This window comes from Alteribacter aurantiacus DSM 18675 (genome assembly GCF_000429705.1).
In the GTDB taxonomy this organism is placed as follows: Bacteria; Bacillota; Bacilli; order Bacillales; family Salisediminibacteriaceae; genus Alteribacter; species Alteribacter aurantiacus.
In genome coordinates this window covers 373,757-489,099 of the sequence record NZ_KE386943.1, presented here as the reverse complement: position 1 = coordinate 489,099, position 115,343 = coordinate 373,757, and the positions used below count along the sequence as shown (strand labels likewise).

General features: G+C 43.7%; 102 protein-coding genes, 6 tRNA genes and 2 riboswitches (2 of these 110 running past the window's edge). Of the genes, 75 read left to right on the top strand and 33 right to left on the bottom strand.

Annotated elements, in window-relative coordinates:
• On the bottom strand, positions 1–456 hold the start of the coding sequence (gene dnaA, locus G476_RS0120840) for a chromosomal replication initiator protein DnaA (RefSeq protein ID WP_026691796.1). 900 nt of this gene lie to the left of the window's left edge; only the first 456 of its 1,356 coding nucleotides appear in the window; it begins with the start codon at positions 454–456; its stop codon lies off the left edge, out of view.
• An 856-nt stretch (positions 457–1,312) separates the two neighbouring features.
• Between dnaA and rpmH the strand changes: the two genes are divergently transcribed.
• From rpmH to noc, 9 genes are all read left to right on the top strand, one after another.
• Positions 1,313–1,450: a 50S ribosomal protein L34 gene (gene rpmH / locus G476_RS0120835; protein ID WP_026691795.1), complete on the top strand. Its 138-nt coding sequence runs from the start codon at positions 1,313–1,315 to the stop codon at positions 1,448–1,450.
• 245 nt (positions 1,451–1,695) lie between these two features.
• Complete coding sequence (rnpA, locus tag G476_RS0120830) at positions 1,696–2,049, top strand: ribonuclease P protein component (RefSeq protein WP_026691794.1); 354 nt, start codon at positions 1,696–1,698, stop codon at positions 2,047–2,049.
• Positions 2,050–2,066: 17 nt separating this feature from the next.
• Complete coding sequence (gene yidD / locus G476_RS0120825) at positions 2,067–2,306, top strand: membrane protein insertion efficiency factor YidD (RefSeq protein WP_026691793.1); 240 nt, start codon at positions 2,067–2,069, stop codon at positions 2,304–2,306.
• 49 nt (positions 2,307–2,355) lie between these two features.
• Complete coding sequence (spoIIIJ, locus tag G476_RS0120820) at positions 2,356–3,159, top strand: YidC family membrane integrase SpoIIIJ (protein WP_026691792.1); 804 nt, start codon at positions 2,356–2,358, stop codon at positions 3,157–3,159.
• Positions 3,159–3,776 carry an RNA-binding cell elongation regulator Jag/EloR gene (gene jag, locus G476_RS0120815; RefSeq protein WP_026691791.1) on the top strand — a complete coding sequence of 206 codons (618 nt, stop codon included), beginning with the start codon at positions 3,159–3,161 and terminating at the stop codon, positions 3,774–3,776. Before spoIIIJ ends, jag begins: the two co-directional genes overlap by 1 nt.
• Before the next feature lie 604 nt (positions 3,777–4,380).
• Positions 4,381–5,757 (top strand): tRNA uridine-5-carboxymethylaminomethyl(34) synthesis GTPase MnmE, encoded by a 1,377-nt coding sequence (mnmE, locus tag G476_RS0120810; protein ID WP_026691790.1) that lies wholly within the window; start codon positions 4,381–4,383, stop codon positions 5,755–5,757.
• A gap of 48 nt (positions 5,758–5,805) precedes the next feature.
• Entirely contained in the window at positions 5,806–7,710 is a 1,905-nt protein-coding gene (gene mnmG / locus G476_RS0120805) for a tRNA uridine-5-carboxymethylaminomethyl(34) synthesis enzyme MnmG (RefSeq protein ID WP_026691789.1), read from the top strand.
• A gap of 22 nt (positions 7,711–7,732) precedes the next feature.
• Complete coding sequence (gene rsmG, locus G476_RS0120800; RefSeq protein ID WP_026691788.1) at positions 7,733–8,449, top strand: 16S rRNA (guanine(527)-N(7))-methyltransferase RsmG; 717 nt, start codon at positions 7,733–7,735, stop codon at positions 8,447–8,449.
• A gap of 191 nt (positions 8,450–8,640) precedes the next feature.
• The gene (gene noc, locus G476_RS0120795) at positions 8,641–9,480 is read left to right on the top strand and encodes a nucleoid occlusion protein (protein ID WP_026691787.1); all 840 of its coding nucleotides are present in this window, start codon (positions 8,641–8,643) and stop codon (positions 9,478–9,480) included.
• 394 nt (positions 9,481–9,874) lie between these two features.
• Here noc and G476_RS0120790 read toward each other — a convergent pair whose 3' ends face one another.
• Entirely contained in the window at positions 9,875–10,153 is a 279-nt protein-coding gene (locus G476_RS0120790) for a hypothetical protein (RefSeq protein WP_026691786.1), read from the bottom strand.
• Between the two features lie 282 nt (positions 10,154–10,435).
• On the opposite strand from G476_RS0120790, the gene G476_RS0120785 reads away from it, so the two are divergent.
• The 4 genes from G476_RS0120785 (at position 10,436) to G476_RS0120770 (ending at position 14,057) form a co-directional block, all read left to right on the top strand.
• Positions 10,436–11,197: a ParA family protein gene (locus tag G476_RS0120785; RefSeq protein WP_026691785.1), complete on the top strand. Its 762-nt coding sequence runs from the start codon at positions 10,436–10,438 to the stop codon at positions 11,195–11,197.
• On the top strand, positions 11,190–12,032 hold the full coding sequence (locus G476_RS0120780) for a ParB/RepB/Spo0J family partition protein (RefSeq protein ID WP_026691784.1): 843 nt from the start codon (positions 11,190–11,192) through the stop codon (positions 12,030–12,032). Before G476_RS0120785 ends, G476_RS0120780 begins: the two co-directional genes overlap by 8 nt.
• Positions 12,033–12,194: 162 nt before the next feature.
• Positions 12,195–13,343 (top strand): aminotransferase class V-fold PLP-dependent enzyme, encoded by a 1,149-nt coding sequence (locus G476_RS0120775; RefSeq protein WP_026691783.1) that lies wholly within the window; start codon positions 12,195–12,197, stop codon positions 13,341–13,343.
• 12 nt (positions 13,344–13,355) lie between these two features.
• Positions 13,356–14,057: a DUF554 domain-containing protein gene (locus G476_RS0120770; RefSeq protein WP_026691782.1), complete on the top strand. Its 702-nt coding sequence runs from the start codon at positions 13,356–13,358 to the stop codon at positions 14,055–14,057.
• Between the two features lie 52 nt (positions 14,058–14,109).
• On the opposite strand, the gene yyaC is transcribed toward G476_RS0120770, so the two are convergent.
• Positions 14,110–14,736, bottom strand: coding sequence for a spore protease YyaC (gene yyaC, locus G476_RS22735; RefSeq protein WP_035187521.1), 627 nt, complete (start codon positions 14,734–14,736; stop codon positions 14,110–14,112).
• A 92-nt stretch (positions 14,737–14,828) separates the two neighbouring features.
• On the opposite strand from yyaC, the gene G476_RS0120760 reads away from it, so the two are divergent.
• The 36 genes from G476_RS0120760 (at position 14,829) to G476_RS0120580 (ending at position 50,388) form a co-directional block, all read left to right on the top strand.
• Positions 14,829–15,857, top strand: a complete 1,029-nt coding sequence (locus G476_RS0120760) for a YkvI family membrane protein (protein WP_026691781.1) — start codon at positions 14,829–14,831, stop codon at positions 15,855–15,857.
• Positions 15,858–16,412: 555 nt separating this feature from the next.
• Positions 16,413–16,610, top strand: a complete 198-nt coding sequence (locus G476_RS0120755; RefSeq protein ID WP_026691780.1) for a DUF951 domain-containing protein — start codon at positions 16,413–16,415, stop codon at positions 16,608–16,610.
• A 259-nt stretch (positions 16,611–16,869) separates the two neighbouring features.
• On the top strand, positions 16,870–17,970 hold the full coding sequence (gene ychF, locus G476_RS0120750; RefSeq protein WP_026691779.1) for a redox-regulated ATPase YchF: 1,101 nt from the start codon (positions 16,870–16,872) through the stop codon (positions 17,968–17,970).
• A 321-nt stretch (positions 17,971–18,291) separates the two neighbouring features.
• Complete coding sequence (gene rpsF, locus G476_RS0120740; RefSeq protein ID WP_026691777.1) at positions 18,292–18,579, top strand: 30S ribosomal protein S6; 288 nt, start codon at positions 18,292–18,294, stop codon at positions 18,577–18,579.
• Between the two features lie 38 nt (positions 18,580–18,617).
• The gene (gene ssb, locus G476_RS0120735; protein ID WP_026691776.1) at positions 18,618–19,118 is read left to right on the top strand and encodes a single-stranded DNA-binding protein; all 501 of its coding nucleotides are present in this window, start codon (positions 18,618–18,620) and stop codon (positions 19,116–19,118) included.
• 54 nt (positions 19,119–19,172) lie between these two features.
• Complete coding sequence (rpsR, locus tag G476_RS0120730) at positions 19,173–19,403, top strand: 30S ribosomal protein S18 (RefSeq protein WP_026691775.1); 231 nt, start codon at positions 19,173–19,175, stop codon at positions 19,401–19,403.
• A gap of 165 nt (positions 19,404–19,568) precedes the next feature.
• A complete protein-coding gene (locus G476_RS0120725) occupies positions 19,569–20,384 on the top strand; it encodes an undecaprenyl-diphosphate phosphatase (protein WP_026691774.1) in 816 nt (271 codons plus the stop codon).
• A 580-nt stretch (positions 20,385–20,964) separates the two neighbouring features.
• Complete coding sequence (locus G476_RS0120720) at positions 20,965–21,900, top strand: YybS family protein (RefSeq protein ID WP_026691773.1); 936 nt, start codon at positions 20,965–20,967, stop codon at positions 21,898–21,900.
• A gap of 12 nt (positions 21,901–21,912) precedes the next feature.
• A complete protein-coding gene (locus G476_RS0120715; protein WP_026691772.1) occupies positions 21,913–23,883 on the top strand; it encodes a DHH family phosphoesterase in 1,971 nt (656 codons plus the stop codon).
• Positions 23,880–24,323, top strand: coding sequence for a 50S ribosomal protein L9 (gene rplI / locus G476_RS0120710; protein WP_026691771.1), 444 nt, complete (start codon positions 23,880–23,882; stop codon positions 24,321–24,323). The genes G476_RS0120715 and rplI overlap by 4 nt, the downstream gene beginning before the upstream one ends.
• A 157-nt stretch (positions 24,324–24,480) precedes the next feature.
• Positions 24,481–25,845 carry a replicative DNA helicase gene (dnaB, locus tag G476_RS0120705; RefSeq protein ID WP_026691770.1) on the top strand — a complete coding sequence of 455 codons (1,365 nt, stop codon included), beginning with the start codon at positions 24,481–24,483 and terminating at the stop codon, positions 25,843–25,845.
• A gap of 403 nt (positions 25,846–26,248) precedes the next feature.
• Entirely contained in the window at positions 26,249–27,535 is a 1,287-nt protein-coding gene (locus G476_RS0120700; RefSeq protein ID WP_026691769.1) for an adenylosuccinate synthase, read from the top strand.
• 434 nt (positions 27,536–27,969) lie between these two features.
• Positions 27,970–28,045, top strand: a tRNA-Lys gene (locus G476_RS0120695).
• 23 nt (positions 28,046–28,068) lie between these two features.
• A tRNA-Glu gene (locus G476_RS0120690) sits at positions 28,069–28,143 on the top strand.
• Between the two features lie 112 nt (positions 28,144–28,255).
• Positions 28,256–28,332 (top strand) — tRNA-Met (locus G476_RS0120685).
• 95 nt (positions 28,333–28,427) lie between these two features.
• A tRNA-Asp gene (locus G476_RS0120680) sits at positions 28,428–28,503 on the top strand.
• Positions 28,504–28,513: 10 nt separating this feature from the next.
• Positions 28,514–28,589: transfer RNA gene (locus tag G476_RS0120675), tRNA-Phe, on the top strand.
• Positions 28,590–28,604: 15 nt separating this feature from the next.
• Positions 28,605–28,680 (top strand) — tRNA-Thr (locus G476_RS0120670).
• 435 nt (positions 28,681–29,115) lie between these two features.
• Positions 29,116–30,552, top strand: coding sequence for a M23 family metallopeptidase (locus tag G476_RS22730; RefSeq protein ID WP_051314970.1), 1,437 nt, complete (start codon positions 29,116–29,118; stop codon positions 30,550–30,552).
• A gap of 334 nt (positions 30,553–30,886) precedes the next feature.
• Entirely contained in the window at positions 30,887–31,597 is a 711-nt protein-coding gene (yycF, locus tag G476_RS0120660; protein ID WP_026691768.1) for a response regulator YycF, read from the top strand.
• 4 nt (positions 31,598–31,601) lie between these two features.
• Positions 31,602–33,434: a cell wall metabolism sensor histidine kinase WalK gene (gene walK / locus G476_RS0120655; RefSeq protein WP_026691767.1), complete on the top strand. Its 1,833-nt coding sequence runs from the start codon at positions 31,602–31,604 to the stop codon at positions 33,432–33,434.
• A complete protein-coding gene (locus tag G476_RS0120650; protein ID WP_026691766.1) occupies positions 33,434–34,831 on the top strand; it encodes a YycH family regulatory protein in 1,398 nt (465 codons plus the stop codon). The genes walK and G476_RS0120650 overlap by 1 nt, the downstream gene beginning before the upstream one ends.
• 1 nt (position 34,832) lies before the next feature.
• Positions 34,833–35,630 carry a two-component system regulatory protein YycI gene (locus tag G476_RS0120645; protein WP_026691765.1) on the top strand — a complete coding sequence of 266 codons (798 nt, stop codon included), beginning with the start codon at positions 34,833–34,835 and terminating at the stop codon, positions 35,628–35,630.
• 17 nt (positions 35,631–35,647) lie between these two features.
• Positions 35,648–36,448 carry an MBL fold metallo-hydrolase gene (locus G476_RS0120640; RefSeq protein ID WP_026691764.1) on the top strand — a complete coding sequence of 267 codons (801 nt, stop codon included), beginning with the start codon at positions 35,648–35,650 and terminating at the stop codon, positions 36,446–36,448.
• Positions 36,449–36,939: 491 nt separating this feature from the next.
• Positions 36,940–38,169, top strand: a complete 1,230-nt coding sequence (locus G476_RS0120635) for a S1C family serine protease (protein ID WP_026691763.1) — start codon at positions 36,940–36,942, stop codon at positions 38,167–38,169.
• Positions 38,170–38,395: 226 nt separating this feature from the next.
• Positions 38,396–38,557: a CxxH/CxxC protein gene (locus tag G476_RS23420; protein WP_245579709.1), complete on the top strand. Its 162-nt coding sequence runs from the start codon at positions 38,396–38,398 to the stop codon at positions 38,555–38,557.
• A 69-nt stretch (positions 38,558–38,626) separates the two neighbouring features.
• Positions 38,627–39,106, top strand: coding sequence for a 23S rRNA (pseudouridine(1915)-N(3))-methyltransferase RlmH (gene rlmH, locus G476_RS0120625; protein ID WP_026691762.1), 480 nt, complete (start codon positions 38,627–38,629; stop codon positions 39,104–39,106).
• Between the two features lie 104 nt (positions 39,107–39,210).
• Entirely contained in the window at positions 39,211–39,717 is a 507-nt protein-coding gene (locus G476_RS0120620; protein ID WP_026691761.1) for an RDD family protein, read from the top strand.
• A gap of 393 nt (positions 39,718–40,110) precedes the next feature.
• Positions 40,111–41,133, top strand: coding sequence for a LacI family DNA-binding transcriptional regulator (locus G476_RS0120615; protein ID WP_026691760.1), 1,023 nt, complete (start codon positions 40,111–40,113; stop codon positions 41,131–41,133).
• A gap of 387 nt (positions 41,134–41,520) precedes the next feature.
• Positions 41,521–46,011 (top strand): Ig-like domain-containing protein, encoded by a 4,491-nt coding sequence (locus G476_RS23415; protein ID WP_084405868.1) that lies wholly within the window; start codon positions 41,521–41,523, stop codon positions 46,009–46,011.
• Positions 46,012–46,203: 192 nt separating this feature from the next.
• The gene (locus G476_RS0120605; RefSeq protein ID WP_026691759.1) at positions 46,204–46,476 is read left to right on the top strand and encodes a hypothetical protein; all 273 of its coding nucleotides are present in this window, start codon (positions 46,204–46,206) and stop codon (positions 46,474–46,476) included.
• A gap of 367 nt (positions 46,477–46,843) precedes the next feature.
• Positions 46,844–47,197 carry a lmo0954 family membrane protein gene (locus tag G476_RS0120600; RefSeq protein ID WP_026691758.1) on the top strand — a complete coding sequence of 118 codons (354 nt, stop codon included), beginning with the start codon at positions 46,844–46,846 and terminating at the stop codon, positions 47,195–47,197.
• Positions 47,198–47,233: 36 nt separating this feature from the next.
• The gene (locus G476_RS0120595) at positions 47,234–47,875 is read left to right on the top strand and encodes a PspA/IM30 family protein (RefSeq protein WP_026691757.1); all 642 of its coding nucleotides are present in this window, start codon (positions 47,234–47,236) and stop codon (positions 47,873–47,875) included.
• 115 nt (positions 47,876–47,990) lie between these two features.
• Positions 47,991–48,716, top strand: a complete 726-nt coding sequence (gene liaF, locus G476_RS0120590; protein ID WP_026691756.1) for a cell wall-active antibiotics response protein LiaF — start codon at positions 47,991–47,993, stop codon at positions 48,714–48,716.
• The gene (locus G476_RS0120585; RefSeq protein ID WP_026691755.1) at positions 48,713–49,756 is read left to right on the top strand and encodes a sensor histidine kinase; all 1,044 of its coding nucleotides are present in this window, start codon (positions 48,713–48,715) and stop codon (positions 49,754–49,756) included. Before liaF ends, G476_RS0120585 begins: the two co-directional genes overlap by 4 nt.
• Positions 49,753–50,388: a response regulator transcription factor gene (locus G476_RS0120580; RefSeq protein ID WP_026691754.1), complete on the top strand. Its 636-nt coding sequence runs from the start codon at positions 49,753–49,755 to the stop codon at positions 50,386–50,388. The genes G476_RS0120585 and G476_RS0120580 overlap by 4 nt, the downstream gene beginning before the upstream one ends.
• 71 nt (positions 50,389–50,459) lie before the next feature.
• Here the strand turns inward: G476_RS0120580 and G476_RS0120575 are convergent, their stop codons facing one another.
• A complete protein-coding gene (locus G476_RS0120575; RefSeq protein ID WP_084405881.1) occupies positions 50,460–53,612 on the bottom strand; it encodes a DEAD/DEAH box helicase in 3,153 nt (1,050 codons plus the stop codon).
• Positions 53,613–53,849: 237 nt separating this feature from the next.
• Positions 53,850–54,344 carry a hypothetical protein gene (locus tag G476_RS23080; protein ID WP_051314969.1) on the bottom strand — a complete coding sequence of 165 codons (495 nt, stop codon included), beginning with the start codon at positions 54,342–54,344 and terminating at the stop codon, positions 53,850–53,852.
• 38 nt (positions 54,345–54,382) lie between these two features.
• Positions 54,383–54,467, bottom strand: a riboswitch (cyclic di-GMP riboswitch).
• 292 nt (positions 54,468–54,759) lie between these two features.
• On the opposite strand from G476_RS23080, the gene G476_RS22715 reads away from it, so the two are divergent.
• From G476_RS22715 to G476_RS0120555, 3 genes are read left to right on the top strand one after another with little or no spacing between them, the layout of a single operon-like run.
• Positions 54,760–55,509 carry a methionine ABC transporter ATP-binding protein gene (locus tag G476_RS22715; RefSeq protein ID WP_051314968.1) on the top strand — a complete coding sequence of 250 codons (750 nt, stop codon included), beginning with the start codon at positions 54,760–54,762 and terminating at the stop codon, positions 55,507–55,509.
• A complete protein-coding gene (locus G476_RS0120560) occupies positions 55,502–56,164 on the top strand; it encodes a methionine ABC transporter permease (protein ID WP_026691752.1) in 663 nt (220 codons plus the stop codon). Before G476_RS22715 ends, G476_RS0120560 begins: the two co-directional genes overlap by 8 nt.
• Positions 56,165–56,182: 18 nt before the next feature.
• A complete protein-coding gene (locus G476_RS0120555) occupies positions 56,183–57,013 on the top strand; it encodes a MetQ/NlpA family ABC transporter substrate-binding protein (protein ID WP_026691751.1) in 831 nt (276 codons plus the stop codon).
• A 54-nt stretch (positions 57,014–57,067) separates the two neighbouring features.
• Here the strand turns inward: G476_RS0120555 and G476_RS0120550 are convergent, their stop codons facing one another.
• The 3 genes from G476_RS0120550 to G476_RS0120540 all read right to left on the bottom strand — a co-directional run bounded on the left by G476_RS0120550 (position 57,068) and on the right by G476_RS0120540 (position 61,225).
• A complete protein-coding gene (locus G476_RS0120550) occupies positions 57,068–58,486 on the bottom strand; it encodes an alanine/glycine:cation symporter family protein (RefSeq protein WP_026691750.1) in 1,419 nt (472 codons plus the stop codon).
• A 168-nt stretch (positions 58,487–58,654) separates the two neighbouring features.
• A complete protein-coding gene (gene tenA, locus G476_RS0120545; protein ID WP_026691749.1) occupies positions 58,655–59,320 on the bottom strand; it encodes a thiaminase II in 666 nt (221 codons plus the stop codon).
• A 155-nt stretch (positions 59,321–59,475) separates the two neighbouring features.
• Positions 59,476–59,575: riboswitch (TPP riboswitch) on the bottom strand.
• A gap of 84 nt (positions 59,576–59,659) precedes the next feature.
• Positions 59,660–61,225: a phosphotransferase gene (locus G476_RS0120540; RefSeq protein ID WP_026691748.1), complete on the bottom strand. Its 1,566-nt coding sequence runs from the start codon at positions 61,223–61,225 to the stop codon at positions 59,660–59,662.
• Positions 61,226–61,361: 136 nt separating this feature from the next.
• On the opposite strand from G476_RS0120540, the gene G476_RS0120535 reads away from it, so the two are divergent.
• Together G476_RS0120535 and G476_RS0120530 are read left to right on the top strand one after the other, a co-directional pair.
• A complete protein-coding gene (locus G476_RS0120535) occupies positions 61,362–61,604 on the top strand; it encodes a glutaredoxin family protein (RefSeq protein ID WP_035187515.1) in 243 nt (80 codons plus the stop codon).
• Between the two features lie 189 nt (positions 61,605–61,793).
• Positions 61,794–62,186 (top strand): GNAT family N-acetyltransferase, encoded by a 393-nt coding sequence (locus tag G476_RS0120530; RefSeq protein WP_026691746.1) that lies wholly within the window; start codon positions 61,794–61,796, stop codon positions 62,184–62,186.
• A gap of 409 nt (positions 62,187–62,595) precedes the next feature.
• On the opposite strand, the gene G476_RS0120525 is transcribed toward G476_RS0120530, so the two are convergent.
• The gene (locus G476_RS0120525; RefSeq protein WP_026691745.1) at positions 62,596–63,297 is read right to left on the bottom strand and encodes a DUF421 domain-containing protein; all 702 of its coding nucleotides are present in this window, start codon (positions 63,295–63,297) and stop codon (positions 62,596–62,598) included.
• Positions 63,298–63,379: 82 nt separating this feature from the next.
• Positions 63,380–64,591: an MFS transporter gene (locus G476_RS0120520; protein ID WP_026691744.1), complete on the bottom strand. Its 1,212-nt coding sequence runs from the start codon at positions 64,589–64,591 to the stop codon at positions 63,380–63,382.
• A 96-nt stretch (positions 64,592–64,687) separates the two neighbouring features.
• On the opposite strand from G476_RS0120520, the gene G476_RS0120515 reads away from it, so the two are divergent.
• A complete protein-coding gene (locus G476_RS0120515; RefSeq protein ID WP_026691743.1) occupies positions 64,688–65,008 on the top strand; it encodes an antibiotic biosynthesis monooxygenase family protein in 321 nt (106 codons plus the stop codon).
• 435 nt (positions 65,009–65,443) lie between these two features.
• Here the strand turns inward: G476_RS0120515 and G476_RS0120510 are convergent, their stop codons facing one another.
• From G476_RS0120510 to G476_RS0120500, 3 genes are all read right to left on the bottom strand, one after another.
• The gene (locus G476_RS0120510; RefSeq protein ID WP_026691742.1) at positions 65,444–66,166 is read right to left on the bottom strand and encodes an amino acid ABC transporter ATP-binding protein; all 723 of its coding nucleotides are present in this window, start codon (positions 66,164–66,166) and stop codon (positions 65,444–65,446) included.
• On the bottom strand, positions 66,166–66,822 hold the full coding sequence (locus G476_RS0120505; protein WP_026691741.1) for an amino acid ABC transporter permease: 657 nt from the start codon (positions 66,820–66,822) through the stop codon (positions 66,166–66,168). Before G476_RS0120505 ends, G476_RS0120510 begins: the two co-directional genes overlap by 1 nt.
• A gap of 291 nt (positions 66,823–67,113) precedes the next feature.
• Positions 67,114–67,884, bottom strand: coding sequence for a transporter substrate-binding domain-containing protein (locus tag G476_RS0120500; protein WP_084405880.1), 771 nt, complete (start codon positions 67,882–67,884; stop codon positions 67,114–67,116).
• A 322-nt stretch (positions 67,885–68,206) separates the two neighbouring features.
• Between G476_RS0120500 and gltB the strand changes: the two genes are divergently transcribed.
• The 3 genes from gltB to G476_RS0120480 all read left to right on the top strand — a co-directional run bounded on the left by gltB (position 68,207) and on the right by G476_RS0120480 (position 75,607).
• Positions 68,207–72,793, top strand: a complete 4,587-nt coding sequence (gene gltB / locus G476_RS0120495) for a glutamate synthase large subunit (protein WP_026691739.1) — start codon at positions 68,207–68,209, stop codon at positions 72,791–72,793.
• A gap of 150 nt (positions 72,794–72,943) precedes the next feature.
• Positions 72,944–74,431 carry a glutamate synthase subunit beta gene (locus G476_RS0120490; RefSeq protein ID WP_026691738.1) on the top strand — a complete coding sequence of 496 codons (1,488 nt, stop codon included), beginning with the start codon at positions 72,944–72,946 and terminating at the stop codon, positions 74,429–74,431.
• Positions 74,432–74,938: 507 nt separating this feature from the next.
• Positions 74,939–75,607, top strand: a complete 669-nt coding sequence (locus tag G476_RS0120480) for a hypothetical protein (RefSeq protein WP_026691737.1) — start codon at positions 74,939–74,941, stop codon at positions 75,605–75,607.
• 68 nt (positions 75,608–75,675) lie between these two features.
• Here G476_RS0120480 and G476_RS0120475 read toward each other — a convergent pair whose 3' ends face one another.
• Together G476_RS0120475 and G476_RS22710 are read right to left on the bottom strand one after the other, a co-directional pair.
• Positions 75,676–76,914, bottom strand: coding sequence for a dicarboxylate/amino acid:cation symporter (locus tag G476_RS0120475; RefSeq protein WP_026691736.1), 1,239 nt, complete (start codon positions 76,912–76,914; stop codon positions 75,676–75,678).
• 322 nt (positions 76,915–77,236) lie between these two features.
• Entirely contained in the window at positions 77,237–77,659 is a 423-nt protein-coding gene (locus tag G476_RS22710) for a hypothetical protein (protein ID WP_035187512.1), read from the bottom strand.
• A 141-nt stretch (positions 77,660–77,800) separates the two neighbouring features.
• On the opposite strand from G476_RS22710, the gene G476_RS0120465 reads away from it, so the two are divergent.
• Complete coding sequence (locus G476_RS0120465) at positions 77,801–78,055, top strand: hypothetical protein (protein WP_026691735.1); 255 nt, start codon at positions 77,801–77,803, stop codon at positions 78,053–78,055.
• A 75-nt stretch (positions 78,056–78,130) separates the two neighbouring features.
• The gene (locus G476_RS22705) at positions 78,131–78,787 is read left to right on the top strand and encodes a phosphatase PAP2 family protein (RefSeq protein ID WP_051314966.1); all 657 of its coding nucleotides are present in this window, start codon (positions 78,131–78,133) and stop codon (positions 78,785–78,787) included.
• Positions 78,788–78,790: 3 nt separating this feature from the next.
• Here the strand turns inward: G476_RS22705 and G476_RS0120455 are convergent, their stop codons facing one another.
• Positions 78,791–79,921: a metallophosphoesterase gene (locus tag G476_RS0120455; RefSeq protein WP_026691734.1), complete on the bottom strand. Its 1,131-nt coding sequence runs from the start codon at positions 79,919–79,921 to the stop codon at positions 78,791–78,793.
• A gap of 295 nt (positions 79,922–80,216) precedes the next feature.
• Between G476_RS0120455 and G476_RS0120450 the strand changes: the two genes are divergently transcribed.
• Both G476_RS0120450 and G476_RS0120445 read left to right on the top strand, forming a co-directional pair.
• Complete coding sequence (locus tag G476_RS0120450) at positions 80,217–80,768, top strand: DUF6944 family repetitive protein (RefSeq protein ID WP_026691733.1); 552 nt, start codon at positions 80,217–80,219, stop codon at positions 80,766–80,768.
• Between the two features lie 38 nt (positions 80,769–80,806).
• Entirely contained in the window at positions 80,807–81,502 is a 696-nt protein-coding gene (locus tag G476_RS0120445; protein WP_026691732.1) for a DsbA family oxidoreductase, read from the top strand.
• Between the two features lie 135 nt (positions 81,503–81,637).
• Here G476_RS0120445 and G476_RS0120440 read toward each other — a convergent pair whose 3' ends face one another.
• From G476_RS0120440 to ilvE (G476_RS0120395), 10 genes are all read right to left on the bottom strand, one after another.
• Positions 81,638–82,096: a hypothetical protein gene (locus G476_RS0120440; RefSeq protein WP_026691731.1), complete on the bottom strand. Its 459-nt coding sequence runs from the start codon at positions 82,094–82,096 to the stop codon at positions 81,638–81,640.
• A gap of 173 nt (positions 82,097–82,269) precedes the next feature.
• Complete coding sequence (gene ilvA, locus G476_RS0120435; protein ID WP_051314965.1) at positions 82,270–83,238, bottom strand: threonine ammonia-lyase; 969 nt, start codon at positions 83,236–83,238, stop codon at positions 82,270–82,272.
• A 28-nt stretch (positions 83,239–83,266) separates the two neighbouring features.
• Positions 83,267–83,848: a 3-isopropylmalate dehydratase small subunit gene (gene leuD, locus G476_RS0120430; protein WP_026691729.1), complete on the bottom strand. Its 582-nt coding sequence runs from the start codon at positions 83,846–83,848 to the stop codon at positions 83,267–83,269.
• A 15-nt stretch (positions 83,849–83,863) separates the two neighbouring features.
• Positions 83,864–85,285, bottom strand: a complete 1,422-nt coding sequence (gene leuC, locus G476_RS0120425) for a 3-isopropylmalate dehydratase large subunit (protein WP_026691728.1) — start codon at positions 85,283–85,285, stop codon at positions 83,864–83,866.
• Positions 85,286–85,699: 414 nt separating this feature from the next.
• Positions 85,700–86,806 carry a 3-isopropylmalate dehydrogenase gene (gene leuB / locus G476_RS0120420; protein ID WP_026691727.1) on the bottom strand — a complete coding sequence of 369 codons (1,107 nt, stop codon included), beginning with the start codon at positions 86,804–86,806 and terminating at the stop codon, positions 85,700–85,702.
• Positions 86,807–86,821: 15 nt separating this feature from the next.
• Positions 86,822–88,366: a 2-isopropylmalate synthase gene (locus G476_RS0120415; protein WP_026691726.1), complete on the bottom strand. Its 1,545-nt coding sequence runs from the start codon at positions 88,364–88,366 to the stop codon at positions 86,822–86,824.
• Positions 88,353–89,393 (bottom strand): ketol-acid reductoisomerase, encoded by a 1,041-nt coding sequence (gene ilvC, locus G476_RS0120410; protein ID WP_026691725.1) that lies wholly within the window; start codon positions 89,391–89,393, stop codon positions 88,353–88,355. The genes G476_RS0120415 and ilvC overlap by 14 nt, the downstream gene beginning before the upstream one ends.
• Before the next feature lie 340 nt (positions 89,394–89,733).
• Entirely contained in the window at positions 89,734–90,258 is a 525-nt protein-coding gene (gene ilvN, locus G476_RS0120405) for an acetolactate synthase small subunit (protein WP_026691724.1), read from the bottom strand.
• A complete protein-coding gene (gene ilvB, locus G476_RS0120400) occupies positions 90,255–91,976 on the bottom strand; it encodes an acetolactate synthase large subunit (protein WP_026691723.1) in 1,722 nt (573 codons plus the stop codon). Before ilvB ends, ilvN begins: the two co-directional genes overlap by 4 nt.
• Positions 91,977–92,397: 421 nt before the next feature.
• The gene (gene ilvE, locus G476_RS0120395; protein WP_026691722.1) at positions 92,398–93,309 is read right to left on the bottom strand and encodes a branched-chain-amino-acid transaminase; all 912 of its coding nucleotides are present in this window, start codon (positions 93,307–93,309) and stop codon (positions 92,398–92,400) included.
• A 531-nt stretch (positions 93,310–93,840) separates the two neighbouring features.
• Between ilvE (G476_RS0120395) and G476_RS0120390 the strand changes: the two genes are divergently transcribed.
• A complete protein-coding gene (locus G476_RS0120390) occupies positions 93,841–95,508 on the top strand; it encodes a glutamine--tRNA ligase/YqeY domain fusion protein (protein WP_026691721.1) in 1,668 nt (555 codons plus the stop codon).
• Positions 95,509–95,563: 55 nt separating this feature from the next.
• On the opposite strand, the gene G476_RS0120385 is transcribed toward G476_RS0120390, so the two are convergent.
• Genes G476_RS0120385 through G476_RS0120375 form a run of 3 tightly spaced genes read right to left on the bottom strand, consistent with a single transcriptional unit; the run spans position 95,564 to position 99,320 of the window.
• A complete protein-coding gene (locus tag G476_RS0120385; protein ID WP_169720905.1) occupies positions 95,564–96,718 on the bottom strand; it encodes a Ger(x)C family spore germination protein in 1,155 nt (384 codons plus the stop codon).
• 8 nt (positions 96,719–96,726) lie between these two features.
• Positions 96,727–98,232: a spore germination protein gene (locus G476_RS0120380; RefSeq protein ID WP_051314964.1), complete on the bottom strand. Its 1,506-nt coding sequence runs from the start codon at positions 98,230–98,232 to the stop codon at positions 96,727–96,729.
• Positions 98,229–99,320, bottom strand: coding sequence for a GerAB/ArcD/ProY family transporter (locus G476_RS0120375; protein ID WP_035187508.1), 1,092 nt, complete (start codon positions 99,318–99,320; stop codon positions 98,229–98,231). Before G476_RS0120375 ends, G476_RS0120380 begins: the two co-directional genes overlap by 4 nt.
• A gap of 711 nt (positions 99,321–100,031) precedes the next feature.
• On the opposite strand from G476_RS0120375, the gene G476_RS0120370 reads away from it, so the two are divergent.
• From G476_RS0120370 to G476_RS22700, 5 genes are all read left to right on the top strand, one after another.
• Positions 100,032–100,703: a YqjF family protein gene (locus G476_RS0120370; RefSeq protein ID WP_245579708.1), complete on the top strand. Its 672-nt coding sequence runs from the start codon at positions 100,032–100,034 to the stop codon at positions 100,701–100,703.
• A gap of 65 nt (positions 100,704–100,768) precedes the next feature.
• On the top strand, positions 100,769–101,587 hold the full coding sequence (nei, locus tag G476_RS0120365) for an endonuclease VIII (RefSeq protein WP_026691716.1): 819 nt from the start codon (positions 100,769–100,771) through the stop codon (positions 101,585–101,587).
• Positions 101,588–101,944: 357 nt separating this feature from the next.
• Positions 101,945–103,132, top strand: a complete 1,188-nt coding sequence (locus tag G476_RS0120360) for a ParM/StbA family protein (RefSeq protein ID WP_026691715.1) — start codon at positions 101,945–101,947, stop codon at positions 103,130–103,132.
• A gap of 12 nt (positions 103,133–103,144) precedes the next feature.
• Positions 103,145–103,756: a hypothetical protein gene (locus G476_RS0120355; protein ID WP_026691714.1), complete on the top strand. Its 612-nt coding sequence runs from the start codon at positions 103,145–103,147 to the stop codon at positions 103,754–103,756.
• A gap of 343 nt (positions 103,757–104,099) precedes the next feature.
• On the top strand, positions 104,100–105,533 hold the full coding sequence (locus tag G476_RS22700; RefSeq protein WP_156906650.1) for a M28 family peptidase: 1,434 nt from the start codon (positions 104,100–104,102) through the stop codon (positions 105,531–105,533).
• A gap of 99 nt (positions 105,534–105,632) precedes the next feature.
• Here G476_RS22700 and G476_RS0120345 read toward each other — a convergent pair whose 3' ends face one another.
• The 3 genes from G476_RS0120345 to G476_RS0120335 form a co-directional block, all read right to left on the bottom strand.
• Positions 105,633–107,075, bottom strand: a complete 1,443-nt coding sequence (locus G476_RS0120345) for a carbon starvation CstA family protein (protein WP_026691713.1) — start codon at positions 107,073–107,075, stop codon at positions 105,633–105,635.
• 27 nt (positions 107,076–107,102) lie between these two features.
• Positions 107,103–108,014 (bottom strand): branched-chain-amino-acid transaminase, encoded by a 912-nt coding sequence (ilvE, locus tag G476_RS0120340; RefSeq protein WP_026691712.1) that lies wholly within the window; start codon positions 108,012–108,014, stop codon positions 107,103–107,105.
• A 268-nt stretch (positions 108,015–108,282) separates the two neighbouring features.
• On the bottom strand, positions 108,283–109,005 hold the full coding sequence (locus tag G476_RS0120335) for a DUF421 domain-containing protein (protein WP_026691711.1): 723 nt from the start codon (positions 109,003–109,005) through the stop codon (positions 108,283–108,285).
• A gap of 215 nt (positions 109,006–109,220) precedes the next feature.
• On the opposite strand from G476_RS0120335, the gene G476_RS22695 reads away from it, so the two are divergent.
• The gene (locus G476_RS22695; RefSeq protein ID WP_051314963.1) at positions 109,221–109,853 is read left to right on the top strand and encodes a DNA-3-methyladenine glycosylase; all 633 of its coding nucleotides are present in this window, start codon (positions 109,221–109,223) and stop codon (positions 109,851–109,853) included.
• A gap of 159 nt (positions 109,854–110,012) precedes the next feature.
• Here the strand turns inward: G476_RS22695 and G476_RS0120325 are convergent, their stop codons facing one another.
• Complete coding sequence (locus G476_RS0120325; protein WP_026691710.1) at positions 110,013–110,219, bottom strand: YwbE family protein; 207 nt, start codon at positions 110,217–110,219, stop codon at positions 110,013–110,015.
• A gap of 136 nt (positions 110,220–110,355) precedes the next feature.
• Here G476_RS0120325 and G476_RS0120320 point away from each other — a divergent pair, with 136 nt between their 5' ends.
• The 6 genes from G476_RS0120320 to G476_RS0120295 all read left to right on the top strand — a co-directional run.
• Entirely contained in the window at positions 110,356–111,630 is a 1,275-nt protein-coding gene (locus G476_RS0120320; RefSeq protein WP_026691709.1) for a DEAD/DEAH box helicase, read from the top strand.
• Positions 111,631–111,741: 111 nt separating this feature from the next.
• Positions 111,742–112,074, top strand: a complete 333-nt coding sequence (locus G476_RS0120315; RefSeq protein ID WP_026691708.1) for a hypothetical protein — start codon at positions 111,742–111,744, stop codon at positions 112,072–112,074.
• Positions 112,049–112,855: a membrane protein insertase YidC gene (gene yidC / locus G476_RS0120310; RefSeq protein WP_026691707.1), complete on the top strand. Its 807-nt coding sequence runs from the start codon at positions 112,049–112,051 to the stop codon at positions 112,853–112,855. The genes G476_RS0120315 and yidC overlap by 26 nt, the downstream gene beginning before the upstream one ends.
• Before the next feature lie 339 nt (positions 112,856–113,194).
• Positions 113,195–113,569, top strand: a complete 375-nt coding sequence (locus G476_RS0120305; RefSeq protein ID WP_026691706.1) for a hypothetical protein — start codon at positions 113,195–113,197, stop codon at positions 113,567–113,569.
• Between the two features lie 111 nt (positions 113,570–113,680).
• Positions 113,681–114,871: a class I SAM-dependent rRNA methyltransferase gene (locus G476_RS0120300; RefSeq protein WP_026691705.1), complete on the top strand. Its 1,191-nt coding sequence runs from the start codon at positions 113,681–113,683 to the stop codon at positions 114,869–114,871.
• A 5-nt stretch (positions 114,872–114,876) separates the two neighbouring features.
• Positions 114,877–115,343 carry the 5' portion of a dihydrofolate reductase family protein gene (locus tag G476_RS0120295; RefSeq protein WP_026691704.1) on the top strand. 58 nt of this gene lie beyond the right edge of the window, so only the first 467 of its 525 coding nucleotides appear in the window; it begins with the start codon at positions 114,877–114,879; its stop codon lies off the right edge, out of view.

Below are 115,343 nucleotides of genomic sequence, written 5' to 3'. Positions count from 1 at the left end.
AATAAACAGAGGATTATACGCTTTGGCCGGCGCTTCGGCTACAGCAAGTGACGCGGCATGAGCAAAACGATTTCCGCTACCAATGACAAATGTATCGAACGTATATTTCGGGTTGAGCATGTGTTTAGGCGTTTCGTCGTCATTTTTTACAGCTGTTTTTTTAGGCTGCTTCATCTTCTCAATGAGCTCCAGGTTTTGTTCCTGCTCATTTTTTGGAATAACAAAACGGACATGGAGGTCTGCTCCTGTCAGTTCTTGCAATGTTTCGGCAATCAGTCCTGAATATCGGTTTTCCAACCAGTCACGTGCAAATTCATTGGGTGCAACGACAGTCATTGTATCTTGATCAATCGCTTCAGCTTTTGTGGATTTCAACCACGTTTCAAAGCTCGGTTTACTCACTTTTTCTTCAATGTTCTTAAGGGCTTGGTCCCAAAGATCGCTTAAATTCTCCAACTGTCTACCTCCTTTAACTCACATTCTGTCCCACAACAGATGAGCCGACCATACCAGCGGACAGTCGACTTGTACAACAATTGTATAACGTGATAAATCATGTCGAATATATATAAATGAGTATACAATGTGGAAAAACATTATTATAGTAGAAACACGGAAATACACGCCATGCACAGTATTGTGGATAAAACAATTCAGAGGACGTGTATAACTATCCACAAAGTTGTGCACAGCTGTGGATAGGTTTTATTTTAACACAGGTTCTCCACTGAAAAAACAAGAATATATTATCAAAAAAATCTGGATGTCTCAATCTCTTTCGATAGTTATCCACAAAGTTCTACGGGTTGTGCTTATCTTTTTTCCACAACACAAGATCATGTGTAAAACTTGTCGAAAGGGGTGTGTACAAAATAAAAATATTGTAGAAAGTTGTCCACAACCTATTTTTTGACCGGTCTGTACAATTCATTCGCATCGTTTTAAGAGCTAAAGAATGTAACGGGTCAATGTTGAGGTGCTCACTACAGGGGACAGCTTCTTTTAAGAAAACTATGCTGAATGTTGGGTGATGTTGGCTCCATTTACATTAGAATTGAATTCCTAGTGACAAAAGCGCAATTCGCACAGATGAGTATTCCATCGTGAATGTACTTGGGGGGAGATCACCACGTAGGGAAATGTTCAGAGAAAAAAAGAATTTCTAACCGAATTGATCGATGAGAAGAGGAAAAGGATCCACGAAGAATAAAAAAGGAAGATTCTGTTCCGGAAATAACCTTGACAATTGACTCGGGAATTTTTATACTTTACAAGACTGTTTATATGGATATTTCCCAGGAGGTGTAAATAGATGGGTAAACCAACATTCAATCCTAACAACCGTAAGCGTAAAAAAGTACACGGTTTTCGTAATCGCATGAGTACGAAAAACGGCCGTAGAGTATTGGCGAATCGCCGCCGTAAAGGAAGAAAAGTACTATCTGCTTAAAAAAGGCCACTGACCGCTCAGTGGTCTTTTTTTCCTTAAGTGAGCGGTTGGTATGATTTTAGGCATAAGCAATAGGGAACAAGGAGGAGGTCCTTCTTGTTCCCATCTTTCGTGTGCAAATAGAGTTCGGGTGATAATGTTTCCTAGTTTTTCATCCGAGCATTAGATATAATGAAATTTGAGTTTCTTCCAAGTTATTTTCACGTTAGAATAGAAGCTTGGAGTAGACAGAGGTGGAAATACTCATGAAAAAACGCTATCGGCTAAAAAAGAACGAGGATTTTCAACTCGTGTTTAAAGGTGGTTTCTCAGTAGCGAACCGTCAGTTTGTTGTTTACCAACGAAAAACGGAAACAAACCCTCATTTGAGAGTGGGGCTTTCTGTTAGCAAAAAAGTAGGTAACGCGGTAACGAGAAACCGTGTAAAACGGTTGATACGCGAAGTGATTCGTGAACTCGAGCCTCAAATGAAGAATAGGGACTACGTGATCATTGCGAGGAAGCCGACAGCGGAGATGGATTTCCATCAAGTTCGTAAAAGCCTGCTTCATGTTCTAAAATTAGGCAAGATTGTAAAACCTGTTCATGGCCGAAAGTGAAAAGTGAGGTCAAAAGAATGAAATGGTTCTTTATAGGTATCATTCGACTTTACCAAAAATACATTTCGAGGTTTACGCCTCCGTCGTGCCGCTTTTACCCGACGTGTTCCCAATACGGAATTGAAGCGTATCAACGATTCGGTGTGTGGAAAGGGACATGGCTGACGGTTAAAAGAATTGTGAAATGTCAACCCTTACATCCAGGAGGAATAGATCCTGTTCCTGAAAAAAAGCTTACTCACAAGCGTGATGAATAGATAGATAGAAGATATTTTATGCTTCAAAGAAAGCAAGGGAGGATCCAGCGTGTTTAGAAAATTTGGATTAGCGTCAGTCTTACTTTTATTAATGGTGGTCATGACAGGCTGTTTCAACATTAACGAACCGATTAATACATCGAGTACCGGTATTTGGGATAGCTATTTTGTTTATCCACTGTCATGGTTGATGATTACGATTGCTGAAGCCTTAGGAAACAGCTACGGTTTTGCAATTATTATTGTAACGATTTTACTTCGAATTTTGATTTTGCCACTTATGATCAAACAAACGAGGAGTACAAAGGCGATGCAGGCACTGCAGCCTGAAATGCAGTCTCTTCGTGAAAAGTACAGTGCAAAAGATCAGCAAACGCAACAAAAATTGCAGCAGGAAATGATGGGACTCTTCCAGAAGCATGGAGTAAACCCATTAGCAGGCTGTTTCCCAATCATTATTCAAATGCCGATTTTAATCGCGTTTTACCACGCGATTATGCGTACACCGCAAATCAACCCTGGAGTCGACCCAAGTTATACAGGGGATCCGCAACAGTTCTTGTGGTTTGAGTTAGGAATGGCCGATCCGTACTTTATTTTACCTTTAATTGCAGGAGCGACGACCTTCATCCAACAGAAAATGATGATGGTAACAGACAACCCGCAAATGAAGATGCTCATGTATATTATGCCGGTTATGATCATGGCATTTGCAGCTTTCTTCCCGGCAGCACTAGCCCTTTACTGGGTTATCGGTAACATCTTTATGATTGTTCAGACGTATTTCATTACAGGTCCGAATGTAGGAAAAGATAAGAATGCTGAGCCGAATACAGGGGGAGCGAAGAAATAGTGAAAAAAGTGACTGTTTCAGGAAAAACTGTTGATGAAGCAATTGAGCAAGCAATTGAAAAATTAGGTGTAACCCGCGAACAAGCGGACATTCGAATTGTTGAAGAAGCACAAAAAGGATTTCTAGGCATTATCGGAGTGAAGCCGGCTGTTGTAGAGGCAGCGGTTAAGCCTGATCCGTTGAAAGAAGCATTGACATTTTTACGCGAGACAATCGACAAGATGGGAGTCACCGTTAGCATCTCCCAAGAGGCTAAGAAAGACGTGGTCTACTTCAACATCGAAGGTGAAGAGATCGGCGTATTGATCGGGAAAAGAGGACAAACACTCGATTCCTTGCAGTATCTTGTCAATCTCGTGGCCAATAAAAATTCAGAGCACTATGTAAGAATCATCCTTGATGCGGAAGGATACCGTGAGCGTCGTAAAGAATCGCTTGAAAAGCTTGCTTTGCGTTTAGGCGACAAAGCTGTTCGCACGGGCCAAGAAGTCAAACTTGAACCAATGAACGCTCACGAACGAAAAATCATTCATACAACCCTTCAAAATGTAAAAGGCGTTGCTACCTATTCGGATGGAAAAGAACCGAATCGTCGCATCGTCGTCACACCTAAATAATCAACCAGTCACCTGAGAATTCACTTTCACTCCACTGCACAGTAACATGTGCAGTGGTTTTTTTAATGTTTAATACGCTTGTTTTAATGGAGGGGGCAAATTCATCATAAATACTTGAGGATTCATTATAAAACTGAAAAATTCATTATAAAAGGATGCGGATTCATTATAAAACCAAAAAATTCATTATAAATTGCCAAGAATTCATTATAAAAGTGAATCTCTTAATAAAGCTCGGAGCAATCAGTCGTTTTTAGAAAATCACCTCCTTGCATAAGTAACATAAAGAGAGAGGAGACATATGAAGTGACAGTTATAGTTTTATCACACCAACCCAGTATCCTTTCCAATGCACCCTTTTTGCTTTTTCCTTATTACTCTTGTATGGTTGAATCACTTATGCACATGTGGAAAACGGATGTTTTGCACTGTTTTTGTCGAAGATGATAGGAGGGGGTGTGGATAACCTGAAATCCCCTTTATGACAGGCTTTTGTAAAAAGTGCGATTGTGGTATTCTAATATTTTGGATACAGTTTTTTAGCCTATTCTTAAATAACGATATAAACGAAAAATATAAAAGTAACGAAAGAGAGGTGAAGGAAATGGAACTCGATACTATTGCGGCCATTTCTACTCCAATGGGAGAAGGAGCGATTGGAATTGTTAGGATCAGCGGTGATGATGCCATCAAGATTGCCGATCGTTTCTACAAAGGAAGAAAAGCATTGTCGGAAGTTGACACGCACACGATCAACTACGGCCACATTGTGGACCCTAAAACGGATGAAACCGTAGAAGAAGTGATGGTCAGCGTCATGCATGCTCCCCGTACATTTACCAAAGAAAACCTGATTGAAATCAATTGTCACGGTGGGCTTGTATCGGTTAACCGCGTATTGCAGCTTGTTTTAAACGAAGGAGCAAGACTGGCTGAACCTGGTGAGTTTACAAAGCGCGCGTTCCTAAACGGACGTATTGACTTAAGTCAGGCTGAAGGAGTAATGGACCTCATTCGTGCAAAGACGGATCGAGCAATGAACGTTGCCATGAGTCAAGTGGAAGGGCGCCTGTCCAACCGCATCCAAAAATTAAGACAAGAGCTACTAGAGACCGTGGCACACGTGGAAGTAAATATAGATTACCCGGAATATGACGCGGAAGAGATGACTTTGGACATCTTAAGAACGAAAGCAGGGTATGTAAGAAATGAGATCAATAAGCTTCTTGATACAGCGCAGCAAGGGAAAATTCTGCGAGAAGGCCTATCCACTGTCATTATCGGACGGCCAAATGTAGGGAAATCATCGCTGTTAAACAGCCTTGTTCATGAAAATAAGGCCATTGTGACTGACATTCCAGGTACAACTCGAGATGTAATTGAAGAGTACGTGAATGTTCGCGGTGTTCCCCTTCGCCTTTTGGATACTGCAGGAATCAGAGAAACGGAAGACGTTGTAGAACGCATTGGCGTTGAACGATCCAGGCAGCTGATAAACGAAGCTGAATTGGTTCTTCTAGTAGTGAATAACAACGACGTTTTAACAGAAGAAGACGAGAAACTACTAACGATGAGTAAAGGGCGAGATTCGATCATTATCGTCAACAAAACGGACCTTGAGGAGAAGGTGGACATGGATAGGGTTAAAGAACTGGCCGAAGGACGCCCGATCCTGACGACATCTTTACTAAAGGATGAGGGGATCGACGAATTAGAAGAAGCCATTAAGGCATTATTCTTTGAAGGTGACCTTGATTCCGGTGATATGACGTACGTGTCCAACTCCCGTCACATTGCTTTATTAAATCAGGCGAGTGTTACGATTGACGATGCCCTTCAGTCTGTAGAAGCTGGTATGCCGATCGATATGGTTCAAATCGACATTACAAAGGCGTGGGAACTGTTAGGAGAAGTCATTGGTGACAGTGTAAATGAAAGTCTGATTGACCAGCTGTTTTCGCAATTTTGTTTAGGAAAATAACGTGAATGTTTAAATAAGATTTAAACATCCTCTGAAGGAGGAAAAGGTATGAATTATCAAGGTGGAGAATTTGATGTGATTGTCATAGGCGCAGGTCATGCAGGAGTAGAGGCGGGGCTCGCTTCTGCTCGAATGGGAGCGAACACGCTCATCCTTACGTTAAACCTGGACGCTGTAGCCTATATGCCTTGTAACCCATCTGTTGGTGGCCCTGCAAAAGGAATTGTTGTTCGTGAAATTGATGCATTAGGTGGGGAAATGGCGCGAAACATCGATAAGACCCACATTCAAATGCGTATGTTGAATACAGGAAAAGGACCTGCTGTTCGCGCACTAAGAGCACAAGCTGACAAATTCTTGTATCAGCACGAAATGAAGAAAACCATTGAAGAGACCGAGAACTTGCTTCTCCGTCAAGGGATGGTCGAAGAATTGATCGTTGAAGATGGGGTATGTAAAGGTGTGGTTACGCAAACGGGGGCTGAGTATCGCTCAAAATCCGTCGTCGTCACAACGGGAACATACCTTCGTGGAAAAGTCATTCTCGGAGATCTGGCTTACGACAGTGGTCCAAACAATATGCAACCATCGGTTAACCTAAGTTACAATCTTCAAAAGCTAGGTTTTGACATGGTTCGCTTTAAAACAGGAACACCTCCACGAGTAAACAGCAACACAATTGATTATTCGAAAACAGAGATTCAGCCGGGAGATGATGTACCTCGTGCATTCTCCTATGAAACAACAAAATATATTACAGACCAGCTTCCGTGCTGGCTGACCTATACAAATGACGCGACTCATGAAATCATTAACGGAAACCTTCAGCGCTCTCCAATGTATTCAGGTATGATTGAAGGAACAGGTCCAAGATATTGTCCGTCCATCGAAGACAAGATTGTTAGGTTTAGTGATAAACCTCGCCATCAAATCTTCCTTGAGCCAGAAGGTCGTAATACCTCTGAAGTCTATGTGCAAGGTCTGTCGACTAGTTTGCCGGAAGATGTGCAGTTGAACATGCTAAAAACGATTCCGGGACTTGAAGAGGTTCGCATGATGCGTCCAGGCTATGCTATTGAATATGACGCGATTGTTCCTACTCAGCTGTGGCCATCTCTTGAAACGAAAAAGATCGAGTATCTTTTTACAGCCGGTCAAATAAACGGCACAAGCGGTTATGAAGAAGCAGCTGGACAAGGACTCATGGCCGGAATTAACGCAGCATTAAAAGTTCAAGGTAAAGAACCGCTTATTTTGGATCGATCAGAGGCGTATATGGGCGTTCTCATCGATGACTTAATTACAAAAGGAACAAACGAGCCGTACCGTCTTCTCACTTCACGTGCGGAATACCGTTTACTTTTGCGTCATGACAACGCAGACCTTCGCCTGACTGAGAAAGGCCATGAGATTGGTTTGATCGATGACGAACGTTTTGCCCGCTTTGAAGCGAAAAAAGAAGCGATTTCAAACGAGATTAAGCGACTTGAAAAAACAACGATTAAGGCATCTGAAGAAGCACAATCGGTTCTCGAAGCCATTCCATCTTCCCCGTTGAAAGATGCAATGAATGCGACGGTACTGTTAAAACGTCCAGAAGTTTCATATCACCATGTGGCACAGCTCGCACCGTCAGAAGAAGAACTCGATGCAGATGTGCAAGAGCAAGTAGAGATCCAAGTGAAATATCACGGCTACATCGCAAAACAAATGGAACAAGTACAACGTCTAAAGAAGATGGAAACGAAAAAACTTCCTGTAGATCTTGATTATATGGCGATTAACGGTCTTGCAATGGAAGCGAGACAAAAACTTTCTGAAGTAAAACCGTTGACCATGGCACAAGCTTCACGAGTGTCCGGCGTAAATCCTGCCGATGTATCTGTTCTTTTAGTGTATATGGAGCAGGGCCGATTAAAAAAAGTGCATGCATCAAATAAAGCTGAAGAGTAACGGCGATAGAAAAGGTGAGAGCATGAAGGTAGACGAATTTCAGCAAGAGTTGGAAAAGAGAGGAATCACTCTCGACGATACACAACGATCTCAGTTTGAACGCTACTTCGAAACGTTGGTAGATTGGAACGAGCGCATGAATTTAACGGCAATCACAGAGAAGGAAGATGTTTATTTAAAGCATTTTTTCGACTCGATTTCCGCTGCTTTTTATCATGACTTTACGAAAGTAGAAACTGTAGTAGATATTGGGGCCGGGGCCGGATTTCCTAGCCTGCCCCTGAAGATTTGCTACCCTCATTTGGACGTAACCATTGTCGATTCTTTGAACAAACGCATTACATTTCTCCATGCCTTGGCAGAAGAACTCGATCTAACAAGCGTCTCTTTTTATCATGATCGTGCAGAGCTTTTTGGTAAAAAGAAAGAGCACCGTGGTCGCTATGACGTAGCAATGGCTCGTGCAGTGGCCAGACTACCTGTCCTTAGTGAGCTATGCTTACCTCTTGTTAAACAAGGAGGAACCTTCTTGGCTATGAAAGGTGCGGGAGCGAAAGATGAGTTGGGCGAATCAAAGAAAGCCTTTCAACTTCTAGGCGGTGAGCTAGAAGACGCAAATGCATTCACTCTTCCGAAAGAAGAAAGTGAACGCTCTATAATTAAAGTGAAAAAAGTAAAGCAAACGCCTGGGAAATACCCAAGAAAGCCGGGAACACCGAACAAGCAGCCGATTGTTTAAGACTTTTATTCTTAGGGCTGGAGACTAGACAGTTGAGGGTACGTGGTCCTGCGGAGCCATAATAACGATACGATTTAAAAATATTGTAGAAATCCGCGATTTTTATCATAATTTTTACAGCCCCGATTAGCAGGATTCTTTTATGATTTTCTCGAAATGGAGTAAGGTAGTTTTCAGAAGGTGGTGTCGCCATGAAGCAGTCGTTTTCACGCTTGTTTGGCCTAAACGAAAAACAACAAGAAGAAGTTGAAGTGAGTGACAGAGAGGAAGTAAAGAAAATTCCCATAGTCGATATCGTTCCAAACCGGTACCAACCTCGTACGGTTTTTCAAGACGAGCGAATCGATGAACTTGCTCAAACCATTAAGACTCATGGTATTATTCAGCCGATTGTCGTCCGTGAGCGAGAAGGGAAATTTGAAATCATTGCAGGGGAACGTCGTTGGCGTGCAGTCACAAAATTGGGTTGGGAAACAATTCCCGCAGTCGTTAAAGAATTTAACGATGCCCAGACCGCATCTGTTGCGTTAATTGAAAACTTGCAACGGGAAGGATTAACGTCCATTGAAGAAGCCATGGCCTACGCAAAGCTCATTGATATTCACGGCCTTACACAAGAAAGCCTTGCACAGCGTCTAGGAAAAGGACAGTCCACCGTAGCGAACAAATTAAGACTTCTGAATCTCCCGCAAGAAGTCCAAGATGCTCTTTTAGGACGCCTCATTACTGAGCGTCATGCAAGAGCGTTAATTTCTCTTAAAAATGATGAAAAACAAATCAAGCTCCTTGCAAGGATCATAGAAGAAGAGTTAAATGTAAAGCAGACGGAAGAGCAAGTCAAACGCATGATCGAACCGAAACCTGAAAAGAAGAAGCCTATTCGAAAAGGGTACTCAAGAGATATGCGCCTGGCGATGAACACCATCCGTCAATCCCTTGATATGGTGGCTCAATCCGGTATGGAACTGGATACGAACGAAGAAGAAAATGACGATTATTATCAATTCACGATCCGGATTCCCAAATCATAATGAACTCATTAAAAAAGCATTCGCCCCCATATCGGTGACGAATGCTTTCTTTTTTTGAGGTGAGGTGGGCTAGAGGAGGCAGTTAGTGAAGGGATTAAGCCGTTAATTGTAGGTGTGAAGCCGTAAATAAGGAGACTCAACCTGTGAATTGGTGGTTCAAAACCGGGAAAAGTGATCTCTTACCTGTGAATACACGGGGCTTAGCCGTGAATCCGGCCGACAACTGGTGATGCTGAGCTAAACCGTGAATCCAGCATTTAAACCCGTCAATACCACAAGCTAAGCCGTAAATTAAGCATCCTAACCTGTGAATACACGGAACCAAGCCGTGAAACCGAAAGCTCAACCCGTCAATCTACCTAACCAACTAATCTATTTATTCCCCACTAATCCGTTATTTTTCCTCAAGAGGGATATAAAACACGAGCGTTTTCCCATCAAGTGCTGCTTGGAGACGGTACACGAGCTGGTGACCGGCGTGGTTTGCTTCTTTAGGAGAGAGCTTTCCTTGTTCAAAGGCATTGACCCACTGCTCGACAGCTTTTTGTGCGAGTGGTGGTAGTGGCAGTTCGCCCAACTTCAGGGTTGATGCACAGTGGGAGCACGTTAAGGGGCTCTCGCGATCGAGCTGCAAATGGATGGACTCGAGTGGTGTTTCACATAGACAATACATCGGATCAGCCTTCCTTTATGATATCTCTAGGTATTTTATCATTTTTCTCCTTCGCACTTCCGCTTTTTCCCTGAATTCGTGGTAAAATATAACCTATTACAGAATATTTTGATCGTTTCTGTAACTTACTATTTTTCTTTTTACATGGCTGATCAAAATGAGGGAGCGGTGTGGCAGTAGACGTGAAAGCATCGCGACAGGAATGGAAAGACGTGTAAGTTTCTATGGATTCTTGTAACAAGAATCCCAACATAAAATCAGGAACGTGAAGTAGGTGACAAGATGGGGAAAGTAATTGCCATCGCAAATCAAAAAGGCGGAGTCGGAAAAACGACGACAGCAGTCAATCTAAGTGCATGCCTTGCAGCTCAGGGGCAACGGGTATTAATTATAGACGTTGATCCTCAAGGAAATACGACAAGTGGTGTTGGCATTGATAAAGGTGATCTTGATGAGTGTGTCTATAACGTTCTAGTCGAAGATATGAATCCGCGAGAAGTTATTCGACCAACAACGACAGAGCGACTTCATATTCTTCCATCCACCATTCAGCTTGCAGGAGCTGAAATTGAACTTGTTCCGACTATTTCCCGGGAAGTTCGATTAAAAAAAGCGATTGACCAAGTAACAAAAGACTATGATTACATTGTGATTGACTGCCCTCCATCACTGGGGCTTTTAACCATAAATTCTCTTACTGCGGCAGACAGTGTATTAATCCCTGTGCAGTGTGAGTATTATGCTCTGGAAGGGCTCAGTCAGTTATTGAATACAGTAAGGCTTGTTCAAAAACACTTGAATCAGCAATTGGCCATCGAAGGTGTTCTCTTAACGATGCTCGATGCACGAACCAATCTAGGTATTCAAGTGATTGAAGAAGTGAAAAAGTACTTCCGTGAAAAGGTATTTCAAACGATTATTCCAAGAAATGTCCGACTTGGTGAGGCACCTAGTCACGGAGAGCCAATCATTACGTATGACCCTCGTTCCAAGGGGGCGGAGGTTTACACAGAATTAGCGAAGGAAGTGGTGTCAAATGGGTAAAGGTCTTGGAAGAGGAATACAGGCACTCTTTCCGGATGATGAAAAACAGCATAAAGTGGATGAAGTGAAGATTAGTGAGCTCAGACCGAACCCTTACCAGCCACGGAAAAAGTTCAGTGACCAAGCCATTGAAGAGCTCAGAATGTCTATTTCCGAGCACGGTGTGGTGCAGCCAATCATCGTTAGAAAAAGCATTAAGGGCTATGAAATCGTAGTCGGGGAGCGCCGCTACCGGGCAGCAAAAGCCGCGAACCTGGAGACCATCCCGGCTGTCGTGCGAGAACTCACAGAAGATGAGATGATGGAGATTGCCCTTATTGAAAACATTCAACGCGAAGATCTGAATGCTCTTGAAGAAGCAAAAGCGTATCAAAAGCTTATGGAACATCTTCAAATGACGCAAGAAGATTTAGCCAAGAAGCTTGGTAAAAGCAGGCCGCACATAGCAAATCACCTCAGGCTTTTGCAGTTGCCAGAGACCGCACAGCAATTACTTGCCGATGGACAGCTTTCCATGGGGCATGGCCGGGCTTTGCTTGGATTAAAAAACAAAGACGACATTGCACCGACCATCCAAAAAGTAATTAAAGAAACATTTAGTGTAAGGCAACTGGAAGAATATGTGCAAAAAATGAACGACACCGTTTCACGTGAAACGACTCAAAAAAAGAAAGCTGTGTCACCTTTTGTAAAAGAAAGAGAATCGACACTGAAAGAATATTTCGGCACAAACGTGCAAATTAAGCAAGGAAAGAAAAAAGGGAAGATTGAAATCGACTTTTTTTCCGAGGATGACCTAGATCGTATCCTCACACTACTTGAACGAGAAGGATAGCCGATCAGACCATCGAACATCGGTGGTCTTTTTTATACGCTGTTTTTGGAAGAGACGGTCTTAACAGGGAACGACTTAGCAACATGGTACATAAAAGGAAGGCACTGAAAAAGTTTGATCTTTAACTTTTTCAGTGCCTTCCATAAAAGAGGGAGGGGTTGGATGATTTACTTGGACAATGCGGCGTCAAGCTTTCCGAAGCCTGATGAAGTAGCAAAGGCAGTGGCAGAGGCTGTGACTCAATATGGGGCGAACCCTGGGCGAAGTGGTCACCAGTTGTCGAGGCGCGCGGCATCAGTGGTGGAACAATGCCGAAAAGAGCTTTCCCATTTTTTCAATGGGTATGGTTCTGAGCGTGTCCTATTTTATCAAAATGCCACCGTTGCTTTAAACCAGGCTATACTAGGTTTTCCTTTCAAAAAAGGCGACCACGTTGTAGCTACAGTGTTTGAGCACAACTCCGTTCGTCGTCCCCTTGAATGGTTAGTAGAAGAAAGAGGCATTGATGTAACCTACATCACACCGAGTAAACAAGGTTGGACGAAGGACTGTCTAGTTAAAGAGCTGAAGCCAGAAACGAAAATGGTCGTTGCTACACACGCGTCCAACGTAACGGGGGATATGATTCCCTTGTCGGAGTGGGGAGAGGTGCTACGTGAACGAGTAGGGACAGTATTTGCGGTCGACGCATCCCAAACAGCAGGTGTAGTGCCGGTGTCGATGAAAGGTGAAAAGATCGATTTACTTGCGTTTCCCGGACACAAAGGCTTGCTCGGTCCTCAAGGGGTGGGCGTATTGATGGTGGCATCCGATATACAGTTACAGCCGATCCACTTCGGTGGTACGGGTAGTTATTCCAGTGATCGATTCCAGCCCGCGGTTTGGCCAAATGGAATGGAAAGTGGCACCCTTAACACCCCAGGGATTGCTGGACTGTTAAAAGGGCTTGAATGGGTACGTAACTGTGGAATTGAGACGGTTTTTGAACATGACCAAAAGCTTGGTAAAGCCTTATCTCAAGGATTGAGATCGATTGAGGGTGTAAAGGTCTATTCTTCACGTGGTGACGGAATCGGAGTCGTTTCTTTTGTTATTGAAGGTGTTGACGCCCATGAAACGGCAATGATTTTAGACGAACACTACGGTATTGCTGTTCGTAGTGGGCTTCATTGTGCCCCTCTTATGCATAAGTATTTAAAAACAGAGGAAAGTGGCCTGGTTCGAGCGAGTATCGGCCCTTTTACAACAGAAGAACATCTTGATGCTCTCGTCACAGCGGTGAGGGAAATTAAAGAAGGGTTACTCGGATAAGGAGAATGGAAGATGGTACTACTCGGTACAATAGTCAATGGTTTGGCGATTGTGATTGGCGCCTACATAGGAATGAAGCTTCAACGGATCCCAGAAAATATGAAAGAGACGGTCATGAAGGCAATTGGTCTTGCGGTTATTGTTCTTGGCATATCCATGGCTCTTGAAGGACAGCAATTTCTACTTGTCATTTTCAGTTTAGCTCTAGGTGGCATTCTTGGAGAGCGGATGAATTTGGAAGGGAGATTAAACGAGCTTGGAAGTATGATGGAAAGAAAGATGAAGAAGAGCAGCGGGAACATAGCAGAAGGATTTGTAGCTGCTACGCTTTTGTTTGTCGTTGGAGCGATGGCGATCATTGGCGCTCTTGATAGCGGACTTCGTGGTGATCATTCGGTCCTTTTTACAAAAAGTGTACTGGATGGATTCTCGTCCATTATTTTTGCGGCAACGATGGGTGTGGGCGTGATGTTTTCGTCTGTCCCTGTGGTTCTTTATCAAGGTTCCATTGCGCTAGGAGCAGCTTATGTGGTTACATTCGTTCCCGACGAGCTCCTTCAAGCGATGATTAGTGAGATTACTGCGGTTGGTGGTGTGATGATCTTGGCCATTGGGTTAAACATCCTTGGAATTACACCGGTGCGCGTAGCCAATTTGTTGCCTGCAATCCCGATAGCTCTCCTTTTCGTATGGATTCTCTCACTTTTGACTTAAAAAGGTTTTCTGACAAGGAATCGTTCGCATTCCCGGGTCAGAAAACCTTTTTTTATGTTTGTGATTTTGTCTGTGACAGGCTGGGCCAAGTGAATTTTTTCGGGGGTGAGGCTAACCCTCGAGTCGCACGAATGATCGACATTGCCATTACTTCAGCCATGTCCATCACAACGGCTAGACGAGTGTTTTGAAGCACCATCATCTCCATAAATCCGCCTACATTTACGATGCCTGTCATGTGAAGGTCACCGACAGGAGGCAACTGCTTTTTTACAGCCGAACCCGGTTTTAACGGACCGTCGGCCAAGCACACGTACCCCACACTAGTTGATCTGCCTAGACACGCATCGATGGCTAAAATAAGTGGATTCGTATGGGTATTTGCGATGAGTTCAAGCGTTTCTTCCAAGTTCACAGCATGAACCGGATGCTCTAGCGTTCCATACACATGAAAACGACGTATCGGCTGATCTGCCAATTTTGTTCCAATAAGAGGTCCGAGACTGTCTCCGGTAGAGCGGTCTGAACCGATACAAACGATCACCAAGTCCCTGTTCTTCTTTGCTGCCAATGCTGTTTTGAGGTGGGTTGAAAGTTCAATAGCAGCATTTGTTTCTTTTGAATGGATCCGATAAGGAGATGGGCGGTGATTTTGAAAAAGTTGTCCACGAAACATCATACAACCCCCTGTTCCCAAATAGTATTAACAGTATACGGAATCTTTCACGAATCTATACGTCTCAAAAAAGGTAGGAAAAGGGGAAAGAGACCATGTGGCTATCGGGTTTTAAGTGGATGTTTTTGATAATTGGTACAATTATAGGCGCAGGCTATGCTTCCGGTAGAGAGCTGTGGGAGTTCTTCGGTAGTGAAAGTGGCCTCGCGATCGTGTTGTTTGCGATTCTGTTCTTTATTTGTTGCTACGTGTTAATGACGATCAGTTTTCAAAATCGTACAGAACATTATATGCCTGTATTAAGAGAGCTGATGGGAAAGCGAATTACCGGGTTATATGATTACATGATCATTCTCTACTTATTTTCCACAACTATCATTATGATCGCCGGCGGTGGCGCCACACTGGAAGTGCTACATATTCCTTACTGGTACGGTGTTGCGATCATCTCGTTGCTTCTTGTGTTGCTTTTCGTATGGGGAATTAACGGTATGACGTCCATGAATGCCGTGATTATCCCGGTACTGATTGTGTTTTTGGTTGGTACTCTCTTTATCTTTCAATGGACCTCTGGTTTTGAAATCCGCTTTGATGTAGCGGCTCAGCACAATTGGCCGACGGCGTTTACTTTTACGGCACTTAATATCTTGCCCCTTGTGGCTGTTCTTGCGGCAATCGGGAAGAAAATTAAGCACACCAGTGAAATTTGGATTGCGAGTTTTGGAAGTGCTCTCGTTATGGGAGTAATCTCTTATCTTTATAATGAGTCGCTCTTAATTGTTGCGCATGAAGTGATGTTATATGAAATACCCTTATTTGCTATTTTGAAGCATTATCCTTACTTTATGGTCCTCGTTATGTCAGGACTACTGTGGGCCGCCATTTACACCACAGCAGCCTCCGGTATGCTCGGCCTTTGTACAAGGTTTAGGGAGTATGTGAATTATCCATTTTGGTTGATCGCTTTACTTTTGACTTTCCTTATGATTCCGCTAACGACCATAGGATTCTCCACACTCATTGCTATACTTTATCCTCTTTATGGGTTACTAAACCTCTACATTTTAGGAGCGATTCTCTTGTACCCAATTGTGCATAAATTCGATGAGCGGCCCGTGCCGTAAGCGTTTGTGATTGGTGTGGGTGTGTGGGTCATAACAGTCAACTTAAGGATTGAGTGTAGTAAATCAGTTGATGAAAGGTGTAGCCGGAACGTTCTGCGCTTTCCGTGGCTGTGCCGGCGAGCCTCCTCGGGCAAAGCCCTTGCGGGGTCTCTCCTGGCTCCCACGGCCACAGGAGTCTGAACATTCCGGCTACACCTAATCACATGCTCACATTTATATCGTCTATCATAGTTAAGAGTTTACGGTGTTTCACCAACCAAGTTGAGCACGCGCATATGGGATGTTATAAAACTTGATAAAGCAAAAAAGAGGTGTTAGAGGAGAAAAGTTGTATTAAAGCTTAAATAAGTGGATCAATATCACATTAAGCGGGACAAATCAAAAACAAGTGGATCAATCATACAAGCAACCCCGCCAAACCGAAATTAACTGGATCATACCAATTCTGAAATATCTTCCAGCATGATCATCACACCTCTTACAAAAACACGTTACGAAAACCTCATGCAATGTTGTATAATGTCTGCAAAGGACGAGGATGAAGAGGTGATCATAATGGCTGACAAAACGTTTCAGCTTTACGATGTGGTAGAAATGAAAAAGCCTCACCCGTGCGGGGAGAATCGATGGAAAGTCATCCGAATGGGGATGGACATTCGCATCAAGTGCATGGGGTGCGAGCACAGCGTCATGCTCCCAAGAAAAGAATTCACCAAGAAAATAAAAAAGGTGCTTGAGCACAACGAAGGATAATAGCCATGCCTGTCACTCTTTTAGTAGGGTTGATGGGCGTGGTTTTTTAGTTTCCTAAGGTGAATCTTTTCTCCTGTCAGTAAAATCAAGTTTCTTTTGACCGTGGCCCTTCCCTATTCTTCTTATTCACGACCATCTTGCACTTTTAGTCGAGACTAACTATAATTGGGAAGGATGAATATGTATGTCGTGACACTTGGAAAATAAAGTACGGTTGTCTGCTAGGCGGACAAGCCCGTTGAATAAAGGAGCATGCACTATGGCGTTAACAACAGGAATCGTCGGTTTGCCAAACGTAGGGAAGTCGACGTTATTTAATGCAATTACACAAGCAGGAGCAGAGTCTGCGAACTACCCGTTCTGTACGATCGACCCGAACGTAGGGATTGTAGAGGTTCCGGACGAAAGATTGGATAAGCTGACAGAACTGGTTGATCCACACAAAACGGTGCCTACAGCGTTTGAATTTACAGACATTGCCGGTATCGTAGAAGGAGCAAGTAAAGGGGAAGGCCTTGGGAACAAGTTCTTGTCCCACATTCGCCAAGTGGACGCGATCTCTCACGTGGTTCGTTGCTTTGAAGATGAAAACATCACTCACGTTTCCGGTAGCGTTGATCCGATTCGTGACATTCAAGTCATCAACTTGGAGCTAATCTTAGCTGACATGGAAACGGTAGAGAAGCGCTTGGCTAAAGTAAGCAAGATGGCGCGCCAAAAAGATAAGGATGCCATGTTCGAAATGGAGATCCTTGAAAAGTTCCGTGATGCATTTGAAAATGAAATGCCGGCTCGTAGTGTAAGCCTGACAGAAGAGCAAGACAAGCTTGCGAAGGGCATGCATTTGTTAACTAAAAAGCCTGTTCTATACGCTGCAAACGTAAGTGAAGAAGAGATTGTCGATCCTGACAGTAACGAGAATGTTCAAAAAGTACGAGAGTTTGCTGCTCAAGAAAACTCCGAAGTGATCGTGGTTTGTGCAAAAATTGAATCTGAAATTGCTGAGCTTGATGGAGAAGAGAAGCAAGAGTTTCTCGATGACCTTGGCATTGCCGAATCAGGGCTTGACCAGCTGATCAAAGCCGCTTACAATCTCTTAGGCTTGGAGACTTATTTCACAGCCGGGAAACAAGAAGTACGCGCTTGGACAATCAAGCATGGCACAAAAGCACCTCAAGCAGCCGGTGTCATTCACACCGACTTTGAGCGCGGCTTCATCCGTGCGGAAGTTGTTGCTTACGAAGACTTAGTAGCAGCAGGAACCATGAGCACAGCGAAAGAGAACGGAAAAGTCCGTCTCGAAGGAAAAGAGTACATCGTAAAAGACGGAGACGTCGTTCACTTCCGTTTTAACGTGTAATAAAGAGTGGTGAGAGCTTCCGGCAATAATGCCGAGGCTCTTTTGTTTTTTGGGGATTCATTATATAGGCTTGAGTATTCATTATAAAACGGGAAAATTCATTATAAACGCCCAGGGATTCATCATAAAGCCAGATCTTCACTATCGTTTATTTCGAACCCAACTTCACCCTCGAAACACCCTTCCAAAAAAATTCTCCACACTTCTTGTCTTTCTGCAAAACACCTGCTATAATTGACAATTGCGAGCAAAAGAGAAATATGCTTGCTCCTTGCTCTTCCAAATGGAGGAGCCGCTAAGTCCAAAAGGAGGTGGAAAAAGATGCGCAAATACGAAATCATGTACATTGTACGTCCTAACCTTGAAGAAGCAGCTACTAAAGAAATCGTAGAACGTTACAACAAGGTTTTGACTGACAACGGCGCAGAAGTGGAAAAGGTTGAGGAAGTAGGAAAGAAACGTCTTGCTTACGAAATCGACGACTTTAAAGAAGGTTACTATGTAATCCTTAAAGTGAACTCTAACCCAGAGGCCATTTCTGAATTCGATCGTTTGGTGAAAATCAACGAAAACATCCTACGCAGAATCGCAGTACGCGACGACGAGTAGACGATAAATAAAGAGTAAAAGAATGGGGAGGAGTTCGAATGATTAACCGCGTTGTGTTAGTCGGAAGATTAACAAAAGATCCTGAGTTACGCTATACAGCAAACGGTGTTGCAGTAGCAACATTCACCCTTGCAGTAAACCGTCCATTCTCTAACCAACAAGGAAACCGTGAAGCGGACTTTCTAAACATTGTTGTATGGAGAAAACAAGCAGAAAACGTAGCAAACTATTTGAAAAAAGGTAGTATGGCTGGTGTGGACGGACGTGTTCAAAGCCGAAGCTATGATAATAACGAAGGACGTCGCGTCTTTATCACGGAAATTGTGGCAGAAAGTGTCCAATTCCTTGAAACAAAAGGTGGCGGCGGTGGTGGAAATCGCGAGCAATCCGGTGGAAACTACGGTCAAAGCAACGACGGTTTTCAAAACAACCCAAGTCAACCATCTGGTGGACGCGGGGGACAGTCGGACTTCTCGGATGACCCATTTGCCAATGACGGTAAACCAATCGACATCAATGATGACGACTTGCCGTTCTAAGTTTGCAACAACGAACGAAACGATATAAAAATTTTAAAAGAAGGAGGGGTTCAAATGGCCCGTCGTGGACGTCCAAAACGTCGTAAGGTTTGTTTCTTCACTGTAAACAAAATTACGAAAATCGACTATAAAGATATAGACTTGCTTAAGCGATTCGTTTCTGAGCGTGGAAAAATTCTTCCTCGCCGTGTAACAGGAACTTCTGCTAAGTATCAGCGTCAATTGACTCGCGCGATCAAGCGCTCTCGTCAAATGGCTCTACTACCATACGTTACTGGTGAGTAATCGTTGAGTAGTGACACCCGTTGCCCCGTAGGCAGCGGGTGTTTTTATATTTTGGGTCATAATTTTCACAAAGAATGATCATTGAATAAACCTCGTATGTACGATAAAATGACACCTATTGGTTACGCCAAATAGACAAAAAGTGACATAAGAGGAGAAACACAAATGGAATTTATGGAACTATTGACATACATTATTCTTGGTATTATTCAAGGGGCAACCGAGCCTCTTCCCGTATCATCGAGTGGTCATTTACGCATCGTGTCTTATTTCTTTAACTTAGACGTACCGGATCTTCATTTTGAGATCTTTGTAAACGGTGCTTCACTCGTGGCGGTTTTCATCATTTACCGTAAGGATTTAATAGAGTTGGTTGCAGGTACTCTCAACTACATAAGAAAACCGAAAGAATATGACAAAGAACCCTTTCGATTTTCTCTATTGTTAATCTTAGGTACAATTCCAGCAGTGCTTGGCGGATTATTCTTATATGACTTTATCGGGGGCGAATTAACACAAATTCGAAATGTAGGGATTGCCCTTTTGATCACGGGTGTCGCATTATGGCTCATTCGTAATCTTCGTGGTGATAAAAAAGAACCTCAAATTACTGTTTTGGATACGATCATTATTGGTCTTGCTCAAATGCTTGCTTTGGCACCGGGCATCAGCCGTTCCGGCGCTACCATTGTAGCGGCGATGGCAAGAAAAATTGAACCTGAAACAGCCTTGAAGTTTTCGTTTTTTCTATCAATCCCAGTAAGTATCGGGAGCCTTGTCTTTGATTTGGGGCGAATTTATGAGGCGATTACGGCACCTGGTATGCTCGTTTATTATGTAGTGGCGTTCCTTGTAGCCCTTGCTGTTTCTATTGTAGCAATTAAAATATTGATTAACATGGTTACAAGAGGGAAGCTTCTCTACTTTGCTCTCTATTGCTTCGCCATGGCAGCGATACTGATTATAAGCTCCATGAGATAACTGAAAAGAGGCTTAAACAGAAGTGTTAACGAGGAATGAAAATCCGAACAATGGTATGCCGTGCTAATACACCGCTACTGAAATATGCTTCGCTTTCCGCGGGAAGCGGCTGAGCCTCCTCGGGCTTTGCGAAGGCATTGAAAAAGTTAAAGGCCGAACTTTTTCAGTGCCTTCCTTTGCCCTCCAGGGTCTACGTTATATTTCATCTGCTCTACTAGCGAATTGTTCGGATTCAACTCTAAACACTTTCTTTATGCCCTAGCCTCAACTCAAGCAGTGATGGTGTTACTTATTTCCATAAGAATGACCTGAGAGGTAAACGTATGTATACCTTTCAGTCATTCGCTTTAATGAGTATCCGTTCGTCAGGTTAGAAGGCTACGCTTCACGCCATCCGCTACATTTCCGCGGCGGTACCGGCGATCTTTCTCGGGCAAAAGCTAAGGCCACTGAAAAGGTATAGCTAGACTTTAATTGATTACAAGGCATATTCATTTTCTCTTTTTTCCTGTTTTGTTCTTTCTATTTATCTCGTGCTACAATAGTATACGTTGAAAAGGTTTGGAAACGAGGGAAGACTATGAATGAACAGAGCCCAATTAAAGAGGGCGCTCTATATATCGGTATTTATATGTTACTTATTTTAGCAACACTGTTTGTACCGCTCATCAGTTTGCTTACGCTCTTCTTGTTGCCGATTCCGTTTGTATTCTATGCAAGAAAGCATGGATACAAGTCAGGAATCTTTTTAGCGACGGTGAGCTTTGTTTTGCTGCTCATTATTGCGTATCCGATTGCAATTATCTTTACGATCACGTTCGCTTCGACAGGGGTTGTAATTGGAGAATTATTAAGACGAGAAAAATCCGCGTTTGGTGTTCTTCTCGGAGGGGCACTGACCTTTATTACAGCGATAATCATTAATTTTATCGGAAGCATTGTCATTTTGGACGTTCATCCGGTGGAAAGTATTCAAACCGTCCTTTATGAATCTGTTGAAACGACGGAATCGATTATTCCTTTACCGGGAGGGCAAGAGGAGGCTGTCGAGGCCGCGACAGAGTTGATAGACGGGTTAGTGATCATTACACCAGCCTTGTTTGTTATTTTGGGCGTCTCCTATGCATTTATTGTGCAGTGGCTTGCATCCTTTATGCTCAGAAAACGTAAAGTAAATGTGACCACATTTCCGCCTATACGGGAATGGGGATTTCCTAAAGCCTTTATTTGGTACTATGCGGTTGTTCTCGTGCTCATCTTGTTTGTAGACATGGAGCAAGGGTCCGCCCTTTATACGGCAACGTACAATCTTTTGCCTATATTGGAAATCATTATGGTTATCCAAGGTCTCGCTGTGATTTTCTTTTTCTTTTATATGAAAAAGGTTCACAAGGTCGTTCCGATCATCATCTTAGTTTTGGGGATCGTTTTCCCACCATTACTGTTTCTCATCCGATTTTTAGGTATAATTGATTTAGTATTTGAGCTTAGGAAGCGAATGGACTCAAACAAGTAGGAGTTGTGAGGAATGCCTAATTTCTTAATGAAGCGGTGGCATGGCTATCACGTCGTCGCATTGCTCGGAATCGCCATCATATTTACAGGCATATTAACCTATTATCACTGGCAAATCGGCTTGGTCGGTTTTCTTGGGATTGCCATTGTTTTTGTATTCGTTCTACGTGCTCGAATACAATTTGAAAAAGATCTGACAGAATACGTATCCACCCTTTCTTATCGGGTAAATAAAGCCGGAGAAGAGGCAGTGATGAAGCTGCCGATCGGGATGATTTTGTACAATGATGCAGGCATTATTCAATGGGTAAATCCCTATATGTCAGCGTTGTTGTCAAACGAGACCCTCGGGGAAAAACTCGAAGTGATCTCAGATGACCTCCCTACTTTGATGGAGGATGAGGGAAAGGAATTCCTTCTTACACTTGGCGATCGAAAATACAGAGTCGTCAATGAATCAAATGAGCGGCTATTGTATTTTTTCAACGCAACAGAAGAACAAGAAATCAAAGAGCTTTTTGAACGAGATAAAACGGTCATTGGTCTCATTTTTCTTGATAACTATGATGAAGTAACACAAGGGATGGAAGATCAGTTAAGAAGCAAGCTCCTCACACATGTGACGGACGTGTTGAATTCGTGGTCGAAAGATCAGGATATTTTCTTAAGACGAATTTCATCTGATCGATTCATTGCCATTTTTAATGAGGAAGCACTATTCAACTTAGAAGAAGACCGATTTACCCTTCTAGATCAAGTTAGAGACGTAACCGCTCAGGAAAAAGTAGCCCTCACGTTAAGTATTGGGGTCGGAAGCGGTCATTCGTCATTACGAGAGCTAGGGGCTCTTGCACAGTCCAGCTTGGATTTGGCCCTTGGTCGGGGTGGGGACCAAGTTGCAATTAAACAATCGAACGGAAAAGTCCGCTTTTACGGCGGGAAATCCAACGCAATGGAAAAACGGACCCGTGTCCGTGCTCGCGTAATCTCTCACGCCATTCGTGACTTTGTGAAAGAAAGTGACCGCGTGATTGTGATGGGTCATAAAAACCCCGACATGGATTCGATCGGTGCAGCCATTGGAATGCTTAAAATTGCGCAAGTGAACAAAAAAGACGCTTTTATTGTGCTAGACCCAGATAACGTAAATCAGAGTGTTCACAAGCTCCTCGAGGCGATACAGGACCACGATGACCTTTGGGCCAACTTTATTACACCTGAAGAAGCACGTGAAGAAATGACAGACGAGACGCTGATGGTCGTTGTAGACACTCACAAGCCGTCATTATGTATCGATACGAAGCTGTTGGATCGCGTGGATCGCATTATCGTCATCGATCACCACCGTCGAGGAGAAGAGTTTATTGAAGATGCGGTACTCGTATACATGGAGCCATATGCATCTTCAACGGCTGAGCTTGTAACCGAGCTTCTTGAATACCAGCCGAACCATCCGAACCTCGATGTCCTGGAAGCGACGGCCCTCCTTTCCGGTATTATCGTCGATACGAAGAGTTTTGCCATTCGTACGGGTTCAAGAACGTTTGACGCGGCTTCATATTTGAAGAGTCAAGGAGCTGACACCACGCTTGTACAAAAGCTCATGAAAGAAGATCTCGAGCAGTACGTGAAACGAGCGAATCTGGTGGAAAAAGCATATATTTACACCGCTGGCACCGCCATTGCAGTAGGAGAAGAGAATCAAACGTACAACCAAGTCCTAATTGCTCAGGCTGCTGACACACTGCTTACGATGAACAACGTGGTCGCTTCCTTTGTGATCTCGGAACTCGATGATGGCCGTGTAAGCATTAGCGCAAGGTCACTCGGTGATATTAACGTGCAAGTGATTATGGAAAAAATGCAAGGTGGCGGTCACTTAACAAACGCAGCCACACAGCTGTCAGGGACCACGCTTGAAGAAGCAGAAGACCTATTAAAAGAGAAAATAGATGATTACTTTAAAGGGGGACAATCGTCATGAAAGTGATTTTTCTACAAGACGTTAAAGGAAAAGGTAAAAAAGGCGAAGTCAAAAATGTAGCAGAAGGATACGCTCGTAACTACCTTCTAAAAAATAACCTTGCCGTGGAAGCAAACAGCGGCAACATAAAAGACCTCGAAATGAAAAAAGAAAGCCAGAACAAAAAAGCCGAACAAGAGCTAAAAGAAGCACAAGCTTACAAAGAAAAGCTTGAAAATACAACCGTTGAAGTGAAAGCCAAAGCGGGAGAAGGCGGCCGATTATTCGGTGCGGTGACAAGCAAGCAAATCGCAGACACACTAAAGAAAATGAAGTTGAAAGTAGATAAGCGAAAAATCGACCTCGACGAACCGATCCGAGCTCTTGGCTATCGTAACGTAGACATTAAAGTACACCCAAAAGTCACGGCTACTGTTAAAGTACACGTTGTAGAAGAGTAAGACGAGCAAGCGCAGTGGACTTTCGTTGTGGGTATGGATAAACAGATTAGATGGACGTTTAAACAGGTTAGCCATCCCCCACGCCGAAAACGGCCGCTTGTAGCTCTTAATCTATACAAAAAAACTTTACGAAAAGAATGAAAAAGGGGCGATAACGATGAGTGATGTATTTGCCGATCGTACCCCGCCACAAAACATTGAAGCAGAACAAGCCGTGCTTGGCGCCATCTTTATCGATGATGAAGCCATTGTCACGGCTTCTGAGCGTTTAGTACCAGACGACTTTTATCGTGCCGCTCATCAGCGGATTTACACGGTCATGCTCACACTCTCTGAAAAAGGAGAGCCGGTGGACCTTGTCACTGTTACGTCTGAGCTGCAAACGCGTAAGTGGCTTGAAGAAATTGGCGGTGTACCTTATTTAAGTGATCTGGCTAACGCTGTACCAACTGCAGCGAATGTGGAGTATTACAGTCAAATGGTTGAGGAAAAATCGTTGTTACGACGCCTCATCCGTGTAGCTACAAATATTGCTTCCGACGGTTATGCAGCGGAAGAAGAAGTAAGCACCATTCTAAATGAAGCCGAAAAGACGATCCTTGAAGTGGCTCAGAAAAAGAATTCAGGTGTGTTTAAAGATATTAAAGATGTGCTTGTAAATGCGTACGATAACATTGAGGCTCTTCAGCACCAAACGGGAGACATTACCGGAATTCCTACCGGCTTTACGGAGCTAGATAGAATGACGGCCGGATTCCAGCGAAACGACTTGATTATCGTAGCTGCCCGACCTTCCGTAGGTAAGACGGCTTTCGCCTTGAATATCAGTCAAAACGTTGCCACTCGTACGGACGAAAACGTGGCGATCTTCAGTCTTGAGATGGGTGCCGAGCAGCTGATCATGCGTATGCTGTGTGCGGAAGGCAACATCGATGCCCAGCGTCTAAGGACTGGAGACTTAAACGACGAAGATTGGCAAAAGCTCACGATGGCCATGGGTAGCCTGTCTAAGGCAGGGATTTACATCGACGATACTCCTGGTGTAAAAGTAAATGATATTCGCGCGAAATGCCGTCGTCTAAAACAAGAAAAAGGTCTGGGCATGATCATGATTGACTACTTGCAGCTCATCCAAGGGGATGCAAGAAGCGGGGAAGGACGTCAACAGGAAGTATCCGAAATTTCTCGTTCCTTAAAAGGACTTGCTCGTGAGCTAGAGGTGCCGGTCATTGCCCTCTCCCAGCTCAGCCGTGGAGTAGAATCCCGTCAGGACAAACGTCCGATGATGAGTGATATCCGTGAATCGGGAAGTATCGAACAGGACGCCGATATCGTCGCCTTCTTATACCGAGACGACTACTACGATAAAGAATCGGAGAACAAAGACATCATCGAGATCATTATAGCCAAACAGCGTAACGGCCCGGTCGGTACGTGTGAGCTGGCTTTCGTAAAAGAATACAACAAATTCGTAAATTTAGAGCGTCGCTACGACGAAGGGAGTATCCCTCCTGGAGCGTAAGTGCTTGTTATGGAACCCCCTTTTCTGTGTTGTGCGGAGGAGGGGGTTTTTAGTTTAACGGGAGTCGTATTGTGTCGATTTTTGTCGTATGGTCGATAAATTCTCCTTAGAGGTCGATAAAACCTGATTAAGGCTCGATAAATTCATAAGAAGTCTCGATAAATCTAAAACAAGGCTCGATAAAATAAGAATAGAGGTCGATAAAAGTCAGTTCGCTCCAACGATTGCTACCATCGACACCTAATCTTCCCTCAACACACGAACAAAGAATCTCTAAATCTCTATAATTGTTCGGTTTTTAGTTGACTGGCGATGATTCTATTGATAAACTTACTGTGGTTTAATGAAAATATAGATTTCAGGGAACGTTAATAGCGTGAAATATAAGTGGAGGTGCTCATCCATGCCATCGGTTGTAGTGGTAGGAACTCAGTGGGGAGACGAAGGAAAAGGAAAAATTACAGACTACTTGTCTGAACAAGCGGAGCTCGTAGCTCGCTATCAAGGAGGAAACAATGCCGGTCATACGATCGTCTTTGGTGGTGAAAAGTACAAGCTTCACCTGATTCCTTCAGGTATTTTTTACAGTGACAAAACGTGTGTGATCGGAAACGGAATGGTCATCGATCCTAAAGCACTTGTTGAAGAGCTTAAATATTTGCACGACAAAGGTGTAGATACAAGCAACTTACGCATCAGTAACCGTGCGCACGTCATTCTTCCGTATCACTTAAAGCTTGATATCGTTGAAGAAGAGAGCAAAGGTGCAAACAAGATCGGAACGACTAAAAAAGGTATTGGTCCGGCTTACATGGACAAAGCAGCACGTGTAGGTATTCGTATTGCCGACCTTTTGGATAAAGAAACGTTCGAAGAGAAGCTTGACAACAACCTCCGTGACAAAAACCGTCTTCTTGAGAAGGTTTATGAAGTTGAAGGATTCAAGAAAGAAGATATCCTAGACGAATACTACAATTACGGACAAGAAATTGCTCATTATGTAGCGGATACGTCTGTTGTATTGAATGACGCACTTGATGGTGGCCGTCGCGTCTTGTTTGAAGGTGCACAAGGGGTTATGCTTGACCTTGACCAAGGAACATACCCGTTCGTAACGTCATCAAACCCGATCGCAGGTGGAGTGACAATCGGATCCGGTGTTGGTCCGTCTAAAATCAATCATGTTGTTGGAGTATCCAAAGCTTACACGACTCGTGTAGGGGATGGTCCTTTCCCAACTGAATTAACGGACGAAATAGGCGATCAAATTCGTGAAACAGGTAACGAATACGGAACGACAACCGGACGTCCCCGTCGCGTGGGTTGGTTTGATAGTGTTGTTGTGCGTCACGCTCGTCGTGTGAGTGGAATTACTGATTTATCCCTCAACTCCATCGATGTTCTTTCCGGTATTAAAAAGCTGAAGATTTGTGTGGCTTATGAATATAAAGGTGAAGTGATCGATGAGTTCCCAGCGAGCCTCAAGGTTCTTGCTGAGTGTAAGCCAGTCTATGAAGAGCTTGATGGTTGGGACGAAGACATCACTGGTGTGAAATCTCTACATGAGCTTCCTAAGAACGCTCTGTTCTATGTAGAGCGCATTTCACAGCTTACAGGTATTCCATTGAGTGTCTTCTCTGTAGGACCTGACAGAAACCAAACAAACATGGTACGCGGTGTGTTTGGATAAATAACAGAATGATGATCACCTCTGCAAGCGAATTGCGGAGGTGATTTTTTGTGTCTGTCCGTTTCAAATTCCTATGGGGGTATTTACAGTGCTCTCCCTAGTCTTTCTACGGAAAGGAAAGGGCACTTATGTGCGTTAGCCGCATTTACCTTACTCCAGCTGTTTATCAAAGCAACGATCCATACAGAAGAACAAGAATGACCTTGGTGAAAAAGCGCATACCAAGCAAATAAAAGAGGTTATTCCCGTTCTAAAACGGGGAAGATAAAGGTACAGATGACCTAAGATCTTAATTATCTGTTGCATTTTTGTATAAGATTCGTTATTGTTGATAAGGATGTTTGAGAGTCCAATGCAACTTTTTAAAAAAGTTTTTAAAAATGTATTGCATTGATCATTGAAAGGTGATAATATATTCCTTGTCGCCAAGAAATGAGCCATTAGCTCAGTTGGTAGAGCATCTGACTTTTAATCAGAGGGTCGAAGGTTCGAGTCCTTCATGGCTCACCATTTTTACTTTTTATACCCACTGTGGCCCGTTGGTCAAGTGGTTAAGACACCGCCCTTTCACGGCGGTAACACGGGTTCGAATCCCGTACGGGTCACCATTAAAAAATAAAGGTTGCTTTATTTTGTCACATGGGGTATAATAAGTTTTGTTGCTTCACATACTACATAAGGTGAACAACAACATCATTTCAAGAGCGTCACTTTAATCGGCGCGGGATGGAGCAGTCTGGTAGCTCGTCGGGCTCATAACCCGAAGGTCGGAGGTTCAAATCCTCCTCCCGCAACCAATTTAACATTGCTTGCCTGGTGTATTTTTTTTGCCGAAAATACAGGACAAGCTGGACAGTTTAATAGAGTATAGAATACATAGTTTGTTGGTCAAGGTCCCGTGGTGTAGCGGTTAACATGCCTGCCTGTCACGCAGGAGATCGCCGGTTCGATCCCGGTCGGGACCGCCATTTAAATGTTGGCTCGATAGCTCAGTCGGTAGAGCAGAGGACTGAAAATCCTCGTGTCGGCGGTTCGATTCCGTCTCGAGCCACCATTTTTTTCTATACTCGCTGGCCTAGCTCAATTGGTAGAGCAACTGACTTGTAATCAGTAGGTTGGGGGTTCAAGTCCTCTGGCCAGCACCACTACATACGATAACCTATCCTGCAATCGCGGGGTAGGTTTTTTATTTTGTTTACCCGTTTGGGGACCTTTCGGCTTTCGTAAGACCGACTTAATTTCGAATTAGCGGAGATAAATGTGTAATTGGCGTACTTATTTTGAATTTAGCGGAGATAAATATGTAATTAGCGCACTTATTTTAAAATAGCAGGTGTTAGCACGCGCGCCCCATTCTTCCCACCTCAATCCCCACCCGCACAAAGTCAACCTAACCATATTCAGAGGGCATGCCTCTTTTTTCCACAAAAAATAGCAATAACTGACACGAATAATACATTTCTTTTACAGATCTGTCATACAAACCACACCTTCTGTGACTTATGTTAGAATGGTGCGGGATATGGAATGGGCCTATATATCTATTCTGTATATCCCTCAGCACATTTCAGGAGGACCATATGTTTAAGCAAAAAAAATCATACAAAAAAACATTCACATATATAATAATGCTCCTCGTCTTTGGTTTGGTCACTACGGTGTACAGTTTATCCGCTAGTGCCCACATTATGGATGAGGAAAGCATTGAAGAAGACGAAGGAGAAGGTGTGGACACGATTTATCATGTTCATTATGGTGACACCTTTGTTGGATTTGTAGATGATAAATCCGATGTCTATGAGATCGTTGACGAAAAAGTTGACGAGATCAACGAAGACGAAGAAGACCTTAGACTTACGCCAGAAGAGAAGCTCCAAGTGATCCCAGAGCGCGTATTTCAAGTGAAGGCGATCAATGATGTGACAACGGAAAAGCTTGAAGACATGTTAGAAATTAAGGCAGAGGCGTTAACCTTTACAGTAGACGATGTAGAGATCGGATACATGAGTGCAGCATTTGACAAAGAGGACTTCATCCGTTTTTGGGCTTTAGAATATGTAGATGAAGACGTTTTGGAAGCGTATGAAGACGAGGAAGATGTAGAGCTTGACGAAGGGGACATGAAGATCCTTGATATGTATCTTTCTGAAGAGGTGGAAGTAGAAGAAACACTTGTCGATCCTGCGGAATTAAGCACGAAAGAAGAGCTTGTAGAAGCTTTTGAAACTGGAGCTCTTGAAGAGTCGGAGTATGAAGTACAAGAAGGAGACGTGCTAGGTTCGATTGCACGTCAGCATGATCTTTCTGTTAAAGAGCTACTGGATGCGAATGACGACCTTGATGAAGATTCGTCCATTCGAGTAGGCGATACATTAGAGGTACAAAACGAATCTCCAGCTGTCCAGCTTGTGATTGAAGTGCAGAAAAAAGAATCAAAAGACATTTCTTACGATACAAAAACAGAAGAAGATGACGAGATGGAAAAAGGGGAAACCAAAGTTAAAGAATCTGGTGAAAAGGGCGAAAAGATAGTAGAAAGTAAAGTGGTCCTGGAGAATGGAAGCACAGCATCAACGGATGTAATAGAAGAAGAAGTAGTGTCTGAGCCTGAAGATCGCGTTGTGATAAAGGGAACGAAAGAATCAGATGAACTTGCGTGGCCGGCTGTTGGCGGTTATATTTCAAGTCATCAAGGGCCGCGTTGGGGCAGGTTCCATAAAGGGATTGACATTGCACGACCATCAAGCCCGGAGATTCGAGCTGCTGAGTCCGGTACAGTGACCTCTGCCCGTTATGAAAACGGCTATGGAAATACCATTCGTATTCGTCATAGCAATGGACTTGAAACGCTCTATGCCCATTTAGATAGCATGGATGTGAGTTCAGGAGACAAGGTATCGCGTGGAGAAGATATAGGAATTATGGGTGAAACGGGTAACTCTACAGGGGTACACCTTCACTTTGAAGTTTATAAAGACGGGGAGTTAGAAAACCCGACAGATTATGTAAGTAAATAACGAAGAAGAGCTGTATTCCAGTGAGGATGCAGCTCTTTTTCTATGAAAATAGTACTCACGATTTCCCAAAGTTACTCAGTTTCAACGTATACTGTAACTGTGATAGAATGGAAGAAGATACGTCTAAATATCGGCAATTTAAAGTCTTCGGAGTGATTGTTGTTCTTTTACGTTTACCTTTTAGTCCTGCACCGCCGCAAATAAGTGAGCGATGGCGTTCAGCAAAGCTTTAAGAACGGATGAGAGGGTAGAGCAACAACTGATACGAAACAGCAAATTCAAACGGTGCACGGACATAAGCCGGCACAGAATAAAAATGGAAGCTGGTGGAAGAATGGACAAGCAAAAAATTCTTGTGGTTGACGATGAGCAACCCATTGCAGATATTTTACAGTTCGGATTAGAAAAAGAAGGGTTCGAGGTTATTTGTGCGTACGACGGCAATGAAGCGGTCGAGAAAGTAAAAGAACATGTACCGGACCTGATTTTACTTGATATTATGCTCCCTTACCAAGATGGTATGGAAGTGTGTCGTGAAGTACGAAAAACGTATGATATGCCTATTATTATGTTGACTGCGAAAGACTCTGAGATTGATAAAGTATTAGGGCTTGAGCTTGGTGCAGATGATTACGTAACAAAACCGTTCAGTACTCGTGAGTTGATTGCCCGAGTGAAAGCCAATTTGCGACGCAATCAGAAGTCGCAAGAGCCTGAACAAGACAATAAAGACATTCAGGTTGGACCGCTACTCGTTCAGCCGGATGCGTATCTTGTGACGAAGCGCGGAGAGCCGATTGAGCTGACTCATCGTGAGTTTGAGCTTATTCATTATTTGTCTAAACATCTTGGTCAAGTCATGACAAGAGAGCACTTGTTACAAGCGGTATGGGGTTATGATTACTTCGGTGACGTGCGTACAGTTGACGTAACGGTTCGCCGTTTGCGCGAAAAAGTAGAGGACAACCCGAGTCATCCAACGTGGATCGTCACAAGACGCGGGGTAGGCTACTACTTACGGAACGCGACAGACCAGGAGAGTTGATTGAATGAAAAAAATCCGCTTTTATAAGTCGATACACGTAAAGATCGTTATTATTTACGTGCTATTGATTTTAATTGCGATGCAGGTCATCGGGGTTTATTTTACACAACAGTTGGAAGATCGCCTCGTTGAAAACCATCGAGAAATGATCAATGACCGAGCGAACCTTCTTGTTTATAACGTACAGCAAGAAATGTTGGAGGAACGGGGAGAAGAAGATCCTTCGTTAGAGAGAGACATTAACAACGTTCTCGATCAGCTCTTTGATATTGCCAATGCAAAAGCCCAGGTGGTCGATTCGAATAAAACGATCATTGGGACATCGGAGCCTGACGAACGATTTCGTATTGAAGGCCAACGGACCACGAATATGAGGATTACCCGTACGCTCGTAACAGGGCAAGGGGAATCTTCACCAACACCTGTGATCGACTTTGAAGGGCAACGGGTGAGGGTCATTACACAACCGGTTTATGACATGGACGAGGACCAGACGATTATTGGAGCGATCTATATTGAAGCGTCTCTTGAGGATATCTATGCTCAAGTCCAGCAAATCAACCAGATCTTGATGACAGGAACCGTCATAGCCCTTGCGATTACCGTCGTCTTGGGTGTGTTGCTTGCCCAAACGATCACGAGACCGATTGTGGATATGAAAAAGCAAGCCCACGTCATGGGGAAAGGAGACTTTTCCCGAAGCGTAACGGTCTATGGAGATGATGAAATCGGAGAGCTTGCAAGAGCGTTTAACGATTTGACCATCAAGCTCCAAGACGCCCACGCAACAACCGAGGGGGAACGTCGGAAGCTCTCCAGCGTGTTGACGCACATGACTGATGGAGTTATTGCTACTGATAAGCATGGCCATGTGATCTTGATGAATCGTAGAGCAGAGGAAATGCTCGAGAGAACGCAAGAAGGAACGCTTGGTGAAAAACTGACGGATGTTCTCAACTTGAAAGGGATTATGAAGCTAGAAGAGCTTTATGAATACAACGATCCTCTTCTCCTTGATATGGACACGATGGAAGACGATTTGTTCTTTGAAGCCCATTTCTCTGTTATTTCAAAAGAGAATGGTCAACAAAATGGACTCATCGCTGTGCTTCATGATGTCACAGAACAAGAAAAAGTCGAACAAGAACGCCGTGAGTTCGTGGCGAATGTGTCCCATGAATTAAGGACGCCATTAACGTCCATGAAGAGTTACCTGGAAGCGTTGGCTGATGGAGCTCTTGATACCGACGTGGCCCCACGTTTTATTAACGTGACGCAAAATGAAACGGAGCGAATGATTCGTCTTGTAAATGATTTGTTGCAGCTGTCGAAAATGGACAGTAAAGACTATCAGTTGACGATGAACTCGATGAATTTAATTACCTTTGTTGAGCAAGTGATCGATAGATTCGAAATGTCGACGAAAAATCAGTCGATTACGTTTAACCGAAAGCTCCCACAAGAACCGTTGTTTGTGTATGGCGATCGGGATAAATTGACGCAGCTGCTTGATAACATCGTGTCCAATGCGGTGAAATACTCCCCGCAGGGCGGCATGATTAGCGTTAGTGTGAAGGTTGAAAAAGGCCGCGTCATTACTAGTGTTCAAGATGAAGGTGTGGGAATACCAAAAGACAGTATCCCTCACGTGTTTGATCGTTTTTACCGCGTGGATAAAGCAAGGACGAGAAGTCTCGGTGGAACCGGCCTTGGCTTGGCTATTGCAAAAGAAATCATCCATGCTCACGGAGGCGACATTTGGGTAAGCAGTGATTGGGGTAAAGGCACCCGAGTGTCGTTTAGCCTACCGGTTCCTGAGGAGGCGAAAGAAGTATAATGGCCATGGAGCATTTAAAGACCGCGTTGTTATGGGTCCTCATTCTAACGAGTGTCGGACTTACGTATTCAATTTGGACGTTTCAGCCTGACTTCAGTCCATTGGACTCTTCCGGAACCATTGAGAGCCCTGATATTGGTGTAGAAAAAAGTCATGTGGACCTTTTGATCCCTGAGAGTATTACGATTCATGAAAACGAAGAGCGGTACTGGCTCGAGCCGGAAGAAGAGAGATTCACCAGTCAAATGGAAGCCCTTTTGGACGTGGAATTTGAACGTGTGGTCGATTATCCAAGAAGCGGCGTTCCGGTTCTCAATCAACCGGCCCGGGCGATTGACTATAAGTTTCATTCTCCTATCCCTGGAAGTACGATTAACGAGCTGTTTGATTTTGGTGAAGAGACGATTGCCATTACGTCTGTGGACCGGATTTATATTACTCGATCGACCACTTCGGCAAATGGTGAAGTGATCGCCCGCTTTATATCGACGGAAGATGAAGAAATTTATCAGGCGGAAACGAACTTGAACAATGATCAGCTCGTGGCTATGTATGAAGGTGAAAGAGACCATATGTATGAAGCTCGTGGCGTGTCTTTTGATGAGGAGAATCTCTATGGTGACTACGCCTACTTGCCTGTTGAGCCTTTAACGATGCGAAAGCTTACTTACAGCTGGAACTCGATCTCTGAGCAAGACATGCGCGCCGTGATGTTTAGTGATCCTGATCTCGTTCAAGAGTATCCAAGAGGTCCAACGACGCGGATGTATTCTGACGGTAGTCGATTCCTTGAAGTGACGAGACGCTCAAGTGGAAATGTGATGAAGTTTGAACATCAGCGTACGGGAACGTTTGACGAGAACGAAACGGAAACTCATGTGTTGGAAGACGCTCTCGACTTTATTAATCTTAGAGGCGGTTGGACCGACCACTATGGGGTAGATGCCTGGCATCACGGCTTTATTGATTCGGTTACGTACCGGATGCATGTGGACGGCCTGCCGGTACTTGGAGGATCTGCGAACCAAGATCTTTATTACACGAAAGAAATTACACGAGCTGGTAATGAGATTAACAAATATGAACGGCCTTTGTTTCGTTTAGACGGGCAATTCAATCAAGACGAACCGATTGCCCTCCCTCCGTTAGATGAGATGATGTCTTATCTAGAGGAGATGGAAGATTTTGATACGGATAGCATTGAAGGTATTCGTTTCGGATACTTTATGGATAGCAGCACGAGTTCGTTTATGATCTTTTCCCCTGACTGGTTTATTAAGCGGGGAAACTGGCAGCGTTTCAGTGATATTGAAGATGAATATGAAGAGCGCTTGCTAGAAGAAGAGGAAGAAGAGGAAGAGGAAGACAACGACGAAGAGATGGAGGAGGAGTCATAGGATGGACTGGAGCCGGGCAAAGACCATTTTAATTGTTACATTCTTTTGCTTGAATGTGTTCCTCGTCTACCAGCTCGTTGAAAAGCGTAGTGATTCAAACTTGGGCGTCCTGACTCCTCCGAGTTTTCAACACTTACTCGACAACCAAAACATTACGATCAACCTATCGGACCCAAACTACACACCGAGAGGGTACCACGTGACTGGTATGCCTCAATCATTTAATGATGAAGAATTGCTGGCCGACTTTGGAACGCTCGATGTGGAGCTTGGGAGACAAGAATACGAGCTTGTGGTGGAACTTGAGGAGCCGGAGCGCTTACTCAGCCAAAACCTACCCGGAAGCGTGAATGCCTTTTTACAGAGCCATCTGATGAACGGGGAAGAGTATGCCTTCGGGTATTATAACGAAGAAGAGAATTATATCCGAGCGTACCAGACGTATGACGGTGAACTACTTCAGTACCTTAGCGGAGATAGTCATGTACGAATCGATGTGAATGAAGACTTGGAAGCCATCGGTTATTCCCAGCGGTACTTGAACTTGACCGGACAAACGGACCAAGAAACGGAACTAATCTCTCCTAACACCGCTATCGAGTCTTTGGCAAATGCCAATCTTCTCGGAACGGACTTTGAGATTAGTGAAGAAGACGTGGAATTGATGTACACAAATGTCTCTCAAAACGATGTGAGTGCCATCGAGTTCTATACCCCTGTCTGGCGGATCACGATCGATGATGAAGACCGCTATGTAAACGCCATTGAAGGCAGTGTGATACGAAGTCAAAACGATTAATTGGAGTGACTCGCAGCATGAGCTTACGATTCAGCGTGTTAGCCAGTGGAAGCACGGGCAATGCGATTTATGTAGAAACGGATAAGCAGCGCGTACTGATCGATGCAGGCTTGAGCGGCAAAAAGATGGAAAGTCTGTTTGAAAAAAACGGATTGGATCCATCCACCCTTGATGCCCTGTTTATTACGCACGAACATAGTGACCATATTAAAGGTGCCGGCATTTTTGCAAGAAGGTATAACCTTCCGATCTATGCAAACGAAAAAACATGGGATGCCATGGAGCCGATGCTCGGTAAGCTAACGCCTGATCAGCGCTTTCACTTTGAAGTGGAAGAGACGAAAGTGTTCGGAGACATGGACGTTCAATCCTTTGGGGTGTCACATGATGCGGCTGAGCCTATGTTCTTTACGTTTGCCCACGAAGGGCGAAAGCTGTCTGTGATTACGGATACGGGATACGTAAGTGAGCGTATGAAAGGGCTTGTAGGAGACGCTGACGCCTATGTGTTCGAGTCGAATCACGACATGAACATGCTTCGGATGGGCCGGTATCCGTGGAGTGTCAAAAGGCGAATACTCAGTGATGTAGGGCACGTATCGAACGAAGATGCGGCTCATGCCATGGCTGACATTCTCGATGCGAATGACAAGCCTACAAACATTTACTTGGCTCATTTGAGCAAGGATAACAACATGAAAGATTTGGCCAATATGACTGTGAAGCAAACCTTGGAGTCTAGAGGCTACCAAACGGGTAAATCTCTGAAACTTTTTGATACAGATCCAGATACGCCAACGGCTCTTACGGTAGTGTAGTTTTTGGTGATGAAGCCGAAATGCTCTCCGTAGGCATGTCGGTTTCATTTAAGATAACATGCTGTCCCTGTTAGGCTTATCCCTATCAGTGGCAGTTTTTTTATGTAAAATCTAGTCATTAGTTCTCTCTTGCATAAGGATAACTTCTTTTAGTATATCTCTTCATCATCCAGCTCCAGCGCCTACGAGCTCGAGGTCATTTCATTCCAGCAGATAAAGCCAAAAAGCGGCTTCAATCTGCTGGCCTGAAATGCTTTACGCTCGTGACCAAGGCGCTTACGCTTTTGCAAAAAAAAGTCTAAAATTCGTCAAAATGGGAAATCGTATTTGTGTATGGAAAAATATCGAAAATGATTCGTCTGAATAGACGGACACCGCTGGATTTTATAAAATATAAACAAGGTACACGTGCTGTTTTTCACGGTACAAACCTCACCGTTGTGAGAGGTTCTTCTTTACAAAGAAACAGAGTTTACAAAGGAGGGTCAAACATGGGGTATTACGATAGTCATACAACGAGGAGCCAAAGTCAAAGAGGGAAACGGCCCCGAACGGGTCTAACGGCTTTTCTTGCCGCGATGGCAGGCGCCCTCATCGTTGTCTTTTCCATCCCTATTCTCGCATCGAACGGCTTTTTGCCCTATGAGGTCGTCCCGAAGACGGCAGGCAATGAAGAAGCCGTTGAAACGATGACAGAGAGCCAGGAAGAAGCAGCTGAATCCCTTCAAGGGGTGAACGTCGCTGTGAGTTCAGAAGTGACAGAAGCGGTCGATCGGGTAAATGATGCTGTTGTAGGTGTTGTAAACATTCGTCAATCTTCTGGCGGTGGCTTCTGGGAGCGTGGTGGTGAAGGAACAGGATCAGGCGTTGTCTATAAAAAAGAAGGTGACAATGCCTTCATTGTTACAAATCAGCACGTCATTGAAAACGCACAAGAAATAGATGTGACTCTTTCAGACGGCTCTCGTATTCCAGCAGAGCTTGTAGGAGAAGATCAACTTACTGATTTAGCCGTACTTAAAGTCGAAGCAGATAAAGTAGACACGGTTGCTGAATTCGGCAACTCGGATACATTACGACCGGGAGAACCAGCCATTGCGATCGGGAATCCCTTATCCTTTGAAGGTTCGGTCACTCTTGGAATCATCAGTGCTGTTGAACGAAGTCTTCCGGTGGATTTAAGCGGAAATGGACAGCCGGACTGGAACGCAGAAGTTCTTCAAACGGACGCAGCCATTAATCCAGGAAACTCTGGTGGAGCTTTAATTAATATTGAAGGACAAGTAATCGGAATCAACTCCATGAAGATTGCCCAGCAGTCCGTCGAAGGAATCGGATTTGCGATTCCAACCGCGATCGCTATTCCTGTAATCGAAGATCTGGAGGAGTTTGGTGAAGTCCGTCGTCCGCAAATGGGCGTCATGATTCGCTCCTTGCAAGAGATCCCAAGCTTCCACTGGCACGATACGTTAGGTCTTCCTGAAGATGTGACGGGTGGTGTGTATGTGGAAGGAACAACCGAGGGTTCCCCTGCAGCAGAGGCTGGTATGAGAGAAGGGGACGTTATTGTCGCACTTGATGGTGAAGAAGTGAGAGATACTCACGATCTACGGAAGTTCCTCTACACGGAAAAATCGATCGGTGACACGGTAGACGTCACATTTTATCGTAATGGAGAAGAACAGCAAGTAGAAATGACGCTAGAGCAACAAATTTTTTAATGAACAGCCAGGAGACTTCAAGTCTTCTGGTTTTTTTGTGTGAACATCGCTACAATAGAGAGGCGATGAATAAGTTATCCATAAATGTGGATAAGTTATATGGATATCATTTTCCATATCTTTTATAACGTATGGGAGAGTAAGGGTTTACATCCAAATGTTATCCACAGTTTCATGTTGATAACTGACTTTTTTGATAAGAAAAACATTGGTATGGGAGGACTAGATGATGTATTACAGCTGCGAAGAACACATAGATATGGCAATTGAAGATATTGTCGATTACTACGCTCTTCCACCAAAAATCGACAAACTCACAGCCGAAGAACAGTTGTCCACAGGATGCAAATACTGTGACAGCAAGGCTTTATACCGAATCGACAAATAACTCCACAGAAAACCTGTGGGTATGTGGATAACTTTTGTGGAAAACTATATTAAAAGGAGTTACTCACCTGTGAATATCACGATCGTGACAGTCGGAAAATTAAAGGAAAAATACTTAAAGCAAGGAATCGCGGAATATACGAAGAGGCTCGGTGCCTACGCCAACGTTCAAGTCGTCGAGGTTGCTGACGAAAAAGCGCCGGAAAACATGAGCGACGCAGACATCCAAATCGTAAAACAAAAAGAAGGGGAGCGCATCCTCGGGAAAATCAGCCCCGATAGCCACGTGATCGCCCTCGCCATAAACGGCCAGAAATGGACCTCAGAACGCCTCGCCAAAGAAATGGACAACCTGGCCACCTACGGCAAAAGTAAAGTCGCCTTCGTCATCGGCGGATCGGTCGGCCTAAGCGATGACGTATTGAAGCGAGCCAATGGAAAGCTGTCGTTTTCCGACATGACGTTTCCGCACCAGCTGATGAGGTTAATCTTAGTGGAGCAGGTTTATCGTGCGTTTAAGATTAATCGAGGGGAGCCGTACCATAAATAGAGGAAAAAAAGGTGTAAATAAGGTGGTATTTTACTCTGCCATTTGGCATATTTAGCATCTGAAGAGAAATGTACAATGGAATAAAGGAAGGAGTGAGGAATAGTGTGAATGCTTCATTTTTACTCCGGTTTAAAGCTTTCATGATTGACTATATAGTGATCCTCATTTACTTAAGTGGACTCTTAGTGGTAAGTCTATTTCTCTATCCTTCCATCCAACAATTATTTAACGGATCATTATTTATGAATCAGTTATTTGGGTTCTTACTTGTGACTCTACCCATATCGGTTTATTTTATTATTAGCGACTCAAAAATCGGTACTCAATCCTTTGGGAAAAGGAAGTCAGGTATACGAGTAGTGGATATGAATGGAGAGCCATTGTCGGTGTCACATAATGCTCTTCGGACAGTTTTGAAGTTCTTACCATGGGAGCTGTCACATTTCGCTGTCTATCGATTTTCTGCAGGGGGAGAAGTCGCATTATCCTTATACTTACTTACTGGAGTTATTTATACGCTCATCTTTATTTATATCGTTACAGCTATCTTTTCGAAACGCAGACAATCTCTCTATGATTTTGTTTTAAGAACACAAGTGGTGAGAGTTTAATATGGACCTCATGTTTAATGATTGATTATTCAAATGTGTTGAGTAAGTGCATCGGTGCCATCGACTGATGCACTTTTTGGTGTACCGTACATTAGTAAGTGATAAGATTTACTATCAAAAAAAGTTATAAATCCTCTACTAATATAGTTAAATAATGTATACTTAAATAGGTTAAATGTCACGCATTTTCAGTTTCGAGAGATATTGGAACGTTTATTGTAGTATTAAAGTCACACATATCGAGTTTTAAAGAATAGGTTTTAAGCCTTCTTTCTGATATCCAGCTAAGAAGCTATATCGTAGCCATTAAAGATTTTAGAGAAGATTTGGCTACTGATTCAGGGGTTTTGATCATCTATAATAAACGATATCAGCATGATTCAGGAGGAAAAAATGGATACTTATGATATTGCAAAACTGGCAGGCGTTTCGAGGAAAACGGTTCAGAGGGTACTAAACGATTCTACTCAAGTAAAAAAAGAAACACGCGACCGGATCCTTAGGATTATGACCGAAAATAATTATCATCCTAACGTCTCTGCTAGGCGCTTAACAAAAAAGAAAACAGAGACGCTTGGTTTATTTATTATTCAAGACCCTGAATTAGACAACATTTATGCAGATGATTTCTTTTACAGTACGGTGATTAGCCAAATGATTAGCTCCTCTAGGGGTCGAGGGTATAATATGCTCGTTACGACGTCAACGGTTGATGACCCGTCACCTATCTTAAAGCTGTACAGAGAGAAAAGCATTGATGCAGGAATGATTATTAGCTGGTCAAATGTACAAAAGGTTGTAGATGAAATTAGAGAAGCTGACTTTTTAGTTGGTGTTTTTGATCAAAATAACCTCTCTCCAAAACAACAGGATGTCCCTGTGCCCATGCTCTTAAATAAAGAGTCAGCCATTGAAGCGACTGAGTACTTGATTCAGCTGGGTCATGAGAGAATTGGCATCATTACTGGGGAAGAGACAAACCGTGCTGCAGTGGAACGTCTCAACGGATATAGAGAAGCTCTTCAACAGGCTAAGCTTGAGGAAGGACCTGTTTATAAAGGGAGCTTTGTGGAGGAGTCAGGCTATGAAGCTCTATTAGATTGGATTGGAAAAGGAACTCTTCCAACAGCAATTGTTTGCTCGAATGATTTGATTGCCATCGGTGCACTAAAGGCATTAGGTGAACATGGAATTTCCGTTCCGAAGCAAGTATCATTAATCGGCTTTGATAATATTCGGCTAACTGAATACATGAACCCTTCTTTAACGACGATGCACCTTCCAAGAGTGGAAATGGCTGAGTATTTAGTGGAGCAATTGATCAGTCAGTTTGAACACGGAGTCCCAGCACCTGAACGTTTTTTTAAAGCCTCACTGGTTGAACGTCATTCATGTGTGGCGCCTGTATTGAGATGAAATGCGCCACCTAAACCTATATCAAGCATTCATTATTGTAAAAAAGTGTTGTTATTTCTAATGAATGCTTTATAGTTAAATACATAAATGTCCCACGTAGGACAATTTACGTGAAGGGACATTTAGTAAATGTAGCAATACAGCCTACGATTTAATGAAAGCGCAAACATGGGCGGGAAATGTTTACTAGTCATTTGGTTACACATCTAAGAGAGTTGAAACGTTTACCTTGGAAGCAAGATCAGTACTTGAATTAAAAAAGGAGGGCAGAAAGATCATTTAATGGCGTTATCCCATCTCAATAAAGCTATAAATTTTCTTAATATTTAGAATTAATTTTTCAAGAAGACAAATTACAAAAAAGCACACACGGGAGATGAGTTCATATTGTCGAAATCAAAAATAAATCGAATAACAATGATGTGTCTAGCTTTAATACTTATGTTTAATACAATCGGTTTTAGTGCTAAAGCTGAGGCAGCAGCCTCACAAACGATTACTTCCATGCAGGCGGCTGGTCCTACTACCATTGATGCCGGGCTCGACGGAGGAGTCGGATTCCAGTTTCCAAACTTTAATAACGGTGCTTCATTCCATGACGTAAAAGATGACGTTGATCTTTTAGTGCAGCAGGATGGTGAGTGGATTTCCATCGATAATAATGCTGCCAGCGGATGGGTCTACGATGTGAACTTTGGAAACTGGTGGGAAGGTCCAGGTGGATACTGGTTTAACCCGGTAGAAGAAACAATGAAGCTTAGAGTTTCATCAAAAGCAAATCCTGACGTGTTTGTTGAATATACGTTTAACGTTATTCCGGCAAACCCTCAAGTCATTACATCAATGGCTCCTGCAGGTCCCACGTCATTAGACGTATCACCCTCTGGTGGTACTGGATTTGAATTTCCGCGCTTTAATAGCGGTGCTACTTTTAGAGACGTAAAAGATGATGTGGCACTTTTCGTGCAACAAGGTGATGAGTGGGTCTCGATCGATAACAATGCAAGTAGCGGATGGATCTATGATAATAACTTTGGAAACTGGTGGGAAGGTCCGGGTGGATATTGGTTTGATCCAGTAGAAGAAACGACGAAGGTGAGAGTCGCTTCAAAGACAAATCCTGACGTGTTTGTTGAGTACACGTTAATCGTTACATTACCAGTACGAAACTCTCATGTGATTACCAACTTTGATGGCAGATCATCGTTTGATGCAGATGACAACGGTGCCATTGGTATTCCTCTACCACGGATTGATGGAGGTTACGCTACATTAAGTGAAGTTGATAACTTCGTTTATGAAGTGAAAGTCGATGGTGAGTGGGTCAATATTTTGGATTCCGCTTCAGAATTTAGTTATTCTGCAAGCGGATACAATAGAATGTCGTCTGCAAACCAGTGGGGATATTGGACAGACTACATCTTTGGACTTTGGTTCCAGCCTATTCAAGAAGATGTGGATCTCCGTATCGGATATCCATTAGATGGTGAAAAGGGCGGGGACATTGGCGACAATTATGTGGCGTATCAATTTACAGGCAACCCAGATGCCTATCGTCCGGATGAAGTGCCGTTAGATGATATCGAGCTTGGTACATCTGAAGATGCAACGCTCGAAGGATGGGACTTGGTCTGGAATGATGAATTCCAAGGTACGGAATTAGATACGAGCAAATGGAACTATGATACTGGTTACTACTTAAATGACGACCCGGGTACATGGGGTTGGGGAAATGAAGAACTTCAACATTATACAGACAGTGAAGACAATGTGTTTGTAGAAGACGGTAAACTAAATATTGTAGCACTTGAAGATCCGAAGTCCTTTCCACAGGACCCAGATCGTATAGCACCATATTCTTCAGGAAAACTCACAACACAGGATAAATTCACATTCAAATATGGAAGAATTGATTTCAGTGCGAAGCTTCCTGCAGTGACCGGCGCATGGCCTGCCCTTTGGATGATGCCGAATGATGATGTGTATGGAGGATGGGCGTCTTCAGGTGAGATTGATGTTATGGAAGCGAGAGGCCGTGTTCCTGAATCCACAAGTGGCGCGATCCACTTTGGCGGTGAGTGGCCAGGAAATACGTATATTCATGGAGATCAAACCTTTGAAGTTGGAGAAACCATTGATAGTGACTACCATGTTTACAGTTTAATATGGGAAGAAGATGTTCTTAGTTGGTATGTTAATGGAAAGTTCTTCCTTAAAGTAACAAAAGAACAATGGTTCTCAGCAGCGGCGAGAGAAAATCCACTAGCGCCTTTTGATCAAGACTTTTATGTGATCATGAACCTCGCATTAGGTGGATGGTTCGATGGTGGAAGAGAGCCGAACGTAGAAGATTTTCCAGTGACCATGCAGGTCGATTACGTTCGTGTCTATGAAGCTGAAGTAGAAGAAATCGAGGAAATCCCTGTAACAGGTGTGAAGTTGAACCGATCAGAAGTTCAATTAACTTCCGAAGGTCAACGATCAACCCTTTCAGCAACCGTATCTCCATCCAATGCGACGAATAAAAAAGTCACATGGGCTTCAAGTGATGAGAGTGTGGCTACAGTAAGTGCAAGCGGTGTTGTAACGGCAGTAGCCAACGGTACGGCTACAATTACAGTCACAACAGAAGATGGGGAAAAGGTGGATACAGCGACCGTGACTGTCGACATTATCCCGCAGCTAACAATGGATCAGATGTTCCCTCTAAAGAATGGCTCGTTTAGCGATGGTCTTACGAACTGGTCAGCTTGGAGCTGGAACGATCAAGATGACTTTATCAATGACATTGAAGTGAACGATGGTAAAGCTGAGATTGCAATTCCTGCGTTTGACGCTAGTGGTGCAGGCGCTGAAAAAGACGCGGTACAATTTAAGCAAACAGGCATTCAGCTATATGAGGATCAGGAGTATCTCGTTTCCTTTGATGCTCGTTCCACGATCTCAAGAGAGATGGAACTCGTTGTTCAAAACAGTGAAAATGATAGAGTTTTCGAGAAAAACCTATCATTATCAGAAGACAGTAACAGATACACCTATTCGTTTAAAGCAACTGATGAAGAAGAAGTGGAATTGAACTTCTTGTTAGGTAAGTATGGTGATTACGACCAGCATGAGGTAACGATTGATAACGTCGTGCTAGAAATTAAAAATCCAGCTGTGAATAAAATTAAGAATCATTCCTTTACCGATGGATCGACTTCTTGGGAGCTATGGTCTGATGTTGGAGCTACGTCTGCTATAGAAGATAAAAGAAAGAAAATTGGAATTCCATCATTAGGAAATGAGTTCTGGAGCATTCAATTTAGTCAGCTAGGTCTTCAATTAGAAGAATCAAAGTCTTATAGAATGGTATTTGATATGTCTTCTTCGATCGGACGAAGCATCGATACAATCATAGAAAGTACAAACTATGACAAGTATTTATGGGAAACGGTAGAAATCAACGAAGAGTTAAATACGCATGCACTTGAGTTTACCCATGAAAAAGGTACAGATCCTGCTGCTAAGCTTGTTTTTGCACTAGGAAAAGTGGAAGGACAAGAGCAGATCGGTGAGCATGTGGTGACGATCGATAATGTCTATCTATATGAAATTCCAGCCCTTCCAACTGAAGGTCCAGGAGAGCCACCTACACCAAGAGAAGGCTATGGCGTGGGAGAGATTAAGGAAAATTCTGTGGAATTCTATGTGAATGATGCTCCGTGGGTGATTATTCATTACATTAAAAATGGCAATACACAACAAAATATTATGATGAATAAAGCCGGAGAGAATTACTCTGTTTACACCATAAATGATGTAAATGAGGGTGATGAAATCAAATACTGGTTTACCTATGGATTAGCTGAAGGCGGACAGGATCAATACGGTGAACAAGTGTACATCCACGAGTTTGCGACAGTGCCTGAGACGCCGACAGCGAACGAAGTATCCGATCAATCAACAGAAGTAACAGGTCAAGCCGGAGCTGGTTTGCTTGTAACAGTGTCGAATGGCACGGAAGAATATACGGCAACTGCCGATGATGGAGGTGCTTACTCAGTAGAGATTCCAAAACAGCCAGCAGGAACCGTGCTTACGATTACAGCAACGGATAAGGCTGGGAATGTGAGCGAAGAGTTAAGCATTACGGTGACGGATAAAACACCTCCAGAAATGCCAACAGCCAATGACGTAACCGATCAATCAACAAAAGTAACAGGTGAAGCCGAAGCAGATTCAGTCGTGACGGTATCGAATGGTACAGAAGAGTATACATCCACTACTGACTCAGAAGGTGCATACTCAGTAGAGATTCCAAAGCAGCCGGCAGGAACCGTCTTAACGATTACGGCAACGGATGAAGCTGGGAATGTGAGCGAAGAACTTACTGTGACAGTTGCAGGTAGTTTCGAAGTGAACGAGATCACAGTTGAATCCAAAGGAGTAACAGGAAAAGCGAAAGCCGATTCGGTTATTACTGTACAGCTCGGAAAGAAAAATCAACAGCGTACAGGAACGGCGGATTCAGAGGGTAACTTCAATGTGAGAATACCGAAGCAAAAAGCTGGAACGGAAATTACCGTTACAGTAGAAGATGCATCTGGTACGATCACTGACACGAAGACACTGATTGTCGTAGAGCACGATGCCCCTCAAGCACCAAAGGTTAAAAAAGTAGATAGCAAGTCTACGTCAGTCACAGGAAAAACAGAGGCTCATGCCGAAGTGACGGTTAAAGTAGGCGATGACGTTGTCGGAACGTCCAAAGCAGACAACAAAGGAACGTTTGACGTGACGATTCCAAAACAAAAGAGAGACACTGTTCTTAGTGTTACCGCTACAGATGCATCAAATAATGTAAGCCCAGCAACGAATGTGACAGTGAAGAAGTAAGGAGAATCACCCCCTTTCCGATTAGAGGAGAGGGGGTGTTGTCTGTTTTCAAAAGGCAACCGGAAAGTCTCCTCTTATTTACCTCGAAACGAGGGTCGAGGTGCCTGTCCCTATCTACATGTACCCCGGCATTTTTCTAAATCGTTAAAAATATAATATATCTAGAAGTTAAAAAATTCAGGTGGAGGGGTTATGAAACTATATTTGATTTTAAGCCAGTTGTTGTATTTGATGAGCCTGGTTTTCTGGCTTCCAATTTGGGGATTGTCTTTTATGGCTTTTGATCAGGGTATTGCTTTTTGGAATAGTTTATTTGTCCTGACCATAAGCGCATACCCACTTGCGGTGATTATTTGCTCTATTTTGGCATGGATCTTTTATAATAAAAAAAGACGAACTGCAGTAATCGTAAATCTGATTCCAATGTTGTGGGTACTTGGATTTGGGATATTCATGTTTATCTAATTCACCTCAGGGACGATTGTCTGTCCCTGTATTTCAATTAAGGAAAAAGTTATAAAAAAGGCTGTATTCTAGCCTTCCCTTTCCTTTGAACTTACCTCTTCATAGAGTATCCACCCTTTTATCTGTTCCTTCCTCATTTACACCAGTGATATTCTACCTTCATTCTTTTTACCACCCGGCTTCGGCACTTTTACCAGCTCATATACTCTCTCAAAACGACATTTTCATCACTTTCCTCCATTCTGATTGGCATAGTCCTGCTCTCATATACGCCCCTAGACCTAGCAAAAATAAAGCCAGGGGTCGTTATATGAATTTTTATTTGGCGGTACGATTAAGTCAGAGATTAGGAAAGGAGGAACACGGGATGAAAAAGTTTTTACTGTTTTGCGCAGGGCTTGTCGCTCTGGTGGTGCTACTGGCGAACCTCGCACCGATGATTGTGTTAGCATTTTCCGTTTGGCTCACCTACGTTATCTTTAAACAATTTGTTAAAACCACGTCAACTGCCGGAAAAGTATGGTGGGTAATCGCCGGTTTGGTGGTTGTAAGTATCGGGGTTGCCAACTCATTTTCAGTAATTGGACTGGCTGCGCTAGCCGCTCTCTATTTCATTTGGAAGAGCTGGAGCAATGACCGAGAAGTAGATATCACAAGACCCTCAGAAGAGAATGATCCTTTCAAAAGCTTTGAGAAACAGTGGGCAGACATGAACCACTAATTAAAAATGAAGAAAAATAAAGGAGAGAATGACACGATGACATCTCTATTTACAAGAATTAAAGATACCATCTCAGCGGATCTACATGGCATAATGGATAAAAAGGAAGCTGGAAATCCAATTACGGCACTCAATCACTATTTAAGACAAAGTGAAAGAGAAACGGAAAAGGTGCGGCTCCTAGTTGAACGTCAACACCGACTTAAAGAAGAGTTTGGTAGAGAGTACTCAGAGGCTGCTGATATGGCAGAAAAACGCCTGCACCAGAAGAACGTTGCCGAGCAGGCAGGTGAAGAGGAGTACGCAGAATTTGCTGCCCGTGAATGGGAAGAATACAGCCAGAGAGCGAGCAGGCTTGAAAAAGCACAACAAGATGCTGAATTTCAGTTAGAGAATCTTGAAAAGCAGTACGAGAACATGAAGCACAGACTCAAGGATATGCGAGTCAGACAAATGGAACTGATGGGTCGAGAAAATGTGGCTAGGGCGAGCTATCAAATGAGCAAGGTTACCTCTGAATCAGGTGAGCGTTCCCTATCCCGATTTGGGGATATGGAGCTGTATATTGAAAACCTGGAAAAGCGTGTAAACCGTGATTACCACAAAAGAACGTTTGATGCGAAGCTAGCTGAAATTGAACAAAAGCTGATTGAACAGGCGGAAAATGAAAAACGGTAATTCGGCGAAACATTGATAGTTTGTTTGAATGAAAAAAGCGCTCACGTTTAAGGAGCGCTTCTACATATTTCATACCCCTAAGAAGCATGAATAGGAAAAAAAGGAGGGCACATCTGTGTTTAATCAAATATCAACGAGAGCATTTAACTGGATTTTTTTGATTGGGATTGTCCTCCTATTAGGGGAAGCGTTATTTCTTGGACCAGGATTTCTGTTTTCCCTCGTCTTTCAAGTTTTAATGATCTATTTTGGTCGGCGCTGGTATCGCCGCTTGATAGGAAAGCTTCTATTCTGGATCGGAGTGGTCATGTTTTCTCTGACCATCCTGAATCTGATAGCGGTAAGGTTTATCATCATTGCGATAGCAGTCTTGTTGCTTTACAAGTTCTATCAGTCGAAGTCGGATCCGGAAATCATTACGCCTGACTTTTCCCACGAGACAGAAAAGCAAGGAGATTACCTCCACATACGTCCGCTCATGAAAAATCGATTGATCGGCACGGAAAAAACAAGCGAATCAACATACGCCTGGCGCGACGTCAATATTCTAGGAGGCATTGGTGACCGGATCGTAGATCTTGGAAATACCGTTGTACCAGAGGACGGTGTGATTATGATTCAGCACGGGATCGGGAATTTGACCATCCTCGTGCCGTATGAGGTGGAAGTGGCTGTTCATCATACTGTATTGTTCGGAGGAATAACGGTTTTTGACCAGAAAAAAGGTCGCCGTTTTAACCAGCAGGTGGTTTATGAGACGAGCGGGTTTAAGACGGAGAAGCCCCGGATCCGGATTGTCACCTCTGTGTGGTCTGGAGAATGTGAGGTGAAGCGGACATGAATGCGATGTTTAAAACCGGTCTCATCACCTTCACAGCTAGCCTCCTTTTCAGTTTCGTTGTAAGTGTGACGATATTCTTTTCTTTCCCTCTTGATTCGTGGTCCTTGCTCTGGGAACAGCGTATGTTTGATCTCCCGTTTATCTATTTCCTCCTCATCGTGATCGTACTTGGAGGCGTCACTGCCGGTTTACTGGCGGGAAGTTACATAAAGAGCAAGCTCACGGTTATTCGCACCGAGGTAGAGGCCGTTTCAAAAGGGAAAAAAAGGGCGGGGCTTAATGGTGAACAACTTCAGGAAATGAAGGACCTAGAACGAAGTCTGACTGCCCTTGAGCAAAAAATTATGGAGCAAACAAAGGCAGCCCAGCGGCTTGTAACGGAACATGCCAAGGAGCGGGAAAAAAGCCTTCAGGAAGTGGTGGCGGAAGAACGGACCAGGCTTGCTAGAGAACTCCACGATTCCGTCAGCCAGCAACTGTTTGCCGCTTCTATGATGATGGCGACGATTAATGAAACGAGCCCCCCTGAAGATGACACCATGAAAAAGCAGCTAACGATGATAGGCAGGATGATCGAGCAGTCTCAGTTGGAAATGCGGGCCCTTCTTCTTCACCTGCGTCCGATTGCTCTCAAAAATAAAACCCTAGAAGAAGGGGTGAAAGAGCTTCTTTCTGAGTTGAAAGAAAAAGTACCGCTTCAGATCCAAGTGAAGGCAGAGCCACTTGAACTTGAAAAAGGGGTGGAGGATCACCTCTTTAGAATCCTTCAAGAGGCTGTTTCCAACATTCTTCGCCACTCTAAAGCAGAAAAAATGACGGTGCTTTGTGTAAGCCGGGACGAATACGTGATTTTGCGGATCACAGACAATGGCATTGGATTTAGTGTTGACGACGCGATAGAAAGAAGCTCGTACGGACTTACGAATATGAAAGAGCGCGCTGAGGCCATCGGGGGAGCGTTCAAGATCGTGAGTGTAGAAGGAGAAGGAACCTACTACGAAGTAAAAGTCCCATTTTCTAAAGGAGGCGAAAGTGAATGATCAGAGTATTATTTGTGGATGACCATGAAATGGTTCGCATTGGTGTATCCTCTTATTTGTCCGCCCAGAAGGATATCGATGTAGTGGCAGAAGCCGATGATGGAGAAGAAGCTGTGTCGCTTGCTTTAGAGATTAGACCAGACGTCATTCTTATGGACCTGGTCATGAAGAAAATGGACGGGATTGAAGCAACCAGACAGATAATAAAGGCGTGGCCGGAAGCAAGAATTATCATCGTAACGAGCTTTTTAGATGACGAGAAGGTGTACCCGGCCCTTGAAGCTGGGGCTACGAGCTATATGTTAAAAACATCAAAGGCGAGTGAAATAGCAAAAGCGATCAGGGCTACACACAAGGGCGAGTCTGTCTTAGAGCCCGAGGTGACAGGAAAAATTATGAATCGCATGAGGCAAAAGCCTAAACCCCATGAACAGCTGACAGGGAGGGAGAAGGATGTCCTACAGTTAATGGCAGAAGGAAAAACCAATCAAGAGATTGCTGACCAACTCTTTATCGCGTTAAAGACGGCCAAAGTCCATGTGAGCAACATCCTTCATAAACTGGATGTCCAAGACAGAACCCAGGCCGTGATTTATGCTTTTACGAACGATTTGGTTGAAAAGAAAAGGTAAATATAAAAACTTATTTTTCCATGATAAAAAGCTGTTCATCCAATGAGGACAAACAGCTTTTTTAGTTCACTCTACAATATATTCTTATTTGCTTTTGGGACGAGATAGGCTGGCATTTCCTCATCGAGCTCCCAAACAATACTCATCGGTTTACTTCCGGAGTGCTTGATATAATTTGCTGTTCCTAAAAAGATAAAGGGAGATGCGATGCTGCCTTTTATTTTTTTGTATTCTCTCACAAACAGGGCGATTTTACCGCCGTACTTTCGGTGGTGGATGTATCGTTGGGCTGTTGGGCTTTCTTCACTTACACGGCTTTGTGTCTGCCAGTGAAAGAGCTTTTCATTAATTGCATAATCTTCATAAAGAGTGGAGGGGGAGAAGTCCTTTTCTGATTTGTTAAGCGTAATAAAGAAGATGTCTAAGTTCTTGTCCTTAAAGTGTTTGACTCCTTCCCGGAACGCTGGACTTTTTTCACCGTTGTAAAACTCAAAGCCAGCAAGGATCTGGGCTGTCGTGTACTGGCTGTGAACCTGAAGAGGGCACTTGAAGTGAAAGTTCGGTTCTAGTTCCATAGTTTCTAGACGGTCATAAAGAACATCTAAAATCTCCTGGATCTCAGCTACAAATACGGTATGTTCAAGGACACATTCAATTCCTTCTTGAATAGAAGAGAAGCCTTCTTGTTCAGGGTGCCGTTGGTAAAAAGAATAATAGAACATATGGAGCATGAGTTCTTCTTTTTTGTTCCCTATTCGCCGATCTACTATATACTCTCTTAAAAAGGCCAAAAGTTTTTGAGAATTAAGATGAAACAGATTGGGGAGGCGGCTTGTAAGCCATTTCTCTTTTTCGTAGTGAAAATCCTCGGTAAGTTCTGCTTCTACTAACATTCGATGAAAGCTCCGATCTTTATTTCCCCCATAAAAATCATAAAGATCCAAGTGGTAATGGGTAAGAACATTTTTAAGAGTGACAGACTGGCCGGTGTCCTGTTCAAAGGTTTTTAACTTGGATAGTAAATTTCCTCTCGTGTTTGTGGAAGAGTGTATGTTTCTTAAGATATACTCTTTTGCCTGTTTTTCCAGTTGAACAAAGCAACCTTTTGGTAGGTTGAAAAAACCATTCTCTACATAGTGCTGAACGGAATGTTTGGACTTACCGATTAACGATCGCAGCTTTTCTTCATAAGAGTAGTTCAGGTGAGCTTGTCCAACGAAGTCCAAAACAGTAAGACACTCTTTATCTTCATGAAGCCGAAGACCACGGCCTAGCTGTTGCAAAAATACGGTTAAACTCTCTGTTGGTCTTAGGAATAAAATCGTATTTACTTCCGGTATGTCGATCCCTTCATTATACAAATCAACGACGAAAATAAAGTGAATGTCTCCAGAGACAAGTTGACGCTTCGCCTCCGCACGTAAATGGTCATTTGAACCTCCATGTAAGGCCATCGAAGGAATTCCTGATTTGTTAAAAAAGTCGGCCATATACTCTGCATGGGCAATGGAAACACAAAACCCTAGCCCCTTTACATCGCGAACATCGGTCACATATTTCTGGAGGCTCTTAATGATTTGGGTGCTTCTCAAATGGTTTGAAGTATATACGTTCTCGAGCGCTTTTGTGTCGTATCCCCCTCTTGACCATTTGAGATCAGATAAATCAACAGTATCTGTTACACAGAAGTATTGGAAAGGACTTAAAAGCTTTTGGTTAATTGCTTCTGTGAGTCTCATTTCAGCCGCAACATGATGGTCAAAATAAGGGAGGATGCTTTTTCCGTCCATCCGTTCAGGTGTTGCGGTTAATCCTAATAGAATGTTTGGATTAAAGTGGGAGAGTAGTGTTTGATAAGACTTAGCAGCAGCATGGTGAAACTCGTCGACAATGATCATGTCGTAAAAGTCACTTGTAATCCGTTGATGAAGTTCTTTACTATTAAAGCTATGGATACTCACAAACAGATGATTAAAGGAGTTAGGATGATGAGCGCCTACAAGCATGTCACCAAAGTTTGGTTCCCTTAGAATTGTACGAAACGTAGCAAGGCTCTGTTTTAATATTTCTTCGCGATGAGCGACAAATAATAATTTGGCTGGACCATTTGTGAGTTTGCGATATCGTTTATAATCAAAAGCAGAAATCACGGTTTTTCCTACTCCTGTAGCAGCTACAAGTAAGTTCTTGTATCTGTGATGAACGTCACGCTCGACCTGAAGCTTCTCTAGAATCTCTTTTTGATAATAGTAAGGCTGGATATCGAACAAGTATTGAACAGAAGGCTCAGCAACGGACGTGCTTTTCTCCAAAGCCAGTTTTAATGTCTCTTGGTCTTCCTTATTATCATGATGGAATGCTTTAAATTCACGGTCATTCCAGTAGCTTTCAAAGGTAGCTTCACATTTCTTTAATACGTCAAAGGAGTCCTTTTCTGTGACTTTGACATTCCATTCTAAGCCTGAGGTGAGGGCGGGATTAGATAGGTTTGAAGAGCCAATATAAGCGGTACTAAAGCCTGTTTCTCTTTCAAAATAATAAGCCTTTGCATGAAGTCTCGTTCTTTTTACATCATAGGAAATTCGGATGCTGGTATTGGGCAGACGACTAAGCTCTTGTATCGCTTTATAATCCGTTGCTTCCATATAAGAAGTCGTAATGACACGCAGTCTGCCGCCTTTTTCAGTAAAGGTCTTTAATTCATCTAAAATAATACGAAGGCCGCTCCATTTAATGAAAGACACAAGCATATCAATGGAATCCGAGGAGAGGATTTCTTTTTTCAACTCGCCTAGCATATTTGGCTCAAAGCTGGAGCCAGTAAACAAAGAACTCTCCGATATCGGTGTAACTGGACGAACAACGGATTCTTTCTTTATACTTCTTGTGGTATTCAATTTTATATAAACATAAGTTAACACTTCACCTTCTTCAGCGATCCGAAGGGATTCAAACTCCTGTTCATCGAGTCTTTCACTGAGAAGATCAATCACTTCATTACAGGTTTTGATTTGCTTAAGTAATGCGTGAGTATCATCTTGTTCTTGCTCCCGGACATGTTGTAACGCTTTTCTCGTAACTGAGCTTATGTAAGTAGATAAAACCTTTCTTGCTTCTTCCACATCCAAAGGCATACGACCGATATCAAGATCTCCATCTGTATCAGCTAACTCTTTTTGTAGCTTCTGACTAATAATTTCCTCATAGATTCCTTGTTTCATCATGGCAATCCTTTCTATGAATATGGATTTAATTGGTATCATTGTACCAGAAGCAGCATACTGTTCCAATTGGGGATATGGGAGATAAGCTAGCTTAAAATAGAGGAAGTGAAGTAGCTTACGAAGCAAAAAGACCTCATCATCGTTCAAATGATAAGGTCTTATCTATTTTTATTTATCGTTTTTCAAAGTAACATAGTCAGCATCTCAATTAAGTTACCGAATTTATGATTTTGGGACTTATTGAATTACTTTTCCATTTACGAATAGTGTATCAGTACTTGAAACATGCTCGATATTTGTAACTTTATGGCCTGAGTTTCCAGGGAATTCATCACCAACTTCAGGAATGTTTCCTTCCGTAGAGACATTATCGAAACCAGTTAAATTAAACCCAGTAACTTGTTTCGCCTTTCTAGTGTCGTAATCAACACCACTTGAAAAAGTTGAAGTTCTTTTGTGTTCAACAGTGTGGGTTTTTTCTCCTCTAGTTCCTTCACCTGTGGTCCACTCAACGGTAATTTCATACGTGTCTACAGATTCATAGGTGAATTTTAGTTTTTCAGCATTCTGCTGTAATTGTGCATTATTGTACCCTAAAACAGACTGGACATCTCCTTTACCGACAAAGCCCTGTCCATTAGAATAATCGATTGTTCCCCCTGCAAATGCTGAGCCGATAAATAATGACATTGCCAATGCTCCTGCTGTTAATCCCGATAATATCTTCTTCATGGTCATTTCCCCTCTAAGATAAATTGTTTTCAAAACTTAAGTAAGAGGGCCGGTTACACCACTAGCTTCATATAACCCAAGGTGTCCAACTAAGGATTATACTTCATCGCTTCCCCTGTATAATACCCAAGACTTTGATCCTTATTTTCAGTGGCCACTGAGAAAGTAATGGTGCAATGTCTCTAATTTGAATTATATATTGGCTCATTCAAAATAGGTACAAAATGTTATCGACAAATAATTACACTAAAGAATACTGGAATTGAGTGTTGGTGTAACCTTAAAATATGTTTAAGGTTTAAAACCAGTTGTTCAAATGTTTATAGCTAAATCTCCCACAGTGACAACCCCCACCAAAATAAGCTATAATAAGGACCGTTGTAATCACCTTTCAACTGAAGAAAGGGGTTTTTTTATGATTCAATTGCATCACGTAAATAAACGGTTTGAACAGTTTGAAGCAATCAAAGATGTGTCGCTTACGATTGATAAAGGCGAGATCTATGGGATTATTGGCGCCAGTGGGGCGGGGAAGTCGACGCTCCTTCGGTTAATTAACTTGCTAGAGGTTCCGGACACGGGAGCGGTGGAAGTGAACGGTCGGGATTTGACCAAGCTTCGCGGGAAGAGGCTTCGTGACGCCCGGAAGTCGATTGGCATGATCTTTCAAGGGTTTAACCTCGTAGCCAATAAAACGGTCTATGAAAACATCGCAGTCTCCCTTGAGCTCTCGAACTACCCGCGAAAAGAACGACGAGGTAGGGTAGAAGAGTGCCTTCGTTTTGTCGGGCTTGAAGACTTTATGAAGAAGTATCCGGCCCAGTTAAGCGGAGGACAAAAGCAGCGTGTGGCCATTGCTCGGGCACTGGCGAACAAGCCCGAGTTTTTGTTGTGCGATGAACCGACGTCGTCACTGGATCCAAATTCGACGGCAGAAGTCCTTAAAGTACTGGAAGACGTGAACAAGCGTCTTGGTGTGACGATTGTGATTGTGAGTCACGAGATGGACGTGATTAAAAGCTTATGCACGCAAGTGACCGTCATGGCGAACGGTGAAGTGTATGAGACGGTGAGAACGAAGCCCAAAGGCGTCAAACACATCGACAACAACCCAAAGTACTTCGTAGACCAGCTCGCCAAGGATGGAGAGGTGGACCGTGCCTGAGATATTAGTTCAATATGAAGCGCAAATATGGCAGGCGATCGGGGAAACGTTCATCATGGTAGGTGTATCCATCCTCGCTGCAGTCCTGCTCGGTCTGCCTGTGGGAACCCTATTGTACTTATGCAGAAAAGGGAACCTTCTTGAGAACCGAGTGGCCTTTTCCACTCTCAATCTTTTGGTAAATATCATCCGTTCGTTTCCGTTTTTGCTTTTGGTCGTGTTCTTGATTCCATTTACCCGACTGATTATCGGAACGGCGATCGGAACAGCGGCGGCGACAGTCCCTCTCGCGATCATTGCGATTGCCCATTACTCTAGGCTCGTGGAACAAACGCTTTTGGATGTACCAAAAGGCGTGTTGGAAGCGGCCGTTTCCATGGGGGCGTCGGTCAGGTCCGTGATCTTTAAGTTCTTGTACGTAGAAGCCCGCTCAGGACTTGTTGTTGGATTAACCACCTCTATCATCAGCTTTATTTCTTACTCGACGATTATGGGTGTTGTCGGTGGTGGTGGAATCGGAGACTTTGCGATTCGCTTTGGCTATCAGCAGTTCAAAACTGAATTAATGATGTATATGATTGTAATTATGGTTATCTTTGTACAAATCATTCAATTTACAGGGATGACAGTGGCAAGAATGATTGATAAAAGGTAAAACGTAGGAGGAAACACAATGAAAAAGCTATTATTGCTCATGGCAATGAGTGTAATCTTTTTGGCTGCTTGTGGCGGTCAAGAGAATGAAGGAACCGATACAGACGAAGGACAAGACGAGCCTCAAGAAGAAGTGACATTAAAGGTTGCGACATTGATCCCGCCAATGACAGAAATTCTTGAGCTTGTGGAGCCAATGTTAGCAGAAGAGGGTATCGAGCTTGAAATTGAAGTATTAGGGGATAACGTCCAGCCAAACACCGCTCTTGCAAATGAAGAAGTGGATGCGAACTTCTTTCAGCATGTCCCTTACATGGAAGAGTACAACCGTAACAACGATGCAAACCTAGTCGGCATTGAAGAGATTTATTTTGCCAACTACGGGGTGTATTCCGAGCAGTATGATGAGATCGATGACATTCCGGAAGGGTCCGTTATTGCGATTGCCAATGACGTGTCAAACATCGATCGCTCACTTGCTCTTCTCGATCAGCACGGAGTAATCGAATTAGAAGAGAAAACGGGGAACTACTACACGCAAGAGGACATCATCGACAACCCGAACGACTATGTGTTTGAAGAAGTCGATCTTCTGATGCTTGCAAGAATGTACGATGACGTGGAGGCCGTTGTGATGACTCCGGCTTACGCTGCGCCCCTTGGCTTAACGCCAAAGAGTGACGCGTTGCTTAAAGAAGGAACAGACAACGAGTTCGCCATCTCATTAGTGGCTCGTGAAGATAATGCCGATTCTGAAGCGATTCAAAAGCTAGCAGAAGCAATGACAAGTGATGAGGTTCGTGAATTCTTAGAAGAAAACTATGATGAAACAGCGATTCCGGCATTTTAATGTTGGGATAAAAAAGCTGCATGGGATGACATCCCATGCAGCTTTTTTATGTGGTTATGAAACAACGCGTTCTTGTTTCTTTTCTTCTTCATCCCAGCATTCCGTATTGGTAAGTCCGATCTTTTTCGCATGGAAGGTAGGATTGAGCCCTGCCTTTTGCTGCTCTTGATAATCCTTCAATACCTTAATAGCAATGCCACTTAAGAGGGCAATCGCACCGAGGTTAATGACCGCCATAAGCCCCATAAAGAGGTCGGCCATCTCCCATACGAACCCAAGACTTGCCACAGCACCGAGCATCACAAACCCAAGTGTAGCAACGCGGTAAAGATTTAGCATCGTTTTACTTTCTTTAATAAACTGAATGTTCGTTTCCCCGTAGTAGTAGCTTCCTACAATTGAGCTGAAGGCGAATAGGAAGACAGCAACAGCGATAAAGGAGCTTGCCCACCCACCAATCTGTATGCTCAATGACGTCTGTAGAAGATTAATTCCTTCTTCATTTCCTACTTGTGAAAGGTCGGTTGATACGAGAATAATAAAAGCTGTAGCCGTACACACGACAATCGTATCGATATAAACACCGAGTGTTTGAATGAAGCCTTGTTTGGCTGGATGAGACACGTGAGCGGTAGCAGCCGCATTCGGTGCGCTACCCATCCCGGCTTCGTTAGAAAACAACCCCCGTCGTACCCCGTGCATGATCGCGGCGCCAATTCCGCCACCAACCGCTTGTTCAAGACCAAAGGCACTAGAAACAATGAGAGATAAGACAGCAGGTAACTGATTGATGTTGATCACCAAAACGAAGAGAGCAACGACGATATACAGCAATGCCATCACCGGTACGACAACACTTGTGACATTAGCGATCCGGTGAACACCCCCAAAGATCACGATGGACGAAAGAATCACAAGAACAACCCCTGTGGCTGTCGTGTTAAAACCGAAGGCTCCTTCAAAAGCGGCAGAGATCGTATTACTCTGAACCGAGTTAAAAACCAGACCGAACGTAAAAGCAATCAGCACCGCAAAAATGATACCAAGCCATTTCTTGTTCAGCCCTTTTGTAATGTAGTAGGCAGGTCCACCTCGGAAAGCCCCGGGCTTGTCTTTATCTTTTACTTTATAGACTTGAGCGAGGGTGCTCTCCACAAAACTAGTAGCGCCTCCGAGCAAGCCTACAACCCACATCCAAAAGACAGCCCCGGGACCTCCGAGGGTAACAGCAACGGCCACACCGGCAAGGTTCCCTGTTCCGATCCGTGTAGCCGAACCGATACAAAAGGATTTAAAAGAGGAGATCGATTTCTCTCCCTCTTTCGTTTTAGGAGATTTCTCAAAAATCACTCTTACCATTTCTTTTACATAACGAAACTGCACGAAACCAGTCTTGTACGTAAAATAAAGACCGAGGCCCAACAATCCGTAAATAACAAAATAAGACCATATAATATCGTTTAACATATCCATTTCTTATGTTGATGCCTCCTTATTTTTCAGAAAATTTAATAACAATGATAGGATATTCTGAAAATAAAATCAACATAATTCGACAAAAAAGAATATATTGGTTCGTTAATTCGACATTATTCTACTAAAACAGGCTGCCTCTTTTTTGAGGCAGCCTGTAGAGTGACATTAAATTGGCCAATCGTGTTTATGATAAGCCATATCAAAAAACATATATTCAAGTCGACATGAAGTAAGGAAGTGGGAGCGCATCCGCTCACGCTCTTCGTGACCGGCTTTTTCTGCTAGTTCGTCCATCCACTTCGTCGTTTGAGTGATTCTCGGCATTTCTTGAGCACCATAGAAGGCAATCCAGTCATAATAGAGGTGGCTTTTATCGTGATTGATTTCTTGAATCATTCGTTCTCCGATATCCAAGTAAATCCAAGGGCATGGAAGAGCTGCAGCAAGTGCCTCACCCAAGGTGCCGTTACTGGCCGTTTGCATCATAAATTGACTGTAGTGATGGGCCACAGGAGCAAGGGGCTGACCTTGGAGCTCTTCAAAAGAGACGCCGGCGACCGAACAAAAATTATTGTGCGGGTGGGTTTCATCTTGAAGAATAAAGCCGATCCCTTCATGTAGCAGTGTCATTTCTTCTCTTGTTGTACATTTTGCCATTGTCAGAGCCCTCGTTTGAATCATAGCATTTAAATACTCGTAATCTTGTTTCACATAATGGATCAGCTGCTCTTTTTCGAGTGTTTCATTTCGTATCCCTTGTACAAAGGGATGCTCGTACACCTTTTGAAATAACGGATCTGCTTCTTCTCTTAGCCTTTTCGTAAAACTCATGGATAAATACCCTCCTAAATTTTTTACAAGCCCATCAGAGAAACTGACAAAAGTTAAAAACCAAACTTTTGTCATTATCTCTAGTAAGGAAGGAGGTACAAAAAAACGCCTTTCTTTAATAAAAGAAGGGCGTGAGGTCGCAATAGGTATGCAAAAGTACCGCGACACCACTTCCCTACGCTAGTATGAACTAGATCAGGTTCAAAGGGATCAAGCGATGCTTGTCTCAGCCCGAAGGCACCCCTAGTGGACTTGTGTAAGAGAAGACTTCCATGTTGAGGAGGAATTCTCCTGCTTTTTCTACAAAGAAACAACAATGTTTTTTAGAATGAAATCCTTTCAGTCCTTGCCTCTAGCGCCTTCTGTTAATAATCGTAGTGGTCTCGTGATTTTCCAAGACTTACTGTTTTCCATGTCTTCTAAGCGCTTTTCAAGATGGCTACGCTCTTGTTCTAGGACGGTTACTCTTTGTTGAAGCTGCTTTATGTTAAGGTTTTGAAGGTCTTCTGCTTTCATAGGGTTCACCTCGTTATCCATGTGTAAGACAAATCGTTCTAGTTGTTCAAGTGCAGGTAAGAGAGTGACGGAGGCCTCTGTCTCCATTTTTCTTATTCCGAGCTTTTGAAAATAAAAGACAACCAATGAATAGAGAAAGAATATCTTTTCAATGGAAGAGAGGTTCTTGCCGGATTGTTCGTCCTCTAGATACAACGCTTCAATCTCATGAAACGGTAATGGGAGGCTGGTTACATATCTTGCAATGTCGATAAAGCGAGGGCCCAGTGTAAAGGTTGACCAGTCGATTACTTGAGGTGAGTGGCTTTCTTTATCGATCAAGATGTTTTGATAAGCATAATCACCATGAAGAAGAGAGTAGTGCTCCGCCGGGATGATTTTTTCAAAAAGACGTTTGTCCATAATTGCTCGCTCAAGTCTCGTAATCATGTCTTTGACTGTGCTCGGGTAGTCGTTTTGCTTGGCGATGGTATGTAGTAACTTAAACAGCTTAGTATTATAGGATTCTTTATGGATTTGCGTAAAAAAGTGAACAACCGAGATCCCCCGTCCTTTTTTAAATTGATAGACGTATCGAGGGGGAGGGTATTTCCCTTTGATTTCAGTGTAAGGAACATTTGTTAAGTGGTGTGAATCTTTTATAACCTTTTTTGCGTGCTCTTGAGTGCTTGGAATCGCATCAATCATTTCCATGGTAAGGTAGCTAAGGTCATCGATCCGCTGTACATTCACGTAGCCGGGAACAAAGGGCTTAATGTCAGGAAAGTCGCTACATACCTCTTTATAAAAGGTTTCTTCCCGAGCAGCTCCGTTGTTTTTTCCACTTAAGGTTGAGATTTTTGTAAAGTACTGTTTCGAATGGCTCCTATGAATGATCGCACCAACGTTATTTTTCCCATCTGTAAAGCGGTACTCAGATTGGTATGTTGAATCTCCGGGAAACCCTTCTTCAATCTTTTTGATAAGAGAAGAAAGGGAGAGGTGGTGCTTTTTTTCAATAGCCTTTTTATATGCTTGTTTTGCTTTAGAATAGTGCTTTAAAAAGGAATAGGTCCTGCCAAGTCTGAAAAGGTGATCTGGGTTGCTTTGGTCTAACTTCACGAGCTGTTTTGCAACGGACTTTGCTTTTTTCCATTCAGCCGTATAGTCGTAATGATGATGCAGTTCGATTAATAGTGAGGGTTGATTAGGATAGACCTTCAACCCTTCGTGGATCACCTGAAGAGACCGATTGGCATTGCCCCTAAAGCGCAAGGTTCGAGCGAGTAAACGGAACACTTCCTCAGGTGGGGAACTTTGATGTTCATTTATATACTGTTCATAACAAGAGATGGCTTTTTTCCACTCTCGTTTACGGTGATGTTGTTTTCCTAATTCGAGATGATTCAAGGGGGTCACTTCCTTTACGTTACACCTGTTATTTAACCGAACGGAAGAGAGGATGTCAATTGGATGTGGAAAGATCTTGAACAGAAGACACGTGTACCTTTACAATAAAGGAAAGTCATAAAACGGAGTGATAAGAATGTCTCAAGTAATTGTGTATTCCACGAAGAACTGTGTGGAGTGTGACATCGTAAAGCAAATGCTAACGGAAAACAACATTGATTTTGAAGTGCGCGACGTGATGACCAGTCGTGAGTATCAAAAAGAAGTAGAAGGGTTTGGGATCATGGGTGTACCGGTCACTGTGTTCGAAGGAGAAGCGGTAAAAGGCATGAACCCGGATCTACAGGCGTTAGTGGAAAAAATAAAAGCAAAACAGTAGGTGGAGCTTCGCTCATTGCTTAGAGGACGACTTCAAAGGGAACGATAGCCCTTTGAAGTCGTCCTTTTTTGTTTCACGTGAAACCAGTGAATGCACCTATTTATCTGGTATGCCGTGCGCAATTCTATCATTTAGGAATACATATAATATTGGACATGTTCTTTTATTACCCTAAATGAGGTGATTGAATTGAGAGTAACGATAAAACGTGTACCATTTAAAAAAGTGAGGCCGTTAAGAGGGGCTTACAAACAAGCGGGCCTTAAGTTGAAGAATTTTAAAGGCACGGTTTGGCTTGGCGCTTACTATAAAGGAAGACTTGTAGGCGTTTGTGCGTATCGTTCAACGAAAAGAGGCATTCTGTTCAAGCGTGACTTTGTGGTGGCCGATTATCGCGGAAAAGGGATTTACCGTAAGCTTTTTGAAGAGCGGATGAGAAGGATGAAAAAACTCAAGCCTCACCGGATCTATGCCTACTGCAATAAAAACAGTTTGCCGTATTATTTGAAGCAAGGGTTTAAAAGAGTCGGGAAACGCCGCCACTTTACGGTTGTGGAACGGCAGAATCCGTTTGGCTCTTAAGGTGATTCGTAGCGGATCACTTTTTTTGTTTCACGTGGAACGAGTAAGGTGAGTAGGAGGATCTATGTTCTATTCCCGGTTTGGTAGAGGGTATTAACGGGTTCAGTAATCGGATTAACGGTTTGAGAGCAGGTATTCACGGGAAAGCTCTCACTATTAACGGGTTCAGTTGCTTAATTCACGGTTTGGCTACTCTATGAACAAATGCAGAGCAAACATGGCGCCTTTTAGATAAGCGAATAGCAGGTATCGACAAACATTTACGATTTATTTACCCCACTTAAACACTTGCTTAATATAAGTGGGATATCCTTAAACATGTAGTCAACCACGCGTACACTAGAAAGATCCAATAGATCCGAAAAAAAGCCGGTTCGCATTCCCCCCTTTGCGAACCGGCTTTTTATAGTTATAGCTTCTCCTCAATTCCTTCCATCTCAACGATGTATAACCCGTCCCCTTGAAGGTAATCGGCGTATAAGACATGGCGCGCTTCATAAATGCCCTGAGCGGCAAGCTCGTTTGTGAGCCAGGGGCGCGTAAGGCCGATTTCTCTTAAGTTATCATCCAGTATTTCCCCGTCTAAAATGACGCTTATAGGCAAGTAAACCGGATGCTCTTCCAGGTTCATGACTTTTTGAGTGACTTCTTTATACGGTGATTTTTTAAGTACGCTAATGCCTCCGTTGTTTTCCAAAATAGCGAAGGCCACTTGTCGGATCGAAAAGGTTTCACTTTGCCGAAGAAGGCTCATGAGCTGGTTGAGGTTCATTCTGTTTTTCTTAAGCGTGCGCCGATCAATTTTCCCATCACGGATGACGATGGCAGGTTTTCCTTCCATCGGACCTCGCAACACTTTAAATTTCAGTAAAAGCTTCTCTATGATTACGAGCAACAAGCCCCAGAGCAAGATTGTGTATACAACAAAATAGATCGGCACATTCGCTTCGAAAACCGCATTACCTAGAAGCTCCGACAGTACGATGGCCGATACAAAGTCAAAAGGGGTAAGCTGATTAATCGTTGTCCTTCCTAATAATCTCGTAATAAGAAAAAGCAAAAAGAAGCCCAGAACAAGCTTAACGGTCATATCCAAAAAACTAGGTTCCATGGGGCTTCGCTCCAATCGTGAAGGGTTACTATTAAGTATTCACAGATTTGGAGCTTTCTATTCGAGAGAGTAGTAGAAAGGCCTAACTGACTTTACTAACCTCTACGTGCTCTTGTTCTTTGATCTTTTTAAATGTGATGAAGAACACCGTAGTCGTGACTAGAGAAACGAGCCCAATAATTACAGCCATATGTGACAATCCGATGAGGTCCAGCATCGCTCCTGTCATGATTAAGACGATTTGAAAAACGACACGGTCAAGCATATTTCTAAAGGAGAAGAACCGGCCGTGGAACTCCTTTGGTACGTTGGTTTGAAAGATCGTTGCTGCTGTAGGGAAGAAGCAACCTACGGCAAACCCAAATAGGATGAATGAGAGAATCGTAATCATAGGAATATGGGCAAAGTAGAGGAGCAACTGTGAGGCTCCCACTAAGAAAGAACAAAAGAAAAGAATATGATACTGAGATTGCCTTTGACTCAACCATTTCACGAAAAAAGCGCCAAGCATGAAGGCAGTTCCTTCAGCGGCATAGAGGATCCCTTTTATTTCTGCGCTGTTTTGGATCTCACTAATATTAATGACCATCAAGTTGAATCCACCTAGAAAAAGAAGGGGGATCACAGCTAATACAAGAGTCATATAAACAATCGGCATTCCCTTGATCACTGGAAAAACGTCCTTAAACGACGTTTTCAGTTCTTCTGTGTTGCTTGTGGTTTGTTTAGGTAAGCTTTCTTCAATGGTCAAAAATAACGTCAACACAAACAAAGCCATATAGGCGATGAGAGAGGCAAAGTAGAGCATGCTTAAGGAAATCACAACGAGAAGGGCCCCCGCCAAAGCTGTACCTCCAATCCGTGACAAGGTCGATACGTTCATGTAAACGCCGTTCAGTTCCATTAGGTCTTTTTCCTTTACTACGAGAGGGATGGCTGCTTGTAGGGCCGGAAAGTAAAAGGCCGCAGACACTTGAATGGTAATAAGAAAAACAATCATCCATAACACCGACTCTTGTTGTATGGCTACAAACATAAAACAAACGCTAACGGAACGAACAAACCCCGCAGCGAGCATCACCGTTTTTTTCTTCAAGCGATCGGTTACTCGTCCAGCCATTGGTCCTATGGCTATTCCTGCTACAAGGCCCGTCGCTAGAATGAGAGACTTCATAAAATCGGAAGGAACGTGGGCTTGCATAAATTCCAAGTTTCCGATAATCCCTAACCACAACCCCATTCCTGCAACGAACTCACCAATTAATAAGATCCATACATTTCTATTCTTCCACATGGTTCAATCCTCACAATTCTAAAAATTACATTGATAATGATAATCGTTTTCAATTATAATAACAGACATAATAAAAAAGTGTAAGGAGGAAAAGTCATGTTTATTCAATTAAAAACAATCACCGTTCAAGAGGGACACAGTGACAAAATGGTAGAGAGGTTCGCAGGAAAAGGTGTCATTGAGGAACAGCCTGGCTTTCTTGATTTAAGTGTTCTTAGAAAAAAGCAGCGTCGGGGAGACGAGGAAGTGAAGGTTATGATCAGATGGGAATCGGAAGACGATTGGAAAGCTTGGGAAACAAGTGATGTTCATTTGGCAGGTCATAAAGCAAACCGTGGAAAGCCAAAGCCTTCGTTTATCGTTGATAGCAGACAAGACGTCTATCAGGTGCTTAGTCAAAAGGGAGGTTCTCTTTAATTAGAGGGGGGGAGGGGGGAAGAGGCTTGGGATCTAACTCCGCTAATTTGAAAATAAGTACGGCAATTACACAATTAACTCCGCTAAACAGAAAATAAGTACGCTAATTACACATTTATCTCCGCTAAACAAAAAATAAGTCGGTCTTCCGAAGTTCGAAAGACCCCAGCGGCAGGTCAAAAGCTTTTTAAAATAGCGGCAGAGGAGCTAACTCAGACAAAAGTGAAATAAGTGGATCAAAACGAGGATAAGTGGCTCAAACGAAATAGAAGTGGATCAAAACGAGGATAAGTGGCTTAAATTGAAAATAAGTGGATCATCCGAACCCCGAAACAACCGCCCGCCGCCCCTTCTTCCACCGCTCATCCTATTTCCCCATCCGCTCTCCCCATAAAAAAACAGCCCTGAAAATCTCCAGAGCTGCTCTTATCACTACTACAAAACCATCCTCAAAAAATCCTGAGTACGGGGGTTTTGCGGGTTATCAAAGATTTGTTCAGGACTGCCTTCTTCCATAATCTTACCTTCGTCCATGAAGATGACGCGATCCCCCATCTCACGGGCAAAGCCCATTTCATGAGTAACGACGACCATTGTCATCCCTTCTTTGGCCAAGTCTTTCATGGCCTCAAGAACGCCTCCCACAAGCTCGGGATCGAGAGCGGAAGTAGGTTCATCAAACAGCATGACTTTCGGATTCATGGCTAAGGCGCGGGCGATGGCCACACGCTGCTTTTGGCCACCGGACAAGCTGCCGGGATAAACGTTGGCTTTATCAGACAAACCGACTTTAGCGAGAAGCTCTAAAGCCATGTTGTTTGCTACTTCTTTTTTTACTTCTTTAACTTTCATTGGTCCCAACGTGACGTTTTCCTGTACAGTCATATGAGGAAACAGGTTAAAGTGTTGGAACACCATACCTACGCGGGAGCGAAGCTTGTTGATGTTCACTTTTGGATCGGTTAAGTTGTCGCCATCGATAATCACTTCACCGGATGTGATGTCTTCAAGCATATTGAGGCAGCGAAGAAAGGTACTTTTTCCCGAACCGGATGGCCCAATCACACACACCACTTCTTTTTCTTTCACATCGGCATCGATGCCTTTTAACACTTCCAAATCGCCAAAGGACTTATGTAACTCTCTTACTTTTATCATTATACGTCCAACTTCCTTTCCACTCGTCGTAGGATGACCATCGCTGGTATTGTAATGACCAGGTAGGCAAGACATAGCATGATGTAAGGTACGAACGGACTTGCTGTTGTACTAACATATTGTCTCATCAAATAGGTTACTTCGTTTAAGGAGATAATCGCAAAGATTGACGTATCTTTTAAACTGATAATAAACTGATTCCCTAATGGTGGGATCATGCGACGAAACGCTTGGGGCCAAATAATGTAGCGCATCGTTTGGGAAGAGCTTAAACCGATGGAACGGCCGGCCTCGCGCTGCCCTTTATCAATTGATTCCACACCGCCTCGAACGATTTCCGCGATATAGGCACCGGCATTGATCGAGATGGCAATGATTCCGGCTGTAACGGCGCTAAAGTTTATGCCGACAACATCTGAAATACCGAAGTAAAGGAAGAGTGCTTGTACAAGAATCGGTGTTCCTCGAACGAGCTCAATATAAACGGTCGCAATTCCGTAGATGATTTTGTTATTGGACAAGCGCATCAGGCCGGTTAGTGCCCCAATAATAAAGCCGAAGAAAAAACCTGCAAATGTAATAAAGATCGTTAATTGTAACCCTCGATAAATAAAGGGGAGGGTTCCTGAAATGTGCGGACTAATAAAATCGAGCATCTGTTTTGACCTCCCATATGAAAATGGACGAGGCTGAGACAGAAGGGTTTTTTTACGTAAACCCAAACAACAGTATGCGGTGCAAATAAACCGCTACTGAAATATACTTCGCTTTCCGCGGGGAGCGGCTGAGCCTCCACGGGCTTTGCCCTGTGGGGTCTCACCTTCGCTTTTCTTCCCGCGGGAGTCTACGTATATTTCATCCGCTCCGTTAACGAATGGTTCGAATCTCGCTCTAAACACTTTCTTTATGTCCCAGCCTCATCATTTCTATCTTATTGAACTATGTGACTATTCTTCATTTGCTGGACGCTCACCGAACCATTCTTCGTAAATGTCGCCATACTCTCCGTCTTCCATCATTTCGGCAAGGGCTTCATTCACTTGTTCAACAAGCTCCGAGTCTTTAGGGAAAGCAATGCCGTACTGCTCACCAGTTAAGGTGTCACCAACAGTTTTCATATCCCCGAGTGCTTCTGTATCAATATAGTAAAGAACGTTAGGCAAGTCGTAGATGACCGCATCCACACGACCGGCAGTCAGATCCTGATACGCGTTCACGATATCCGGGAACGTCTGAATCTGTGCATCGGTATTCTCTTCTAAGTAATCATAACTTGTGGTCGCAGCTCGTGTTGCAACAGGTCTGTCGTCCACATCTTCAATCGATTGAATCTCTTCTTCATCGGCACGAACAGCCAAGATGAGACCCGCATCATAATAAGGATCAGAGAAGTCGAAGTTCTCTGCGCGTTCTTCTGTAATGGTCATGCCTGCAATCCCGATGTCATAACGGCCTGTTCCCATACCGGAAACGATTCCGTCAAACTCCACCGTTTCAAGGTTAATGTCAAACCCGACTCGATCAGCAATCGCATTAATGAGGTCGATGTCGAACCCTTCCATCTCACCTGTTTCCGTGTTCAAAAACTCGAATGGAACATAGTTCGTGTCTGTAGCGACGGTGTACGTAGGACGCTCTTCTTCTGTGTCACCGTTGGCTTCGTCGCCACCTGTTTCTTCATCTGTCCCGCAAGCCGAGATGACGGTTGCTGCTGCCATAAGCAGTGAAATCCCAAACAGTCGTTTCTTCACGTCGTTTATCCCCCTCTTTTGTCTGTTTGTAAATTAAAATACCCTTGATCGAATAAATGTAATTTACAAAATATTCACTTTACTAATTTCTGCAAATAACGACGAATTCCTCTCGTTATAGCAAAAAAATTTTAAAACCCTTGTCATTTCTGATGAAAAACACAATGTAAGCGCTTTATTAAAGGGTTTTGGTGATTGTGAAGTTTTATGACAACGCTTTTTCATGCTATACTGTTTGAAATTATAGAATTGACAAAATAGACTTACGATTTATAAGGAGGGCGTTTCCATGAGAAAACACGGATATCCTGTAAAGCAGGGATTATACGACCCAATGAATGAACATGAAGCATGCGGAATTGGAATGATTGCAAATATTGATGGTAGTAAATCTCATGCGATCGTCCAGAATGCGATCAACATTCTGAGTAACTTGGAACACAGGGGAGGTCAATCAGCAGATGTAAGTACCGGTGACGGGGCTGGTATCTTGACCCAGATCCCTCACCGTTTTTTTGTGAAGCAATGTGACCGAGAAGACATTGTGCTCCCGGATGAAGGGGAATACGGCATCGGTATGGTGTTTCTGCCTGAGGACCAAGATACGCGGATGAAGTGTAAGGCCATTTTTGAAGAGATTATTAAAGAAGAAGGGCAAACGTTTCTCGGTTGGAGAACGGTTCCCGTAAACGATTCATTTGTAGGAATTGAGGCGAAGAAAACAAAGCCTGCCATTCGTCAGGTGTTTATTCGCAGATCGCAAATGATTCATGACCAAGATGAATTCGAGCGTCGCCTATATATTATCCGAAAGCGTACGGAAATTGAGATTTCCAAGCGTTTGAAAGGGCAAGACGCTTTTTACATCAGCAGTCTGTCCACACGTACGATTGTATACAAAGGGATGTTAGTGCCTGAACAGCTTGACTCCTTTTATATCGACTTGAACCATCCAGAGTTTAAGAGCGCCTTAGCACTTGTTCACTCTCGCTTTAGTACGAACACGTTCCCAAGCTGGAAGAGATCTCACCCGAACCGCTATACAATTCATAATGGTGAGTTCAACACCCTTCGCGGAAACGTGAACTGGATGCGTGCCCGTCAAGCCTTGTGTGCGTCGGAGTACTTTGAAGAAGAAGATCTGAAAAAGATTTTACCTGTGATCGATAAAAACGGCAGTGACTCGTCCATGTTTGACAACTGCTTCGAATTTTTACACTTGTCAGGTCGTTCCCTTGCTCACACGGCGATGATGATGGTACCTGAGCCATGGGCAAACGACGACACGATCGATGAGCGAAAGCGTGATTTCTATGAATACCACAGTACGTTAATGGAGCCGTGGGACGGACCAGCCGCTCTTGTGTATACAGACGGAAAGCAAATCGGTGCGACTCTTGACCGTAACGGTCTTCGTCCGGCTCGTTATTACATTACAAAAGACGGCATGATCGTTCTTGGCTCTGAAGTAGGAGCTCTTGACCTCTTTGCCGATGATATCGAAATTAAAGATCGCCTCACGCCGGGCAAAATGCTTCTTGTTGACTTGGAAAAAGGAAGAATTATTCCTGATGAAGAGATCAAACTTGAAATTGCCGGTGAACAACCATACAAAGAGTGGATTGAAGACAATATGCGTGACCTAGACGACTTGGAGGAATCTCCAATTGAAGCAGGTCCGGTTGAGAACCTCCGTGAGCAGCAGCTCGCATTTGGTTACACGCAAGAAGAGCTTAACAAAATTCTGAAGCCTCTTGTCTCCGGCGGAAAAGATCCAGTCGGTTCCATGGGGTATGACTCTCCACTTGCGGTGTTGTCGAAAAAGCCGCAGCTCTTATACAGCTACTTTAAGCAACTGTTCGCACAAGTCACGAACCCGCCGATCGATGCGATTCGTGAAGAGATTATTACGATGGCACAAACGACGATTGGGGCAGAAGGAAGTTTGGTGAACCCAACGGCTGAAAGTTGCAAACACATTCGTTTAAAAACACCAGTGTTGACCAACGGTGAACTTGAGAAGCTACGCGTTCAATCTGAAGACGGTTTTAAAGCTGAGACACTTTCCATCTTGTTTGATGCAAAGGGAGAAGGAGAGATGGACGGGGCTTTAGAAGCGTTATTTGAAAAAGCGGAGCAAGCATACAAAGACGGAGCGACACTCATTATTTTATCCGACCGCGGTGTGTCTAAAGAGAGAGCGGCGATTCCGGCGCTTCTTGCTGTATCCGGTCTTCATCACGACTTGATTCGAAAGGGCATTCGTACGAAGGTTAGTATTTTACTAGAATCGGGCGAGCCAAGAGAAGTGCACCACTTCGCTACGCTACTCGGATACGGTGCGGAAGGAATCAATCCGTACTTGGCATATCAAACAATCGAAGACATGCGCCAGACTGGTCAAATTGACCTCTCTTCTTATGAAGAAGCAGTAGATCGCTTTGTGTCAGGAGTAACGGATGGTGTCATTAAAATTCTCTCGAAAATGGGAATTTCAACAATTCAAAGTTACCGAGGGGCACAGATCTTTGAAGCGGTAGGTATTCACCCGGATGTGATTGAAAAGTACTTTACCCGTACAGCGTCACGTTTAGGCGGTATTAAAACCGACATGATTGCCAAAGAAGTGCTCATGCGTCACGGACTTGCCTTTGAAGAGAAGCGAGGAACCGATGATCGCCTTGATGTAGGGGATGAATTCCAATACCGCGAAAAAGGAGAAGATCATCAGTACAACCCGAAAACGATTCACATGCTTCAACACGCCTGTCGTTCCAGCGACTTTGAGCTGTTCCAGCAGTATTCAAAACTATTAACCAATGAAAAGAACAATCTTCAGTCTCTTCGCGGACTGTTGTCCTTTAAAAAGCGAAAGTCCATTCCGCTTGAAGAAGTAGAATCGGTAGAATCGATTTGCAAGAGATTCAAAACAGGCGCCATGTCATTCGGAGCGATAAGCCAAGAAGCCCACGAAGCTTTGGCTATTGCCATGAACCGAATTGGCGGTGCGAGCAACTCCGGTGAAGGTGGAGAAAACCCTGAGCGTTTTACAGAAGACGCAAACGGAGACCTTCGCAGAAGCTCGATCAAACAGGTGGCCTCAGGTCGCTTTGGTGTGACAAGTCATTACCTTGTGAACGCTGACGAAATTCAAATCAAGATTGCTCAAGGAGCGAAGCCGGGTGAAGGTGGACACTTACCAGGCAAGAAAGTCTATCCTTGGATCGCAGAAGTACGTGGATCCACCACAGGCGTTGAACTGATTTCACCACCGCCTCACCATGACATTTACTCGATTGAAGACTTAGCCGAGTTGATTCATAACTTGAAAAACGCGAACCCGCGCGCACGTATTAGTGTAAAACTCGTGTCTGCTGTGGGTGTAGGAACGATCGCTGCCGGTGTAGCGAAAGGCCGTGCTGATCTTGTTTTAATCAGTGGATATGACGGTGGAACAGGAGCGGCGCCTCGCTCAAGTATTAAGCACACGGGACTACCGTGGGAAATCGGTTTGGCGGAAACGCACCAAACCCTTCTCTTAAACCACCTTCGTGACAGAATTGTCGTAGAAACAGACGGCAAAATGATGACCGGTCGCGACGTGGTCGTTGCATCCTTACTAGGAGCTGAAGAATTCGGCTTCTCTACAGCCCCACTTGTCGTATTGGGCTGTGTCATGATGCGCGTTTGTCACTTGGATACGTGTCCTGTAGGGGTAGCCACACAAAACCCTGAGCTTCGTAAAAAGTTCACAGGAGAAGCGGACCATATCGTGAACTTCATGCGCTTTATTGCGATGGAAGCTCGTGAATTAATGGCTGAACTTGGATTTAGAACGATTGAAGAAATGGTAGGACGTACAGAAGTCCTTGAAGCAAATAAAGCAATCGATCATTGGAAGGCAAAAGATGTGGACTTGAGTGCCCTTCTTCATAAGCCTGATGTACCGGCAACGGTAAGCCGCTTTAAGACGATCGACCAAAATCACGGGTTGGATAAAGCTCTTGATAACCAAGAGTTGATTCCTCTTTGTCGTAACGCCCTTGAAAAGGGAGAACCGTTTGAAGCCACACTTGCGATCCGAAACATCAACCGTGTAACGGGAACGATTCTTGGATCTGAAGTGACGCGCAGGTTCGGGAAAGAAGGACTATCAGAAGATACGATTCGCCTCACGTTTAAAGGATCGGCCGGACAAAGCTTCGGGGCCTTTATTCCAAGAGGGATGACCCTTCGACTAGTGGGAGATGCAAACGACTACGTGGGTAAAGGATTGTCCGGTGGAAAGATCATCGTACACCCATCCAACCGAGCGACATTTAAAGCAGAAGAAAACATCATTATCGGAAACGTCTGCTTCTACGGTGCCTCCAGTGGAGATGCGTACATTCAAGGGATTGCCGGTGAACGCTTCTGTGTGAGAAACAGTGGAGCAAACGTTGTTGTAGAAGGAGTAGGCGACCACGCATGTGAATACATGACAGGTGGTAAAGTCGTTGTCCTTGGTCAAACAGGACGTAACTTCGCAGCCGGAATGAGTGGTGGAATCGCATACGTGTTCGATGAAGATGGAATTTTTGCTGACAAATGTAACCGCGATGGCGTAATTCTCGAATCGGTCACAAACGAAAGAGAAAAACAAGAAGTCTTTAAGATGGTTGAAAAACATCTTCACTATACAAACAGCGCGAATGCCCGTCGTATTTTGCACAACTGGAATACGAGCGTTCAAAACTTCGTCCGAGTGATTCCGAAGCATTACCTTGAAATGAAAAACCGCATTGAATACTTCGAAAACACGGGACTTGATAAAGATGAAGCGGCGATGAAAGCCTTTGAAGAAAGTCAAAGTCCTAAGGTGAAGGCATTAACGTAACTGATACGCTCGTTTTCATAGATGGTTTGATGAAGCAACTCCAGTGAGGCTGGAGTTACGCTAGGCTAAGCGACGCTCATATATGGTTTCTAGAGCCGACAAAAGGATCAACCTCTGTGAAATGAGCGAATTGATAAGGAGGGTGATATCATGGGAAAGCCAACAGGATTTTTAGAATACGATCGAAAAACCCAGCATGAAAGAGATCCAAAGTCTCGAATCAAAGACTGGAATGACTATACAAAACCGATGCCTGAAGAAGAACTCAAACAACAGGGCGCGCGCTGCATGGACTGCGGCGTGCCAACCTGTCACACAGGAATGGAAATAGGCGGGGTAACAACCGGTTGTCCGGTCTATCATTTGATTCCTGAATGGAATGATCTTGTCTATCAAGGACAGTGGAAAGAAGCCTTGAAAAAAGAACACGAAATGAACAATTTCCCTGAGTTCACGGGATTTGCATGTCCGGCTCCTTGTGAAGGGGCATGTGTACTCGGAATTAACGAACCGCCTGTAGCGATTCGTACGGTGGAGCGATCGATTATTGAAAAAGGCTTTGCAGAGGGTTGGGTTTTACCTGAGCCACCTGAAACACGTACTGGCAAGCGTGTAGCGGTAGTTGGATCGGGTCCTGCCGGTTTAGCCGCAGCCGCTCAGCTGAACAAAGCAGGTCATTCCGTAACCGTATATGAGCGTCACGACCGTATCGGTGGCCTTCTTACTTACGGCATTCCTGAAATGAAGCTTCCTTATGAAGTGGTGGAGCGTCGTGTGAACATTCTTCGCGAAGAAGGAATCGAGTTTGTAACGAACACGGAGATCGGTAAGGACATTACGTCGGAAGAATTGGAAGCAGAGCATGATGCTGTGATCCTTTGTGGAGGAGCGACTGTTCACCGCGACGTACCTGCTGAAGGCCGTGATTTGAAAGGCATTCACTATGCTATGGACTTCCTTCATGCGAACACGAAGAGCTTGCTTGATTCTAACCTTGAGGACGGCAACTACATTAGTGCGAGAGACAGAGACGTCATCGTTATCGGTGGTGGAGACACAGGAACAGACTGTCTCGCAACGTCTATTCGCCACAACTGTAAGAGCCTAACGCAGTTTGATATTTATGATAAAAAAGTGGACACGCGAGACGCTGTTGGCAACCCATGGCCGCAGTACCCGATCATTCACCGCATTGAGTATGGTCAAAAAGAAGGGGAAGCTGTATTCGGCAGAGACCCTCGTGCATACGCAGTGATGACGAAAAAGTTCGTTGGCGATGAGAACGGTCGCGTCAAGGAAGTACACACGGTAAACGTTCGTCTTACAAAAGATGAAGACGGGAACCGCCTCCGTGAAGAAATCCCTGGAACAGAAAAAGTGTGGAAAGCGGACCTTGTCCTCCTTGCCATCGGTTTCAGTGGTCCGGAGCAACAACTTCTTGAGCAAATGGAAATTGAAACAGACGATCGTACTCGTGTCAAAGCGGAGTACGGGAAATATAAAACAAACAAAGATGGCGTGTTTGCCGCAGGTGACATGCGTCGCGGTCAAAGCTTAATCGTTTGGGCGATCAACGAAGGCCGTGAAGCAGCACGTGAATGTGACCGCTATTTGATGGGTACGACACAGCTGCCGTAGTCGTAGTATATATGTGATGGAAACACTCGCTCCTTTTGATGAGGGCGGGTGTTTTTTGTGTTGGTTTTGGATGGGGAGGGGGGAGTGAGGGGAAATTTTGGCTAAACCGTGAATAGAGGGTGAGAAGCCGTTAATTAAGAGACGCTTGCCGTTAATGTAAGGAGAAAAGCTGGGAATCGGAGCCTCCAAGCCGTGAATTCTTCGCCCTAAGCCGTGAATCGCACCTTTTTATTTTACAATTCTCCTGTGGAAGGTCATATTTCTTCCTCACAGGCCAATCATTCTGCCAAAATTGATGATAATTCTTCCCCAAAAAGCAATAATTCTTCCATTGAAAATATCACAGGCCAAAAACCGAATAATTCTTCCAATAACGATGATAATTCTGCCTTAAAAACCAATATTTCTTCCGCTCCACAAATCCTCTCACACTACCAATCATTTGAAATTCCAACACATACCATTTATCCTGATAACTACTAGACTGTCGTTAAAGGGGACTCTCACATGGAAAATCTAAAATTCACAACCGCTGTCGTTTTTGCTGCTTGTTTATTAGGAGGATTAATCTTCTCATTTTTATTAGGCACCACCTCCCAACCCACTGTGACTCAAGAAGAAGGTGACATTGGCTATATCATTCCTAAAGATCATGAAGCAGAGCCATTGTTTGACGCGTCGTACAGCTTTTCCGTAAGATCCCAAGTCCAAATAACGGACCTAGAGAGCGTGAAGCACGTGACCGCATCTGCCAACGTGTATGAGTACGGTGAACGAATTGAGCACCAGCCATTAGGATCACTGGAATACACAGAGCAACCTTTTGAAGGAGACATCATTGACTTTGCTACAGGTGCCATCACGATCGATGAGGATGACCCTGGATACCTATGGAACAACGTTATAAAAGTAAACGAACCAACGGGCTACCATTCATTAAGAGGGGTCTACGATTTACGAGAGCTTGATCACTTTCAAGTAGCAGGGGATCCCGCCTTTCAACAAGTCAATGCCGGAGAGCCTGTTGTATACGGGTATGCTGTAATTGAGGGAGATGCAAGAGTGGATAGGAACTATGATGCTGACTATGAAGCGTTTATGGAGTGGGCTAGTACAAAAGAGAAGCTATTAACCTTTGAATTTATCATCTCTTCTGAAGAAACAGGATGGGAGTAGGTGAAATACCGAAACAACATGAAACAAAGCCATGGATCTACCATCCATGGCTTTGTTGAGTCCACTTTCTATGACGCCTTCGAAGCTTCTGCTTCATCATCTCGATTGTTCTCAGATTCTGATACCATCATGGCACAGGTAGCGTCTCCGGTAATGTTAACAGCAGTACGAAGCATGTCCAAGATACGGTCCACACCTAGAACGAGAGCAATTCCTTCGACAGGTAGACCAACGGATGTGAGTACCATAGCAAGCATAATCATACCGACCCCAGGCACACCAGCCGTACCGATACTTGCTAGGGTAGCGGTTAAAATAACCGTAAGAAGGTCCCCGAATGAAAGGGCCTCAGCATAGACCTGAGCGATAAATACGGTTGCTACAGCCTGCATAATGGCCGTACCATCCATGTTAATCGTTGCACCAAGAGGTTGAACGAAGCTACTAACAGGCTTAGAAACCTTTAAGTCTTCCTGTGCCACACGCATGGATACAGGGAGCACCGCACTACTACTTGATGTACTAAACGCCACAACCATAGCAGGGAAGAACTTACGTACAAATTCGATCGGACTTCGTTTGGCAATAAACGCCACTACCGATCCATACGTAACTATTGCATGTATAATAAGGGCCAAAATAATCGTAGCCATGTATAGCAGCATCGCCTGAAGGGCTGACATCCCTAGCTCCCCAACTGCCGATGCGATTAATGAAAATGCACCGATTGGAGCCAAATACATGACAATTTTTACGAGGTACAGCATAATTTCGTTCCCTTGCTCCACAAGCTTTAGAATGCCTGCCGTTTTGTCACCAAGCCTAGCTAGAGCAAATCCGATGAGTATGGCAAAAGCAATAATTTGGAGCATTTCTCCGTCAGCCATCGCTTGGATTGGGTTCTCCGGAATGATATTAAGAAGCGTATCCATAATCGGTGGTGCTTCATCTGCTTCATAGTTTGCCGTTTCGGTTTCAAATCCACCACCAGCTCCCGGCTGAATGAGAAATGCCATTGAGAGACCGATGGACAGAGCAACAGCCGTCGTAATAAGATAAAAACCAATTGTCTTTCCGCCAATTCTACCAAGCTTTTTTGGATCTCCTACACTTGCAGTTCCCAAAATGATGGAGAAGAGTACAAGAGGAACGACGAGCATCGTTATAGAGTTGATAAAGAGCGTACCTAATGGTGTGAAAACATAATTGTCAGCATATTGAAACAATTCGGGGGCTAGTAAATTAAACCCAATTCCAGTGAATAGTCCAAGAAATAAAGCGATGATGATATATTTGGTTAATTTCATGATGAACCTCCTATGTCTTCAATTTGTTGCTGTTTTCGCAGAGATTGTTTCTTTTACATAAAGAGATTTCCTCTTTTGTTTATGAGGGAGAACAAAGAAGAACAATCTGCACGAAAACAGTCTTTTGGTAGAGTTAGTTTGTTTTATTTTAAAACTAAATGACCCAATACTTCCCACGCCAGAATTTCAATTTTTATAAAAAAATATGTATTTTCACAACCTTTAAGGGGAAATTCCCCTAATATTAGGAATGAAAACCTATGAAAACAAAAAAAGAATAGTCCCTCCTAAAGGACTACTCTTTCAAGATTGTTGTAGATATTCAACTTCTTTTTTCAACAATGTCCAGTATGTATTGGACAGGAAGGCCTGCTTCAATATAACTTCTTACAACTTTCCACTCACGATCGGTGTTTTTCTTAAACGTTTCATAAAACAAATTTGCTCCTTTGAAGTATTCATCGTTCATGAGAAGCGAAGCTGTAATTGTAACGATTGCTTCGTCATCCCGTATTGGAGTAATTTTGATCACCCTCACGTCCCACTGTGCTTGGTTATCCTCCACGAATTGGAATCCATCTTCCCAGCCCTTAATACACTTGTCGTAGCCAAAGTCCACGATTTCTCCACCTGTGATCTCCCTCGCTTGGTAATCCGGTGAAATGAAAGAAACCAGTTCGGACAATTCACTGCTCTCCCAGGCTTTCACAAAGCTTTTAATACTCTCTTCTAAAGATAATCCCATTGCTATTCGCCTCCAAAATAATCATGTTAATCGATCGTTCGTGATATACTTGAGTATACAGATAATTAACATAAAAAGGTTATTATTCCTTAAATTATGTTTAGGTGAATTCGGAGCTTATATAGGTAAGGGGGCAATGATATGAAGATGTTTTTGATTTCTCTACTAAGTGGCATGGTGATCGGTTTGATCATCGCGTTCTTCGTTTACACTGGTGAACCACTTTTCTTTCAAATCGAACATCGATATGCAAATGAAACGGTCTTTATACGAGACCATAATGTTGAAATGGTAATTGGAACCTTGCGAATCATGTTCTTTAGTTTTATTACCATCTTCTTAGCCTGGTTACTTATTGGGAAGATCGTTGAAAAAGGACGTCCTCAAGAAGGTTAAATGTTTGTGTAGGATTGTCTTCCTTCGGTTCTTTTTCACTCATTTGGGGTAAAAAAAGAAGAGGAGGTGAAGAGGATGAACCAAAAACAACGACGAACAATCTTCTTCCTCGTTCTTGTTGCGTTATTTCTATTTTTATTTACCCAAGTTGCCAGAGCAGGGACGGCAGATGTTTTTAGAGGGATGGATATGCTCATCATGCAGTTGGTTCAAGGTGTGCATCACGATGAGGTCACGCCACTTGTGCTTGCCATCACGTCTTTGGGCGGCATACCGGCCCTAACAACTACAGTTGTCCTTTCCATGGTGCTGTTTTTGTTTTTGAAAAGATCGGTTACTGCTCTTTTTTATGGAGCAGCTGTTGCTCTTGGTGGTGGGTTAAATTGGTTTTTAAAGTGGGTGTTCCAAAGGGAGCGACCAGATTTTGACCCTATTATTATTGAGCAAGGTTATAGTTTTCCAAGTGGTCATGCCATGGGCTCGATCATTACCTATGGACTTTTAACTTATTTTATTGTCAAAATCCTGCCTTCCAAAGGGGCAAAAGCAGGTGTTATTGCGGCATCAACCACTTTGATTCTCTTCATCGGACTCAGTCGCGTGTATTTGGGCGTCCATTACTTCTCCGATATAATTGCAGGCTTCCTAACAGGAGGATTGTGGATCGCCATTTCCGTATTCGTGTGGAAGCGTGTGGTCAAAGAAGGTTTAAATGAAAAACGAACCACGTAAAAGTTACGTGGTTCGTTTTTTAGATTGAGTACCCATTGTAACGGTAATCTCCCAAATCTCTGACCGACTCCCAATCCTGAGTGGAGGGCCCCAAAAGCCGAATCCGCTGGAGACGATCGTGTGAAGGGAATCTTTTTTCAAATAACCCCAATCCACTTCGTACATGCGGCGCGTAATCCAGTTGTTCGGATACATCTGACCGCGGTGGGTATGTCCGGAGAGCATGAGGTCCGCTCCTGCTTGTTCAGCTCGGTCCAGCTCAAAAGGTTGGTGGTCGAGAAGAATGATCGGTTTGTGATGGTCGAGATCTCCGAGCAAGGCTTCTACTGACAGACGATTTTTGTCCGTTCGATCTCGGCGGCCAGCAATGTAGAAACGGTCATCGACGAGAAGGCTGTCATCTGTGAGCATCGTAACTCCGGAAGCTGCTAATTCATTAATAATCTCTTGTACTTGTCGCCCGTAGTACTCGTGATTACCTAAGACACCATATACACCAAGAGGCGCCTTGATTTGTTTCATCACATCACCCATGTTCTTTTTCTTAAACACATCAGGTGAATCATCAATGATGTCTCCTGGAAAGACAACCATGTCCGGTTGAATGGCTTCTATTTCTTTTACGAGACGTTTTAAGTGCCCTTTTCCAGATAAAGCACCAAAGTGCATATCAGAAGCCATGGCAATTTTAATTGAAGAAGGACGTGCCCCTTGTTTTGGTATCGATAAGGAATACGTCCGTTTAACCGGGCGATAGGCTTGGAAAGTCCCTATAAGAAAAATGACGACGAGCGAGAGAGCTGTGACGAGACCTGTATACATAATGGCCGAGTCGAGAGAGACGCCTGTGAGTCTATTTAAAAGAAAGACGACGACATTTGCGATAGGAAAGAGAAGCAACGCGTATTGAAAAAAGCCGATCCAGTAGGCACCTGCAATTTTAAAAAAGCTAAGACTGAATCGGCCGATTAAATAACCGTAAGCAAGAAGTGCGAATACAAGGCTATACAGCCACACAGATTCAAACGAAAAAGAGGTATTCAGCCAAACCCACACGTTCCACCCTATATAAAATGATAATCCGTTATAGATCAGGATAAATAGTCCAAAGCTAGCAATCGCTCTTACATTCATGTGTTTCATCCTCTGCGTTTAGTAGCTAAATCGTACCACTCAAATCGAACAAGTGCGAAAAGAAACGCTCTGCTTAAACGAGAATAAGCTAAAGAAGGCACTGAAAAAGTTCGATCTTTAACTTTTTCAGTGTCTTCGAAGCAATGAGCGTAACGGTTGCCTGTTTTGAAAGCCTGATACGAGTGGGTTTCTCGTAACAGGCGCGCAACCGAGTGGAGCCATTGCCATTCAGATAAGGCATTAAAAAAGTTCGATCTTTAACTTTTTCAGTGCCTTCGAAGGGAGGGAGGAGCCAATGACCACACATCAAGAACTCAGGTTGATTGGCAGTTGGGTGGAGGCAACTGGACAGTGGCTTGCAGCCATTGGAGCTACGGATCAAATCCGTGTAACAACGCAGGCTAACCAAGCTCTGGTGATCATCGGTGAATCTCTTCAGTCTGTGGGGAATGCTTTACAAGGAATCGCATCAAGTGGCATCAGTCAAACAGCTGCCTATATCGGGGCAGTAGGGGCGGGTGGAAGCGCAGTAGGAGCGGCGATTCAGCTTACTGGTAATCAAGAGGAGGGCCTTCAAACGGTCGTTGTAGGAGATGCTATGCAAGCGATTGGAGCAAGTCTTTCAAACGTGGAAGAGACTGAGGCTTTCTTGATTCTAACGAACCTACTTCAAATGATTGGCGCCACTTTGGAATCACTGGGAGCTTCCGTTCAATTGAGGAGCAATCAGACCACAGGGGCGGTCATTGGTGCGATCGGCAGTTGGTTCCAAGCAGCCGGGGGAACGGGTCAGGCTGTTTATTTAAAGAAGCAAGAGCAACTTGCTTGGTCTTTTCATCATTTATAAGAGATAATAAACGCAAACCTTATTTGGAGGAAGATTCAATGAATGTAGATGTTTGGTCAGATATCGTTTGTCCATTTTGTTTCATCGGCAAGCGTCGTTTTGAAAACGCCCTTAATCGTTTTGAACATAAACAAGCTGTTAGCCTAACTTTTAAAAGCTTTCAGCTAGACCCAAATGCCAAGAAAAATTCAGGCGAGTCCATGCATGAACTTTTAGCCTCGAAGTACAACATGAGCTTTGAGCAAGCACGTTCGACTACGGACAACGTAGCCGCTCAGGCAAAGGAAGTGGGGCTTGATTACGATTTTGACAACATGATTCCAACAAACACGGAAGACGCTCACCGACTAAGTCATTATGCGAAACAAGAAGGCAAGATGGACAAGGTGATGGAGCGAATTATGTATGCTTTTTTTACAGAAGGAAAAGATGTTTCCGACCATGATACCCTTGAAGAAATTGCAATCGATGCAGGGTTGGATAAAGAAGCAGTTAAACACGTCCTGAAAACCGATCAATACGGGGAGGATGTGCGGGCGGATCAAGCAGAAGGTGCGAAGATTGGTGTTCAAGGCGTACCGTTCTTTGTTTTTAACGGAAAATACGCGGTTTCAGGAGCCCAGCCAGAAGATGCTTTCTTGGACGTTCTTGAAAAGGTATGGGAAGAAGAGAAGCCCGTTCAGATGATGAATAGTCAAGGCGAGAACTGCAACGATGGCTCTTGTTCCATTTAATAGGCAAAAGAAAAACGCTCTAATCTGAGCGTTTTTTTGTTGTTTAAAATTCTTCTTACATGTGGATAACGACTTTTTGTGAAATTTTTATTCGTCTAGCTCGAGCTCGTGACTAAGGCGCTTTCGCTTTTGTACTTACTTAATGCTTTCAAGCTCGGATAAAAAATAATCCCGGTCTTCCATCTTGTCAATGTCGTCTGCGGCTTGCTCTGCTTTTTCGAGGTAGCGTTCGTACTGTATGCGGTCATTGGCTGTATGGTAGGCTCTAGCGATTGCTTCATAGGCAAAAGCAAGGTCGAAGTCTCCAATGCGGTTGTCTGTGCAAATCTCTAGGCAATGCTTGGCGTGATACAGTGCGCTTTCTGCCATTCCGGTTAGGGCGTATACCCTCGAGATTTGCCATTCGCCACGAGCAAATTCTATCGGTGTGCCAATTTCTCCCCAGTGAAATCGGGAAGCGTGAGCCATGTGGATCATAAGCAAATCATCGGCCGTTGTCCGCTCCTCTTTCTCAATCAAGTCCCATGTGGAGTTAAAGTTGTGTACGGCTTGCTTTTTGTGCCACTCTTGGACGGACAGGGTTTGATCGTTCATCGTAAATCCCTCCGCATAATATTGGTTAGGTATACTTCTCTATAGTCCTTGAAAGTCCTGCAAGTTTAAGGGAAAGGATGGTTTTAAAAGATATTGAAGCAACATCCTCTCCGAAAACAGATTAACAATAAGAAAACCCGCCCCCTTTTTAGTGGGGCGGGTGGTATCGCGTGTTATGCCAAACAAGACAGGAAGTGATTTCTTGCTAGTGTTTGGATGGCAGGTAATTTTGCTAAATCGACGTTGCCTCCGCTCACAACGACGCCACAATGCTTTGATGGAAGCTTAGCGCCATGTACGAGAAGGGCGGCAAGAGCGGCAGCCCCTGCTCCTTCTACAAGGCTCTTTTTTCTTTCAAGCATATACATCATTGCCGTGGCCAAATCGTTTTCTGTGACCGTGACAATATCATCCACGTACTCATGAATGACCGGTAGCGTCTTTGTGCCGGTTTTTTTAACCGCAATGCCTTCTGCAATTGTAGAAACAGTAGAAAGGGTCGTCGGTCCTTTCTTGTGAAAATGGTTGTAAGCCGCACTTGCTGTTCGTGCTTGCACACCGATGATTTGAATATCGGGGTTGATATGCTTCGCTGCAACAGCCATGCCTGCGATGAGGCCGCCGCCCCCAATCGGCACGATCAATGTATCGAGTAGGGGAGCGTCTTCGAGCATTTCAAGAGCAACCGTCCCTTGTCCCGCCATTACGTCAACGTCATCAAAGGGGTGAACGAAAGTCGCTTTCGTTCTAGCCTGTTCTTTGCAAGCAGCCTCGAAGGCTTCTTGGTATGACTCACCGACCAGTACCGTTTTGGCACCGTAGTTTTGCGTAGCAAGAACTTTCGCTTTCGGTGTTTTTTCAGGCATGAATATCGTTGCTTGAATGCCTTGTTTTTCAGCAGCAAGAGCAACCCCTTGGGCATGGTTGCCGGCAGATGCGGCGATTACACCACATTTGCATTCTTCTTCTGACAGTCTGGATAGTTTGTATCCGGCCCCCCGAAGCTTGAATGCTCCCGTCTTTTGCTGGTTTTCCATTTTCATGTACACCTGTTTTCCGGTCATCTTATTCATGGTAGTGGATGTGGTAAGAGGGGTACGATGGACATGTTCTTTCACGTACCGATGGGCCTCTAAAACCATTTGTCCTGTTAAGCAATTCCCAACGTCTTCACGCTCCTTGTTCAAATTGAGTGATTTTTTCTTCTAAGGTTAAGGTGATGGAGATGTCATCCCATCCATTAAGCAACATTTCTTTGTGGTACCCAGGGATGGAGAACGATGCTTCAAAGCCTTGATCGTCGCGAACAGATTGATTTTCTAAGTCTACTGTAATGGAGTAGATCTGTTCGGCTCCTTTTTTCAATAACGTTTCGACCTCGTCTTCCTTTAATTCCACCGGCAAGATTCCGTTCTTTACACAGTTGTTGTAAAAGATATCGGCAAAACTAGGGGCAATGATTACTTTAAAGCCATAGTCTTCAAGGGACCATGGGGCGTGTTCCCTTGAGGATCCACATCCGAAGTTATCTCCTGCCACTAGAATGGTAGAGTTTTCGTATTTGTCTTCGTTTAAGACGAAATCTTTTCGTGGAATTCCGTCATCATCAAAGCGCCAGTGGTAAAAAAGAAACTGGCCAAACCCTTGTCGTTCAATTCGCTTTAAGAATTGTTTCGGGATGATTTGGTCTGTATCGACGTTAGCTCGATTTAGAGGGGTTACAACGCCTTTATGGGTGCGTATTGGCTCCATTAGATTTTTACCTCCTTATGATTGAACAGGTTGAGCAGTGAATGTTCTGACGTCTACAAAGCGACCTTCAACAGCAGCAGCAGCAGCCATCTCAGGACTCACCAGGTGGGTTCGTGCACCGTTTCCTTGTCGACCTTCAAAGTTCCGGTTCGAGGTGGAAGCACAACGTTCACCAGGTGGGATGACATCGTCGTTCATAGCAAGGCACATGCTGCATCCTGCTTCTCTCCACTGGAATCCTGCTTGTTTGAAAATGACGTCGAGCCCTTCTTTTTCTGCTTCTGCCTTTACGGTTTTAGAGCCAGGGACGACGAGGGCGGTGACGTTAGGGTTCACTTTTTTCCCTCTTACAACGCCGGCTGCTTTTCGTAAATCACCGAGTCTTGAGTTTGTACACGATCCGATGAAGACGTGTTCCACAGATACAGAGGAGATAGGCTGATTGGCTTCAAGCCCCATGTAATCAAGAGCACGGCTGATTTCATCTTTTTCACCGGGCTTTTCTTTAGACGCAGGATCAGGAACATTGGCGCTTATCGGGATACACATGCCAGGGTTTGTACCCCATGTCACTTGTGGCTCGACTTGATCGGCATTGATTTCGACGGTGGCGTCGTATTCGGCACCTTCATCTGTAGCCAGTGCTCGCCATTCTTCAACTGCTCGGTCAAAGTCAGCCCCTTTAGGAGCGTGACGACGATCGCGCAAGTAGTCAAACGTTGTATCGTCAGGAGTGATCAGACCGGCACGGGCACCTGCTTCAATGCTCATGTTACAAACGGTCATTCGTTCTTCCATGGTGAGGTTGCGGATGGCTGCACCTGTGTACTCAATCACATAGCCGGTCCCGAAACGAACGCCGTATTTGCCGATAATAGCGAGAATCAAGTCCTTTGCCGTGACACCTGTACCGAGTTTGCCGTTTACTTTTACGTTTAACGTCTTCGGAGGTGCTTGCCAAAGGGTTTGAGTGGCCAGAACGTGTTCCACTTCACTTGTTCCAATACCGAAAGCTAGAGCGCCGAATGCGCCGTGAGTGGACGTATGACTATCTCCACAAACGATCGTTTTACCTGGTTGGGTAAGGCCGAGCTCTGGTCCGATGACGTGAACGATTCCTTGATCCGGGTGGGTGATATCCGCAAGGGGAATCCCGAATTCATCACAGTTACTTTTAAGAGTTTCCATTTGTTTTTTTGATATGGGATCGTTGACGACCAACTGATTGATGGTTGGTACGTTATGATCCATTGTGGCAAACGTACGATCAGGTCGTCGTACAGTACGGCCCTTCATTCTGAGTCCTTCAAAGGCTTGGGGAGAAGTGACTTCATGAATGAGGTGGAGATCGATGTAGAGGAGGTCTGGTTTGCCTTCTTCTTGGTGTACTTGATGTTGTTCCCAGATTTTTTCTACGATCGTTTTTGGTTGTGCCATTGTATCACTCCTTAAGTCTGACTTTTTGTTTATAATGAGTTCTAAAATGAAGAAGTTGTTAGATGTAACTAGTACGCCCTTCGCTTTCCGCGGGGCGCCGGTGAGCCTCCGGGTGCTACGCACTCCGGGGTCTCACCTTGCCACCAGCTCCCGCAGGAGTCTCAGGCGTTCTAGTTACATCAATCTCTTTTGAAATGGTGAACTTCTCAAATGCTAGCTTCTGTATCACTAACTTTCGTAATACAGCTCCGACGTGTGGAGTTAGCGCCAGAGTCTCAGGTACTTAGGCTGCATAATCAATCTTGCAAGAGTAACTTCTATAAGGCTATGAGTACTAAACTGTATACCAAACAACCATTTAATATAATGGGAGGAAGGGGGTGGGTGGACCTCCTGTCCTTGTTGATTGGGTTATTACGTATAGCAGTGCATGATGCAGTCGGATGTGCTTTCTGACTTGATATATTCAACGACTTTTTCGGTCATTTCTTTTGTGCGTAGCTTTTGGCCGTCTTTTACTTGCAGGTCAGCTGTATGATAGCCGCGGTCCAGTGCTTCTTTTACGGCGTTTTCGATAATCCCGGCCTCATGATCGTAGCCAAAGGAGTGGCGGAGCATGAGGGCAGCAGATAAGATCATGGCCAGTGGGTTGGCAATCCCTGTTCCGGCAATGTCAGGAGCTGAGCCGTGCACCGGTTCATAGAGACCAACGCCGTCTTCTCGTACACTTGCAGATGGAAGCATGCCTAGCGATCCAGTAAGAACAGATGCTTCATCGCTCAAGATGTCACCAAACATGTTTTCAGTGACGATGACATCAAACTGAGATGGGTTGGTAATGAGCTTCATAGCAGCCGCATCCACGAGAAGGTGCTCCACCTCGACGTCAGGATACTCTGCTTTTTTCTCTTCTACGACTTCACGCCACATCTTACTCGACTCAAGAACGTTGGCTTTATCGACTGATGTGAGTCGCTTTTTTCGAAGTCTTGCACTTTCAAATGCTTTATCTACGATTCTCTCGATTTCGAATCGGGAATAGGCAAGAGTATCAACAACGGATTGGCCGTCATTTTGACGTTCACTCGGTGTACCGAAGTACAAGCCTCCTGTTAATTCACGAACGATGAGAAGGTCGCTGTCTTTTACCACTTCTTCTTTTAATGGAGAGGCGTGAAGGAGCTTCTCGAATCCTTTAACAGGACGGAGGTTGGCAAATAGGCCAAGCTCTTTACGAATCCCAAGAAGTCCTTTTTCAGGTCTTAAGTGTGACGGGTACGTATCCCATTTTGGTCCACCAACGGCTCCTAAAAGGATAGCGTCTGCCTCTTTACACGCTTCAACGGTTTTATCGGGGAGGGGGGTGCCGTGGTCGTCTACGGCACTTCCTCCGATGGCATGTGATTCAAAGGAGAAGGAGTGATTGTACTCTTCACTGACTGCCTCCAGGACGGAAACCGCCGCCTCGATTACTTCCTGACCGATCCCGTCACCGGGTAAAAGTACGATTTTTTTAGCCATCCTCTATTCCTCCTTTTATAGTTGAGCCGCTCTCTTGGGCTCGTGGGTTTTATTAAACAAGTAACGGTTAACGGCGTTTAAGAAAGCTCTTGCGGAAGCTTCCAAAATATCTTGAGCTGTTCCGCGGCCACTCACATCTTCTCCATTCACGTACATCTGAACGTACACATCAGCAAGGGCGTCTCGACCTTTACCGACGGAGTTGAGTTGAAAATCTGTGAGGTTAATTTTCTCTTCAATTAGTGCTTCTAATGTGTTGTAGAGAGATTCTACGCTTCCTTGCCCGGTTCGAGCTGTTTCCACGTGTTCTCCTTCAGGTGTATGAAGGGCGACCGTGGCAGTTGGAAGATTCGACGATCCGTATTGGACTTGGAACGCGCGAAGCTCGTATTTTTTCACATTCGTCACAGTCGTTTGAATATCTGTGAGAATGGTAGCCAAGTCTTCTCCGGTTACTTCTTTTTTCCTATCTGTAAGGGACTTGAACGATTTAAACGCTTCGTTTAATTTCTCATCGGACAAGTCATACCCTAGTTGTTCAACTTTATCTTTAAACGCTCGTCGTCCTGAATGTTTGCCGAGGACGAGATTGTTTGATTCCACCCCTACTAGAGAAGGAGTGATAATCTCATAGGTGGACGCATTCTTTAGAACACCGTCTTGGTGAATGCCGGACTCGTGAGCAAAGGCGTTCCGGCCGACCACGGCTTTGTTGCCTGGAACGACCATGCCTGTTAGCTTCGAGACCAGGTCACTTGTTCTCTTGATTTCTTTTAACACAAGGTTTGTTGTAAACGGGTATTGATCTTTTCGGATGTTAAGTGCAACAGCGATTTCTTCCAATGCTGCATTACCAGCACGTTCACCGATGCCGTTTATCGTTCCTTCTACTTGAGTTGCGCCGTTCTCAATCGCGGCAATGGAGTTTGCCACTGCCATGCCGAGGTCGTCGTGGCAATGAGCGGATAGCTCTACACGATCGATATTTGGAACCCGCTCTCTGACCGTTCGAAACAGGCGGCCATATTCTTCAGGTGTAGCGTAGCCGACCGTATCAGGAAGGTTAATGACAGTCGCACCTGCGTCGATAACTCGTTCAATGATCTTAACAAGGAAGTCCATGTCAGAGCGGGTGGCATCTTCAGCGGACCACTCCACTTGAGGGAACTTTTGTCTTGCGTAAGAAACCATTTCAACGGCCTGCTGAGCGACTTCCTCCGGTGTTTTCTTTAACTTGTGTGTCATGTGAATCGGGGAGGTAGCAAGGAAGATGTGAAGCCTTGGTTCAGCTGCCCCTTTTAACGCTTCCCACGCTGTATCGATATCCGATTTTTTTGCTCTTGCAAGACCTGTGACACTGGCATGTTTGATCGTATCGGCTACCGCTTTTACTGCTTCAAAATCACCTTGGGAGGAGGCGGGAAAACCGGCCTCCATAATATCGACTCCGAATCGTTCCAGATGCTTCGCAATTTCAAGCTTTTCTAGCTTGTTGATATTCACTCCCGGGGACTGTTCGCCATCGCGCAAGGTGGTATCAAAGACTTTAACGTGGGGCATTCGAGACCACTTCCTTTTTGGATTTTTTAGGCTGTTGTGCTGCTTTTACAAATGGCATCAATTCACGTAGTTCACGTCCGACTTTCTCGATTTGATGCTCGCTTTCTCGTTTATTCACGGCGTTGAACTGAGGGCGGTTCACTTGGTTTTCAAGGATCCAGCCTTTTGCAAACTCACCGTTTTGGATATCTTCGAGTACTTCTTTCATACGCTCTTTCGTTTCAGCATTGACTACGCGCGGACCGGAAACGAAGTCACCCCACTGGGCCGTGTCGGAGATGGAGTAGCGCATGCCTTCCATTCCACCTTCGTACATAAGGTCTACGATCAGTTTAAGTTCGTGTAAACATTCGAAGTAGGCAACTTCTGGTTGGTATCCAGCTTCGGTTAATGTTTCAAATCCGGCTTTTACAAGACTTGTGAGTCCTCCGCAAAGGACAGCTTGCTCTCCGAAAAGATCAGTCTCTGTTTCTTCTTGAAACGACGTTTCGAGGATCCCTGCACGTCCTGCTCCAATTCCTTTTGCATAAGCAAGGGCAATCTCTTTTGCCTGACCCGTGTAGTCTTGCTCAATGCCGAAAAGGGCAGGAACACCGGCTCCTTCAGTGTACGTTCGTCTAACAAGGTGTCCCGGCCCTTTTGGAGCTACGAGGAAAACATCCACGTTTGAAGGAGGGACTACTTGGTTGAAGTGAACGTTAAAGCCGTGGGCGAAAACGAGAGCGTTTCCTTCATCCAAGTTCGGTTTGATGCTTTCTTCGTATACTTTTGGTTGATGCTCGTCAGGGAGGAGGACCATGACAACGTCTGCTTGAGCCGTTGCTTCTGCCACTGTTGCTACTTGAACGCCGTCTTCAACGGCTTTGTCCCATGACTTTCCTTTTCTTAGGCCTACTACTACGTCAAAGCCGGATTCTTTTAAGTTGAGTGCGTGTGCGTGTCCTTGGGAACCGTATCCGATTACAGCTACTTTCTTTTCTTTTAAAACCTCTTCTTGGATGTCGTTATGATAAAGTACTTTTGCCATGATTAATCTTCCTTTCGATTTTGGGTTTGGTTGTCTCGGCTCTGCTCGGCTATTCTTGTCTGTTTTTTCTACTGAGATATGATTGAAGCTTACGTGCCCTTCGCTTTCCGTGGCGGTGCCGACAAGCCAGTCGAACACCCTGCTTCTTCCTCTGCAAGTAACGCTTCGTAGTGTTCTGCGTCGAAGCAACTCGCAGAGACTCACGATGTAAATGCTCGTCACTGCCACAGGAGTCTCGGGCACTCCAGCTTCTTAATTACTTGTTTAAAAGCAATAGTGTTCCAAAGGACATCCTATTATTGGGGTTTGTGTTACGCCCTCATCTTATAAATCACTATTTTTATTTCACAATAGCTGAATAGGAGTTCAGCTCTGCTACTTGAGGTTGTTGGCCTCGGAGGAATGCGGTCATTCCGGTTCTTGCAATTTCTTTGATTCCGTAGGGACGGAGGAGGTCGATTAAGGCCTCGATTTTCTCCGGCTTTCCGGTTACTTGAATGGACAAGCTATCTTTACTCACATCGATAATCGATGCTCTGAACGGCTCAATAATCCCTTTCATTTCATTGATCAGGTGACCGTTACTGACCACTTTAATGAGAGCGAGCTCCCTGGCTACAATGGCCTTGTCGGTGATGTCCGACACTTTTAGTACATCGATTTGCTTGTGGAGTTGTTTTGTCAATTGCTCAAGCTTTTGAGCGTCGGCGATTTCCACGACGAATGTCATTTTGGAAATGCCTTCTGTTTCGGTTTTACCAACAGAAATGCTTTCGATATTAAACTGCCTTCGTTGCATCAGTCCTGTCAGGCGATTTAATACGCCACTTCGATCCTGGACGAGTGCAGTGATGATTCGTTTCATGGTTTCACCCCTATCATTTCGTGAAGCCCTTTTCCTGGAGCAATCATCGGATAGACATTTTCTTGTTGAAGAACTCTAGCATCTACAACGACCGGGCCGTCATAGGCAAAGACTTCAGGGAGCACTTTTTCGAATTCTTCTTGGCTGTCGACCTTCAACGCCTTTAAGTAATAGCTTTCGGCGAGTTTAACGAAATCAGGCTGACAGCTGAGAAGGGACTCGGAGTACCGCTTATCATAGAAGGCTTCTTGCCACTGGCGTACCATACCTAGAGCCTCGTTATTGACGATGATGATTTTTACAGGAAGGTCTCGTTCTTGAAGAACGCTTAGTTCCTGCATGGTCATTTGGAATCCACCGTCTCCAACGATGGCAACGACCGTTTTATCCGGTTCGGCGAGTTGTGCCCCAATGGCTGCTGGGAAACCAAAGCCCATTGTGCCAAGGCCTCCTGATGTAACCCAGCGATTCGGTTTGTTGAAGGAGTAGTATTGAGCAGCCCACATTTGGTGTTGACCAACATCGGTTGTGACAATGGCTTCTCCGTTTGTAACTCTGTGAATGTTCTCCATCACCCACTGTGGACACATTTCCTGTTCAGGCTTGTTGTACCAAAGGGGATACGCTTTTTTGTTTACGTTCAATTTTTCCATCCAATCTACGTGATTTGGACGTTCAAATGCTTGACGATGAAGCTCTTTTAGGGCTTCTTTTGCATCTGACACGATCGGAATATGGGTGGTCACGTTTTTACCGATTTCTGCAGGGTCGATATCTATGTGAGCAACCGTCGCATGTGGAGCGAAGTGTTTCAGGTTTCCTGTAAGTCGGTCATCAAATCGTGCACCTACATTGATAAGCAAATCACATTCATAAAGGGCCATGTTCGCTGTGTAGGTCCCGTGCATTCCTGCCATCCCTAAAGAGAGAGGACTGTCACCGGGGAAGCAACCTAGCCCGAGTAGCGTTGTTGTTACAGGTAGTGAGTGATGTTCTGCTAAAGTACGAAGCTCCTCTGATGCCTTACCGTGAATCACTCCTGCACCTGCTAAAATAACCGGCTTTTTCGCATTAGCCAAAGCGTCTGCTAGCTTTTTAACCTGTAAAGGATTCGGTTTCATGGTCGGTTGATAACCGGGAAGGTAAAAGGAATCATCATAGCGGTCATCACAAGGATTTGCGCTAATGTCTTTTGGTATATCAACTAAAACTGGACCTGGTCTGCCTGTGCTTGCGATGTGAAAGGCCTCTTTTACAATGCGAGGAAGATCCCTTACGTCTTGCACTTGGTAATTCTGTTTTGTAATTGGCGTTGTAATCCCCATTACGTCAGCCTCTTGGAAGGCGTCAGTACCAACGACTGTTCTTGCTACTTGGCCGGTAAAAACAACGAGAGGGAGGGAGTCCATCATGGCATCTGCAATCCCTGTGATTAAGTTTGTTGCCCCAGGTCCTGATGTTGCGATTACGACACCAGGTTTACCTGATACTCTGGCGTAGCCTTCTGCTGCGTGAATGGCACCTTGCTCGTGTCGTGTGAGGATATGAACAAAATCATCCTCAGCTCGGTAGATCGCATCGTAAATCGGTAATACCGCACCTCCTGGGTAACCAAAAATCGTGTCTACCTTTTCCTCAACCAGCGTTTGGATGAGAAGGTCTGCTCCCGTCTTCGTCTGAACAACAGCTTCACGGTTTGCTTTTGCTTCTAAATTCACGTTTTCATCCCTCCTGTAGTCAGAATAATCAATTAATTATTTGTACGACGTCCCCATGGAACGAAACTTTCGAGTATATAACTAAAAAAGTCCCTTCCTCTCGCGTCAAACCACACGCTTGCGGTTCAACGGGGAGAAAAGGACTTCCTTTTCACGGTACCACCCGGTTTTGCAGCATTTTCGCAAATGACTGCCTCAAAGAGCTGGCGATTGCACCAGTTCCTTTTTGATAACAGGTAGTCTTGATGCTACCTGATTAAGCCTACTACCAAAGAGGGTTCAGCTTAACACTCGGGGATGATGTCGAAGTAGGGTGCATTTCCGGGCTTCCAGCAACCCCGGCTCTCTGTAAATGCAACGTATCTACTTCTTTATTCCCTTCAACGTTTTCGTTATATCCACTTTTCAAAGTCGTCAATGCTTAGCTTACGTGTGAGCGTTTCTCTTCTTCGTTGTAACATTTGACACCGTCTTGTGTGACTAGCTTGCGAAATTCGGACAGAAGGTGATTGGTGACTTTACCAGGCTTTCCATCCTGAATCTTTCTTCCGTCTACTTCTACAACTGCGATGACTTCAACAGCTGTTCCAGTTAAGAAAACTTCATCAGCCACATAAACATCGTGTCTAGTGAACGGTGATTCCTTTAATTCGTACCCTTTTTCACGAGCCAGATCGATAATGGCGTTACGTGTAATGCCTTCGAGTGCTCCTAAATAAACAGGAGGGGTGTAAATCGTACCGTTTTTGATGATGAAGATGTTGTCGGCAGAACCTTCTGTAACATACCCTTGATCATTAAGCATCAAGGCTTCATCAACTCCGGCTTGATTGGCTTCAAGCTTAACCAAAATATTGTTTAAATAATTCAATGATTTTACTTGAGGGCTTAACACGTCCGGTCTATTTCTTCGGCTTGCAACACTGCCTACTCGAAGTCCCTTCTGGTATAGTTCCATCGGAAAGAGGGCTAGCTCTTCAGCTATAACGATAACCCGTGGTTGTGAGCAAAAAGTAGGATCCAATCCGAGGTTGCCGGCACCGCGGGATACGACCACGCGGATGTATGCACTCTCAAGTTTGTTTTTGCGGACAGTCTCGACAATAATCTGTTCCATCTCCTCCTTCGTGTATGGAACATTTAACATGATGGACTGAGCCGAGTCGTAAAGCCTGTGGATGTGCTCGTCGAGTTTAAAGACATTGCCGCTGTAAACTCGAATTCCTTCGAACACCCCGTCTCCGTATAGAAAACCGTGATCGTAAACCGATACGACGGCATCTTCTTTTTTGACAAATTCGCCACTCAGATAAATCCATTGAGTGTTACTCATACATAACCACTCCTTTCCTTTAGTGTTTGAACGCTTTAATTCGGTGAAACTTGATGTTAAAGAAAGAACCTTTGTCAGATCTTCATGTTTTGAAGTTCGAAAAGGCCATTCATCAAAAAATCGATTGGAAACACCCGCTACTGTTAGCGGGGTGTTTATTTCGTTTGTGATGTTGACGATAATCTTACAACCATCGAAAACGAAGGTCAACAGGTTTTTTTAAATAAATCTGACTATTTTAAATAATAAAACGGAAAAGGGTAGCAAAACCGTTGGGGCAAGCGAGGTCGAAAGTTTTGTGTTTCAAAATGTAAATTTTTTCGAAGCGCTTACATGAGCGTCCGCTCAGTATTTTAACTGTAAAATCATCTCAGGAGAGGAAGGGAACATTCCCTCTCTTGAATAGGACAACTGGAATCATCTATGCAGCTTCTGTCGGAATCTATATCTAAACGTTTAAACATGTTACTATAAGTACATAGTAGAGGTATCTTAGGTACCTGATAAGAATCGATAGAGAGGTTGAATGCTATGGAGAACAAGGAGACTTCTTCCAATTTTATAAAAACGATTATGCAAGAAGACTTGCGTTCCGGAAAACACAGTGACATTATCACTCGTTTCCCACCAGAGCCAAACGGCTACTTACATATCGGACATGCCAAGTCGATCGCCCTTAACTTCGGATTAGCTGATGAATTTAACGGGAAAACGAACTTGCGGTTTGATGACACAAACCCGTTAAAAGAAGATCAAGAGTATGTAGATGCCATTAAAGAGGACGTTCAATGGCTTGGGTTCGAATGGGATGGCTTACACTTTGCATCTAATTACTTTGAGGAAATGTACGAACGTGCCATTTTACTTATCAAAAAAGGAATGGCGTATGTGGAGGACCTATCCATTGAAGAGATTCGTGAGTATCGAGGGACGTTGACTGAACATGGTAAAGAAAGCCCATCTCGTTCACGAAATGTCGAAGAAAACCTTGATCTCTTTAAACAAATGAGAGACGGAAAGTTCGGCAACGGTGAAAAGGTTCTTCGTGCGAAAATTGATATGAGTTCCGGTAACATGAACATGCGTGACCCGGTTCTATACCGAATTTCACACACGACGCATCACAATACTGGTGACTCATGGTGCATTTATCCGATGTACGCTTTTGCTCATCCGTTGGAAGATGCCATTGAAGGTGTCACTCATTCCATTTGTACAACGGAATTTGAAGAGCAGCGCCCATTATACAACTGGGTTGTTGAACATACAGATATGGCGGTTCAACCTCAGCAGATTGAATTTGGTCGCTTAAACATTACTAACACGGTCATGAGTAAGCGTAAATTGAAGCAGCTCGTGGATGAAGGTGTTGTCGATGGTTGGGACGATCCTCGCCTTCCTACGATCTCAGGTCTCCGCAGACGAGGCTTTACACCTGAAGCCATTCGTGAATTTATTTACGAAACAGGGGTTTCTAAAGGAAGCGGCGCTGTTGACGTTCAAATGATGGAGCACTTTATTCGAGAAGACTTGAAAATGAAGGCTCCACGTACGATGAGTGTCATTCGACCTCTTAAAGTAGTGATCACGAACTATCCTGAAGGGGAAAGTGAAATGCTGGAGGCGGAAATCAATCCTGAAAATCCTGAGATGGGGACGCGTCAGATTCCGTTTTCTCGTGAAATTTATATTGAGCAGGAAGACTTCATGGAAGAGCCTCCGAAGAAGTACCATCGCCTTTATCCAGGAAATGAAGTTCGCCTAAAGCATGCTTATTTTATTAAATGCGAGGATTTCGTGAAGGATGAAGAGGGGAATATTGTCGAACTTCACTGTACGTACGACCCTGAAACGAAGAGTGGCTCAGGCTTTACAGGACGTAAAGTAAAGGGAACGATTCACTGGGTGGATGCAAATGATTCTAAAGCATCCGAGTTTCGCCTTTACGACTCACTCATCCTTGACGAGGATGAAGAAGAAGAAGGAAACGAGGAAAAGACGTTTATGGATCGAATCAATCCTGAGTCTCTTGAGATTCTGCAAGGGTTTGTTGAATCCAACATGGACGTAAAGCCTCAAGATAAGTTCCAGTTTTTCCGACACGGGTATTTCAATGTCGACCCTAAGCATTCGACAGCAGAAAAGCCTGTCTTTAACCGAATTGTGTCACTGAAAAGTTCGTTTAAATTTAAAAAATAAGTCAAAAAAGCCTGTTCCCTGATTCATTTCATAGGGAACAGGCTTTTTTCAGTATTCATTTGGGAAGGTGAAGTTTTTCAGAACCTGAATGAATGATCGTGGCTTCGACATTAATCTCTTTTAGTATATCCTGAGTCAGTTCAAGTTCTCCTTGCTCGTTTGTAAGTTGCTCCCATTGTTCAGGATCTTCTCTATACAGGCTATGTGAGAGGTTGTAGATATCGGCACCTATTTCAACGCCTTTTTCAAACGTATGTCTGATCTGGCTTTCTACCACTTTGCCGAGGTTTTCATTTAGAAACTGTTCGTCTACCTCTTCTGCCAGCTCAATAACCATTCCTGATACAGCAAGCTCAATTGAAAAAGTAACAAATTCACCGGTAATTTCAGGGACTACTTTTAATTTTGGATCAGAAACAATCACTGTGGCGACAGGCTTGTCATTTTTCCGTATAATAGTCGGGTTTCTTCCGGCTTCCTCATCTATAAAAGACAATCCGTTAATGTCAGCCTCACCAAGACTGCCTTTATAAGAATTTTGTGTTAGAAATCCCGCCTTATTTAAACTCAGGTTCCTTTGGAAATCAAGAGGGGTGTACCACTTTTCCCGGACGATGCCCACAGATGGGAGGATTAGGGTCCTTCCCGGGTCGTACAATTCTGCTTCAAAACGACTTTTGCGAATAGGGGCGACGCGTGCACTCTGTTCGTAACTCTCAACAGGATCACCCAAAAACGAATAGAGAATACTGGTCTGCATCACAGGAAAAGTTCCTAGTATCTCATATACTGGATCAGACGTGATGAACATCCACAAGGTGGGTCTGATTTCATAGTATCTAGAAAAGTCATCGAGTACACTTTTAAAGTTTTCATCCAATAACCGTTCATGAAAAACAGCAGAAGAAAGGTGGCCCCAATAAATTCTTCTTTGGGTTGAAATGTATAAGTTATGAATCGCTGCCACCACCGAATCCCCTGTTCCTTTGGCGATTTTCACATTTTCATGTCTGTTTCCGTTAGTCCCTCCACTGTTACCATCTTCCCCACCGCCGGCAAAGTTGATAATCTGTCCATAGACAACATATTTTCCATCTTCATAATCTACACCTATAGAGTGGATGTAATATTGCCCTTCCAGTTCCTTTGAATCCCAGCAACCTCCCATAGTGAGACAAGTGAGACAGAGAAGAAAAACTTTGATTATCATGCTAAGCCTCATTGGGTGTTCCCCTGCCTTTCATCATCATCCGTATGAAGAATTGCAGGTCTCTTCGTCTGTTTCTTCCATGGAATTTTGAATATGCTTTTCATCCAGTCCCCTACCCTCATTGGTCCAAGTGGTACCATATACGGAATTGAATAGGAGCGCAGATTACAAACGTACAGTAGGATAAAAAAAGCACTGATAAAAAAGCCGAACAGACCGAGCGCAGCGGAACTTAGCAGTACAAAGAAACGCAAAATAGTTATGGTACCTTGTAAGGCCTGGCTGACCAGAGTAAAGGTAGCTACTGCAGAAGTAGCTACAACAACAACCATAGCAGGATTAGTTAAACCGGCGTTGATCGCAGCATCTCCAATAATTAAGCCCCCGACAACGGCGAGTATCTGTCCAATCGCAAGGGGAAGCCGGAGTCCGGCTTCGCGGAATAATTCAAATAGGCCTACAAGAACGAAGGCTTCCAGCGCTGTCGGTAAAGGGACTCCCTGTCTGGTTTCCGCTACACTTGCCAACAAAATAAACGGGATCTGATCTTGGTGAAAGGCAGATAGGGCAACCCAAAATCCAGGGAGAAACGCAGCTACTGATAGACCTGCAATTCTCAGGATCCTCTCCAGACTGTTGTAATGCCAGCTATATTCCGCATCTTCAGCCGTTTTTAAGAAAAGGGTGATGTTCACCGGTGCCACAATGGCCTGGGGAATGCCATTGACAAGCATTACAAACCGCCCTCTCAATAACGCATCGCACACATAATCTGGTCTTCCGGAATTCTGATACATAGGAAAGAGTCTGAAAGATGATTCACTGAGCAATTCTTCAAGCTGCTGAGAGTTTAAAATTGCGTCGATTTCAATCTTTTCAAGTGATTGACGAATGTGGTCGATCATTTGAGGTCTGGCTATATCCTCCATATACAGAAGAGCGACTTTGGTTTGGCTCCTTTCTCCAAGTACAAACATTTCACATGACAAGGATGTGGTCTTTAGCCTTTTGCGAATGAGTGCAAGGTTCACGTCAATTTCCTCAATAAATCCGTCTCTTGGCCCGACTACAGATATCTCATTGTTTGGTTGCTCAGGCCTCCTTTGTGGATGTTGCGAAATATCGATGACAAATGCTTTGTTGGAGCTTTTCTCAAAAAGAATTAAATCACCGTTAAACGCCTTGTCAATAACTTGATTCATGCTGTTTATCCTTTTAAAGGTAGAGTTCTTCCGATATGTATCCAGGTCTTTTTCAAAACCGAAGTGAGCTTCTATAGTTGGTATGACGGTTTTATTCAGTAATTCAACATTTGTAAGTCCTTTTGTGTAGATTAACAGGATCTGGGAAGAAGGGTGCTCATTGAATTGATAATCTTCTACGACTACATCGCTACACTTTTTAAATGCTTTTCTGATTTCTTCTTCCGAAACAGCATGATCATACTTCTGAGGGAGGGGCGAATTTGTTTTGGTTTCAGGTTGGGCCTTTTTCCTTTTGCGAAAAAAAATCATTTTTTTGCAACTCCTTTCGTTTTAACCAAGATAATCATGAGTAGGAGCAATGAAATCACAAACAAAAAAGCAAATGAGAAAGGAAGGAAGGATGTCTGGATAAACATAATAAACTGCATATCTGAAAAAGGTAAATAAAGGGAACAAATGAGGATTACAGAGAGAAAAGCCAGCCCGATGACCCTGTTCCTACCAGGTTTTATGTCGAGAAGGTCCACAATAATAAAAAACATGAGTGAAATCCTTATAAATGCCCCTGACAGCCATTGGTATATGGAGAGAAAATCCACGTGCTCGATATATCGGCCCATCGTTACAAGATTCCATTGCTGATAGGCAGGAAAGCGAAGCTGCTTCAACTGCTCTACACCGAATGCAGCAATACCTCCAGTGAGTGGGCCAAAAGAGAGACCGCCTAAGAAAACGACGATCAAGGCCACTTGCCAATATTTATAACGGGATTTTACACGATGCTGGATAAGAAGGAGGAGAAAAAGCTCTGCTAGTCCAGCTCCTGGGTAAATCATTCCCTTTATGACTGGCTGGAATCCATGTTCCAAAACAGGGGTTAATAAAGAATAATCCTTAACCGGCATATTTATAGACGCCACATAAATGCCAAAAATAATAATGACCGGCAAAAGAAGAATATTTAAAATCGCCAACGTGCGGATGTTGGTAATGGCTGTGCAAAAGCATAGAAGGACGTAAGTAATTACCAGCACCAACTTCGGCGTGTTCGGTAAGTACGACACATTTGTCCAAGTGACAAGGTCATTCAGAGTGACCACGGCAAGGGAGAGTAAAAAGAGAATAAGGACGAATACGAATATGTTTGCTGTAATAATGCCGGTATGATCAATCAGCCAATTGTATACGTTTTTTTGATTGGTCTTTTTATTGATAAAGACAATAATATACACCCACAGAAGCGCAATTATGGTTGAAAGCAATATGGAAATCCAACCGTCTCTCCCTGCAACTTCTGTTAATGGCGGAAGAATAATCACATGGTTTAGGAGACCTACTGATGTGATGAAAATAGCCAATGTATGAAAAATGTTAATTCGCTCATTTTTTTGGTGCATGGTTAGACCCCGCTTATTGTTATTACTTGTAGCATCCTCGTTAATTACACAAATATGCATAATTTGGAATCTGAGAGTTTAAATACATTGAATACGATTAGAGAAGGAATCAAATAGAGGTTAAGAAGACAAAAACCGATCGTAATTCTAACTAAGAGGTGTTTATTAATCTTTTAAAGGTCTGTTGATTCTAAACATTGAACAGAATAATAGAAGGATTTTAATCGAATGGTGATAAAGAGGCGGTTCTTGAATAAAAAGTGATGTAGAAGCATGCTCTCAGCCTTCGAAGAGGAGCATGTTTTTATTACAGGATCTTGAAAGTTTATTCATTTTCATGAATGATCCTAGGCATGATAATTAGTTGTACATATTAAATAAGAAGAAAGTAGGTTTATACTGAATTAGGTTAGTGTGGAATTACTATTGTTATACCAGAGATAAAAGTGCCAATAAAACCTATATGTAGCCATGAGCTACTCAGAGTCCTCTTAATCGCAGGCTCCCAGATGAATACGAAATACTGTGGATATCTTTAATACTGATAAAAAGCGTTCTTTAAAAAGAACGGAGGGAAGTCACTTATCCACATGTTGATTGATTTGATTTAAATAAGGGCATTGATAATGTAGATGATTTTGAAAGAGAGGTGGCGAGATGTTAAAGGAAACGTCTCACCGACCCTTTTTACCACCTAAGGGCCCGTGGATTATGAAACAAGTATGGAACGATTTGTTGTTTGCTCACTGGAAAGTGAATGCTGCACAACTTGAGGACAAGCTTCCTGAAGGTATGGTGTTGGACACTTGGAGGGAAGAAGCATATGTAGGAGTTGTTCCTTTTGCTATGGATCACGTGAGGGGACGGTGGATCCCTCCCATTCCTTTTGCCAGCTCATTGCTTGAATTGAACGTGAGGACATATGTCACGTATAAAGGTGTGCCTGGTGTGTATTTCTTTAGTTTGGACGCAAACCACAGGCTTGCTGTTCAAACTGCTCGGCGTTTCTTTCACCTTCCTTATTATTTTTCCAAAATAAGTATCCGCAGGGAAGGAAAAGGTGTCTTTTTCTCATCAGAAAGGCAGAGTGATTCAGTTGGGACCTTTTCAGCGTCTTATGAACCGGTGGGAACCCCTTTTGTTTCAGCTCCAGATTCATTAGAATACTGGCTGACGGAGCGGTACTGTTTATTTACGTCTCACAAGGAGAAGATCTATCGAGGTGACATCCACCATCTACCATGGAACCTTCAAAAAGCGGATGCCACATTTATAGACAATAGAGTAGCTCTTACACATTCGATTTACCTCCCAGATCATGACCCAATTCTTCATTATTCAACAAACCAAGAAGTGATTTTTTGGAAGCTTACGCCATTTTAACCCGTTACTCCCTCATTCTATAAGAATTTAGGACTACAAAATGAGTGAAAAGAGAGGTGATACCTATGCCGGAAGGTCCGGAAATTCGTCTTGCAGCCGATCGAGTTGAAAAAGCCCTCTCTACTTTGCCCTTACTGGATGTTTTCTTCGCTTTTGATCACTTAAAAAGCTTTGAGTCAGCGCTAATTGGGTCTCATGTGTTGCAGGTGGATACGAAAGGGAAAGCCATGCTCACTCGCTTTGACAACGGGTATACCCTATATTCCCATAATCAACTGTATGGGAAGTGGGTGATTAAAAAAGCGTATGACTATCCGAAGACAAACCGTCAACTACGCCTTGCACTTCACAATGAAAAGAAATCAGCATTTCTGTATAGTGCTTCTGATATTGAGGTTTTACGGGACGAAGAGGTGTCTGCTCACCCTTTTGTGAGTAGGGTAGGGCCTGATATCCTTAGTGAACCAATCACTCCTGATGCCCTTTTGGAGCGATTTTTGTCAAAGCCTTTCGTTGGTAGAAGGTGGTCAGCACTACTCCTTGATCAGTCGTTTATTGCAGGTATCGGCAATTATCTACGTAGTGAGATCTTATTTGTAGCCAAAATTCCTCCTTCTTTTCGCCCAAAGGACTGCACAAGCTTGCAGTTGACGGCGGCATCACATGCCGTCATTGATTTAATGACACAATCCTATAAAACTCGTGGAATTACGACAGATTTAACAATTGTCGATCGACTAAAAGATCGGGGTGTACCGAGAAAACATTATCGACACTGGGTTTTCAATAGAGAAGGGGAGTCTTGTCGTATTTGTGGATCTGAAATCAAACGAATTACTGCTAACTCTAGGCGACTTTATTTCTGCCCAGAATGTCAAACGTAGTTTTATGGGGGTAGGGAAGGAGGGCAGATCTAGCATTCTTTTTACAAAAAGAGTAAGTGGGAAAGGGGCCTTTTTACTTAACTACTCATGTGTACAAAAATGTATACAAGTAAACAAAAACGTAAACACGGTGTATACAATAATGTTTACATGTATACAATACTGTACACTTGTTGGTATATAAGTATGTGTACATGTTTGTGTACATGTTTACGTATTTGTATACAAGTATACGTTTTTGAATACAACTAAAGGATCATTGACGTATCTATGAACCTGATATACTCTTTTAGTAAATGGTACAAGTTGCTATTTTTTACCTTAACTATTCATTTATTTATGAAGGGATGATGAAAATTGAGTAAATCAAGAATCGCTGCAGTAGATGTAGGGAACGACTCTGTTAAAGCATTATTTGGAAAGGCGGATGCAGAATTCTACATACCAAACGTCATTGCAAGAGATGTTGAAGATCGTCCTGTAATTGGAATTGAAGAATTAGATGATAAAGATCCGTTGGATGGCATTCATATTCGTGTCCACTCCCCTGCCCTATCAGAAAACAATGTGATTTATCGTGTTGGTAATCTAGCAACGAAAGCGGACAACGCTACTGAGCTCGATCCGGGAAGCAGTAAATCAGAAGAAGATCAAACATTGGTGATGTTGTTTGCATCATTAGCATTAGATGCAGTAAGCGATAACAACAAAGATTTATTTAGAAAGAATAATAATGTAGTAGAAGCCAACTACACTCTTGGTACAGGATTGCCTTTGCGTGAAGTAAAAGAAGGTAAAGATGTTGGGTATCGCTCTCAATTGTTAAGCTCTGTACACCAAGTGGAGTTCCTCGTTACACCTAAGTATCAAGGAATTAAAGTAAACATTAAGTTTGATGAAGTGAAAGTGTACCCTGAAGGTTTCGCTGCTTACATTAACTTGGTGATGGACAAAGACTTGAACATTATTAACCGTGACTTGATTGACAAGCAGATTTTAATTCAAGACATCGGTGGTTTGTCTACGGATATCGCTGTTATTCGCAACCGAAACGTTGATGATGATAAAGCACAAGGTTTCAACATCGGTGTGTCCGAGTCTTTAGAGCAGATTCGCGAAGAAATCCGTTCTAAGCACGGTGTAGAGCTTGATAGTCGTCGTGATGTAGTAGACATTCTTACGAAGAAGAATGATCGCAATCACATTATGGTCAAAGGAAGCCGTACGAGCGTTCATGATATTACTGACCGCATTCTTTTGGAACTGGCGAAAAAACAATACCGTCACTTACGTAATGTATGGGCGAAAAACTCTCAAACAGAAATCTGCTACTTTGTTGGTGGCGGAGCGATGGTATTGAAAGACTACCTAAAGACGTTAAATAACAATTTGGATGGTTATAACATCGACTTCTTTGAAGATGAGAAAGAAAGTATTTGGATGATGGCCAATGCTTACTACAAACTCATCTCCGATTCTGTTCGTAAAAAGCAAAAAGCGGATGAGAAAAAAGGCAAAGAAGAGAAAAAGACAGTAAAAAACTAATCGGGTGATTCCATGGCTAAAAAGGGGACAAGCGGAATAGAAAGAGGGCAGGCGATTACTTTTCGTTTGCCTTCCGATACACCTGACCATCTCATCAAGCAGTTACAAGAGTTAAAAGAAACAGAGAAACGGAATTTTTCCAGTAAGATTGCACAATTTGCACTCGATGGGGTTAACCAGTCGATTCAAAGAGAGCGAGAAACGATCACGATTCCTTTGCCCAAGGGGCTAAGTAAAGAGCAACGTAACTGGATTAAGCACGCACATTCAGAAGCGTTACTTGGAAATATTGTGTATCAGCTTCTTGCTGACCCTATGAGAGCATCATCTGTACTTGCTTCACTCAACAGCCACTCCTTAGACATTGATCAGGCATTATACCTTCAGGAAGGGCCACCAGGGCCGTTTAATCATGGTGGGGAGCAACACCCTCCCCGAGAGTCCGGAATGGATTCTGGGGCCGATGAGAGCCGGATGGGTGAGTCTGAATTTGATGATCAACTCGACCAGTTCGATTGGAACCAAGCGAGGGAAGAACAAGCTTCTTCAAATGAAGATGAGGAGCCTGAAGAGGAAAGTGCAGACGATTTGCTTGGGGGCTTTTTGGATCGTATGAATCGTTAAGGAGAGAGTCACAGCCAATGTGGGCTGTGGCTTTTTCTATTTTTGTGTAGGGTCAATAAGTCATGGATGAACGACTTATTTTACTTAATAGGCCTACTATTCTACATAATAGACCTACTATTTTACGCAAGCGGTCTTTTATTTTCCTCATTCACCTCATTATTTTCCCCAATCCCTTCCTCTTTGGTAAATCCATTCTCTGGTCGTGGGTAAAAAGGCATTTTTATAACTGAATTTTCAGAATTAAAGGTCCTATGGTCTATTGGCAAGATTAGCCTGTCCATCGAAACTAGAATAGTAGATTACTATTTCGTATTTCTAAATGATGAACAGGAGGGTATTTATGAAAAAAGTTGTCGCTACTGTTTTAGCATCTTTAATGGTTTTAACGGTTCCTATGGTAGGGTTGGGTGGAAATTCTTTAGGATCAGGGCAATCTGCTTATGCAGAGGCACCAGGTCAATCAGGATCGGCTTTTGACAAAAGAATCACCCAGAGATTTGATACAGACCGTGTAATGGATCATATTTATCACCTGACTGAGGAAATCGGCCCTAGGGTTGCGGGAACAGACGAGGAAAAAGAAACGGCTACATATATTCAAGAGCAGTTAGAGGACTATGGGTATGAGGTTTCAACCGAGGAGTTTGATATTGCGAACCGACTTTCAGGGACGTTGGTCAGTGGTGATGAGGAGTTTGCTATCCGGATTTCTCCTGGATCTGCTTCCACAGATGAGGAAGGCATTTCGGGCGACGTTGTTTACTCCGGTTTAGGCCTTGGAGCAGGTGATTTCCCAGCTGAGGTGGACGGAAACATAGCGTTAGTTCAACGAGGAGAGATTCCATTCTGGGATAAGGTTTATAACGCCCAAGAGGCTGGTGCTGTCGGGGTCATTATTTTTGATAACGCAGAAGCCCTTGTACCACCTACACCGAGCTTAGGAGCAAACCAAGCGGATGTTCCTGTGGTAGGTGTTACGAAAGCTGATGGAGAAAGCTTGCTTAATAATGGTGGAACGGCAGTTATTACTATCGGTGAAGTAACCGATCAAGTATCACAAAACGTCATTGCTGTTAAAGAACCTAAGGGTAAAAAATCAGACGATCCTGAAATCGTTTATGTCACGGCTCACTATGACAGTGTTCCTTACTCTCCAGGCGCTAGTGACAATGCATCGGGAACGGGTGTAGTCCTAGAACTGGCGAGAATTATGGCCCCTTATCCAACTGAAAAAGAAGTTCGCTTTGTTTTTGTAGGAGCTGAGGAAATCGGACTTGTTGGATCACGATATTATGTTAGCCAGCTAAGTGAAGGTGAGATTGCCCGTAGTGCGGCAAACTTTAACTTGGATATGGTAGGTACGAACTGGGAGCCAGCCACAAGCCTATATGTAAATGTCGTAGACGGTGCGCCGAACCAGGTTTGGCAGTCTGCCAGTGCCGCAGCTGAGAGACTGGGAAATGATTCTCTTGTTTTATTTGAACGAGGGGCATCCGATCACGTTGCTTTCTATGAAGCGGGAATAGATGCTGCCAATTTCATCAGAAGAGAGCCTGGAACGGCTGCTTTAGAGCCTTGGTATCATACCCCATTTGATACAATCGATAAGATCAGTGAAAGCCGAATAAAAGAAGGTGGACAACTTATTGGTGCGGCAATCTATGACTTCGCCCGAAAAGAACATCCTGGTAAAGGGAAGTCAGGTCATAGAAGAGCACCTGTTTCAGGTGAATATCTGTTGAATGAAGATCAAGTTGCCCCACAATCAAGATAAGGGTCCAAGATTCATAGCCACCTGTTAATCCAAGTGGAGAAAAAGGATTAACATCCTTAAAGAAATAACAAAAACCCGGCCTATTAGACCGGGTTTTTGTTATGAAGCAAGACTTGATACATTGTCTTCTCGTTTTTCTTTTTTATGAACAAAGATTTGTCTGATATACCAAGCTAACACAAAGCTTGTGAGTGTCAATCCGATTGCAAGAGAAGGTTCATAAGCCATACCGAATCCTTCAGGTGCATAGAAGATATATGTGCAGACAACACTCGTCATAAACATCGCGGGTATTCCGCAAATCCAATGAAACTTGAAATGCTTTAAAAGGTACATAGCGGCTGTCCAGAGCATAATGGTTGCTACAACTTGGTTTGTCCATCCTACATATCTCCATAAGAACGTGTAATCAATTGTAGCGAGATAGATGGCTGGGACAGTTACAGGGATTGTAGCGAGAACCACTTTCTTTTTCCCAGACAGTCCTTTTACCGAGTTACCTAAAAATTCAGTTAGCATCATGCGTGAAGAACGAAGAGCTGTGTCACCAGTCGTGATTGGCAGGATGATCACACCGAGAATCGCCAAGATACCACCGATTGTTCCTAATAAAGAGGTCGAAATTTCATTGACTACCCCTGCTGGTCCTCCAGCTGCAAGTGCAGATTGAAGGCCTTCTGTACCGCCAAAGAACGTCATTCCTGCTGCGGCCCAGATCAGAGCAATAATCCCTTCTGCAACCATGGCTCCGTAAAACACTTTTCGACCATCCGACTCTTTTTTTATTGTCCGGGCAATAATCGGGCTTTGTGTACTATGAAAGCCAGAAATCGCACCGCAAGAGATCGTTACCATTAAGAGTGGCCACAATGGCAAAGACTCAGGATGGAAATTCGACACGGATAGATTCGGAATTGGTTGATTCGTAAAAAGTAATGCTCCGGCAATCGCTACTGCCATGAAAATCAAGATGGCTCCAAATACTGGATAAATCTTTCCGATGATTTTATTGACCGGTAAGATCGCAGCGACTAAAAAGTAAGCAAATATAAAGCCTAAAGCAGCCATGAAGCTAAGAGGTGTAAGCTCAGCGATAAGTTGAGCGGGCCCTGCAGTAAAGGCGGCAGCTACTAAGATCATTAGGATAATTGAGATGATATAAATAAAGACTCTTACATATTTTCCGAGATAACGTCCTACAATCGTTGGGAATTGTTCTCCATTATGTCTTAAGGAAAGCATTCCCGAGAAGTAATCGTGAACCGCACCAGCGAATAAACAACCAATGACAATCCAAATAAACGCTACAGGACCATATAATGCGCCGAGTATGGCTCCGAAAATCGGACCGAGCCCGGCAATGTTTAGAAGTTGAATTAAGCTTCCGCGCCACCAGCTCATTGGAACATAATCCATGTCGTCACGACTTTTGTAAGCTGGTGTTTTATTGTTGTCGTTAATCCCGAAAATTCGCTCCACGACCTTTGAATAGGTCATGTAACCGAAAACGAGAAGTAAAATGGATATGATGAATGTCGTCATGATGTCTGACCCTCCTTGAGGCTAGCGCTACCCTGCGTAAGCCTTATCGGGTTTGACGTTTGCATAACAGGAGACGCCGTCTGTCATGACAAGCTTTCTGAACTTTGATAATAAATGGTTCGTTACTTCTCCTGGTTTACCATCAGCAATCTTTCGTCCGTCCACTTCTACAACAGCGATGACTTCAACGGCAGTACCGGTGAGAAACACCTCATCTGCTACATAGACGTCGTGTCTAGTAAACGGCTTTTCTTGTAGCTTGTAGCCGTGTTCATGGGCTAGGTCGATAATAGCATTACGTGTGATGCCTTCTAACGCTCCTAAATAAACAGGTGGCGTGTAGATCGTGCCATTTTTCAGAATAAAGATGTTGTCAGCCGATCCTTCAGTCACATACCCTTGATCGTTAAGCATAAGAGCTTCATCAACACCTTGTTGATTGGCTTCTAACTTTACAAGGATATTATTTAAATAGTTTAAGGATTTCACTTGTGGACTTAACACATCGGGACGGTTCCTGCGACTAGCTACCGAACCAACACGAAGCCCTTTATCATATAATTCCTTAGGGAACATCGACAACTCTTCAGCAATCACAACCACTTGTGGCTTAGAGCAGAGTGTCGGATCCAGTCCAAGATTTCCGGGGCCTCTGGACACGACAACGCGGATATAAGCGCTATCCAGCTCGTTCTTTTGCACAGTGCCAACAATAATCGCTGCCATTTCCTCCATTGTATAAGGTACGTTTAACATGATCGATTGGGCTGAATCGTACAATCTGTTCAAGTGTTCTTCGAGTTTAAAGATATTGCCGCTATAAACTCGAATACCTTCGAACACCCCATCGCCATATAGAAAACCATGATCGTAGACTGACACTGTTGCTTCTTCCTTCTTTACAAACTTACCGCTTAAAAATATCCACTGACTGCTCATGTAACCACTCCTTTCTTTAAATGGTGAGACGCTGTACTAAAGTAAAAGTATAAAGTGTAAAAGAACGACTCCTGCTGTCATATTGAGTCAGGAAACGTCTGTTTTTCGCGTCTTTTCAATAATTATGAAGCTTATATTACGCCCGTTATTGGAGTAGGTCAACACTAAAAATGAATTATTCTGAACATTTTTATTAAACTGATTATAAACAAGCGCTTACATACTTGTGGTAAAGGGATTCCTCTGTATATGAAAAACAATGTAACTGCTAATGGTGAAAGGAGGGGGTGTTGTCAGATGTTTCATCCCTTAAAGAAATATGGAGATGAGACTGGTCATTTACAGACGCAAAGAACACATGATCTGTACTCTTTACGCCAAGGCGTGAAAGTTCCTCAGTAAGCCATGTTTCAGTCAGACCAAGCTTTTCTAAAACGGTAGTATAAACAAGCCCCTCGATAATGAGAGGATATGAAATGCTGGAGTGAGGCGTTGGCAGGTTCATATCTTCAATGGTAACGGTGTGTTTACCAGGCTTCTTGTTGACACTAACAGCGCCGTTTGCTTCCACGATGGCAGTATCTACCTCGCTTAAATCAAACACATCTTTTTCCCGTAGCATCTGCAAAATGTTATCAACAGAAAAACGTATTTTCTTTAAATTTTTAACGATAAATTTGCCGTCTTTTACTACGATAAGTGGCTCAAACGTAGCAAATCGTCCAATCTTGCGGTTCTTAATTTTCCACGACGAAACAATACGCTGAAGTACGCCGATTGCTACAATCGCTACGGCTGTGGGCAAATGTTTAATGCTTGGATCGGCGATATCGGCGCCAACTACAGCACCAAGTGTAATGATGATCAGAAAATCGAAAACGGGGAGTTCCCCAATTGCTCTTCGGCCCATAAAAAGGGTAATAAAAAGGACGAGAGGAAGAATGGTCACAATCCTTCCTAAGACGATGAAGATCTCTTGAATTGTTTGCATATCGAAAAGCACCTCATTCAAAATAATTGGAGTGAACCGTTGGATGGTTCTTACTATTAAACATTAGGAAAGCGTTCAACTTTCGTATAAAGCAAAATTAAAAACTAACATTACTGTTCGTAAATAGGGGTAAATTATGCAGATAGATGAAAGGCATTGAAAAAGTTAAAGATCGAACTTTTTCAGTGCCTTCTCGATAAAGGGGAGATGAGACGTTGTTTCAACCGGTAAAGAAAGAATTTTTCCATCAGCCAACAATCGAACTAGCAAAACAATTATTAGGTACAGTACTAGTCAAAGAAACGAAGGAAGGGGTTGCTGCAGGACGCATAGTAGAAACGGAAGCGTATCTGGGTCCTGATGATCGTGCTGCTCATAGTTTTAAAGGCAGGCGAACGAAGCGAACGGAAGCGATGTTTCATGAACCTGGCACTGTATATACGTATGTGATGCACACACACTGTTTAGTGAATGTCGTAAGTGGAAAGGTGGACATGCCTGAGGCGGTCCTCATTCGCGCTGTAGAGCCTGTTTACGGTAAGGACCTTATGTATGAGAGGCGAGGGGAGAAAAAGCGGTTATACGACCTCACAAGTGGTCCGGGGAAGCTTACAAAAGCCCTTGGAATCACTCGTGATGATTACGGCCGTCGTTTTTATGAGCAACCGATATATATCGCAGCCGATACGAGACATGACTTTGACATTTCTGTTGGCCCGAGGGTTGGGATTGATAACAGTGGTGAAGCGAGAGACTATCCGTGGCGCTTCTGGGTTAAAGATAACCCGTTTGTATCGAAACCAAGGAAAGAGGTGGACGTGATCAAGGAAGGGGCAGATCGTTTGTGAGTGTGGGGCTAACTGGAGCAAATACAGAATAAGTGGCTCAATTAAAAAATAAGTGAATAAGTGGATCTTACGGCTGTCAAAGGAATTCTATCCGTTCGCTCAAGTTGAGATCCCCCCTTTAAGAAGAAGGCATTTATTCATAAAAAAACGAACAGGCAGTTACGCCTCTTCGTCTCTTACAATTTCTTTTACCCGTCCCACTTGACCGTCTTGAAGGCGAACTTTAATGCCATGGGGGTGGTTAGGGGATTTTGTGAGTATATCCTTTACAACCCCGGAAGTGAGCGTGCCGGCACGCTGATCTTTTTTTAATACAATTTTCACATTGGCACCAGGCGTAATGTCTTTGCGGTTTTGTCCGTTCATATAAGTGAAGACTCCTTTAAAACGTAGTGTGCTTTATTTTACCACGAAACAATCAAACCTGACATGCTCGTTTCTGTTATAATACACTGATGGTCAACTAGTAACGTGCGAGAGAAGCATTTAGGAGGAAAACAGATTGAAAGGCTTTATCCATTTAGGAATCAAAGAAGAGACAAACAAGGTTTTAGAGAACCTCGGAATTATAGAACCGACACCGATCCAAGAGCAGGCGATTCCCGTTCTTCGATTCGGGGAAAACGTCGTGGCCCAGTCACAAACAGGAACAGGAAAAACATTGGCTTTCGTTTTGCCGATGCTTGAGAAGATTGATACGAGTGTCACTCACACTCAAGGGCTGATTTTAGCCCCAACAAGAGAACTGGCTTTGCAAATCACAAAAGAAGTAACAAAGCTAATCGAGAGTGAGCCCGATGTAAAAGTACTACCGGTCTACGGAGGACAAGACATTGAGAAGCAGCTCCACAGACTCAATAAAGGTGCTCACCTCATTATTGCCACTCCTGGGCGCCTTCTCGATCACATGCGAAGAGGGACAGTTCGTTTGGATAAAGTAGACATGCTCGTATTGGACGAAGCAGACCAGATGCTTCATATGGGCTTTTTGAACGAAGTAGAAGATGTGATTTCTGCGACACCGGCAACTCGACAGATGATGCTTTTTTCAGCAACGATGCCAAAGGAAATTCGTGACCTCACGAAGCGATACATGAAAAAATCCACATTTCTTAAGGTCGCAGCCACGCGAATTACCGTGGAGGAGATCGACCAGCTCGTGGTTGAAACAACAGACAGAGCAAAGCAAGCCACATTGCGTGGGTTGTTGGATGAGCACCAACCGTTTCTAGCGATTTTATTCTGTCGAACGAAACGAAGAGCGTCTACATTAAATGAGGCACTTCAAGAACGTGGATACAACTCCGATGAGCTTCACGGTGATTTATCACAGGCGAAGCGAGAAAAAGTCATGAAAAGCTTTCGAGAAATGAAGATTCAATACCTTGTTGCAACGGATGTGGCCGCGAGGGGGCTGGATGTTGAAGGTGTGACCCACGTGTACAACTACGACATTCCCCACGATGTAGAGAGCTATGTTCATCGAATTGGGCGAACGGGCCGAGCGGGGAACGACGGATTGGCAGTCACGCTGGTAGCACCAAAAGATAAGATGCATTTGGATTTGATTGAAAAAGGGATCGGTTTTTCAATTAAAAAAGTTCAGTCGGAAGCGAAGGCTGATCAAAGTCTGGAAACAGGAATTGGCGCTGGTGAAAGGCACAAAAAGAAAAAACCTTGGCAGGACCGTAATCGTAAAGGGACGAATCCTGGCCAACGAAGCGGTCGTGACGGTCGAAGTGGGCGAAAACAGTCTGGCTCTAGGCGAGGAAGATAAGACAAGACTTGTCAAAACTCCTCCCACATGTGCCAAAAGCTCCCTTTGACATTGCTTTGCAAATAAACGATGATGAGAGTAACGTAAGGTTCATAAAGGAGGTGAATGCAGATGTTTTTAGAGCATTATCATGATTTGGTGCCGATTTTAATTTCAATTAGTATTCTTGTGGCATTAGCCGGGGCTCAGTGGGTTAACTACATGTCACACGAGTGTATGATTCGGAACAGGCATATGGCGAACAGTCGCATTGCTACTCTTGATCGTACCGGGATGGACGACGATGACGCTGGTGAGAGTATCGAGGAGAGGCAAAGCTTTATTACTCGGATTGTAAAAAGAAAAGAAGCACCTGAAGATGATGCGGATTATTTTTCCTTCTCGTTGGACATGATGAATGAGAGCGAGGAGGATAAATATGGAGAAAACATCTGCATCACTTAGGAACGTTCAGCTTTTGCTCGTTTTTGGATTATTACTCGTGATTTTAGGGGGATGTGGTGCTTCCACAGAACCGATTAACGCGGAAACGACAGGGGTTTTTAACCATTACGTCGTTTGGCCGTTTTCGTTTTCAATTAAATTCTTTGCAGGAATGTTTGCAGGGAATTATGGCTTATCCCTTGTATTTATGACTTTTCTCATTCGTTTGGCTTTAATGCCGCTTATGATGAAACAATATAAAAGTCAACGTACGACAAGGGAGAAGATGGCTCACATTCAGCCGGCCATGAAAGAGATTCAGGAAAAATACAAGGATCGTAAAAACCCGGAAAACCAAAAGAAGCTTCAACAGGAAATGATGGCTCTTTACCGTGAGCACAACTTCAATCCGATCACGTCTATGGGTTGCCTGCCAATGCTGATTCAATTTCCAATTATGATTGGGTTTTACTATGCGATCATGCGTACACCGGAAATTGCCGAACATAGCTTTTTGTGGTTTAACCTTGGACAAACTGATATGATTTTGCCGTTTATTGCTGGTGGCGTGTATTTGATTCAATTTCGAGTATCCATGTCTGGTATGGATGATCAGCAACAAAAGCAAATGGCCATGCTCGGTTACGTGACCCCAATTATCATGGGGGTGTTTTCGTTCAACGTTGCCGCAGCCCTGCCGCTGTACTGGTCCGTGAGTGGCCTGCTGCTTATTTTCCAAACGATGTTCTTTAAATCGGTCTATCGTGAAAAAAAACAGGCTGTGGAAACGACAACTGTATAAATATGAAAGGAGCTCTCTGTGAGGGCTTCTTTTGTTTGTCACTTTTAAGTTATTTCGGTTTTCGTATGATCCACTTATCATTGTTTTGTCTGAGATTATCGGTGGGTTGATCCATTTATTTTTGGTTTGAGCTACATATTTTAAGGTTGAGCCACTTATTCGAGTTATGTTCCAGTTAGCTGATAATCCCGTTCGTTTTGATCCATTAAAGCAAATGATATTCCCCGAAATTTACAAAACAATTCGACAACTCACACCAATCGTTCGACAAAAACGTTTAAAAATCGAGGGAGAGGGTATCTGAGCTATGGGTGCAAAAAAGATCGTGGGGGAATGAACATGTGGGATGTTAAGATCGTGGATACGAGCAAAAAGGTCATACTCTTAAAGTGGGCCGGCATGGTAAGACCAAAAGAAGTAGGGGAAGCGAACAAAAAGCTTGCCGAGTGCATCGATCAACTAGGAGAAGGCTTTGATATGATTGTCGATATGGCCGAGCTAAAAGTATGGACACCTGAGACACAGCAGGAAATTGTTAAACATCAGCAGTGGCTCATCAGTGCTGGACTGGGAAAAGCTGCGGTTGTCGTGAACGGAGCCATTGCCAAGATGCAGTTGAAACGCACAGCCAAAGAATCCAACCATAGTAATGAACATCACTTTACGAGCTTTGATGAAGCGATGGCATTTTTACAAAAAGAAGCAGTCGTGTAGGTTCTCCTTTGGAGGATCTTTTTTTTTGCACTTAAAGCATTAGTGGTTTGTATTCCGCTTGTTTTCGTGAAAGAATAGAAAGATCAATGGAACAGAAACGAGGATGAACAAATGAGTCAAGTCACGTTAAAAATCAGACAAAAGTTTGCCCATAAATTCAAGCAAGGTCAACCGCTTATTTTTAAAGAAGCGATTGCCAACCTTGATCGGTTAAAAGAAGAAGGGACCATTGTTTCTTTAGAGGATGAAAAAGGAGTCTTTCTTGGTCGCGGGTATTACGGTAGGCAAAATAAAGGGTACGGATGGATGCTTACTCAAAAGGAAACCGAGCAAATTGACCAACGTTTTTTTGAAGGGAAGTTCGCAAAAGCGTGGAGTAAGCGGAAAGCTTTTTTCAACAATCCGGATACAACGGCTTTTCGACTCGTAAACGGTGAAGGAGATGGGCTTGGGGGACTTACGATTGATTATTTTGACGGCTTTCTCTTGCTCAATTGGTACAGCGAAGGGATTTATTCGTTTAAAGATGACGTAATCGCTGCCTTGGAAGAAACGGTGAGCTTTAAAGGGATTTATGAGAAGAAGCGCTTTAAAACTGGGGGCAAATATATCGAAGACGATGATTTTGTGAGCGGTGAGCGTGGAGAGTTTCCTTTGATTGTGAAAGAAAATGGCATTCAGTTCGCGGTTTATTTGAATGAAGGAGCCATGGTTGGTGTGTTTATGGATCAAAGGGACGTTCGCCGTACCATTCGTGATGACTATTCTAAAGGCAAAACCGTGCTCAATACGTTTTCTTATACTGGTGCATTTTCCGTGGCTGCGGCTCTTGGAGGCGCTACGGAGACGACGAGCGTGGATTTGGCGAATCGAAGCTATGAAAAGACGGTTGAGCAATTTGCGATCAACGGGATCGACTACGAAGCGCAAAACATTGTCGTTCAAGATGTGTTCGATTACTTTAACTACGCCGTAAAAAAAGGACTGTCGTTCGACACGGTAATCCTAGATCCACCGAGCTTTGCCCGCTCAAAAAAGAAAACGTTCAGTGCTGAGAAAGATTACAAGGACTTGTTGAAGCAATCGATTGCCATTACTGAAAAGGGTGGTGTGATTGTTGCTTCCACAAATGCGGCGAAAGTTCACATGAAGAAATTCAAAGGATTTATCGATCAAGCATTTAAAGAAACGGGACATAAGTATACTCTTTTAGAGGAGTTTACCTTACCGAAGGACTTTGCGGTTGATCCCACATTTCCAGAAGGTAACTACTTAAAGGTTCTATTCGTTAGAAAGAGGTAGGTCGGATGAATCGAGAGGTAGTTCTTTATATAGCTTGTAGCTTGGACGGTTATATTGCAAGGGAAGACGGAGAGATTGACTGGCTGACGTCTCTTGATGCTCCGGATACAGGGTATGAGGCGTTTTATCGTACGATTGATACGGTCGTGATGGGGAGAAAGACGTACGATGATATTTTCACGTTAGCTGATGAGTATCCGTATCAAGGGAAGATGGGTTATGTGTATTCACGCTCAAAAACGGGACGTGATGAAAACGTCACGTTTGTGAATGAAGATCTTGCTTCTTTTGTAAAAGGGTTGAAAGCAAAAGAGGGTAAAAACATTTGGATCGTGGGTGGAAGCGGCGTGATTACTCCCCTTATGAAAGAGGCTATGATCGACCGTTTAATCGTAACTTACGCGCCAGTTGCTTTAGGCGGTGGAGTGCCTCTTTTTCCACAAGGGCTGGAACAGAGGTTTAGCCTACAAAA

Coding starts and splice junctions, on each gene's coding strand:
- G476_RS0120715 (WP_026691772.1), top strand. CDS start 21,913: ATGCCTAATTTCTTAATGAAGCGGTGGCATGGCTATCACGTCGTCGCA.
- G476_RS23420 (WP_245579709.1), top strand. CDS start 38,396: ATGATGTATTACAGCTGCGAAGAACACATAGATATGGCAATTGAAGAT.
- yycF (WP_026691768.1), top strand. CDS start 30,887: ATGGACAAGCAAAAAATTCTTGTGGTTGACGATGAGCAACCCATTGCA.
- G476_RS0120575 (WP_084405881.1), bottom strand. CDS start 53,612: ATGATGAAACAAGGAATCTATGAGGAAATTATTAGTCAGAAGCTACAA.
- G476_RS22710 (WP_035187512.1), bottom strand. CDS start 77,659: ATGGGATTATCTTTAGAAGAGAGTATTAAAAGCTTTGTGAAAGCCTGG.
- G476_RS0120515 (WP_026691743.1), top strand. CDS start 64,688: ATGTTTATTCAATTAAAAACAATCACCGTTCAAGAGGGACACAGTGAC.
- G476_RS0120390 (WP_026691721.1), top strand. CDS start 93,841: ATGGAGAACAAGGAGACTTCTTCCAATTTTATAAAAACGATTATGCAA.
- tenA (WP_026691749.1), bottom strand. CDS start 59,320: ATGAGTTTTACGAAAAGGCTAAGAGAAGAAGCAGATCCGTTATTTCAA.
- G476_RS0120490 (WP_026691738.1), top strand. CDS start 72,944: ATGGGAAAGCCAACAGGATTTTTAGAATACGATCGAAAAACCCAGCAT.
- G476_RS0120520 (WP_026691744.1), bottom strand. CDS start 64,591: ATGTGGAAGAATAGAAATGTATGGATCTTATTAATTGGTGAGTTCGTT.
- G476_RS0120370 (WP_245579708.1), top strand. CDS start 100,032: ATGAAACAAGTATGGAACGATTTGTTGTTTGCTCACTGGAAAGTGAAT.
- G476_RS0120315 (WP_026691708.1), top strand. CDS start 111,742: ATGTTTTTAGAGCATTATCATGATTTGGTGCCGATTTTAATTTCAATT.
- G476_RS0120325 (WP_026691710.1), bottom strand. CDS start 110,219: ATGAACGGACAAAACCGCAAAGACATTACGCCTGGTGCCAATGTGAAA.
- ssb (WP_026691776.1), top strand. CDS start 18,618: ATGATTAACCGCGTTGTGTTAGTCGGAAGATTAACAAAAGATCCTGAG.
- G476_RS0120415 (WP_026691726.1), bottom strand. CDS start 88,366: ATGCCCCACGTTAAAGTCTTTGATACCACCTTGCGCGATGGCGAACAG.
- G476_RS0120550 (WP_026691750.1), bottom strand. CDS start 58,486: ATGGATATGTTAAACGATATTATATGGTCTTATTTTGTTATTTACGGA.
- leuC (WP_026691728.1), bottom strand. CDS start 85,285: ATGGCACAACCAAAAACGATCGTAGAAAAAATCTGGGAACAACATCAA.
- G476_RS0120380 (WP_051314964.1), bottom strand. CDS start 98,232: ATGATTTTTTTTCGCAAAAGGAAAAAGGCCCAACCTGAAACCAAAACA.
- G476_RS0120535 (WP_035187515.1), top strand. CDS start 61,362: ATGTCTCAAGTAATTGTGTATTCCACGAAGAACTGTGTGGAGTGTGAC.
- rnpA (WP_026691794.1), top strand. CDS start 1,696: ATGAAAAAACGCTATCGGCTAAAAAAGAACGAGGATTTTCAACTCGTG.
- G476_RS0120780 (WP_026691784.1), top strand. CDS start 11,190: ATGGGTAAAGGTCTTGGAAGAGGAATACAGGCACTCTTTCCGGATGAT.
- G476_RS0120585 (WP_026691755.1), top strand. CDS start 48,713: ATGAATGCGATGTTTAAAACCGGTCTCATCACCTTCACAGCTAGCCTC.
- G476_RS0120615 (WP_026691760.1), top strand. CDS start 40,111: ATGGATACTTATGATATTGCAAAACTGGCAGGCGTTTCGAGGAAAACG.
- G476_RS22705 (WP_051314966.1), top strand. CDS start 78,131: ATGAACCAAAAACAACGACGAACAATCTTCTTCCTCGTTCTTGTTGCG.
- G476_RS0120510 (WP_026691742.1), bottom strand. CDS start 66,166: ATGATAAAAGTAAGAGAGTTACATAAGTCCTTTGGCGATTTGGAAGTG.
- G476_RS0120305 (WP_026691706.1), top strand. CDS start 113,195: ATGTGGGATGTTAAGATCGTGGATACGAGCAAAAAGGTCATACTCTTA.
- G476_RS0120300 (WP_026691705.1), top strand. CDS start 113,681: ATGAGTCAAGTCACGTTAAAAATCAGACAAAAGTTTGCCCATAAATTC.
- G476_RS0120650 (WP_026691766.1), top strand. CDS start 33,434: ATGGCCATGGAGCATTTAAAGACCGCGTTGTTATGGGTCCTCATTCTA.
- G476_RS0120500 (WP_084405880.1), bottom strand. CDS start 67,884: ATGGCAGCAGCAACCGTCATCTCGGCTTGCGGGACAGATGAAGAAACA.
- noc (WP_026691787.1), top strand. CDS start 8,641: ATGAAGCAGTCGTTTTCACGCTTGTTTGGCCTAAACGAAAAACAACAA.
- rpsR (WP_026691775.1), top strand. CDS start 19,173: ATGGCCCGTCGTGGACGTCCAAAACGTCGTAAGGTTTGTTTCTTCACT.
- leuB (WP_026691727.1), bottom strand. CDS start 86,806: ATGGCTAAAAAAATCGTACTTTTACCCGGTGACGGGATCGGTCAGGAA.
- G476_RS0120725 (WP_026691774.1), top strand. CDS start 19,569: ATGGAATTTATGGAACTATTGACATACATTATTCTTGGTATTATTCAA.
- G476_RS0120605 (WP_026691759.1), top strand. CDS start 46,204: ATGAAACTATATTTGATTTTAAGCCAGTTGTTGTATTTGATGAGCCTG.
- G476_RS0120505 (WP_026691741.1), bottom strand. CDS start 66,822: ATGCTCGATTTTATTAGTCCGCACATTTCAGGAACCCTCCCCTTTATT.
- G476_RS0120775 (WP_026691783.1), top strand. CDS start 12,195: ATGATTTACTTGGACAATGCGGCGTCAAGCTTTCCGAAGCCTGATGAA.
- ilvC (WP_026691725.1), bottom strand. CDS start 89,393: ATGGCAAAAGTACTTTATCATAACGACATCCAAGAAGAGGTTTTAAAA.
- G476_RS22715 (WP_051314968.1), top strand. CDS start 54,760: ATGATTCAATTGCATCACGTAAATAAACGGTTTGAACAGTTTGAAGCA.
- G476_RS0120480 (WP_026691737.1), top strand. CDS start 74,939: ATGGAAAATCTAAAATTCACAACCGCTGTCGTTTTTGCTGCTTGTTTA.
- G476_RS0120455 (WP_026691734.1), bottom strand. CDS start 79,921: ATGAATGTAAGAGCGATTGCTAGCTTTGGACTATTTATCCTGATCTAT.
- G476_RS22700 (WP_156906650.1), top strand. CDS start 104,100: ATGAAAAAAGTTGTCGCTACTGTTTTAGCATCTTTAATGGTTTTAACG.
- G476_RS0120385 (WP_169720905.1), bottom strand. CDS start 96,718: ATGATAATCAAAGTTTTTCTTCTCTGTCTCACTTGTCTCACTATGGGA.
- mnmG (WP_026691789.1), top strand. CDS start 5,806: ATGAATTATCAAGGTGGAGAATTTGATGTGATTGTCATAGGCGCAGGT.
- rpmH (WP_026691795.1), top strand. CDS start 1,313: ATGGGTAAACCAACATTCAATCCTAACAACCGTAAGCGTAAAAAAGTA.
- G476_RS0120760 (WP_026691781.1), top strand. CDS start 14,829: ATGTGGCTATCGGGTTTTAAGTGGATGTTTTTGATAATTGGTACAATT.
- G476_RS0120445 (WP_026691732.1), top strand. CDS start 80,807: ATGAATGTAGATGTTTGGTCAGATATCGTTTGTCCATTTTGTTTCATC.
- G476_RS0120475 (WP_026691736.1), bottom strand. CDS start 76,914: ATGAAATTAACCAAATATATCATCATCGCTTTATTTCTTGGACTATTC.
- ilvE (WP_026691722.1), bottom strand. CDS start 93,309: ATGAGTAACACTCAATGGATTTATCTGAGTGGCGAATTTGTCAAAAAA.
- G476_RS0120770 (WP_026691782.1), top strand. CDS start 13,356: ATGGTACTACTCGGTACAATAGTCAATGGTTTGGCGATTGTGATTGGC.
- G476_RS0120440 (WP_026691731.1), bottom strand. CDS start 82,096: ATGAACGATCAAACCCTGTCCGTCCAAGAGTGGCACAAAAAGCAAGCC.
- G476_RS0120720 (WP_026691773.1), top strand. CDS start 20,965: ATGAATGAACAGAGCCCAATTAAAGAGGGCGCTCTATATATCGGTATT.
- G476_RS0120465 (WP_026691735.1), top strand. CDS start 77,801: ATGAAGATGTTTTTGATTTCTCTACTAAGTGGCATGGTGATCGGTTTG.
- G476_RS0120375 (WP_035187508.1), bottom strand. CDS start 99,320: ATGCACCAAAAAAATGAGCGAATTAACATTTTTCATACATTGGCTATT.
- G476_RS0120595 (WP_026691757.1), top strand. CDS start 47,234: ATGACATCTCTATTTACAAGAATTAAAGATACCATCTCAGCGGATCTA.
- G476_RS0120450 (WP_026691733.1), top strand. CDS start 80,217: ATGACCACACATCAAGAACTCAGGTTGATTGGCAGTTGGGTGGAGGCA.
- G476_RS0120580 (WP_026691754.1), top strand. CDS start 49,753: ATGATCAGAGTATTATTTGTGGATGACCATGAAATGGTTCGCATTGGT.
- G476_RS0120645 (WP_026691765.1), top strand. CDS start 34,833: ATGGACTGGAGCCGGGCAAAGACCATTTTAATTGTTACATTCTTTTGC.
- G476_RS0120555 (WP_026691751.1), top strand. CDS start 56,183: ATGAAAAAGCTATTATTGCTCATGGCAATGAGTGTAATCTTTTTGGCT.
- G476_RS0120335 (WP_026691711.1), bottom strand. CDS start 109,005: ATGCAAACAATTCAAGAGATCTTCATCGTCTTAGGAAGGATTGTGACC.
- rplI (WP_026691771.1), top strand. CDS start 23,880: ATGAAAGTGATTTTTCTACAAGACGTTAAAGGAAAAGGTAAAAAAGGC.
- G476_RS0120600 (WP_026691758.1), top strand. CDS start 46,844: ATGAAAAAGTTTTTACTGTTTTGCGCAGGGCTTGTCGCTCTGGTGGTG.
- G476_RS0120355 (WP_026691714.1), top strand. CDS start 103,145: ATGGCTAAAAAGGGGACAAGCGGAATAGAAAGAGGGCAGGCGATTACT.
- gltB (WP_026691739.1), top strand. CDS start 68,207: ATGAGAAAACACGGATATCCTGTAAAGCAGGGATTATACGACCCAATG.
- ilvE (WP_026691712.1), bottom strand. CDS start 108,014: ATGAGCAGTCAGTGGATATTTTTAAGCGGTAAGTTTGTAAAGAAGGAA.
- ilvA (WP_051314965.1), bottom strand. CDS start 83,238: ATGGTTTTAGAGGCCCATCGGTACGTGAAAGAACATGTCCATCGTACC.
- G476_RS23080 (WP_051314969.1), bottom strand. CDS start 54,344: ATGAAGAAGATATTATCGGGATTAACAGCAGGAGCATTGGCAATGTCA.
- G476_RS0120755 (WP_026691780.1), top strand. CDS start 16,413: ATGGCTGACAAAACGTTTCAGCTTTACGATGTGGTAGAAATGAAAAAG.
- yyaC (WP_035187521.1), bottom strand. CDS start 14,736: ATGATGTTTCGTGGACAACTTTTTCAAAATCACCGCCCATCTCCTTAT.
- rpsF (WP_026691777.1), top strand. CDS start 18,292: ATGCGCAAATACGAAATCATGTACATTGTACGTCCTAACCTTGAAGAA.
- mnmE (WP_026691790.1), top strand. CDS start 4,381: ATGGAACTCGATACTATTGCGGCCATTTCTACTCCAATGGGAGAAGGA.
- dnaB (WP_026691770.1), top strand. CDS start 24,481: ATGAGTGATGTATTTGCCGATCGTACCCCGCCACAAAACATTGAAGCA.
- ychF (WP_026691779.1), top strand. CDS start 16,870: ATGGCGTTAACAACAGGAATCGTCGGTTTGCCAAACGTAGGGAAGTCG.
- yidC (WP_026691707.1), top strand. CDS start 112,049: ATGGAGAAAACATCTGCATCACTTAGGAACGTTCAGCTTTTGCTCGTT.
- rsmG (WP_026691788.1), top strand. CDS start 7,733: ATGAAGGTAGACGAATTTCAGCAAGAGTTGGAAAAGAGAGGAATCACT.
- G476_RS0120640 (WP_026691764.1), top strand. CDS start 35,648: ATGAGCTTACGATTCAGCGTGTTAGCCAGTGGAAGCACGGGCAATGCG.
- G476_RS0120790 (WP_026691786.1), bottom strand. CDS start 10,153: ATGTATTGTCTATGTGAAACACCACTCGAGTCCATCCATTTGCAGCTC.
- G476_RS0120635 (WP_026691763.1), top strand. CDS start 36,940: ATGGGGTATTACGATAGTCATACAACGAGGAGCCAAAGTCAAAGAGGG.
- walK (WP_026691767.1), top strand. CDS start 31,602: ATGAAAAAAATCCGCTTTTATAAGTCGATACACGTAAAGATCGTTATT.
- G476_RS0120525 (WP_026691745.1), bottom strand. CDS start 63,297: ATGGAACCTAGTTTTTTGGATATGACCGTTAAGCTTGTTCTGGGCTTC.
- ilvN (WP_026691724.1), bottom strand. CDS start 90,258: ATGAAACGAATCATCACTGCACTCGTCCAGGATCGAAGTGGCGTATTA.
- G476_RS0120345 (WP_026691713.1), bottom strand. CDS start 107,075: ATGACGACATTCATCATATCCATTTTACTTCTCGTTTTCGGTTACATG.
- G476_RS0120785 (WP_026691785.1), top strand. CDS start 10,436: ATGGGGAAAGTAATTGCCATCGCAAATCAAAAAGGCGGAGTCGGAAAA.
- yidD (WP_026691793.1), top strand. CDS start 2,067: ATGAAATGGTTCTTTATAGGTATCATTCGACTTTACCAAAAATACATT.
- G476_RS22730 (WP_051314970.1), top strand. CDS start 29,116: ATGTTTAAGCAAAAAAAATCATACAAAAAAACATTCACATATATAATA.
- nei (WP_026691716.1), top strand. CDS start 100,769: ATGCCGGAAGGTCCGGAAATTCGTCTTGCAGCCGATCGAGTTGAAAAA.
- G476_RS0120700 (WP_026691769.1), top strand. CDS start 26,249: ATGCCATCGGTTGTAGTGGTAGGAACTCAGTGGGGAGACGAAGGAAAA.
- leuD (WP_026691729.1), bottom strand. CDS start 83,848: ATGGAGCCAATACGCACCCATAAAGGCGTTGTAACCCCTCTAAATCGA.